Here is a 112,894-nt window from a genome sequence, read left to right as displayed (position 1 = left end):
GCGCCCGCGCCCGGTAGCCGCGGGCGTTGGCGGCGTGCATCAGCGCTTCCTCGCGGCCGTGGGTGATCCAGACCTCCGGCGCGCCGACATCGTCGAAGGTCTGCAGCAGCTCGTCCCAGTCGGCGTGGTCGGAGATCACCAGCGGCAGTTCGACCCCGCCCTGGCGCGCGCGCTGGCGCACCCGCATCCAGCCCGACGCCATGCACACCACCGGGTCCGGCAGCCGGCGCGCCCAGCGGTCGATGATCGCCGACGGCGGCGCCAGCACGATGCCGCCCTTGAACTCGTCCTTCGGCACGCCCTTGGCGCCCGCGGTCGCCGGCCGCAGGTCGCCGAGGCTCACCCCGTGCGCCTCGTACAGCGCGCACATCGGCAGCAGCGCGCCGTGGGCGTAGATCGGCCGGTCCCAGCCGGCCTCGCGCAATAGCCCGATGACCCGCTGGGCCTTGCCGAGCGAGTACACCCCGACCACGTGGCAGCGCTCCGGGAACAGCCGCACGCTGTCCAGCAGCCGGGCGATCTCGGCGCGGTCGTCGGGGTGGCGGAACACCGGCAGGCCGAAGGTCGCCTCGGTCACGAACACGTCGCACCGCACCGGCACGAACGGCGCGCAGGTCGGGTCGGCCCGGCGCTTGTAGTCGCCAGAGACCACGATCCGACTGCCGCGGTACTCGATCAGCACCTGGGCGCTGCCGAGCACGTGGCCGGCCGGGTGCAGGGACACCTCGACCTCGCCGAGCCGCACCACCTCGCCATAGGCCAGCGGCTGCTTGGCCTGGCCCGGCTGCGCGCCGATCCGGTGGTCCATGATCGCCAGGGTCTCGGCGGTCGCCAGCACCGCCCGATGGCCCGGCCGGGCATGGTCGGAATGGCCGTGAGTGATCACCGCCCGGTCCACGGCGCGCAGCGGATCGACGTAGAAGCCGCCGGGCACGACGTACAGCCCCTGCGGGCGCACCTCGACCCAGGTCTCGGGATGGGGGGCTATCATGGCGGAGAGGTTAGGTAGCGGTAGCGCAGCGTCAACCGGCCCTTCGCGGCCCAGCTTACGCGGGGCACCTCAGGGCGACAGGGATTGAACGACGCTCTCGGAAGTCGAGACTCACACGTTATCCAGCCGCGCCTTGCGCCCGAGATACCCGCCGTGGTGGCGGACGCCGTAGTCCTCTCGGGTCACGCCCTTGCGCTCCATCAGGGTCAGCGTCAGGGCGTCGGCAATCGCGCTCATGGCGGCGATGCTGGCGGTCGGGGTCAGGCCCAGCGGGCACGGCTCCTCGATCACCCCCATGTCGAGCACGATGTCGGCGAGATCGCGCAGGCCCGAATCCGGGTGCGAGGTGATGCCGATCACCGCGCCCTCCCGGTTCAGGTGCCGGGCCATCTCGATGCACTCCAGCACCTCGCGGGTCTTGCCCGAGGTCGAGAACGCGATCAGGCAGTCGCCGGTGTCGATGTGGCCGAGGTCGCCGTGCGCCGCCTCGCTCGGGTGGATGTAGAACGCCGGGGTGGCGGTCGAGGCCAGGGTCGCGGCGAACCGGCGGGCGACGAAGCCGGCCTTGCCCATGCCGACCGTGATGATCTTGCCCGGGCAGCCCTCCATGGCGGCGACCGCCCGCTCGAAGGCATCGTCCACCCGGATCGAGCGGATGGCCTCGGCCTCGGCGTTCAGGATCTCCCGGATGCGGGCGGCAATGTCCATGATACGGCTCCGACGGATTGCCGCTCGGCTTTAGGCGGAACGCCGGAAGGAGGCAAGTGCCGAACGGTCGCGTCGGATATTTATGTCAACATATTGACGCAATATGCTGCGACCCGCTACCGTCGCCGGCACCAGAAGCTTGGAGGAATGCGGCCGATGGCGTCGCCGTATCCAACGATCGCGAGCCCGATCCGGGTCGACGGGCACGTCCTGCGCAACCGCATCGTCATGGGCTCGATGCACACCGGCCTGGAGGGCGAGCCGGGCCGGTTCGGCGAGCTGGCCCGGTTCTATGGCGACCGGGCCAGAGGCGGCGCGGCGCTGATCGTCACCGGCGGGTTCTCGCCGAACCTCGCCGGCCGGGTCAAGGAGCACCCGAGCGTCCTCGACAGTGCCGACACCGTCCCGGCCCACCGGCTCATCACCGACGCCGTGCACGAGCACGGTGGCCGGATCGTCCTGCAGCTGCTGCACACCGGCCGCTACGGCTATCACGACGCGATCGTCGCGCCGTCGCCGATCCAGGCGCCGATCAACAGGTACAAGCCGGCGGAGATCACGCCGGAGCAGATCCGCCGGACCATCGACGACTACGCCGCCTCGGCCGCGCTGGCGCTGGAGGCCGGCTACGACGGCGTCGAGATCATGGGGTCCGAGGGCTACCTGATCAGCCAGTTCCTGGCGCCGCGGACCAACCAGCGCGACGACGGGTGGGGCGGCGACCTGGAGCGTCGCGCCCGCTTCGCCGTCGAGGTGACGAAGGCGGTGCGGCAGGCGATGGGGGCCGAGCCGATCCTGTGCTACCGGATATCGGCTCTCGACCTGGTCGAGGGCGGCCTGACCGGCGACGAGACGGTGTGGCTGGCCGGCGCGCTGGAAGCCGCCGGCGCCGGCTGTCTGAACACCGGCATCGGCTGGCACGAAGCCAAGGTGCCGACGATCGCCGGCGTGGTGCCGCACGCGGCCTTCGCCGAGGCCACCGCGCGGATCAAGGCGGCGGTGTCGATCCCGGTGATCGCCAGCAACCGCATCAACCTGCCGGAGACCGCCGAACGGGTGCTGCGCGACGGCCAGGCCGACATGATCTCGATGGCCCGTCCGTTCCTCGCCGACCCGGATTTCGTCGCCAAGGCGGCGTCGGGGCGCGCCGACCTCATCAACGTCTGCATCGCCTGCAACCAGGCCTGCCTCGACCACTACTTCCTGGACAGGACGGTCACCTGCCTGGTCAACCCGTGGGCGGTTCGGGAACTCGAGCGCACCGCCGAGCCGGCCGCGACACGCAAGCGGATCGCGGTGGTCGGCGCCGGGGTGGCCGGCATCGCCTGCGCCCTGGAAGCGGCGCGCCGCGGGCACGACGTCACGCTCTACGACCGGGCGGAGCGCCCCGGCGGCCAGCTGCGGCTGGCGGCCGTGGTGCCGGGCAAGGAGGATTACGGCCGCGCCATCGACGGTTTCTGGAACCAGCTGCGGGAAGCCGGCGTGACCTGCCGGTTCGGCGCACCGGCGGACGCGGCCGGGCTGTCCGAAGCCGGTTACGACGAGATCGTCGTGTCGACCGGCGTCGTCCCGCGCGCGCTCGACATTCCCGGTGCCGACGACCCCCGGGTGGTCGGCTACGCCGACATCCTGACCGGCGCCGTGGCGGCCGGCGAACGCGTCCTGGTGATCGGCGGTGGCGGCATCGGCCACGACGTGGCGCTGTTCCTCGCCCACCCGCCGTCCGGCGGCCCGGAGGACCTGGCGGCCTTCGAGGCGCACTGGGGCCTCAACGGCGAAGCCCGGCACCAACCTCCGGCCCGCCGGGTGACCATGCTGAAGCGCTCGCCCGGGGCGTTCGGCCGCACGCTCGGCAAGAGCACCGGCTGGATCCTGCGCCAGGAGCTTCGCGACTTCGGCGTCCGCCAGCTCGCCGGCGTGACCTACGAGAAGATCGACGGCGCCGGGCTGCACATCCTGACCGACGGCGTCCCGGAGGTCCTGCCGGCCGACACCATCGTGGTCTGCGCCGGCCAACTGTCCGATGCCGGACTGGCCGACGAACTGACGGCGCGCGGCTGCCGGGTGCACCTGGTCGGCGGCGCGCGGCTCGCCGGCGAGCTCGACGCCCAGCGGGCGATCGAGGAGGGCGCGCGACTCGGCAACCGGCTCTGAACTCAGTCGGCGGCCGGCGGTTCGTCACGCTGGGGCTCGGCTCCGCCCATCGCCTTCAGGTTCGACTGCAGGCGGTCGAGCTGCCGCGACAGCGAAGCCTTCTCTTCGCCGCCGAGGCCGACCGTCGCCGCGCGGTAGAACTCACCGATCCGCCGTTCGAGCCCGTCCCAGAAGTCTCGGCCCTTCGGGGTGATCCGGACGATCCGGGCGCGCCGGTCGGTCGCGCCGACCGTGCGCTCGACATAGCCGTCCCGTTCCAGCCGCTTGAGCACCCCGTCGAGGTTCTGGCGGCTGACCATGAGATATTCGGCGAGATCGCCGAGCGCGATACCGGAGACCGAGCGTTCCGCCGACAGCGCCCCCAGCACGGCCCACTGGACGGCGGTCACCCCGAGCAGGCTGGCGGACCGGGTCTGCAGGGTGTTCCCGAGCTGGAACAGCCGGAAGAAGATCCGGTTGCTGACCCGATAGTCGTCCACCGGTCCCGTCACGGCCTTCACCCGGTCCTCACAAGCGCACGGCGATGTCAGACGAAGCTGACCGAGGCCTCGCCCAGCCCCTCGAACCGCGCCGTGACGGTCGCCGCGTGCTCGATCCATACGGTCTTCACCACGCTGCCCAGCATGACGAACTCCCCGGCCCTGAGCGGCGTGCCGACCGCCGCCCGGTGATCGGCCAGCCAGGCGAGCGCGTTGAACGGATGGCCGAGGATGTCGGCGCCGGTGCCGCGCCCGGCCTCGTCGCCGTCGATGGTCATCACGCCCTCGATCGCGACGAGGTCGAGACCGCGCCAGTCGGTCACCGGTACGCCGAGCACGACGCCGGCGTTGAAGAAGTCGTCGGCGATCAGCACCGGTGCCGGCAACGCCGTGTAGTCGACATAACGGTCGTCGACCAGCTCGATCCCGGCCATCAGCGACTCGACCGCCGCCGCCACGCTGTCGCGGTCGTGGCCGCCGTCCCGGGCCGGCAGGTCGCTCCCCAGGCGGGCCGCGATCTCGCACTCGACGCCGACCCGGTGGAAGCGCTGCAGCGGCACCTCGGCACCGGACTCGAACACGGTGGCCGCGAACACCTCGCCGGCGCACGGGTGGTCGATGCCGAGGTAGGCCTGCATCACCGGCGTCGTGCAGCCGATCTTGTGGCCGCTGCAACGGCCGTGGCCGGCCGCCTCAAGCACCGCGTGCAGGGCGCGCTGGATGGCGTAGCCGTCGGCGACGGTCGCGGCGGCCAGATCCGCCGGGGCCGCCGGCGTCGGCGGGCCGGACAGCCGCGGCCGGGCCAGGAGCTGCGCGACCTCGCCGATCCGCTCGGCGTTCACGCGTTCCTCCGTTCCTGCAGGATCGAGGCGGCGGCGTCGGCCAGCACCCGGCAGCCCAGCACGATGTCGCTCTCGTGGCTGTCCTCGGCGAAATCGTGGCTGATGCCGCCGATCGACGGGATGAACAGCATGGCGCAGGGCAGCTTCTCGCAGATCACCATCGGGTCGTGACCGGCGGCACTCGGCATGCTCTGCCACTTGCCCGGCGCGGTCGCCTCGGCGGCGCCGGCGATGTGCTTCTGGAAGCCGGCATCCATGAACGACGCCTTGACCGGCGTGCGCGAGCGCTCGACCTCGACCCGGACCTTGCCCTTGCCGACGTCGTTGGCGATCTCGGCGGCCAGCGCCTCGAACTTGTCGAGGATGCTCTCGTCGGTGTCGCGGAACTGCAGGTCGAGCTCGGCATAGCCCGGCACGATCGACGGCGCGCCCGGCTGCACCGACAGCCGGCCCATGGTCCAAACGGTGCGCTCGCCGGCGACCTTCGGGAACTCCTGGTTGATCCGGTGGGCGACCTCGAACAGCGCGGTGGCGGCGTCCTTGCGGCGCTTCATCGTGGTGGTGCCGGCGTGGTTCTGCTCGCCGTGGAACCGGAACCGCATGGCCCGGATCGCGACGATGCCGGTGACCACGCCGATGTTCAGCCCGCCCTCCTCGAGGTAGGCGCCCTGCTCGATATGGGCCTCCAGGTATCCGAGGTAGCGGTCCTTCTCGATGGTCTGGCGCGGCACGTCGGTCAGCCCGGCCTTGGCGATCGCCTCGGTCAGCGACATCCCGGCCGAGCCGTTGCGGGCGGCCTTCTCGGCCTCGGGATCCAGGGTGTCGCACCACGAGCGGCTGCCGAGGCAGGACATGTAGGTCCCCTCCTCGTCCTGCCAGGACACCACGTCGACCGCGAGGCCGGCGGTCGCCGGGTCCTCGGCCATGGCGCGGGCGATCTCCAGGCCGTAGATCACGCCGAGCGCGCCGTCGAGCCAGCCGCCGCGCGGCTGCGTGTCGGAGTGCGAGCCGATCAGCAGCGCCGGCCCCGGCTTGGGCGAGCGGCCGTAGACGTTGCCGACGCCGTCGATGCTGGCGCTCAGGCCGGCCGCCTCGAACTTCTTGGCGAGCCAGCGGCGCGCCTCCATGTCCTTCTCGCTCAGCGCCGGCCGGACCACACCGGTCTCGACCGCGCCGATCGAGCGCAGCTCCTTCAGGTCGGCAAGCAGGCGGTCGGGATTGATGGCAGGCATGTCGGTCCTCCGAAGACGATTCCGCGCGAGCCTAGAGCCCGGCAGCCGCGGCGTCACCCCTCAGCCGACGCTTCGAAGGCGCTTGCCATCGAATGAAACGCTCGCATGCTATCGGCGGCCGGGCCGCATGGTTCCGGCGAGGACTGCGAAAGGGGAGCTTCATGAAGCGTATCATCACCACGGCCGCGGCCGGCGTGCTGGCCCTCGGCTGGGCCACCTCGGCGCTCGCCGAGAAGTGGGACATGCCTCTCGCCTACCCGGCGACCAACTTCCATTCCGAGACCGCCGCGGCATTCGCCGCCGCGGTGAAGGCCGGCACCGGCGGCAAGCTCGAGATCGTCACCCATCCGGGCGGCTCGCTGTTCAAGGGCGGCGAGATCTTCCGCGCGGTCCGCACCGGCCAGGCGCAGATCGGCGAGCGGCTGATCTCGGCGCTCGGCAACGAGGACCCGCTGTTCGAGATCGACGGCCTGCCGTTCCTGGCGACCTCCTACGACGACGCCAAGAAGCTGTACGAGGCGAGCAAGCCGGAGCTCAACGCGCTGCTCGACTCGAAGGGCGTCAAGCTGCTGTACGCCGTCGCCTGGCCGCCGCAGGGCCTGTACACCAAGAAGCCGATCGAATCCGCCGCCGACATGAAGGGCGTGAAGTTCCGCGCCTACAACCAGGCGACTGCCCGGCTCGCCGAGCTGATGGGCGCGATCCCGACCAAGATCGAGGCCGCCGAGATCAGCCAGGCGTTCTCCACCGGCGTCGCCGAGTCGATGATCTCCTCCGGCTCGACCGGCTACGACAGCAAGCTCTGGGAGTTCACCAAGTTCTGGTACGACACCAACGCCTGGCTGCCGAAGAACATGATCATCGTCAACAAGGCGGCCTGGGACGGCCTCGACAAGGCGACCCAGGACGTGGTGATGAAGGCCGCCGCCGACGCCGAGAAGGCCGGCTGGGCGAAGTCCGAGGAGCTGGCCAACTGGTACAAGGAGCAGCTCAAGGCCAACGGCATGACCGTCGAACCGCCGAGCGCCGCGCTGGCCGCCGACTTCAAGAAGATCGGCGACACCATGACCAGCGAGTGGCTGGAAAAGGCTGGGGCCGCCGGCAAGGCCGTCGTCGAGCGCTTCAAGAAGATGTAACGCGGACTATCGTATAGACTGGGGTCGAGCGGGCCGGCCCTCGGGCCGGCCCGCCGCGTTTCAGCAACCGTCCGAGACCGTCACGCCATGTCGTCCCGCCCCGACATCCTGCTGATCACCCTCGACCAGTTCCGCGGGGACTCGCTGGCGGCCGTCGGGCATCCGTGCGTGCGCACGCCGAACCTCGACGCCCTGGCCGCCGACGGCGTGCTGTTCCGCAACCACTACGCCAACTGCGCCCCGTGCTCGCCGGCGCGGGCCAGCCTGCTGACCGGGCTGTACCAGATGAACCACCGGGTGTGCCGCAACGGCACGCCGCTGGATGCCCGCCACGCGACGGTCGCGACCGAGGCCCGGGCGGTCGGCTACGACCCGCTGCTGTTCGGCTACACCGACCAGTCGATCGATCCGCGCGGCGTGCCGGCCGACGATCCCCGGCTGCGGACCTACGAGGGAATCGCGCCGGGCTTCGCCGTCCATACCGACATGGCCGAGCCGAGCCCGCTGTGGCGCGAATGGCTTGCGGCGCGCGGCGTCGACCTCGGCTCGGGCGTCCACGACGTGTTCCGGCCGCGCGGCAGCGGCCGCCCGCCCGCCGGCCCGCACCGCGAGCCGCCGGCATTCGACGCCGATTCCACCGAGACGGCGTTCCTGACCGATCGGATGATCGAGCATCTGTCGGCCCGCGACGGCGCCGCCGGCCCGACCTTCCTGCACGTCAGCCAGATCCGCCCGCACCCGCCCTTCGTGGTGCCGGCGCCGTACAACACGCTGATCGACCCGGCAGCGACACCGCGCCCGGTCCGGGCCGCCAGCCGCGAGGCCGAGGCGGCTCAGCACCCGTACCTCGCCTGGGAGCTGGGCCGGATCCGGCTGTCGAGCTACGTCTACGAAGCTCCGGGACTCGGCGCCGACATGTCGGACGAGGCGGTCGCCACCATGCGCGCCACCTACTACGGCATGATCGCCGAGGTCGACGCCCAGGTCGGCCGCGCCGTCGGCTTCCTGAAGCGGACCGGGCGCTACGACCGCACGATGATCGTGGTGACCAGCGACCATGGCGAAATGCTGGGCGACCACCGGCTGCTCGGCAAATGCGGCTATTTCGATGCCGCCTACCACATTCCGCTGATCGTCAAGCCGGCCGGCGGCACCCCGACGCCCGGAAGGGTGGTCGAGGCGTTCACCGAGGCCGTGGACCTGACGCCGACCGTCCTGGAGGCCGTCGGTGCCGCGGTTCCCCCGGCGATGGACGGGCGATCGCTGATGCCGTTCCTGCAGGGCGGCACGCCCTCGACCTGGCGGGACGCCGTCCACTGGGAATACGACTTCCGCGAGATCGGCTCGACCGACATCGAGGACCGGCTGGGCCTGACGGTCGACACCGCCCAGTTGGCGGTGCTGCGCGACCGCGACTTCAAGTACGTGCACTTCACCGGCCTGCCGCCGCTGCTGTTCGACCTGAGGCGCGACCCCGGCGAGCTGGAGAACCGGGCACAGGATCCGGACTACGCGTCGATCCGGGCCGACTACGCCGGCCGCATGCTGTCCTGGCGGATGGCGCACGCCGACCGCACGCTGACCGGCTGGAGCCTGGTGACCCCGGGCGGCCCGACTCACGTCGCGCCGGACCGGTCGGGCTGGTAGACTGCCGCCCTACAGCCAGTCCGCGCACGCCCTGGCGGTAACTTCTTGGAAACCGTCACCGTCGTAGACTCGCGCCAACGCCGGACCGGCACACGCTTGACGTTCGTCGGCGGCGAATGATGTAGTCGTGAAATTGCGACGATCGGAAACCGTCATGGGCATCGCACGCGCCGCATATATCGTCCCGGCTCCCGGTTTCATCATCCGGCACGTGTCCTTCCTGGACCTGGACCTGGCGCTGAAGAGCGCCACGCTGGAATGGCTGGAGCAGTCGAAGACCGACCCCGCCGGCATCCTCGCCAACGAGACCATCTGCGGGGCGCGCTGTTTCCTGTTCAACGAGGAAAGCGGCGAGCTGACCAACGAGCCGGAACTGGTCGAGGCCTTCGACAACGCCTACTACCACATCGAGATCGCCAAGAAGATCCACGCCAGCCTCGGCGAGGTCGACCGGCCGATGGCCCTGCACTTCTCGGTGCTGGAAGACCTGGGCGGCGGCCTGCAGTTCATCGTCCTGCCGGTTCGTACGGCCGACCGTGCCATCCGCCTCCTGCGCATCGCCGGCTGGTAGTCAGCGATGTGGGGAGAGGCGAAGATCGAGAACTCGGATTCCGGCGGTCGGGCGCTGACCCGCTTCGGCCGGTCCGACGATTTCGTGGTCGGCGTCGACAACTCCTTCGTCAAGCTCTCGTCGGCGCTGCGCCTGGGCGCGCGCCGGGCCCCTCCCTCGGTCGACGAGGTCGACTCCAACATCCTCATCAATCTCGACATCCTGGGGTCGACGCATCTGGTCGACTGCACGCCGGACACCCCGTCGGAGTACCGGTTCGTCCAGTACGGCAACCGCATCGCCATCCACGACGGCCAGGAGTACTCGGGACGCCGGCTGCGCGATGCCGAATGGTCGCTGGTCCGCCGGCTGGCCGAGCGTGACTACTCGTTCGTCAAGACGAATCGGGTAGCCACGCTCTCCCAGGTCGAGCTGTTATGGCACGGTCGCGAGATCGTCTACCGGCGCTTTATCATTCCGCTTTCGAGCAATCGGCGCGAAGTCTCGCATCTTCTTGTCGCCACCCGCCCGAATCTGCTCAAGGTCGTCCCAAGTGCGTTTGATTAGGAAGTCGGCCGGCGTGAAGGTCTGGTAGATCCGCTCGCGCTTGCCCGTCGGCCAGAACCAGCCGTCGACGCACAGCCGCACGTCCGGGACGCCGTAGTTGGCGGTCGGAACCCCCTTCGACAGCAGCCGGTCGAACACCACGCCGACGATGCCGTCGACGCCCCACCGGTATGCCGCGACCGCGTGGTTCAGCCGCGGGATCAGCCACGACAGGCCGATGCCCCGGTGCACCGGGTCGACCCACAGCCCGCCGCAGTGGCTGAGCCGGCCCGACGGCCCCGGCTCGTGGAGCAGGGTCTCGACCGGCCGCGCAGCCGATGCCGGCGACCACAGCAGGCCCCGTCGGACATAGTCGTGGTAGTCGTCGGTCTCGATGTAGCGGCCGCACATCATGGCGGCGGTCCGCCCGTCGCGGTCGTGGACGTGCAGGACGTACGCGTCCTCCGGCTCGCCGCTACGGTCCGGGTCGAAGGTCGGGTTGATGCCGTCGGTGCCGGATGCGGTTTGCATGATGCCGCGCCAGACCCGCAGGTCCGAATGGATGTCCAGCCGGAAGCCGTCGCGTTCGAGCAAGCCGACCACCGCCTCGTTGTAGTTCCGGAGGATTCCGCGGACCAGCCGGCCGTAGTCCAGGAGCCCGCCGAGCGGGTCCGAGGTCGTCTTCAGGACTGCTGTAGACATGGTGTACCCCTCTAGGTGTGGAGAGGCTCGGAAACATAGCACTTCGACTCGGCCGTTTCCCCCGATCCGCGAACGGCTCGCGACATCGCGCGCGGGCTTGCCGGGCGCGCCGAAACCGCCGACCATGGCCGCCGTCGCCCGTCCGGGAGGACGCCTCAGACGAAATCAAGGGACCGAACATGGCCAGCGACGCCGAACCGTGGGTCGACCCGGACATGCAACTCGCCCTGGCGCGCATGGCCGAGATCGCGCGCGAGCACGACCTGCCCGCCGACCGTTCGCGGATGACGCCGGATCAGGCCCGGCACCGCATGGAGGTGGACCGGGCCTGGTGGAACCAGGATCGCCCGGCGCTGGCGCGCATCGAGGAGACCGCGGTCCCCGGCCCGACCCGCCCGGTTCCGGTGCGGCTGCTGTACCCGTCGGCCGACGGGCCGCTGCCGGTCATCGTCTACCTGCACGGCGGCGGCTGGGTGGTCGGCTCGCTGGAGACCCACGCCCGCGGCATGCACGTCCTGGCGAACGCCGCGAATTGCGTGGTCGCGGCCGTCGACTACGCGCTGGCCCCCGAGCACAAGTTCCCGTCTGCCGTCACCGAGGTTGCGGCGGTGGTCGAGCACATCGCCGCGCACGGCGCCGACTGGGGCGTGGACCCGACCCGCATCGCGATGGCCGGCGACAGCGCCGGCGCCAACATCGCGATCGGCGCCGAACTGCACCTGCGCGACCGGGCCCGCTCGCCGGTGTCGGCGCTCGGGCTGATCTACCCGGTGACCGGGGACGACTTCGAGACCGAATCCTACCGGGCGTTCGGCGCGGGCCAGTGGGGCCTGTCGACCGCCGAGATGCAGACGTTCTTCGAGCACTACGTCCGGGGCCCGGAGGATCTCGCGGACCCGCGCGTGGTGCCGATGCGCGCCGACGTCACGGGGTTCCCGCCGAGCTTCGTCGCCGCCGCCGGGCTGGACGTGCTGCGGGACGACGCCGTCCGGTTCGACGCCAGGCTCCGCGCCGCCGGCGTGCCCGGGTCGCTGACCGTGTACGAGGGCGTGGTGCACGGCTTCATGACCCTGACCCGGACGGTGCCGAAGGCGCAGCGGATGATCGAGGACCTGGCCGGCAAGCTGTCGGCGACTTTGCGAGGATGAGGGACGTGAGCGAGAGCTACGGAAACGGCACGGTGCTGTGTGGGGTCGACCGCCGCGGGGTAGCGACCGTGACCCTGAACCGACCGGAGCGTAACAACGCCTACAACGGCGACGTGATCGGTGGGCTGCTGGAGGCGTTCGGCCGGCTCGGCGACGACGACGCCGTGCGGGTGGTGACGATCCGCGGCAACGGCCGGCACTTCCAGGCCGGCGCCGACCTCGGCTGGCTGAAGGAGATCGGCAGGCTGTCGCCGGAGGAGAACGTGGTGGTGTCGCGCCGCACCGCCTCGGCGATCCGCGGCCTGACCGAGTTCCCCAAGCCGACCGTGGCGCTGGTCCACGGCGGCTGCTTCGGCGGCGGCACCGGCATCGTCGCCGCGGCCGACGTGGTGATCGCCAGCGACGACGCGATCTTCGCGATCACCGAGGCCCGCTGGGGCGTGATGGCCGGGATCATCGTGCCGCACCTGAACGCCGCGATCGGCGTCCGCAACGTTCGCCGCTACGGCCTCACCTGCGAGCGCTTCGGCGCCGCCGAGGCCCAGGCGATGGGACTGGTCCACCAGGTCTGCCCGGAAGGCCGGCTCGACGCGGCGGCGGCGCCGGTGATCGACGCCCTGCTGATGTCCGCCCCGGACGCCACCGCCCAGACCAAGCGCCGCGCCCTGGTCGAGGCCGGCCTGATGCTGAGCGACGAGCACTTCGAGGCGCTGATCGTCGAGCACTCGGCCAAACGCCAGACCGACGAGGCGGTCGAGGGCCTGGCGAGCTTCCTGGAGAAGCGCCCGCCGGCCTGGTACCCCGGCCCCGCCGAGGGGCTGTAGGCCGGTCGTCGAGGATCAGGCCGGCCGCACGGAACCGCCGAAGGCGATGCGGATGGCCTCGCGCACGGCATCGCAGACGGCCCCCGTCGCCGCCACCGAGCTGCGCAGTACCAGGTAGGATCTGTGCCGGGCCCCCATGCCGGTCAGCGGCACAAGGCCGTCCGCCGGGTGTTCGCGGTCGAGCAGTGCAGCGGCGGCGCCGGCGTGCACGGCAGCCCGGACGCCGGCGGCACTCTCGCTCATGAAGACCACCCGATACCGGCGCCCGGCCGCCTCCAGGTCGGACAGGGCACGGTCCCGCCACCAGCAGTCGCGGTCGAACAGCGCGACGGGCAGGACCTCGGCCGAGTCCAGGTCGTGCTCGGGACTGCACAACCAGCCCAGGACACCCTCCCTCAGGACCTCCTCGTCCGCGGCCGGCACTGCGACCTCGAAGACGGCGATGTCCAGCGCCCCCGAGCGCAGGGCCGCGTCGAAGCCGGCCCCCAGCGCGCAATGCACCTGCAGCTCGACATCCGGGTGGCGTGCCCCGAAACCGGCGACGATCCGGGTCAGCACCGACCCGCCGTGGTCGTCGGGGATGCCCAGCCGCACGCGCCCGCGCAGGCCGTCGCCCCGCAGGTCGGCCAGCGCCGAGTCGAGAGCCGTTGTCACCCGGCGCGCGGTCGGGACCAGATGCTCGCCGGCCGCGGTCAACGTGACCCCCCGGCCGTGCCGGCGAAACAAGGGCCGGCCGACGATGCCCTCGAGCTGCTTGACCTGCAGGCTGGTCGCCGACTGCGACCGCCCGATCGCCCCGGCACCGCCCGAGACGCTTCCGGCCTCGACGATCGCCAGGAAGGTTCGCAGCAGATCGCTGTCGAGCTGCGGCATCGCTATTGATCTCTCCGATTGCTGAATTTCGAGTTACTCGTTTCTCAAATGCCTCCGTGACGCGCAGTTTCAAGGCGCAACCGCTGGAGGTCGACATGGCCGTATCGGAAGTCACCCGCTCGTCGAAGCTCGCCGTCCGCCACGTCTACCTGTTGCTGGGGCTGCTTCTCGTGCCGACGGTGTGGTGGCAACCGCAGCTGGCGTGGCAGACCGTGGCGTTCGTCACCGCCAGCATGCTCCATGTCGCCCCGATCGTCGTGCCGGGCGTCCTGCTCGCGGCCTGGATCACGGCGAGCGGTGCCGGCGAACGGGTCTCGTCGCTGTTCCGCGGCCGGACGGTCCCGGCGGTCCTGGCGACCGCGTTCGTCGGAGCGCTGCTGCCGGTCTGCGGCGTAACGGTGCTGCCGCTCATGGCCGGCCTGCTGGCGGCCGGCGTGCCGTTGGCCCCGGTCATGGCGTTCTGGCTCGCCTCGCCGATCACCGGGCCGGCGATACTGGCGGCCACCGTCGCCACGCTCGGCTGGAAGTTCGCCGTCGGCAAGGCGTTGGCTGCGATCGGCCTCGGCCTGCTCGGCGGCGGCGTGACCGGCATGCTCGCCCGCCGCGACTGGATCCGGGCACCTCTTCGATCCAACCGCATCGTCGGGACTCTCGGGCGGCCGGCCGGAACCTGCGGCGGGGCAGCCGCGACCTTCGACGCCCGAATCTGGCGGGAACGCGCCCGGCGGTCCCGGTTCGGCCGGGAGGCCTGGTCGATCACGCGGCTGATGCTGATCGTCCTGATACCGGCGTTCGCGGCGGAGTTCCTTCTGAACGCCTGGCTTCGGCCCGACGCGCTCGGGCCCCTTCTCGGCCGCGACAGTGCCCTCGCCATCCCGCTGGCCGTCGTCGTCGGCGGTCCGGCCTATGTCGACGGCTACGCCGCCCTGCCGCTGACCCGGACCCTCATCGATCACGGCATGTCGACCGGCGCAGCCATGGCCTTCCTGGTGTCCGGGGGCGTGGTGAGCGTCTGGGGCGCGCTGGCGATCCTGCCGGTCCTCAGGCTGAAGCCGTTCCTGCTCTACCTGGCGCTGGCCGCCGCCGGATCGATGGCCTCGGGCTGGCTCTTCGGCCTGCTGTCGTGAGCCGGGATGCGCGACCCGAAACGGCCTCGCCGACGGGTCACGACGACGGCTACCGCGGGCCGGCCGTCACTCGCCCGCCAGGCAGGCCTGGTACGCCTTGACCGCCGCTGCCAGCCCCATCCACAAGGCGTCGCCGATCAGGTGGTGGCCGATCGACACCTCGTCGATCCACGGGATCGCGCGCGACAGCGTCGGCAGGTTGTCGAGGGTCAGGTCGTGCCCGGCGTTCAGGCCGAGCCCGAGCTGCTTGGCCTGGCCGGCGGCCGCCACGAAGGTGTTGAGGACCGAACCCTGGGCCGGCTTGCCGAAGGCGTCGTGGTAAGGCCCGGTGTAGAGCTCCACCCGGTCGGCGCCGACCGCCTTGGCCCCGGCGATGACATCGGCCACCGGGTCGGCGAACAGCGACACCCGGCAGCCGAGTTCGTGCAGGCGGGCCACGATCGGCCGCAGGAACTCGGCGTCGCCCGGCAGGTCCCAGCCGTGGTCGGAGGTCGACTGCTCCGGCGCGTCCGGCACCAGGGTCACCTGGTCGGGCCGGACCCGCTCGATCAGGGCCAGGAAGCGCTCGTCGGGATAGCCCTCGATGTTGTATTCGCGCCCGGTCCAGGCCGGGTCCTTCAGCAGTCCGGCCAGGTCCAGCACGTCCTGCTCGCGGATGTGCCGGGCGTCGGGACGCGGATGCACCGTGACCCCGGCCGCGCCCGCCTCCAGCACGATCCGCGCCGCCTTCAGCACGCTCGGCTCGGCGTGCGGACGGGTGTTCCGGAGGGTCGCCACCTTGTTGAGATTGACGCTGAGCGCGGTCATTTCAGTGAATCCTGATGCAGGTCAATTCGTCCGACCGCAGAATCGGCCAGTATGGCGCCGTGTTCAAAGGCAAAGTTGTCGCTGCCATGGGGCCAACACATGGCGGCGCGAGCGGACCATGGGGCGAGCGATATTCCGGTATTCCGCACATTGTGCGTTAAATCGAACAATTCGCTTGGCGCACCATGGCCGAGCGGCTATCTAGAAGCCGCCCAGAGCGAGCGCGACGCGACAACTCGCCTCTTGAAAAATGTAGGTATACGAACAATTATCCACCCAGCATCTGAGATCCACCCCGTCTGAAGACCCTTGCGGAATGGGATGCCGGCAGATGAGCAATCTGAACTCCGAAACCGTGCTCAGCGTCCACCATTGGACCGACACGCTGTTCAGCTTCACGACCACGCGCGATCCGGGGTTCCGGTTCGAGAACGGCCAGTTCACGATGATCGGCCTGGAGGTCGAGGGCAAGCCGCTGATGCGCGCCTACTCGCTCGCCAGCGCCAATCACGAGGACAAGCTCGAGTTCCTGAGCATCAAGGTCCCGGACGGCCCGCTGACGTCGCGGCTGCAGCATCTCAAGGAAGGCGACCGGATCCTGGTCGGCCGCAAGCCGACCGGCACCCTGGTGCAGGGCAACCTGCTGCCGGGCCGCAACCTCTACCTGATCGGCACCGGCACCGGGCTGGCCCCGTTCATGAGCCTGATCAAGGACCCGGAGAGCTACGAGCGCTACGAGAAGGTGGTGCTGGTGCACGGCTGCCGGAAGGTCGCCGAGCTGGCCTATGGCGAGTGGATCGCCAACGACTTCCCGAAGGACGAACTGCTCGGCGAGTACGTGCGCGAGAAGCTGCTGTACTACCCGACCGTCACCCGCGAGCCGTTCCGCCATCGCGGCCGGATCACCGACCTGCTCCTGTCGAACAAGCTGACCGACGACCTCGGCCTGCCGATGCTCGATCCCGAGCACGACCGCGCAATGCTGTGCGGCAGCCCGGCCATGCTGAAGGACCTGAAGAAGATCCTCGAGGACCTCGGCTTCGTCGAGGGCAGCAACAACAAGCCCGGCAGCTACGTCATCGAGCGGGCGTTCGTGGAGCGCTGATCCGGTTTCGTGGCATCATGCCGCCGTCGGATCCGGCGAGCGGGCGCCATGGGGTTTCTGCATTCTCGTAATCGCGGGTTCGCGCTGTGAACCCGATCGAGGTGGTCATTGCCGGCCCCGAGGCGGTGGCGCTCGTCACCCTGCTCGCCGGCGGCCTGCTGATCGTCGCCTATGCCCTGCGCACCGGCGTGCCACCGATGCCGACCGGCTCGGGGATCCGCGCGGTGATGCTCCGGCTGCTGCCGGCGACGGTCGACGGCACGGTCTACGACCTGGGGTCCGGCTGGGGCGGCCTCGCCTTCGCGCTCGCCCGGCGTTACCCGTCTAACCGGGTCGTCGGCATCGAGCTGTCGCCGCTGCCCTGGCTGTTCGCGCGGGCCATGCTGATGCTGCGCCGGTATCCCAACCTGGAGTTCCGCCGCGCCGAACTGATGGCGGCGTCGCTGTCGGACGCCGGCGCCGTCGTCTGCTACCTGATGCCGGCCACCATGCGGCGGCTGGCCCCGAAACTGACGGCGGAACTGCGCCCCGGCACGCCGGTGGTGGCCTACAGCTTCGCGTTCGACGGCTGGCCGCCCGACGCCGCCGTGCTGGAGGCCGAGTCCGGGCCGATGCCGGTGTACCGCTACACCGTCACCCGGGCCCCCACCGTCACCCCGGACCCTGGCGCATCGTCTCCGGCAGGTACATGACGATCTCCGGGAACGCCACGATCAGGCCGACCGCCACCACCATCACCAGGAACATCGGCACGGCGGCGCGGGCGATGTAGCCCATGTCGTGGTGGGTCATGCCCTGCAGCACGAACAGGTTGAAGCCGACCGGCGGGGTGATCTGCGCCATCTCGACCACGATCACCAGGAAGATGCCGAACCAGACGATGTCGATCCCGGCCTGCCGGATCATCGGTTCCACCACCGCCATGGTCAGCACCACCGAGGAGATGCCGTCCAGGAAGCAGCCGAGCACGATGTAGAAGATCGTCAGCGCGAAGATCAGCATCAGCGGCGACAGCTCGAGCGAGCCGATGAACTCGGCCAGGTGCCGCGGCAGGCCGGTGAAGCCCATTGCCAGGGTCAGGAAGTGCGCCCCCGCCAGGATCAGCGCGATCATGCACGAGGTCCGGGTGGCGCCGAGCAGGCTCTCCTTGAAGTTGTCCCAGGTCAGCGAGCCCTGCAGCGCCGACAGGATCAGGGCGCCGATCACCCCCAGCACCGCCGCCTCGGTGGCGGTGGCGATGCCGAAGTAGATCGAGCCGAGCACCGCCAGGATCAGCCCGACCACCGGCATCAGGTACACCGAGCGCTTGATCTTGCCGACGAAGCTGAGCGGATCGCCCTTGTCCGGCATCAGGTCGGGCTGCAGCAGGGCGCGGATGGCGATGTAGCCCATGAACAGCCCGGCCAGCATGATCCCCGGCAGGATGCCGGCCATGAACAGCTGCGCGATGCTCTCGTTAACGGTCACGCCGTAGACGATCATGATGATCGACGGCGGGATCAGCAGGCCGAGCGTGCCGGCCCCGGCCAGGGTGCCGATGATCATGGTCTCCGGATACTGGCGGCGCCGCAGCTCCGGTATCGACATCTTGCCGACCGTCGCCAGGGTGGCGGCCGACGAGCCCGAGACCGCCGCGAACACCGCGCAACCCACGATGTTGGTGTGCAGCAGCCGGCCGGGCAGCCCGGTCATCCAGGGGGCGAGGCCGCGGAACAGGTCCTCGGACAGCCGGGTCCGGAACAGGATGTCCCCCATCCAGATGAACAGCGGCAGGGCGGTCAGCGTCCACGACGACGAGGCCGACCAGATCGTGGTCGCCATGGCGTCGCCGACCGGTCGCGAGGTGAACAGCTCCATGCCGACCAGCGCCACGCCGACCAGCGACAGCCCGACCCACAGGCCGGAGCCGAGGAAGAAGAACAGGGTGACCAGGAACAGGCCGGTGAACAGCAAGTCTTCCATGGCCGCCCCCTACTCCAGGGCCGCGGCGTCGCCGCCGGCCTTGTCGATCGGCGCGCCGAGCGCCACCGAGACCAGACGATCGATCAGGCAGATCGCGAACAGAGTCGAGCCGACCGCCATGCCGAGCTGCGGGATCCACAGCGGGGTGGCGTCCACGCCCTCGCTGACGTCGCCGAGCATGTGCGAGACCCGCACCATCTTGATCAGGTACCAGGCGAGGTAGCAGGCCAGGAACGAGCCGGCGCCCAGGCACCACAGCTCGGCCAGCCAGCGCGCCCGGCCCTGCAGCCTGGCGAGCACGAGGTTCACCCGGATATGGCCGCCGGCGCCGAAGGTATAGGCGAGCGCGAAGAACGAGGACGCCGCCATGGCGTAGCCGGCGTACTGGTTCAGCCCCGGCACGTAGGATCCCATGAGCCGGGCGATCACCGAAGTGACGATCAGGATGCCGATCGAGACCATGAACAGGGCGGCCAGCATCCCCGCTCCGAGATACAGCCCGTCGAGACAGCGTCGAATCATCGTTCCCCCGCAACGCGTTGTGCCGGCCCCACCGGCGGGCGACAGCATGCCGGGGAAATGCCGGTCGGGGAAGTGGCCGAGGAGACCGCGATTCAGTTGCGCTGGTGGCCGGTGATCATCAGCAGCCCGGCCAGCAGCAGGACGACGCCGGCGACGTCGCGAATCTCGATCCGGCGCAGTTCCAGCCCGAACGCACCGGTGTGGTCGTAGGCGAGCGCCGCGATCAGCTGCCCGCACACGACCGCCGCCGCGAAGGTGGTGACGCCGATCCGCGGCACCGCCAGCAGGGTCAGCACCAGCAGGCTGGTCCCGATCAGGCCGCCGGCCCACAGCCAGACCGGCATCCGCACGATCCCCGACGGCCGCGGCAGCGCGCCGCCGGACACAAGGCAGACCGTCACCAGGGCCGCGAGGCCGATGCTGAAGGCGACGATCGCCGCCTGGATCGGGCCGCCGGCATAGGTCGCCAGCCGGGCCAGGATCGGCCCCTGGGCCGCCAGCAGCGCCCCCGACAGCAGCGCCAGGACGACGAACACCGGGGCCGCCACGGTCAGAGCGCCTTGTACATGATGGTGGTCGGGTCGAGGTGGTCGGCGAACGGGTCGCGGCAGTAGCCGGGGATCACCCCGACGACCCGGTAGCCGATCGAGGCGTACAGCGGCTCGGCGACGTCGCCGGTTCGGGTATCCAGGGTCAGCAGGCTGCGCCCGAGTGCGGCCGCCCGCCGCTCCAGCGCCGCCATCAGCAGCCGCGAGATGCCGCGGCGCCGGAACGCCGGGTGCACCAGCAGCTTGCGGACCTCGGCCCGGTGCGGCTGGTTCGGCGGGGTGTCCAGGTCGAGCTGCACGGTGCCGGCGATCCGCCCCCCGGACTGCCCGCCGACGCGAGCCACCCACAGCACCCGGGTGCCGGTGGCGACCGGCGGCAGCACCTTGTCACGCCAGAACGCCTCGGCCTGCTGTGGCGCGAACGGCAGCACGTAGCCGACGCTGGCGCCGTCGTGGACGCAGGCGTGCAGCAGCTCTCCGAGGGCGCCGACGTTGCCGGGCAGCTCCTCCGGCGCGAGCTCGGCGACGGCGATCGGGGCATGCGTGTCCATGTCTGCCTCACACCATGAACAGGACGTAGCGGGCGCCGCAGTGCGCGGGCGTCTCGAACGCGCTCGGGCCGAACAGCTGGTAGCGCAGGCAGTCGCCCGGCCGCAGCACGTGGGTCTGGCCGCCGACCGTGACCGTCAGCGCGCCGTCGAGCAGCAGCAGGTGGTGCTCCAGCCCGGGGCGCGGCGGCTCGTCGTAGGCGATGCGGGTTCCGGATTCGAGCTCGCACTCCAGCCCTTCCGCTGCGAGCGTCTGCGACGGCGGCGACACCGAGCGGCGCCGGAACCCGACCTCCGGATCGAGCCAGACCGGCTGCGCGTCCCGGCGCACCAGCGGCCGGAAGTCGCCTTCGACCATGTGCATCAGCCGCGACATGGTCAGGCCGTAGGCCGCGCACAGCTTGCCAAGCACGCTGGCGGTCGGGCTGACCTCGGCGTTCTCCAGCCGCGACAGGGTCGCCCGGCTGACACCGCTGCGCCGGGCGAGCTCGTCCAGCGACCAGCCGCGCTCCCCGCGCAGCACCTTCAGGCGCTGGGCGATCCGCTGATCGATCGAGGCTTCGGTTGCGAGAGAATTTTCCATATCTGGGAATTTCTCCCGAAACCGGAATCCCGTCAAGACCGGTCGATACCTGCACCACTGCCCTGCCCGCCCGGCGCTTGCCGCCGGTCCGCCGCGGTGATACCGGCAGAGACATGGACATTCTGACCTCTATCCGGTCGAGCTTCGCCGACGAATACGGCGACGCCCGCCACCTGTTCCTCGACGCCGCGACCGCCGCCGGGGCCAGCCTCACCGCCTGGGAGAACCCGCTGCGCGGCCCGCATGGCGAGCCGTTGACCACCGATGTCGCCTGGGTCGGGCCCGAGGATGCCGGCCGGGTGCTGGTGCTGATCAGCGCCACCCACGGAGTCGAGGGCTTCTGCGGCTCCGGCATCCAGGTCGACTGGCTGGCGGACGGTGGCGCGGAACGGCTGCCGCCGGACACCGCGGTGCTGCTGGTCCACGCCCTGAACTGCCACGGCTTCGCGTGGTGGCGGCGGGTCACCGAGGAAGGCTGCGACCTGAACCGCAACTTCGTCGACTTCGACCAGAAGCTGCCCGAGAACCCCGGCCACGACGAACTGGTCGACGCCTTCGTCCCGGCCTCGCTGGACGAGGCGACCCTGGCTGCGGCCGAGGCGAAGATCGCCGCGTGGCGGGCCGAGCACGGCGAGAAGGCGTTCCAGGCCGCCCGCAAGGCCGGGCAGTACAAGCACCAGCACTCGATGTTCTTCGGCGGCACCGCCCCGACCCGCGCCCGCCAGACCCTGGCCGGGGTGTTCGACGCGTTCCGACTCGGCGACCGGCGCATGGTGTCGGTGGTCGACGTGCACACCGGCCTCGGCCCGCACGGCTACGGCGAGCCGATCTGCGGCCACAAGCGCGGCACGGTGAACCTGGACCGGGTGCTGGCGATGTACGGCGACAGCACCGGCCTGCCGGCCGAGGGCGCGTCGTTCTCGATCCCGCTGAACGGCACCCAGGGCCGGTTCTGGGAGCCGCGGCTGGGCGAGCGCTACACCTACGTCGCCCTGGAATACGGCACCTACGACCAGGAGCGCAGCCGCAAGAACCTGCGGGCCGACCACTGGCTGCACGCCCACCGCACCTTCGACTGGCACGACGCCGAAGCCCAGGCCATCAAGCAGGCGATCAAGTGGCACTACTACCCGGCCACCGACACCTGGAAGGAGATGGTGCTGTGGCGCTCCCGCCAGGTGATCCGCCAGACCCTGGAGGGGCTGGAGCGCTTCGGCTGATCCCGCCGGGGCCTCGGAAGCGGCTTGTGGGTTCCGGCTCGTCCGCGCCTCGGCGCGGCCGTCCGGAATGACGTCAAGAAAGGGGACAACCGCCGCTCGAATTGCATTGTTCCGGATCGGGACGCCTTCCTCCTCCCGACGTCATTCCGGACCGGGCCGCCGCAGGCGGAACGGAGCCGGAACCCACGTCGCGACGGGCGTCGCCTCCCGCAGCGTCACTCCATCGGGTCGAGCGGCCAGACCGGCCGGCGGATCTTCCGGAACGGCCGCGTGCGGACGTCCGGCGAGCACAGCGCCCCGGTGTCGCAGACCAGCACCTCCTCGGCGATCGGCTGGTAGGCGGCGCGGAAGTGCTGCATCGACTTCAGCCCGACGGTCGCCATCGCCGCCGGGTCGATGCCGGCATGCCGGAACTGCTGCACGTCGGTGATCTGCATGCTGTTGGTGACCACCAGGATGCGCACGCCGCCGACCCGCAGCACGCCGCTCGGTCCGAACGACTTGGCGATGCCGCGCCACATCGGCCCGTCGCAGACGAACCGGCCGTCGGTCAGCTTCTCGACCGTCCCGGTCAGGGTCAGCGGTGCGCCGCCGAACCGCGGGTCGACCTTGCCGCCGACCGCCACGGTCACCGCCGCCCCCTCGCCCGCGGCGTGCAGCGCGGCCGCCGCCTCGCCGTCGACCATGGCGCCGAAGCAGGCGTTCCGCAGATCGGCGTCGATCATCGCCCGCAGCAGCTCGGTGGCGTCGCCATAGGCGCCGCCGCCCGGGTTGTCGGCATAGTCGGCGATCACCATCGGCTTTTGCGCCCCCGCCTCGTGCGCCTTGGCGCGGGCCGCCGCCTGATCGGGGGTCAGGTAGGTGTTGCCCTGGTGCGTGCGCGTCTCCCAGCAGAAATCCATCAACGACTCGGCGATCTCGCGCGCCGTCGCCTCGGCCCCGGCGACGCCGGAGTCGTAGGACACCGCCACGCTCGGCCCCATGAACGAGATGTCGGCGCTGGAGAAGCCGGCGCACACCGCGGTGGTGACGATGCCCGGCCGGCCTTCCGCCTCGGCGGCGCGGGCCAGTGCCTCCAGCATCGGCCCGGCATCGGTGCGGCCGTGGTCGAAGCCCTCGGCCTGCGCCCGGCGCGCGACCAGCGTCCGCGGACGGGTCCGGCCGGCCATGGCGTCGCCGATCAGCCTGGCGCAGCGCTCGCCGGCCTCGGCCATGTCGATATGCGGATAGGTGCGGTACGGGCAGATCACGTTCGACAGCGCCGCCATCCGGTCGGAGACGTTGGCGTGCAGGTCGAGGGTGATGCCGACCGGCACGTCCGGTCCGACGGCAGCGCGGACCGCCTCCAGCAGCGCGCCCTCGGCGTCGTCGTCCAGCTCGGTCACCATGGCGCCGTGCAGGGCCAGCAGCACCCCGTCGAACGGCCCCTCCTCGGCCGCCGCGCGGGCGACCGCCAGGCCCAGCCGGTCCCACGCCTCGGCGGTCACCACGCCGGCCGGCGTCGCCATCGCCACCACCGACGGCACCACGGTCCAGCCCTCGGCCTCGGCCACCGTCAGGAATCCGGCGGTCTCGCTGTTGGTGCCGCGCAGCGCCGGCACGACCTCCGGCCCTTCCTTCAGCATCAGCCGGGCGAACGCGTCCGTGCCGGTCTTCTGGACGCTGAAGGTGTTGGTCTCGTGCATGAACTGACCGATCAGGACGCGCGGCGATGCCATTTCGCTCTCTCTGCTTGGGACGGGGCGGTATTCAGTGCGCGGACCCGGCCGGCCGTCAACGCCTGCCGGCGTCCGGTTGCCGCGCCGGTCGCCCGGCGGTAGAACCGGCGCGTCGACCCGCCGGAGCTGTCGCGCATGGCCAGCCACGAGATTCCGAACGTCCTGCGCCGGACCGACCCGGTCGGATCCCCGGCCCCGCTGGTGCTCGACAGCCCGCATACCGGCCTGCTGTTCCCGCCGGACTTCCGGCCGTCGATCCCGATGGCACAGTGCGAGCGGGTGGCCGACTGGTACGTCGAGGAGCTGTTCGGCGCCGGTCCCGAGCACGGCGCGATCCTTATCGAGGCGCTGTTCCGTCGGGCCTACATTGACCCCAACCGCAGCGAGCGCGACCTCGACCTGTCGATGGTCGAGAGCGGCTGGCCGGACCCGGTCGATACCACCGAGAAGACCGCCCGCGGCGCCTCGCTGGTCTGGAAGGTGATCGACGGCGAGACCGCGATCTACGACCGGCCGCTGACGATCGACGAGGTCCGGCACCGCATCGCGACCTACTGGCGGCCGTACCACGAGGCCCTGAAGGCGGCGCTCGACGAGACCTTCGAGCGGTTCGGCACGGTGTTCCACATCGACTGCCACTCGATGCCGGAGTTCGGCGACGCGCGCTGGGGCGACGGCGGCGAGCGGCGCGCCGACTTCATCGTCGGAACCCGCGACGGCACCACCGCTTCACCGGCCTTCACGGAGCTGGTGGTCGAGAGCCTGCGCGCCTCCGGCTACTCGGTGGCGGTCAACGAGAAGTTCAAGGGCGTCGAGCTGATCCGCCGCTACTCGAACCCGTCCGCCGGCCGCGAGTCCCTGCAGATCGAGGTCAACCGCGGGATCTACATGGACGAGGCCGCGATCCGGCGGTCCGAGCGGTTCGGCGCCACCAAGGCCGCGATCACCCGCATGATCGCGGCGGTCGCGGCCCACGCTCGGTCCATCGCCGGCTGACGGATTTGGCCCTACGCCGCCGCCGGCGCGCGTGGTCGGAGTTCGCGACAACCGCCGGACAACGCGAGAGGATTCCATGCAGCCCCGCCTGAACCCGCTGAAGACCTGCCCCGAGGCCTACGAGGCCGTCCGTGCCCTGAACGCCTACGTCCAGAGCTGCGGCCTCGAGCATTCGCTGCTGGAGCTGGTGAAGATCCGCGCCTCGCAGATCAACGCCTGCGCCTTCTGCATCGACCTGCACGTGAAGGTCGCCCGCAAGGCCGGCGAGTCCGAGCAGCGGCTGCACCTGCTGAGCGCCTGGCGCGACTCGTCGCTGTACAGCGAGCGCGAGCGTGCCGCCCTGGCCTGGACCGAGGCGCTGACCCGGATCGCCGACAGCCACGCGTCGGATTCCGACTACGCGGCGCTGAAAGCGCAGTTCACCGACGAGGAGACGGTCAAGCTGAGCGTCGCGATCGGCCTGATCAACCTCTGGAACCGCCTGATGGCCGGCTTCGAGGTCGCCCACGCGGTCGACTGAGGCGCTGGTCGGGAAACGCCCGTCGCGCCGTGGGTCCCGGATGCGGTCCGCCTGCGGCGGCCCACTCCGGGATGACGACAATTGGGGGAGTGCGACGGCCCTACACCCCCGACGTCATCCCGGCCGGAGCGGCTTGCCGCGGAGAGCCGGGACCCACCCGCCGCCGCGGCGCCTGACACTACCCGACCGTCAGTAGCGGTCGATCCGGTACGGCGTCAGGTCGATGCCCGGGTCGCGGCCGGCGATCAGGTCGGTGAGCAGTTCTCCGGTCCGGGCCGCCAGGGTCAGGCCGATATGGCCGTGCCCGAACCCGAAATAGACGTTGGCGTGGTCCGGCGAGCGGCCGATCACCGGCACGCTGTCCGGGGTCGAGGGCCGGAAACCGAGCCACTCGCGCGTCACCTCGGCCTTCAGCCCCGGCAGCGCCTCGTGCGCCAGTTCCAGCATGCGGTAGATCCGCCGGAAATCCGGCGGCGCGTCGACGCCGGCGAACTCGGCCCCGGTGGTCAGCCGCAGCCCATCCTGCATCGGCGCCAGCACGAAGCCGTAGTCGCCGATCACCGTGGCGCGCCGCAGCTCCGGTCCCTCCTGGACGTTCAGGTTCAGGTGGTAGCCGCGCTCGGTGTCGAGCGGGAACCGGCGGCCGAGCATGGCGACGATCTCGTGGCTGCGCGCACCGGCACAGATCACCACCGCATCGCAGGGGTACATTGCGAGGTCGGTCACCACCTTCTCGACGCCGTTCGGGCCCATGGCGAAGCGCCTGACCTTCTCCGGCACCCACTTGCCGCCGAGCTCCTGGAACTTGGCGAAGTACGCCTCGGTCAGCTTGACCGGCTCGCTGACGAAGCCGTTCTCCGGCTGGTGATAGCCGTGGGTGAACTTCGGCGACAGGCCGGGCTCGAGCTGGCGGATCTCGTCGGCCGTCAGCACGTCGAACTTCACGCCGCGCCGGGTCATCACCTCACGCTCGTGCCTGGTGCGATCCAGGCTCTGCTGGCTGGAGTAGACTTTCAGCCAGCCCACCGGCTTGACGATGTCGTACGCCTTCGACAATTCGATCAGCTTGCGGTGCGAGACCATGGCATCCTTGGAGAGCGCCCAGAGATAATGGGAGATCTCCTCGACCCGGCTCTCGCGGCTGGCCTCCAGGAAGTGCCAGAACCAGGGTGCCGCCTTCAGCACGTAGGACCATTTGATGCGCAGCGGCGACATCGGGTCCGTCAGCATCTTCGGGACCTGCTTCCAGTTCCCCGGCGAGCCGGTCGGGTAGACGCTGCCGATGGCGATCGACCCGGCATTGCCGAACGAGGTGCCGCGGCCCGGCGGGGTCGGGTCGACGAGGGTCACCGAGTGCCCCTCGCGCTGCAGGTGCAGGCCGGTGGCGACGCCGACGATGCCGGCGCCGACCACGACGATGCGCTTCGGCTGGACCGCTGCACTCATCGCTCGCCCTCCGTCTCCTTGAGCATCCTCAGCAGCAACACCAGCCTCGTGTCGCGCTCGTTCTCGAGGTCCTCGATGGTGCGGTCGCCCATCTCGGCCTCGATGCCGGCGATCAGCCTGGACTTCAGCTCGTCGTCGAAGGCCGGCGTGCGCTGCATGGTCTCCCACCACGACGCCATCGGCGGGCCGAACTGCTCCAGCGCCGCCCGGATGCCACCCTTCCCGCCGGTCAGGTTGAAGATCATGTGCGGGCCCATCAGCGCGTAGCGCAGCCCCGGCCCCTGGGCAATGGCGGCGTTGATGTCCTCGACGCTGGCGAGGTCGTCGACCACGGCGTTGAACGCCTCGCGCCACAGCGCCGCCTGCAGCCGGTTGGCCAGGTGGCCCTTGACCTCCTTCTTCACCACGATCGGGTGCTTGCCGACGTGGGCGTAGAACCCGTAGGCCCACTCAGCCGCCGCCGCGTCGGTGACCTTGCTCGACACCACCTCGACCAGCGGGATCAGGTGCGGCGGGTTGAACGGGTGGCCGACCACGAAGCGCGGCGCCGAGGCGATGCCCTCGACCAGCTCCGACAGGATCAGCCCAGAGGTCGAGGTCGCCAGGATCGCGTCCGGCGCCAGGGCCGCGTCGATTCGCCTGTAGAGTTCGATTTTGATTGGCGCCCGCTCGGTGGCGTTCTCCTGCACGAAATCGGCCCCGGTCACCGCCGCTTCCGGCGTATCGAGCATCTCCAGGCGCCCCGGCGCGCCGGTCGCCGTCCCGACCGCCTGCAGCTGCGGCATGGCGTTGTCGACGAAGGCCTGCAGGCGCTGCTTCCACCCCTCGGCCGGGTCCCAGGCCGCCACGTCGTAGCCGCGTGCCAGGAAATACGCCGCCCAGCTCGCCCCGATGGTACCGCAGCCGAGCACCGCGATGCGCCGAACCGCGTCGTAGGCCTTGTAGGCCGTCATGCCGCACTCCCTTCGCCGATCTGTTCGCCGCCGCATATCAGCACGCGCCGGCGGTCGATGGGAATGCCACGCGGGATCCGGCATGGCTGCGTTCGGCGCAAGTCAAAAGCGCACCCCGTGCGTCATCCACCCTTGAGAGGCGCACAATGTGCGCCTATGTTCCCGCCATCAGGAGGAGATATCCATGGACATCCCCGCAAAGCGGCCGGCCAGGCCGGTCCTGCGTCTGGTCGTCGACAACGCGAGCCGGCGCATCGGCCTCATGCCGATCCTCGACGTCGAACGCCGCCTGGCGGTGATCGGGCGGGAGCTGCGACGGCCGGGCCTGACGGCGGAACGGCGCGGAAACCTTCAGGAAATGCAGGCGCTGCTGCGCCGCGAACTGGAAGCCCGTCCGTTCGACCCGGCCCTGGCGCGGCGCTGCGAACATCGCGTGCGCTGGATCGAGCGCAGCCAGTTCGCGACCGAATCGGCACGACCTGTGACACTGCAGGGGCGCGCCCGCGCGGTTTTGAGTGCTATCCTGCCCGGGCTTGTGGCCAGCGCTTGAGTTCGGATGCATCCCTATAGCCTCGAGATGCGGCAAATCGCAGCCGCGGCGGAGGAGCGCGACCGTCCGGCGGTCGTCACGCCGCTCGCGGCGATCGCCGACGCCGTTCGGGGGTCGCTGCGGGCCGACCCGGAGGAGGCGTCGGCCCGGCGGTTGCGCCTGCTCGACACCGTCGACTGCCGCCTGACGCGGCTCGGCTGGCGGCTCGAGGCCGAACCCGGCGACGACGGCACGGAGCGCTGGCGGCTGGTCTCGGGGTCCGGCCGCGTGCGGGCCGCCGCCGACCTGCCGTCGCCGGCGCCCAAGCTGGTCGACGACCTGCCGGATGGGCCTCTCTACCGGTCCCTGGTCCCGGTCGTCGGCATCCGCGCCCTGACCCCGGGCCCCTGGATCACCCTCGCCGAGCACCGGGCGACCCTGCGCGATGCCGAGGGAAAGGTCCGCTGCCGCCTGCTGGCCCAGACCGCCGTCGTGGACGGCGGCGGCGACCGGTGCAGCGCGGTACGGGTCGGGCGACTGAAGGGTTACAGGGCCGACGCCGAGCGGGTCTCGGAACGCATCTCGCGACACTACGGCTGGTCGCCGGCGTCCCCGGACCCGCTGACCACCCTCGCCGAGAACCTGCACCCGGGCCCCGAGGGAGCCGCCTACCCGTCGGTGACCGACCCGTCCGAGCCTGCCGGTCCGGCCCTGCGGCCGGTGCTGCAGGCCCTGCTCGACACCGTCGAGCACCGCGCCGAAGGCGTGATCGCCGACATCGACTGCGAGGAACTGCACGACCTCCGGGTCGCGGTGCGGCGCAGCCGGTCGATCCTGACCCTGCTGCGGGCCGACCCGCCCGATCCCGCGCTGGAGCGCGCCGGCGCCTTCTTCGCCTGGCTGGGCCAGGTGACCGGGCCGGCCCGCGACCTCGACGTGCACATCCTGGACTGGCGGGCCCACCGGCGGCGGGTTCCCGAGCACGCCGCCGATCTCGAACCGCTCGGCCGCTACATGAAGGCGGAACGCGACAAGGCCTATGTCCGGCTCGTCAGGATCCTGCAGTCGAAGCGGTTCCGGGACGGCGTGAAGCGCTGGCGCGCCACCCTCGACGCCACGAACGCGCCGTGGGCCGCCAGCGAGCGGGCGCTCCAGCCGATAGGCAAGCTGGCCGGCCGCCGGATCCGGAAACTGTACCGGCGGGCGGTGGAGGAGGGTTCGTCAATCACCGATGCCTCGCCCGACGAGGCCCTGCACGCGCTGCGCAAGACCATGAAGAAGCTGCGCTACGTCTTCGAGATCGTGCGCGACGCCTATCCTCGCAAGCCTGTGCGCGCGATCCTCAAGAGGCTCAAGGAACTGCAGCAGGACCTGGGCGACGTCCAGGACACCGCCGTGCAGGCCGACGCCCTGCGCCGGTTCGGCGAGGCCATGGCCCGCGACGGCACCGCCGGCCCGGCCACGCTGATGGCGGTCGGCGCGCTGGCGGAGGATCTCGAGCTTCGCCGGGCCGACGCCAGGACACGGTTCGCAACGGTGTTCGCACCGGTGGCCAAACCGCGTTTCGCCGACCGGCTGCGGCGGCTCACCCGATCCAGGACAGGGGGCGGCTGATGAAGGTGGTGGCCTGCTACAACATCAAGGGCGGCGTGGGGAAGACCGCGACCGCAGTCAACCTCGCCTTCCTCGCCGCCCGCGACGGCGCCCGGGTGCTGGTGGTCGACCTCGACCCGCAGGGTGCCGCGACCTTCTATTTCCGGGTCAAGCCGAAGGTGAAGGGCGGCGGCAAGGGGCTGGTCAAGGGCAAGCGCGACCTCGACGACCTGATCAAGGCGACCGACCACGACCGGCTGGACCTGATCCCCGCGGACTTCTCGTTCCGCAACCTGGACCTCATGCTCGACGCCGAGAAGAAGTCCAAGAAGCGGCTCGCCAAGCTGCTCAAGCCGCTCGCCGGCGACTACGACTTCGTGTTCCTGGACTGCCCGCCGAGCGTTTCGCTGGTCTCGGAAGCGGTGTTCCACGCCGCCGACGCCCTGGTCGTCCCGCTGATCCCGACCACCCTGTCGCTCCGCACCTATGCGCAGCTCGGCGCGTTCCGGGACGAGGAGAAGCTGGCCGACCTGCAGCTGGTACCGTTCTTCTCGATGGTCGACCGCCGCAAGTCCCTGCACCGCCAGGTGGTCGACCGGTTTCCCGACGACCATGCCGAGGCTGCGACCGTCAGCATCCCCTACTCGAGCGTGGTCGAGCGCATGGGCACCGAGCGCGCGCCGATCGGTGCCTTTGCGCCGAAGTCGCCGCCCGCCGCCGCCTACGAGTCGCTGTGGGCCGAGATCGCCCGCCGTCTGCGCTAGAGCCTGATCCGATCGCATCGAATCGATGCGATCGGCGAATCAGCCTCTAAAGCATTGAAGATAGAGCAGATTCACGCGACCGGATGGTTCCATCCGGTCGCGATCTGCGCTAGCGACGCCGGAACACGCCATACTGGAAGTCCTGGGTCGCGCCGGCCGGCGTGACATGGGCTTCTTCCGCCTGCGCGACGAGCTCGAAGTCGGCACCCAGGCGGGCCGCCAGGGCCGACGCGTCGTAGCGTTGCACGGGCAGCCCGCTGCAGCGCTCCGGGCCGGTCGGCGCGAATGTCGCGATCACCACCGCCGAGCCGGCCCGGGTCGCCTGCATCAGGGCGGCGATGTAGGCCTCCTGCGCCGGCCGCTCGGTCAGGAAATGGAAGACGGCGCGGTCGTGCCAGACGTCCCAGATCCTTGACGGCCGCCATCGCGCGATATCCGCGGCGATCCAGTTCACCGTCTCGGCGCGAGGCCCGAGGCGGGCCTTGGCCCGGTCGAGCGCGACCGTCGAAATGTCCAGCACGGTGAGATCGCCGTAGCCCTCGGCCAACAGCCCGTCGATCAGCCGGGACGCCCCGCCGCCGATGTCGATGATCCCGGCGGACCGCGACGGCGCCACCGACCCGATCAGCGCAAGGGAGCGTTCCGGGCTCGGCTGGTACCAGCTGACCAGCGTTTCCGCTTTCGTCCGGTACGTTTCGTCCCAGTGGTCGCGGGATGAAGCCATGATCGAGTCTTCCGTTGCTTCGGCGGTCGGGGAGACCTGCCCCGCCGCCGCCCCCGTAACAGACGGTTGCACAGGGCCTCGCGGTCCTTACGGGAATCTACGGATATCCCGCCAATTTACTCAAATGCTACGGTTTCTCATCGGTTCTGCTTCGCGCAAGCGGGCAGCACCGCTCTGAATTGAGGTCGGCGATCCCATCCGACCTGGTTCCTCCGACAATCCATCACACGCTTCGGGGCAGTCGATGAGCAACACGGTAGTTCCCTTTCCTCGCGCCAACCTCCGGGCTCTGTCGGCCGCCGCCTCTGCCTCCTCGGCGCTTGTCGCCAACATCACCTCCGAGCTCAATGCGCTCGAACAGTTCATGGCGTCCACCAGTCGTGCGCTGGACGATCTCCGGACCACTGAGACCCTGATCAACGAGGCCTCGGAGGCCATCGAGTCCGGCGAGGTCGACGACATGGTCGCGATCCGCGACGTCCTGGCCGCACGGATCGCGAAGCGGCAGGCCGACTACAAGCGCCGTACCGCCCGGGCGCGGCACGCGACCCGCTGACCCTGCCGCGTCCGGGGTCACCCGATCGGTTCGACCCGGTCATGCTCCCGGAGCATGGCCTGGCTGGCCGCGTCGACCTCCTCCAGCGCCACCGGGTATCCCCACAGATTGGCCGCGTGCTGCAGCACGGCGGCGGCATCGTCCCGGTCGAGCAGACGCCCCCCGATCGCCTCGTGTCGAAGCACCAGCGTCCGGTCGCCGTCGAGATTGGCCTCGACGACCTGGATGTTGGGGTCGGTCAGGGCGACGTCGTAGCGGCGCGCCAGCGACTTGCGGATCTTGTGGTAGCCGCGCTCGTTGTGAATCGCCTCGACCACGTAGTCCGAGTCGTCCTCGCCGGCGCTCAACCGGAACATCTTGAAGCGCCGCATGACCGTGGGGCTCAGGAACTGCAGCACGAAGCTCTCGTCGCGGTAGTTCGCCCACGCGTCCTTGAGGGTGCCCATGGCATCGCCGTTGCCGGCGATTGCCGGGAACCACTGCCGGTCCTCGTCGGTCGGCCGCTCGCAGATGCGCTCGATGTCGGTCATCATCTCGAAACCGAGGGCGTAGGGATTGATCCCTGAGTAGCGCTTGTCGTCGAAGTCGGGCTGGAAGATCACCGACGAGTGCGAGTGCAGGAACTCCAGCATGCCGCCGTCCGACAGCAGCCCCTTCTCGTGCAGCCGGTTCATGATCCGGTAGTGAACGTAGGTGGCGCAGCCCTCGTTCATGACCTTGGTCTGCTTCTGGGGATAGAAGTACTGCGCGACCTGCCGGACGATGCGCAGGACCTCGCGCTTCCAGGGCGCCAGCTTCGGGGCCATCTTCTCCAGGAAATACAGGAGGTTCTCCTCCGGCAGCGGCACCGGCTGCATGCCGCGCAGGTCCTCCTCGCGCCAGCCGGCGTCCGGCTCGCGCGGGGTATCGAGCGGGTTGGTGCGCTGCCAGAGGTCGTCGTAGCTCTGCTCGGCGTAGCGCAACCGGTCGCGCGCCCGCTGCTCGGTGGATTTCGGGCTGACCCGGCGCTTGCGCTGGTAGCGGTTCACGCCGTGATCCATCAGGGCGTGGGCGGCGTCCAGCACCCGCTCGACCTCGCGGGCGCCGTAGCGCTCCTCGCAGCGGGCGATGTAGGCCTTGGCGAACTGCATGTAGTCGAGGATCGCCTCGGCGTCGGTCCACTGCCGGAACAGGTTGTTGTTCTTGAAGAAGTGGTTGTGGCCGAAGGCGGCGTGCGCCATCACCAGCGCCTGCATCGCCATGGAGTTGTCCTCCATGATGTAGCTGATGCAGGGGCTCGAGTTGATGACGATCTCGTAGGCCAGCCCGCGGGCGCCCTTGCGGTACAGCATCTCGTTGTAGGCGAAGTGCTTCCCGAAGGACCAGTGCTGGTACATCAGCGGCATGCCGATCGAGGCGTAGGCGTCGAGCATCTGCTCGGCGGTGATGACCTCGATCTGGTTCGGGTACACGTCCAGGCCGAGCTCGCCGATCGCGATCTCCTGGATCGCGTCATAGGCCCGCTGCAGCGCGTCGTAGGACCAGTCGGCCTCGGCGAACAGCAGCGGCGTGTCCGGCAACGGTGTCGCGGCGCTACACACTCTGGCTCTCCGGGGTGAACAGGTCGCGGAACACCGGGTAGATGTCGCCCCGGTCGGCCACCCGGCGGGCGGCGAAATTGGCGTGGGTGGTGGCGAACGGCGCGTAGGACCGCCACAGGTTGGAATCGGTCTTCAGCAGTTCGCCGACCCCGCCGGACACCTCGACATAGGCGAAGTACTGGGTGATCGGCAGGATGTCGCGGTCCAGGATCGCCGCCACCTCCGGGCCGTCGGCGGTCAGGTTGTCGCCGTCCGAGGCCTGGGCCGCATAGATGTTCCAGTCGGACACCGGGAACCGCTCGGCGATCACCCGGCGCATCTCGACCAGGGCGGTCGAGACCACCGTGCCGCCGGTCTCGCGGCTGTAGAAGAAGGTGTCCTCGTCGACCTCCTCCGCCTTGTGGGTGTGGCGGATGAAGACGATCTCGACGTGGCGATAGCGGCGCTGGATGAACAGGTAGAGCAGCATGAAGAACCGCTTGGCGAGGTCCTTCATCGCTTCCGACATCGATCCCGACACGTCCATCAGGCAGAACATGACCGCCCGGGTGATCGGCTTGGGCACCGCCTCGAACCGGTTGAAGCGGATGTCCATCGGGTCGAGGTAGGGGATCTCGCGGGTCCTGCGCTCCAGGAAGGCCAGCCGGATCCGCGCCTCCTCGAGCCGGCGGCTCCCGGGCTCCGAGCGTTCCAGCTCGGCGATCTCGGCCCGCAGGGCGTCCAGTTCCTCGTTGCTCGGCCGGCGCAGGGCGATCCGGCGCGACAGGCTGTTGCGCATGGTGCGCAGCAGATTGATGTTGGCGGGCGCGCCCGAGGTCGCGAAGCCTGCGCGCTCCGGCGTCGTGCTCTCGGTCCGGCTGACTGTCTTCTTCATCAGGTCGGGCAGCTCGAGGTCCTCGAGGAAGATGTCGAGGAACTCGTCGCGCGACAGCACGAAGCCGAACGCGTCGGCCCCGTCGCCGTCCGGGCTGCCTTCGCGCCCGGCCTCGCCGCCGCCGCCGCCCGGACGCGGGATCCGGTCGCCCTCGTGGAACTTCTTGTTGCCGGGCATCACCCCTTCCTGGTGCCCGGTCGCGGGGTCGTGATGGAACCGCGGCTCTGCCAGGCCGTCGGTCGGGATCACGATCCGCTCGCCGTCGGCGACGTCGCGGATACGACGCTGCGCCGACGCCTCGCGGACCGCCTCGGTGATCTGCCGCTTGGCCCGTCTCAGAAAGCGCTGCCGGTTCGACAGGCTCTTGCCCTGGGGATTGCGACGCCGGTCGATGATCTGCATCGTTCGGACCGCCTCCTCCGGCTCAGCCGGCCTGCTTGACGCGCATGTACCATTCGACGAGCCGGCGGACCTGGCGCTCGGTATAGCCGCGGGCCACCATGCGCTCGACAAACTCGGCGTGCTTACGCTCGGTCTCCGACTCCTTCTTGGTCCCAAAGCTGATCACCGGCAGCAGGTCCTCGACCTGGCTGAACATCCGGCGCTCGATGACGTCGCGGATCTTCTCGTAGGAGGTCCAGGACGGGTTCTTGCCGGCGTTCTGCGCCCGCGCCCGCAGCGCGAACTTCACCACCTCGTTGCGGAAGTCCTTCGGGTTGGCGATGCCGGCCGGCTTCTCGATCTTGCTGAGCTCCTGGTTCAGCAGCTCGCGGTCCATCATCTGGCCGGTGTCCGGGTCCTTGAAGTCGTGGTCCTCGACCCAGGCGTCGGCATAGTCGAGATAGCGGTCGAACAGGTTCTGGCCGTAATCGTTGTAGGATTCCAGATAGGCCTTCTGGATCTCGTTGCCGATGTACTCGGCATAGCGCGCGCCGAGCTCGCTCTTGATCATCTCAAGGTAGCGGCGCTCGGCATCCTCCGGGAACTGCTCGTGCCGGACCGCCTGCTCCAGCATATACATCAGGTGGACCGGATCGGCCGCCACCTCCTTGGCGTCGTAGTTGAAGGTCTTGGACAGCACCTTGAAGGCGAACCGGGTCGACAGCCCCTCCATGCCCTCGTCGACCCCGGCGGCGTCGCGGTACTCCAGGATCGACTTCGCCTTCGGCTCGGTGTCCTTCAGGCTCTCGCCGTCATAGACCCGCATCTTGGAGTACAGGTCGGAGTTCTCGTGCTCGCGCAGCCGGGTCATCACGCTGAAGCGGGCCAGCATCTCCAGGGTGCCGGGCGCGCAGGCGGCGTCCGCCAGCTCGCTGTTGGCGATCAGCTTCTCGTAGATCTTCTGCTCTTCCTGGACCCGCAGGCAGTACGGCACCTTGATGACCGACACCCGGTCCAGGAACGCCTCGTTGTTGCGGTTGTTGCGGAAGCTCTGCCACTCGGACTCGTTGGAGTGCGCCAGGATGATGCCCTGGAACGGCATGGCGCCGATGTTCTCGGTGCCGACGTAGTTGCCCTCCTGGGTGGCGGTCAGCAGCGGGTGCAGCACCTTGATCGGGGCCTTGAACATCTCGACGAACTCGAGCAGGCCCTGGGTCGTGCGGTTCAGCCCGCCGGAGTAGCTGTAGGCGTCCGGGTCGTTCTGGCTGAAGTACTCCAGCTTGCGGATGTCGACCTTGCCGACCAGGGTCGAGACGTCCTGGTTGTTCTCGTCGCCGGGCTCGGTCTTGGCGACGCCGATCTGCCGCAGCTTGGAGGGATAGACCTTGGCGACCTTGAACTTCGTCAGATCGCCGTCGAACTCGTCGAGCCGCTTGACCGCCCAGGGCGAGATCAGGCCTGTCAGCTTGCGCCGCGGGATGCCGAAACGGTCCTCGAACTTGGCGCCCATGCGCTCCGGGTCGAACAGCCCGAGCGGGCTCTCGAACACCGGGCTGAGGTCGTCGCCGGCCTTCAGAACATAGATCGGGTGGGTCTCCATCAGGGTCTTGAGACGCTCGGCGAGCGACGACTTGCCGCCGCCGACCGGGCCGAGCAGGTAGAGGATCTGCTTGCGCTCCTCCAGCCCCTGGGCGGCGTAGCGGAAATAGCCGACCAGCCGTTCGACGGTGTCCTCCATGCCGTAGAAGTCGTGGAACGCCGGGTAGACCTTGATGGTGCGGTTCATGAAGATGCGGCCGAGCCGGGCGTCCCTGGAGGTGTCGACGACCTCGGGCTCGCCGATCGCCGCGACCATCCGCTCGGCTGCGGACGCGCACGCCATCGGGTCGGTGCCGCAGAGCTCCAGGTACTCCATCAGACTCAGCTCCGACTCCTTGCGGGTCTGATAGGTCTCGGCGTACTCGGAAAAAACGTCGTTCATGACGCTCATGCCTCACTCCATGGTGGCCACCACGCGACCGCGCTCCGCGGCCTCGTCAGATCGAGCCTGAACCGCCGCGGCGTCGGCGGCAGGGCCGAGACCCCACCGGGTCCGCACCATCGAGTCTTTTGAAGTCTTCTTTGTGGCTCGGTCCGGCGCTCGGCCGCGGTCGCTCACGAAAATCCGGTCAGTCTCTGGTCCAGGCATTCGGAACCCGCCTCTTCAGTCGGCTTCCCCCTCCGCGTGCGAAACAGTCATCGCCATTCCGCGACCAGGACACTTGATGTGTCTTTTGTCTTTATTTCGACAAACGCTAACCCCGTCCTATCGACTCTATCGTCCTCTGACGCCCCTTAAGAAACACTTAATCACTGATACGTCGACAACAAGGGCATCTCATGGCGTCAGTATGGCACAGTATGACACCCGGCTGCGACCCCACCTTGCCGACCGGGCCCCGGCCCGGCCCTTTCTCACGTAGTGCGGATGACGGTGCCCGCCACCGCCCTCACGCGCTTGTTTGCCGTGATCGGTCCCGGAATCCAGACACTTGCCGGCGCGGTACCGGCGATGCCGAAGGAGCCCCGGAGCGACGGTGCGTCACCGCGCCCCACCCTTCGTCCAGGGCGCCGCACCGGTTCCGCCACCCCGGTTCGCCGTAGCCGCCACTGCGTCGACTCGGGCGTTCCGCGGCGTTGTATGCTGCGGTCCGACCGCACACCGCCGCAGACGCAGAGGAGAACCGCATGGCCATCGACCTGTTCCGGCACCCGCGAACCGGCCTCTCCCTGTCGCGCCTCGGTTTCGGCGGCGCCCCCCTGGGCAACCTCAACCGGCGGCTGGACGATGCCGAGGCGGTCGCGGCGGTGACCGCGGCGATCGACGCCGGCGCCAGCCTGCTCGACACCTCGCCGCTGTATGGCCAGGGGCTGTCGGCGGCGCGCATCGGCACCGCGCTGCGGCGCACCGGCCGCGACCGGGTCGTGCTGTCGACCAAGGTCGGCCGCATCCTGGAGCCGGCGCGCGGCGATGCCGGCCTCGGCGGCAGCGGCCGGGCCCGCTACGTCGACGCCCTGCCCTTCGTCCCGCGCTTCGACTACTCCTACGACGGCGCCATGCGGTCGCTCGAGCAGTCGCTGCTGCTGCTCGGCACCGACCGCGTCGACATCGTGCTGATCCACGACGTCGACGGCTGGACGCACGGGGCGGAGGCGGTCGACGCCCGCTTCGCCGAGGCCATGGACGGCGCCTATCCTGCCCTCGAGCGGCTGCGTTCCGAGGGCGTGATCCGGGCCATCGGCGTCGGCCTCAACGAAGCCGCGATGGCCGCCCGCTTCGCCCGTGCCGGCGACATCGACGCGGTGCTGCTGGCCGGCCGCTATTCGCTGCTGGAGCAGGGCGCGCTCGACGACTTCCTGCCGCTGGCCGACGACAAGGGCATCGCCGTGCTGATGGGCGGGGTGTTCAACTCGGGCGTCCTGGCCACCGGGCCGGTCGAGGGGGCGCTGTACAACTACCGCCCGGCGCCGCCGGACATCCTGGAGCGGGTCGGCCGGATCGAGGCGGTATGCCGCCGCCACGGCACCCCCCTGGCGGTCGCCGCCGCCCGGTTCCCGCTCGGGCACCCGGCGGTCGCCTCGGTCGTCCTGGGCATGGTCACGCCGGCGGAGGTCGCCCGCAACGTCGCGGCGTTCGACACCGCGGTCCCGGCGGCGCTGTGGAGCGAGTTGGTGGCCGAGGGGTTGCTGCGGCCCGACGCCCCCATCCCCGGCTGACCGATCCCGGCTGACCGGCCCTAACGGGCGCCGGCGATCTCCGCCAGCATGGCGTCCAGGGAGACGGTCCGACAGTAGCCGCCGAACGCCCGCAGCGCGGCGGCGTGGCGCTCTTCGCCGTAGGTGCTGCAGCAGTCGGCCACGCAGACCGTGTAGTAGCCGCGGTCGGCGGCGTCCCGCACCGCCATGTCGACGCACTGGTCGGTCAGCAGCCCGACCACGATCAGGTGGCGGACACCCAGGTTGCGCAGGACGTAGTCGATGTTGGTCGAGTTGAAGACCCCGGACGAGGTCTTAGGCAGCACGATGTCGTCCGGACCCGGCGCGACCGCGGCGATCACCCCGGCCTCCCACGCACCCTTCGGCACCAGGATCCCCGAGAGCTTGTGGTCGAGGCTGCGGTCGCGGCCGTCGCGGGTCAGGCTCTCGATGACCGTGTAGACCACCTCGATCCCGGCGCCGCGGGCGGCGTCGACCAGCCGGGCGATGTTCGGCACTACCCGGGTTTCGAGATCGGCGACGAAGGCCGGCTGCTCGCGGCGGATCGGATCCGAGATCTCCAGGTTCTGAACGTCGACCAGCAGCAACGCGGTGGCCGCGGGCTCGATCGGCACGTCGCGGCGCAACTGCGTATCGGCGGACTGGCGGGACCCGGGTGACATGGCGAAGCACCGGCGGTTGCGAAGGCCCGACCGGTAGCCGGCCCGGCCGGCCCGCGCAAGAACGAACCGGTCCGCCGCCCGAACCGGCGAGACGGTCGCCCGAGGCCCGCATTTGCGCTAAAATGCATCGAATGCAAACTCGCTCGATGCGCAGGCCTTGAACCGCCCGGAGATCGAAGTGCGTGCACCGAATCTCTGGGTCGACCTGGACCCCGACCTGAAGTGTCAGGACGAGTCGCTGCTGGCGATCCACCGGTACTGGCTGGACAAGCGCGGCGACCGCCTGTTTCCAAGCCGCGAGGACATCGACCCGATCGACCTCGCTCCGCACCTCGGGAATCTCGTCCTGATCGAGGTGACGCACAAGCCGCTGCGCCTGCGCTACCGGCTGATCGGCACCAGGATCACCCAGGTGATGGGACGCGATTCGACCGGCAAGTACTACGACGAGATCTATCCCGAGCGACTGCTGCGGGCGATCTACGTCAGCTTCGAGTGGATGATCGACCATCGCCGGCCGCTGCGGACCCACGGCGAGGCATTCTACCCGGACCGGAACTTCTACCACTACGAAACCCTGAACCTGCCGCTGTCGAGCGACGGCGAGAGCATCGACATGGTGCTCGGCGGGCTGGTCTTCCATCCCGCCGACACCGCTCCGGCTGCCGACGCCCCGGCCGGGGACTGACCGGGGGAGAACACCGAAACCGCGGCCCGCCGAACGGTCTTGCCAGACCGCCTCCCGCCGTCGTCCTGTTGCAGTCAGGACGACAACGGATCGAGACCCATGCAGCAGGACTACGACTACGTGATCGTCGGCGGTGGCTCCGCCGGCGCGACCCTCGCCGCCCGGCTCAGCGAGGCCCCGAAGACCCGCGTGCTGCTGCTGGAGGCCGGTCGCGACTTCCGAACCGCCGACACCCCCGAGCACATCCGCATCCCCAACCCGCTGCGCGCGATCGGCGACGACGAATACCGCTGGCCGAAGCTGCTGGCCCGCCGCACCGAGCGGCAGGAGCCGAAGCTGCTGTGGCGCGGCCGGGCGATCGGCGGCTCGTCCACCATCAACGGCCAGATCGCGATCCGCGGCATCCCCGACGACTTCGAACGCTGGACCGCGCTCGGCTGCGCCGGCTGGGGGTGGGACGACGTGCTGCCGTACTTCCGCAAGCTCGAGGACGACGTCGACTTCGGCGACGCCCCGTATCACGGCCGCGGCGGCCCGATCCCGGTGTACCGGGCGCCGGTCGAGGACTGGGGCTATGTCGACCGCGCGCTGAAGGGCGCCGCCGAGAGCCTCGGCTATCCGTGGTGCGAGGACCACAACGCGCCGGAGGGCACCGGGGCCTCGCCCTACGCGATCAACAGCCGCAACGGCTACCGGGTGTCGACCAACGACGGCTACCTGGAGTCGGCGCGCGGCCGCGGCAACCTGACGATCGTCGGCAACGCCCTGGTCGACACCCTGACCGTCGAGGGCAACCGGCCGCACGTCAGCGGCGTCAGCGTCCTGATCGACGGCGAGCGGCGCCCCGTCCGGGCGACCCGCGAGGTGATCCTGGCGGCCGGTGCGATCCATTCGCCGGCGATCCTGCAGCGCTCCGGCATCGGCCCGGCCGCGCATCTGAAATCCCTCGGCATTCCGGTCGTGGCCGACCTGCCGGTCGGGGACAACCTGCTCGACCACCCGATCCTCGGGATCCTGCTGCACCTGCGGGGCGACGCCCGGGTCGGCACCCGCATGCACCGCCACACCAACTGCTGCCTGCGCTATTCGTCCGGGCTGGCCGGCGCCGGCGCGAACGACATGATCATGATCGCCGGCAACCTGCGTTCCGAGGGCGAGGGCGACCTGGCGCGCGGCCGCATCGCCGTGTCGGTGTACCAGGCGTTCAGCCAGGGCACCGTGCGCGTCGTGTCGCCCGACCCGACGGTCGACCCGGCGGTCGAGGAGCGGATGCTGTCGGACGAGAGCGACCTGATCCGCATGCGCGACGGCATCCGCCGGCTGCGCGACATCGGTCGCCAACCGGCGGTGGCGGCGATCGCCGAGCGTGTCGAGTACGGCGCCTCCGGCCGCTCGATCGAGGACGAACTCACCGGGGCCGGGCTCGACGACTGGATGATGGCGGAGTGCTCGGACGCCCAGCACGCCAGCGGAACCTGCCGGATGGGGGCGGCCGACGACCCGCGCTCGGTCGTCGACCCGGACTGCCGGCTGGTCGGCTGCAGCGGGTTGCGGGTAATCGACGCCTCGGTGATGCCCGAAGTGGTGCGGGCCAACACCCACCTGACGACCGTGATGATCGCCGAGAAGATGGCCGACGCGCTGAAGCGCGGCCGCTGAGACTGAAGCCGGCCGTGCCGCCGGCGGCCGGCCCGCTCGAGGGGAGACGCCGATGGCGGCTTCGAGCAGACGGCAGACCGCCCGCGCCGTCCTGGCGCTGCACCCGCGCAGCCATGCCGACGAACTGGGCATCGATGTCGCACGGAACACCCCGGCGGCCCTGTACCAGTGGCTGCTGGTGTCCCTGCTGTTCAGCGCCCGGATCCCGGCGACCCAGGCACAGAAGGCCGCGGCGGCCCTGTTCGGGCAGGGCTGGCGGACCCCGGCGAGAATGGTCGCCTCCAGCTGGGAGCGGCGGGTCGCGGTGCTCAACCGCTCCGGCTACGCCCGCTACGACGAGAGCGCCGCCCGCTACATCGGCGACACCACCGGCCTGCTGATCCAGCGCTATGGCGGCGACCTGCGGCGGTTGCGCGACGCCGCCGGGCGCGACCCGGCGCAGGAGCGCACGCGCCTCAAGGACTTCAAGGGGATCGGCGATGTCGGGGCCGACATCTTCTGCCGCGAGGCCCAACTCGCCTGGGAGGAGCTGTACCCGTTCGCCGACCGCAAGGCCCTGGCGACGGCCAGCCGGCTCGACCTCGGCGACGATGCCGCGGCGCTGGCGGCGCTGGTCGAGCTGCGCGACCTCCCGCGGCTGCTGTCGGGACTGGTCCGGGTCGGGCTGCACCGCCAGTTCGACGAGGTGATGCGTCGGGCCGGCTGCGCGGATCGAGCCTGACCGGCGCTTTGTTCGCGGTTTCGGACGGCTGCGATGCCGGACCGAGCATTGCCGGGCGACTCCCTTGACCCTAGCCTGCGCCGGTCAATCCATGCCCCAGGAGGCCCAGTTGCAACGAGCCGGTGGCCTTCCGGGCGCCCTGCCCATCCTGATCGCCGCCTCGGTCATGCTGACCGTGGCCATGGGCATCCGGCAGAGTCTCGGCATCTTCATGCCGCCGCTGACCGCGGAACTGGCGATCTCGGTCGCCGACTTCGCGTTCGCCATCGCCATCCAGAACCTCACCTGGGGTCTGTGCCAGCCGTTCGCCGGCTGGCTGGTGGCGATCTGGGGGTTCCGGCCGGTCCTCGTGACCGGCGCCGTACTCTATGTCGCCGGCATCGCCCTGCTGGCCAAGGCCGGCGGCATGACGACGATCATGCTCGGCGCCGGCCTGCTGGTCGGCGTCGCGATGGCGTTCGCCTCGGCCTCGATGGCGCTGTCGGTCGCCGCCCGGGTGGTGTCGCCCGCACAGCGCAGCACCGCCCTCGGCATCGTCACCGCCGCCGGGTCGGTCGGCGCCCTGATCGCCGCCCCGATCGGGCAGGTCCTGTCCGTCGACCACGGATGGCGGGCCGGCGTCCTGGGCTTCCTGATCCTGGCGCTGGCGATGATCCCGTCGGCCTGGATCGCCGGCCGGGTCGACCGGCGCCCGGCGCCACCGGTCACCCCCGGCGGCAGCGACCGGCTGACGGCGCGCGACGCCCTGGTGGCGGCGGCCCGCAACGCGCCGTTCGTGGTGATGACGCTGTCGTACTTCGTGTGCGGCATGCAGCTGGTGTTCCTGACGACCCACCTGCCGTCCTACCTGCTGCTGTGCGGCCAGGATCCGCTGCTGAGTGCGACCGCGCTGGGCACCATCGGCGGCTTCAACGTGCTCGGCAGCCTGTTCTTCGGCTGGGCCGGCGGCCGCTGGTCGAAGCCGGTACTGCTGGGCGGCATCTACATCTGCCGGTCCGCGACCATCGCCTGGTACTTCCTACTCCCCCCGACGCCCGAGACCACGGTACTGTTCGCTGCCATCATGGGATTCCTCTGGCTCGGCGTGGCGCCGCTGGTGGCTGGTGCGGTCGCCGAGATGTTCGGCCTGCGGTGGCTGGCGATGCTGCAGGGCGTCACTTTCCTCAGCCACCAGTTCGGCAGCTTCCTCGGCGCGTTCGGCGGCGGCTGGGTGTTCGACACCCTGGGGTCCTACGACCTGGCCCTGCAGCTCGGGGTCGGCCTCGGCCTGTTCGCCGGCGTCGTGCAGATCCTCTCGACCCTGATCAGGCGCCCACCGGCGATCCAGCCGGCGTGAGCGTCAATCGCCTTGTCGTTGCCGCACGTACCAGTCGGCCGGCTTGCCGGCGTTGGTAACCGGCAGGGCCGCCCCGAAACTGAACGAACGCGGGATCTCCACCGGCTGCAGGCGGCTTTCAAGCCAGGACGACAGCTGGTCGTTCAAGAGGCCGTCACCGACCGTGTCCGGTGTCGGCACGACGAACGCCTTCAAGCGGCCGCCCTCCTCCAGACGCATCAGGCGGACCGCCGCGTCGGCAACCGACGGGTGTTCCAGAAGAGCCATGCGGACCCGGCCCGGAAACACGTTCACGCCGCCGACCTGCACTGCCCCGTCGATGCGCGAACCGACCCGGAATTCCCGCTCTCCGAGCCACTCCACGAAATCCGGGACCTCGGCGGGTTCGCCTGCGTTCCCGAACCGGATGATCGACCGGTCTCTCTCGGCGACGCGGCTCCAGTGCGGCATCAACGAAAAGGGTTCATCTGGCGAACGTCGCAGGCCGATGCCGGCGGTCTCCGACGCCCCGTAGACCTCGACCATGCTCGCCACGCCGGCCGCCCGCAGTCGCCGCCAGATGGCCGGCTTGCAGGGTCCGGTCGACGTCACCACCGATACGTCCTCGGCAACCTGCACCGGGATGCTGGTCGCCAGATCCAGGTAGGCCGGATGTGCCACCACCAGGTCCCCCGGCTGCGTGCTCCGCAGGAGTCCGGCCGGCCCGGTGCCGCGAAGGTCGACGACCGGGATCCCGAGCGTCGCCGGCAGCATGAACGTGAACAGGAAGCCATAGATGTGGTGCGTCGGCTGGACGCCGACGATCCGGCGCCGGTCGGCGAACAGGTCTGCCAGCACATCCAGCTCGCAGCGCAGATCCGCCATGGAATGGGTGCACGGCTTCGGGTCGCCGGTCGATCCCGAGGTCGTGAAGGTAACGGCGTGATCCCACGCCGCGCGGGACCGAACGATCGTTTCCGACCATTCCTTCAGTCCGCGCCGGGCGAGCAGCAGATCGCCCAGACCGGATTCATGGACATGGAAACACCGGCTGAGCTCCGTCGCTAGGTTCAAGAGCTCGAGCGAGTCGGCGGCGCCGGTGCCCTCCGGTTCTGCAAGGGGCACGACCTGGCCCGGCCGAAGCCGGGCAAGTGACGCGTGGACGAGATCGCGAACGACGGGCTGAACCCGCTCCGCGGTCCACCAGGGGGCACCGGTCGCCATCGGATCAGACCCGCTTGACGAAGATCCAGTTGCTGTCGCCGGTCAGCGCCCGCTTCATGTGCACCTTCACCTTGGTCGGTGCCATGTTGTAGTCGAAGGTGTACTCGAACATCACGTTGAGGTTCTTGTTCTTCACGCCGTCCTGGAAGCGGCCGAAGAACTGCGGGGTCTTGGTGCAGGGCGCCACGTCGGTGAAGAAGTTCTTGCCGATGACCGCCTTCGGGTCGCGGCCGGTGATGGCCCCCTCGGTGGCGTTGTACTGCAGGATCTTTCCGTTGTCGTCGAGCTGGATGGCACCGAAGGCGAGACTGTCGACAGCGCCCTTGCCGAGCTTCGCCACCGCGTTCTCGATATCGCCCTGACCAAACGAGACCAATTCCATCGCCGTCTACCTTTCTGGTTGGTGATGGGCGTGTCTACGCAGCAGCGTCGAAACCGGATTATCCGGAACGAACCTTTCTCGGTTCCCCCTTGACGGCCACCGCCTCCAGGATAAAGTAAGTAAATAGTCACTTATTGATTCGTGGTCAGGTCATGCCCAGACGCCCCGACACCCGCCAGCGCATCGAGCGCGCCGCCCTGTCCCTGTTCGCCGCCAAGGGGGTCGACGCGACCACCACCAAGGACATCGCGGCCGAAGTCGGCATCTCCGAGGGCGCGATCTACCGTCACTTCCGCAGCAAGGACGAGCTGACCTGGCACCTGTTCTCGACCCACTACACCGACCTCGCCCGGCACATCGACGCGGTGATGGCCGAGTCCGGGGGCCTGGCCGACCGCATCGACCGGACGGTCGCTCTGTTCTGCGGGCTGTTCGACCGGGAACCCGACCTGTTCGCCTTCATCCTGCTGTCCCAGCACGGCCAGTTGGGGCGCGTGACCGAGGACATGCCGACCCCGGTCGAGAGCCTGCGGCGGATGTTCCATGACGGCATCGGCCGCGGCGAATGCCGGGGCACGGACCCCGACCTGATGGCCGCCATGGCCTTGGGACTGGTCACCCAACCGGCGACCTTCGCCATCTACGGGCGGATCGCCCGCCCGCTCGGCCGGCTGGCTCCGGCCCTGGCGGACGCGGTCAAGCGCGCGGTCCTGGCATGACGTCCCTTGCTGTCGCCCCCCTGCTGGACCGGATGCCGAACCTGCGGTTCCGGACCCTGGGCGGCCGGCATTTCTGGGCCGACATCGCCATCACGCCTTCCCATCGGATCCAGCGCAACGTCTGGACCGGGCACTGCCGGTTGCTCGACGGCGGCGACCGCCGCCTCGTCGCGGGCAGCCTCGAGCGTTGCCGTGCGGCTGCCCAGTTGCTGGCGGAGGGCCATGCCGCCGGCGGGACCCTGATCGTGATGCTGCACGGGCTGTATCGCTCCGGACACTGCTTCGGGCCGCTGCAGCGGCGACTGCGGGACGCCGGGCGGCCGGTGATCGCCCCGAACTACCCGAGCGGCCACGCCTCGCTGCCGGAACTCGGCCGCTGGCTGAACGATCTGATGACGGGCCTCGACGGCTATTCCAGCGTGATCTTCGTCACCTACAGCCTCGGCGGGCTGGTGCTCCGTGCGGCGCTCGCGGCCGACGACGGTTGGCGCGATCGAATGCCGGTCGCGGGCATCGTGCAGATCGGACCGCCGAACCGGGGCGCCCGGGCCGCGACATTGCTGCGCAGCCTGACGGCCGGTACCGGGATCGCCGGTCCGGCGGCCGGTGCGCTGTGCGACCCGATCGATCTGCCGGAGCCGCCGCGCGGGATCCCGGTCCTGGTGATCGCCGGCGGCACCGGCGGCCGGGTCGGGTTCAACCCCTTCCTGGAGGGCGACGACGACGGCCTGGTCCGGGTCACCGAAACCCGCCTGAATCGGCCGCACCACTTCCGTCGCGTGAAGACCCTGCACGGCCTGCTGATCGGCCACCCGGAGGTCCAGCGGCTGGTCTTGGCGTCGATCGCGGCCTGGGCCGCGTCCGGTCAGCCGTCGGCGGTCGGCCCGTTCCCCGGCCGCTCGTTCCCCGGCCGCTCATTCCTGGCCGGCGGCCACAGCACGATGTCGAGGTCGTCGACGCCTTGTCCGTGATGGATGAAATCGTTGCAGAGCGCCGCGAACGTGCTCCAGTGCACCGGAGGCGGTACCAGATTGGCTCCCTCGCTCGACACCAGGATGTGCACGTCGTAGCGGTAGCGCTGGGCGAACGCCCGGAGCCCCCGCATGCCCGGATCGCGCTGCACCCAGCCGCGCGGATTGACCTCCATGATCACGAACGGCGCCCGCTCGAACCGGAACAGGAAATCGCCGATGCTGGCGATGATCTCCGGCTCGGCGCCCTGCACGTCGAGCTTGAGGATGTCGATCCGGTCGAGGTCCGACAGCTGCTGCTCCAACGTCGAGACGGGAACCATCCGTGACGGATGCAGGCGCGGCTCCGGCACGATGCTGTGGATGGCCCGGTTCTCCTCGCTGGTGAACAAGGTCGCCGCACCTTCCTGACCGCCGATCGCGCAGTCGCGGATGTCCAGATCGACCCCGTTGATGCGGGCGTTTCGCGTCAGCACCTCCCGGTTCACCGGATCCGGTTCGAACGAGATCACCCGGCCGGTCGGACCAGCGGCTTTCGCCGCGGTAATGGAGAGCAGCCCGATATGGGCGCCGACGTCGACGAACACCCGGCCGGGTTTCATGAGATGGGACACGACCCGGAGGACCGGCGGGTGCCAGACCAGGCCGCGCTGGAGATAGGAGGACACCGGATCGCCTTGGCGGAACACCCGCAGGTCGACCCCGCCCTCTACGACGCCATCGATCAGGTGCAGGGGCGTTTCGGTGAGCAGATCGCTGGTTTCTGTCGATCGCATCATGACCAAGTGGGACCTTAGCCCCGCCTGTCAAGGTTGAGCAACCCGCCGCCCGCCGCGGCCGGCACGGGTCGATCAGGGCCGCGAGGGCCTCTTCGGCGACTGCCCCGACGCCAGACGCGACCGGACCGCGTCCGCCAGCAGCGGCCCCAGATCGATGGCGTTCGAAGGGTGTCGGATCGAGTTGCAGGTGACCGTCCGCCCGGCGCCCGCGGCGGCGATCTCGCGGAAGGCGTCGCCCGCGAAGACGGCGTGGACGCCGATGCAGACCGGTGCCGCCAGGCCGGCGCGCCTCAGGTGGCCGATGGTCTCGATCATCGTCCGGCCGGTCGAGACGATGTCGTCGACCAGGACCGGCGTGTGGTCCCGCCAGCGCACGACCTCCGGGACCGAGACCTCGACGTCGCGGTCGCCGCGGCGGGTCTTCTCGAGCACCACATACGAAGCGGCGGCGTCCCGGGCGACCGCCGACACCCATTGCTCGCTCTCGCTGTCCGGCCCGACCAGCAGCGGCCGCGGCACCTCCCGGCGGATCCACGCGGCGATCGCCGGCGCGGCATGCAGGACGTCGGCGGGAGCCGCGTAGATCTCGGACAGCGAAGACCGGCGGTGCAGATGCGGATCGACCGTGACCAGCCAGTCGATCCAGGGGTCGAGCAGTCGGGCGAAGATCGCCGAGCTGATCGCCTCGCCCGGCTGGAACCGCTTGTCCTGGCGCATGTAGCCGAGATACGGGCACACCAGTCCGACCCTCTCGGCCCCCAGCTCGCGCGCCGTCGCCGCCGCGAACACCAGCGGCAGCAGGCGGTCGTCGGGCCGGTCCAGAGTGCAGACCAGGACCACCTGTCTTCCGGCCACCTCGGTCAGCAGCCGCACATAGGTCTCGCCGTCCGGGAACCGGCGGACCTGCAGCGCGCCCGCCTCGGCGCCGAGCCGGGCCGTGAGATCGGCCGCCAAATCCTCGTTGCCCGGCAGCGGCAGGACGAGCGGTCGCATCAGGCCTCCTCGACCCGCACCGCGAGCGGATGGGTCGACACGTAGTCCAGGGCGTAGTCGAGCTCGCCCTGGGACTCCGCATGCAGGGTGAACAATGGCTCGCCGGCCGCCACCGTCTGGTTCAGCCGGACGTGCAGGTCGAGACCGGCAGCTTTCGCCGACGGCGCCCCGGCGAGCTTCGCCGCCTTGGCGATCGCCCGGTTGTCGATGCCGGTCACGCGGCCGCCCTTCGCCGCCGTCACCGGATGACGGTAGGCGGCGACCGGCGGCATCCGCATCCCGCCCTGGGCCTCGCAGATCGCCTGGAACTTGCGCCAGGCCCTGCCGTCCGCCAGCACCGCACCGGCGGCAGCGGCGCCGGCCCCAGCAGCGGCGGCCCCGCCGAGTTCCAGCAGCGCCCCGGCCAGCGCCAGCGCCCGGTCGCGCAGGTCGGCAGGCGCGTCGGCCCGGTCCTGCAGGACCGCCAGCACGTCGCGCGCCTCCAGCGCCGGGCCGATGCCGCGCCCGACCGGCTGGCGGCCGTCGGTCCGGATGCACCGTACCCGCATGCCGAGGCTGGTCCCGACGAGCGTCAGTGCGGCCTCCAGCCGCGCCGCGTCGACGTCGCTCCGCACCTTCGCCGTCGGACCGACCGGCAGGTCCAGGACCAGATGGGTCGAGCCGGCCGCCGCCTTCTTGGACAGCACCGAGGCGACCAGCTGTCCCTCGCTGTCGATGTCGAGCGCCCGCTCCACCCGGATCAGGGTGTCGTCGATCGGGCTGAGACGGACCGCACCGCCCCACACCACGCAACCGCCCTCCTGCTCGACCACGCGCCGCATGTCGGGCAGGTCCAGGTCGACCGGAGCCATGGTCTCCATGGTGTCGGCGGTCCCGGCCGGCGAGGTGATGGCGCGCGACGAGGTCTTCGGCATGGTGAGGCCGCAGGCGGCGACGATCGACACCACGATCGGCGTGGTCCGGTTGCCGGGCAGGCCGCCGACGCAGTGCTTGTCGACCACCGGCCCGGCGCCCCAGTCGAGCCGGTCGCCGGAGGCGACCATCGCACGGGTCAGTTCCAGCATCTCGCGGTCGTCCAGCCCGCGCGCCGCACACGCCGTTATGAACGACGCCAGATGGATGTCGGAATACCGGCCGGCACCGATGTCGCCGATGATGGTCGCCAGCGCCCGGTCCCCGAACCGGCTGCCGTAGATCTTGGCGCGCAGCAGGCTGAGCGAGTCGAGCGGTGCGGGATGGCTGAAGAACACCTCGTCGCCCTCGGCGACCCCGAGCCGCTGCCAGGCCGACTCCGACAGCCCGACCTCGAGCGGCCGCAGCAGCCCGCTGACGACCTGGTTGATCGTCGCAATGGCCGACGCCGTCCGGCTGCGCACCCGGACCCGCGGGTGGGTCAGGAAGCCCTCGGCCCGGCAGACCGGGCAGTCCTGCCGCATGTAGACGACCGCTTCCTGGTGGGTGTCGATGCCGAGGCGCCGGACCCGCAGCCCGCGGTGCGACCCTGCCCCCGGAAGTTCCGACGGTCCGGTCATGGCTCAGCCCAGCTCCACGACGCTGCCGTCTTCGGGGATCTCGCACGACCAGCCGAGATCCTCCGCGATCCGCGCCCGAAGCGCGGCCGGGGCGTCGCCCTCGCCATGCACCACGAAGGTCCGGCGCGGCGGCTCCCGGAACCCGTCGAGCCACCGCATGATCTCGTCGGCGTCGGCGTGCGACGACAGCCAATGCAGGTTGGCGACCTCGGCGCGCACCGGCACCATCCGCCCGTGGATCTTCACCGCGTCGGCGCCGGCGATCAGCTTGGCGCCGCGCGTGCCGCCGGCCTGGTAGCCGGTGAACAGGATGGCGTTGCGCGGGTCCGGGGCCAGGTGCGTCAGGTGGTGCAGGACCCGGCCGTCCATCGCCATCGGGCTGGCCGACATCACCAGCTTCGGCGTCGGGTCGGAGTCGAGCGCCCGGGACGCCTCGTCGTCACGGACATAGGTCGCGAGATTGCAGGCGGCCCGGCACTCGGCGGCGGTCAGGCGGTGGTCGGCCAGGTGCCGCCCGAAGATCTCCCCGGCGTTGATCGCCCGCGGGCTGTCGACGACGACCGGGACGTCCGGGATCCGGCCCTCCGCCTTCATCCGGTACAGGTGGAACAGCATGGTCTGGGCGCGGCCGGCGGAGAAATCGGGGATCAGGATGGTGCCGCCGCGGCCGACAACCCGGTTGATGATCTCGACCAGCCGGTCCTCCGGGTCTCCCGGCTCGTGGATGCGGTCGCCGTATGTGGACTCGACCACCAGGACGTCGGCGCGCTCCACCGTCGCCGGGTCGAGCATGGTCGCGCTGTTCCAGCGGCCGAGATCGCCGGAAAACAGGAGGCTGGCGCCGGCGACGTCGAGCGCGACCGAGGCCGATCCCAGGAGATGGCCGGACGGCCGGAAGTGCAGCGTCGCCCCGCCGTCCAGTGCCCAGGGTTCGCCGAACGGCACCGGCACGAAGCGCTCGAGCGCCGCCATCGCGTCGGCCTCGGAGAACAGCGGCAGTGCCGGGTGGTGCCGCGAGAAGCCCTGCCGGTTGGCATACTCGGCGTCGCGCTCCTGCAGGTAGCCGGTGTCGCGCAGCAGGATCTCGCACAGGTCCCGGGTCGCCGACGTCGCGTAGACCGGACCGCGAAACCCGTCGCGCACCAGGATCGGCAGATGCCCGGAATGACTCAGATGCGCATGGGTCAGCACCACTGCGTCGAGCGATACCGGCTCGAACGGCAACGGCTCCCAATTGCGGCCGCGCAACGGCTTGAAGCCATGAAACAGCCCGCAGTCGACCAGGATCCGGCGACCCGGCGCATCGACCAGGAACTTGGAGCCGGTGACCGTGCCGACCCCGCCGTAGAAGCCGAGACTGACCGTCATGCCGCCGTCCTCCCGCTGCAGGCTGCCCGCATCTTGGCACGTGGCTCAGCAGATGCGAGGCAGCTGTTCGCCGCTCAGCATGTCGACCACCCGGTCGACGCCGAGCGGACCACGGCAGGTCACCCGCCCGGCCGGGCCGTCGCGCACCTCGCCGATCGCCACCGCCCCCGCCGACACCGGATGGTCCCGCAGTATGGCGACCGCCCTGTCGACGTCCGCGGGGTCGACGATGGCCAGGAACCGCCCCTCGTTGGCGACATGGAGCGGGTCGAGGCCCAGCAGCTCGCACGCCGCCGCCACGTCGTCGCGGACCGGCACGGCGGCCTCGTCGAACGCCAGCGCCAGGCCGGCGGTCTCGGCGATCTCGACGGCGGCGCTGGCCAGGCCGCCGCGGGTCAGGTCACGCAGGCAGTGGACCGCGACCCCTGCCTCCAGCAGGGTCAGGACCGGTGCCGCCACCGGCGCGCAGTCGCTCTCGATCACGGTCTCGAACCCAAGGTTCTCGCGCGCCGCCATCACCGCCATGCCGTGCCGGCCGATGTCGCCGCTGAGGATCACCGCGTCGCCCGACCGCACCGCCGCCGGCCCGACCGGCGCCGGCGCCACCACCCGGCCGATGCCGGCGGTGTTGACGAACAGGCCGTCGGCCTTGCCGCGGTCGACCACCTTGGTGTCGCCGGTGACCAGCCGCACCCCGGCCGCGCGCGCGGCGTCGCGCATCGAGGCGACGGCCCGCCGCAGGGTGTCGAGCGGCAGCCCTTCCTCCAGGATCAGCCCGACGCTTAGGTACAGCGGCCGGGCGCCGCACATCGCCAGGTCGTTGACCGTGCCGTAGACCGCCAGGGTGCCGATGTCGCCGCCGGGGAAGAACAGCGGGCGGACGACGTAGCTGTCGGTGGTGAACGCCGCCGGCCCGCCGACCTCGACCACCGCGCCGTCGTGACGCCGGTCGAGCTCGGCATCGTCGAAGGCCGGCCGGATGACGGTGTCGAGCAGCCGCGCCATCGCCCGGCCGCCGCCGCCATGCGCCATCTGCACGGTCTCGCCGTCTCCTGTCGGCAACGGGCACGACATCGGGAACTCCGGACCGCTCATCGCCGCCCCCCGGCGACCGCGGCCGCCCCGCGGTAACGGTAATAGGCGGCGCACGCGCCCTCCGACGACACCATGGTGACGCCCAGCGGATGCTCGGGCGTGCAGCGCGTGCCGAACGCCGGGCAGTCGGTCGGCCGGCGCTCGCCGCGCAGCACCGCACCGCTGATGCACTCGCCGGCGGCCTCCGCCTCCAGCAGGACCGGGCCGAACCGGCGCTCGGCGTCGAACCCGGCATAGGCCTCGGCGAGACCGAGACCGCTGTCGGCGATGTCGCCGATGCCGCGCCAGCGCCGCGGCACGACGCGGAACACCTCGCGCATGGTCGCCATTGCCGCCCGGTTGCCCTCGCGCCGGACCGCCCGGGCGTACTGGTTCTCGACCTCGGCGCGTCCCGCCTCGAGCTGGCGCACGCACCAGTAGACGCCTTCCAGGATGTCGACCGGCTCGAAGCCGGTGACCACGACCGGAACCCGGTAGGACGCGGCGATCGGCTCGTACTCCTCGAACCCCATCACAGTGCACACGTGGCCGGCGGCCAGGAAGCCGTCGATCCGGTTGCCCGGCGCCTCCAGGATCGCCCGCATCCCCGGCGGCACCAGGACGTGCGACACCAGCATCGAGAAGTTCCCCAGGCCCTCCCGCCGGGCCAGCACCGCCGCCATCGCGTTCGCCGGGGCCGTGGTCTCGAAGCCGACGGCGAAGAACACCACCTCGCGCTCCGGCTCGGCCCGCGCGATCGCGACCGCGTCGGCCGGCGAGTACACTACCCGGACGTCGGCACCACGGGACTTGGCGGCCAGCAGGTCGCCGGCGCTGCCCGGCACCCGCAGCATGTCGCCGAACGAGCACAGCACGACGCCCGGCCGGCCGGCGATCTCGATCGCCTTGTCGACGTACTCGACCGGGGTGACGCAAACCGGGCAGCCGGGGCCGTGCACCAGCGACAGGCCGTCGGGCAGCAGCTCGTCGATGCCGAACCGGACGATGGCATGGGTCTGACCGCCGCACACCTCCATCAGCGTCCAGGGCCGGGTCGCGGTCCGGGCGATGGCGTCGGCGAGCCGCCGGGCCGCCGCCGCGTCGCGGTACTCGTCGCGGAACCTCATGCCGCACCGTCCTCCTCGACGACCAGCTCGCCGATCTCCTCCAGGTGCCGGAACACCCGCTCGGCCTCGGCCTCGTCGATCACCGTGATGGCGAAGCCGACATGCACCAGCACGTAGTCGCCGACCTGCGCCTCCGGCACGAAGGCGAGGTTGATCTGCTTGACGATGCCGCCGAAGTCGACCCGGCCGACCCGCAGGATCGGCTCGTCGCCGGCGACGTCGAGAACCCGGCCGGGAACCGCCAGGCACATGGTCAGGCCTCCTTCCTCGGGCGCCACGCGGCCCAGGCGGCCTGCCCGACAGCGATCCCGCCGTCGTTCGGCGGCACCCGGCCATGCCAGAACACCTGGCGGTTGGCGGTGCGCAGCCCGGCGACCGTCGCTTCGGTCAGGCAGCGGTTCTGGAAGCAGCCGCCGGTCAGCACGATCCGCTGTGCTTCCAGCCGGACCGCGACGGCGACGATCGCCCGCGCCAGACCGTTATGCAGGGCCTCCGAGACCGCCGCCGGCGGCATTCCGTCCGCCCGGTCCGCGAGCGCCGCGACGACGGCCGGTCCCCAGTCCACCACCAACGGCGCCGTACCGCGCTCGACCACCGGCATGTCGTAGCTGCGCCCGGTCCGCGAGCCCTCGGCCGCCCATTCCAGCGCCGACGCCGCCTCGCCTTCGTAGCTGGCGCGCTGGACGAGGCCGCACAGCGCCGCGAAACCGTCGAACAGCCGGCCGGCGCTGGTGGTCCACGGCGCGTTCAGCCCGCGAGCCAGGGCGTTTCGCAGGACCTCGCGCTCGGCCGGCGCAAACGCTGCGACCGCGGCGAGGCGGGTCATCCCGAACGCCCCCCGTCCATAGACCTCGGCCAGCAGGCCGAGCGCCGAGCGCCGCGGCTCGCGCGCCGCCGCCTCGCCGCCCGGCAACCGGAACGGCCGCAGGTGCGCGACCCGCTGCCAGCCGGCCTCGGTGATCCGGATGAACTCCCCGCCCCACACCGTGCCGTCCGGGCCGTACCCGGTGCCGTCCCAGGCCACGCCGAGCACCGGCGGCGCCAGGCCGTGCTCGGCCATGCAGGCGGCGACATGCGCGACGTGGTGCTGCACCGCCACGACCGGCACGCCCGCCTCCTCCGCCGCCCGCGACGACGCGTAGTCCGGGTGCGCGTCGCGGACCGCCAGCCGCGGCCGGGCCTCGTGCAGCCGGGCGACGTCGTCGAGCGCCTGACGGTAGGCGTCCCGGGCCGGCCCGGTCTCCAGGTCGCCGAGATGCTGGCTGGCCACCAGGTTGCCGCCGACGGTCAGCGCGACGGTCGCCTTCAGATGCGCCCCGAAGGCCAGGATGCCGTCCGGCAGGCCGCCGTGAACCACCGGGTTCGGCGCCAGGCCGCGGGCCCGGCGCAGGACCTGCGGCCGACCGCACATGACCTGCACCACGGAGTCGTCGACCGGACGGACGATCGGCCGGTCGTGCACCAGGAACAGTTCGGCGATCCCGGCCAGCCGCCGCAGCGCATCGTGCTCGTCGGTCGCGATCGGCTCGTCGCCGCGATTGCCGCTGGTCGCGACCACCGGGAAGCCGAGATCGTGCATCAGCAGGTGATGCAGCGGCGCGTACGGCAGCAGGGCGCCGAGACGAGGGTTGTCGGGCGCCACCGACCGGGCGAGCCCCGACTGCGCGGCCCGTCGGATCAGCACGATCGGTCGCGCCGGATCGCCGAGCAGCCGCTCCTCCTCGACCTCCGGCCGGCAGGCCTCGCGGACCGTCGCCAGGGTCGGGAACATCATCGCGAACGGCTTGGACGGACGGGCCTTCGCGGCCCGCAAGCGCCGGACCGCCGCCTCGTCGCGGGCGTCGACCAGGAGGTGGAACCCGCCGATCCCCTTGACCGCGACGATCTTCCCGGCGCGGATCGCGGCCGCGGCGGCCTGCAGCGCGTCGTCGTCGCGCGCCAGCGACGTGCCGTCGGGGCTCCACAGGTCGAGACGCGGCCCGCACCCGGGACAGGCGTTCGGCTCGGCGTGGAATCGGCGGTCGGCCGGATCATCGTACTCCCGTTGGCAGGCCGGGCACATCGCGAACCGGTGCATGCTGGTGCGCGACCGATCGTAGGGCACGGCCTCGACGATGCTGTAACGCGGTCCGCACCGGGTGCAGTTGACGAACGGGTAGCGGTGGCGGCGGTCGGCCGGGTCGAACAGCTCGCGCAGGCAGTCGTTGCAGGTCGCAAGGTCGGGCAGTACCCGGGCAACGTGCGCACCCCCGGTCTCGCTGTCCCGGATCGCGAAGCCCGAGCCGCCCACAGGCTCTGTTTCGTCGAGATCCACCCCGTCGATCGATGCCGGTGCCGGCGACCGGTGCAGCACCGTGTCGACCAGGACCGAAAGCCTGTCGGCCGGGCCTTCGGCCTCGATCGCCACGCCGGCCGCGGTATTGCGCACCCAGCCGGCGAGTCCGAGCGCATTGGCGGTGCGATGCACGAACGGCCTGAACCCCACGCCCTGCACGGCGCCGCGCACCACCATGCGCAGCCGCCGGCGCTCGCCGGGTCGTGCCTGCCCCAGGGGTCCGGCCGCCGGCATCGCCGTCAGGTCTCGATCTCGACGCTCTCGAGCACGATGTCCTGCGCCCAGGGCGCCGTCTGGTCCTCGGACAGCTCGATCTGCAGCCGCGCGCCCTCGGCGATCGACCCGGCGGCGGCCTGCTCGAAATGCTCGGTGAAATGCTCCGCCGACATGTGGCTGAGGGCACCGAGCCGGACCGACACGCCGACCACCTTCACGGCACGGTCGGCGGCGGCGACCTCCTCGATCCGTCGCATCAGGCCGGTCATCAGCGAGGCTTCGTGCATGGTCAGCTCCCAACGTCGGCCGGCTGTTCGATCTCGCAGCACAGGCGTTCCTGGACCTGCGGGATCGCCTCGGCAACCGCATCCGACAGCGGCGCCCCGGTCTCGAACCCGGCCCCCTCGATCGCATACACCACGCAGCGCGCCGGCAGTTGCCGCAGCGCCCGGGCCAGCTCGATCGCCTCGGCCAGGCCGAAGCCGTGGGTCGACAGCCCGAAGGCGGCCTGCGGCAGCGGAGCGGCCGCGGCGTCGAACCGACGGACCGTGCCCGGTTCCGCGCCCGAGGCACAGGCGTCGACCAGATAGGCCGCTTCGGCCCCGTCCATGTGCGCCAGCAGCGCCGTCGCCTCGCCGTCCGCCTCGACGACCTCCACATCGGCCGGCAGCCGGCCATCGAGGCTGCGCGCGACCAGCCGGCCGACTCCGTCGTCGCCCCGGTCCGGGTTGCCGATGCCTATCACGATGCGCCGCCCGCTCACGCCGTCACTCCCGGTCCATGTCGAGGCGCAGGAAATGGGTCGCGCAGGAGATACACGGGTCGTAGTTGCGCACGGTCTGTTCGCAGCGGTGCTGCAGGGCCTCGTCGGGAAGGTCCAGGAAGCTCTCCACGTAGCTCGCCAGATCCTCCTCGATGCTCGCCTGGTTCTGCGAGGTCGGCGGCACGATCAGGGCGTCGGCGATGCTGCCGTCGGCCTCCAGCCGGTAGCGGTGGTACAGCAACCCGCGCGGCGCCTCGGTCGCCCCATGACCGGTCGCGGCATAGCCGGTCGCGGCACGCGGCTCGACCGGGACTGCCGGCGCATCCGGCTCCCGATAGCTCTCGATGATCCGCAGCGCCTCGTCGCAGGCGTACAGGGTCTCGACCGCGCGCACCACGATGCTCTGGTACGGGTTGCGGCAGGTGGAGCCGAGCCCGGCTTCGCGCGCCGCCTGCCGGGCCAGCGGCGACAGCCGGTCGAAGTTCAGGCTGTAGCGGGCCAGCGGGCCGACCAGATAGGCCGAGCCGTCGGCTCGCATCCGCGACTGCAGCGCCGTCGAGTGCCGGACGTGGATCTCCTGGAAATGCGCGTCGTACTCGGCGGCAGCGATGTCCAGGCCGCGGTTCGAGACGATGCGTCCCTCGTTGAACGGGTACTCGTCCGGATGACGGAGCGCCACGAAGGTGTAGTCGCGCTCGCGGTCGGGAATGTCGAAGCCGGCCACCCAGCGCACGGTCTCCAGCGCCGCGTCGCGCGCGCCTTTCAATCGTTCGGCCAGGTGCTGCAGGTCGCGCCTGCGCGGCACCTTGTAGAACCCGCCGACCTTGACGTTGATCGGGTGGATCTCCCGGCCGCCGACCGCGGTGAGGATCTCGTTGCCTACCTTCTTCAGGTCGAGGCCGCGGCGCACCACGTCGCCATGGTCCTTGGCCATGTGGATCGCGCTGTCGTAGCCGAGGAAATCCGGCGCGTGCAGCATGTAGACGTGCAGCCCGTGGCTCTCGATCCACTCGCCGCAGTACAGCAGCCGGCGGAGGTCGCGCAGCGGGCCGTCGACGGCCACGCCGAGCGCGTTCTCCATCGCGTGCACCGCGCTCATCTGGTAGGCGACCGGGCAGATCCCGCAGATCCGCGCGGTGATGTCCGGCGCCTCGCTGAAGGCGCGGCCGCGCAGCAGCGCCTCGAAGAACCGCGGTGGTTCGAAGATGCTGAGCGCCGCCGACTGCACCTTGCCGTCGCGCACCACCACCTTCAGCGCGCCCTCGCCCTCGACGCGCGCCATGTAGTCGACCTTGATGGTCTTACGGGCCATGGCGCTCGCTCTCCTCGCGGAACGCCGGTGCGGCGGCGTTGAAGGTCCGGTAGACCCGCCGCAGCGCGTCGGCATCCATGCCCTGTTCCTGCAACTTGTCGCCGAGAGCAGCCGGGTTCGGGGTCTCCTTCGGGCCGTAGCAGCCGTAGCAGCCACGGTCGTAGGACGGGCACAGCGCGTTGCAGCCGGCATGGGTCACCGGCCCCAGGCACGGGGTGCCGTGCGCCACCGTCACGCAGACGTTGCCGCGCAGCTTGCACTCGACGCACACGCTGTGGGCCGGGGTGACCGGCCGCCGCCCGGCCAGGAACGCCGCGATCACCTCGACCAGCTGGTGCTTGGAAATCGGGCAGCCGCGCAGCTCGAAGTCGACCGGGACATGCTCCGCGATCGGCGTCGAGGTGGCCAATGTGTCGATGTAGTCGGGCCGGGCGTACACCACCGCCGCGTACTCGGCGACGTCGGCGAAGTTGCGCAGCGCCTGGATGCCGCCGGCGGTGGCGCAGGCGCCGATCGTCACCAGGGTGCGGGCCCAGCGGCGCACGTCGCGGATGCGCTCGGCGTCGTGCGGCGTGGTGATCGAGCCCTCGACCAGCGCCAGGTCGTAGCGGCCCTTCACGTCGCCGCGGGTCGCCTCCGGGAAGTAGGCGATGTCGACGGCGCCGGCGACCGCCAGCAGCTCGTCCTCGCAGTCGAGCAGGCTGAGCTGGCAGCCGTCGCAGGATGCGAATTTCCACACACCGAGCCGGGGCTTTCGGGCCGTTTCCGCCACGTCAGATCTCCCTCGCCCCGAGGATGCTCCGGATGCGGTCGTACCGGAAGACCGGCCCGTCGCGGCACACCAGCACAGGCCCCATCTGGCAGTGCCCGCACAGCCCGACCGCGCACTTCATGTTGCGCTCCATCGACAGATAGATGGCGTCGTCGGCGACCCCGGCATCCTGCAGCGACGCGATCGCGAACCGCATCATGATCTCCGGCCCGCACACCAGGGCGACAGTGCTAGACGGCTCGAAGGCCGAGCGCGGGATCAGCGTGGTCACCACGCCGACATGGCCGCGCCAGTCGCCGACCGCGTGGTCGACCGTCACCTCGATGTCGATGTCCAGCCGGCGCCGCCAGGACTCGAGCTCGCGACGGAACAGGATCTCCTCCGGGCTGCGGGTGCCGTACAGCAGCACGATGCTGCCGTAGCGCTCGCGCTCGGCCAGCAGCCGATAGAGCGCCGGGCGCAGCGGTGCCAGGCCGAGGCCGCCGGCGATCACCACCACGTCGCGGCCGACCGCCTGCTCCATCGGCCAGCCGACCCCGAACGGCCCGCGCAGGCCCAGCACCTCGCCGGGTCCGAGCCGGGCCAGCGCGGTCGAGGCCGGACCGACCGCGCGGATGGTGTGCACCAGGCGGCTCGGGTCGGCCGGATCGCCGCTGACGCTGATCGGCACCTCGCCGACGCCGAAGGCCGTCAGCATGTTGAACTGGCCCGGTGCGAACGCCGGCGGCCCGCCCTCCGCCATCTCGATGTCGAGCGTCCACACCGCCGGCCCGTCGCGCCGGCGACGGCGGGTGCGGGCGATACGCGGCAGCATCGGGTCGAAGATCGTCACGGCGGCGTCAGCCGTTGGGACCGTAGACGTCGAGGATCTGCAGCCGGGTGTTCTGCAGGCGATCGACCAGCACCGGGACGAACCGCTTCATCATCTCGTAGCCGAGATCGTGGTCGGCCTCGCACTTCCGGCGCAGGCACGCGGCGTCCATGGCGATCGCCCGGACCAGCTCGACCGCCTTGGCGTCGTAGGTCCAGCGGTAAGGCGGGATCAGCCAGGAGACGCCGACGATCTCGCCCTCGCCGACGGTCTGGAACGTCACCGCGCCGCGCCCGGGGGCCGCCACCTCCAGCGCCACCCGGCCGTGCCGCAGCAGGTAGAACTGGTCCGCCGGCTCGCCGGCCCGGAACAGGTACTCACCGGCCTCGAAGCGGACGTTCTTGGCGCAGCCGCAGACCACGCCGCAGGACTCTTCGTCCAACCCGGCGAAGAACCGGTGCTCGCGCAGGATGCGATCGAGACCGTGGGCTTCCATGACCGTCCTCCCTCAGTTGGGTCCATCGCCCCGGATCGCACGCACCTCTTCGGTGATGTCGATCCCGACGGGACACCAGGTGATGCAGCGCCCGCAGCCGACGCAGCCCGACATGTCGAACTGGTCGTGCCAGGTCGCCAGCTTGTGGGTCATCCACTGGCGATAGCGCGATCTGGTGCTCGACCGCACGCTGCCGCCGTGGATGTAGGAGAAATCCATGGTGAAGCAGGAATCCCAGCGCCGCGACCGCGCGCTCTCCGCGCCGGTCAGGCCGCTGGTCTCCTCGACCGTCGTGCAGAAGCAGGTCGGGCAAACCATGGTGCAGTTGCCGCAGCTAAGGCAGCGATCCGCGACGTCGTCCCAGCGCCTGTGCTCCAGGTTGCGCATCAGCAGGTCGCGGACGTCGTCCGACCGCATCTCGCGGCCCATCGACGCCGCCGCGCGCTCGACGACGGCCGCGGCGGCGGCAATCTCGGCGGCCGCCGCCGGCCGGTGCGGCAGCTCCGCCAGGACCGCCTGACCCGTGTCCGTGCCGGTCTCGACCAGGAAGCGGTGGCCGTCGCCGTCCAGCAGCTCGGTCAGCGACAGGTCGAAGCCGGCCGTCGCCTTCGGCCCGGTCTCCATCGACACGCAGAAGCAGGTGCCGCCGGCCCGGCCGCAGTTGACCGCGACCAGGAACGCGCCCTCGCGCCGTGCCCGGTAGTGCGGGTCGACATAGGCACCGCCCATCAGCACCCGGTCCTGCACCGCGATCGCCTGCAGCTCGCAGGCCCGCACGCCGACGAACGCCAGCGGCTCGGACGGCATCGGATCGGCCTCGATCCGCACGCCGTCGCCGCTCTTGGTGCCGTGCCACAGCTCGACCCGCGGGGCGTGCAGGAACTGCCTCCAGGATTGCGGCCCGACCACGTAGCCGAACAGCGCCCGGTCGTCGCGGCGCAGCAGGCGGTAGTGCCCGCCGTCCTGCTCGTCAGTCCAGCCCTCGGGGAGATCGGCTGGGCTGTCGAGGTCGTCGTAGACGATCGCCTTGTCACGGACGGTCGGGCCGACCACCCGGTAGCCGCGCCGCTTCAGCGCCTCGAACAGCGCCGACAGGCCATCGACGTCCAGGACGACCGGTTCGCTATTGGCCATGGCATCTCCCACGTCCAGCGTCTCCCGCGACCAGGATCAAACCACACCGTGACCGTCGACGAAACGGCCGCACAATGCCGCACGAACCGTGACGGTACGATGGCAGCGCGAACTCAGCGGCCCGAGGTCAGCGGGTCGACGCGATCGCCCGGTCGACCGCCTGCCCGACCCGCGAGACGATCTCCGCCAGCTCGTCGTCGCTGGTGATGAACGGCGGGGCGACAAGCACGTGGTCGCCGGACTTGCCGTCGATCACCCCGCCCATCGGGTAGCAGATCAGGCCGAGGTCCATCGCCGCCTTCTTGACCCGGTTGTGGATCGCCAGGGACGGGTCGAACGGCTGCTTGGTCGCCCGGTCGGCCACCAGCTCCATGGCCAGGAAGTAGCCGCGCCCGCGGATCTCGCCGACATGGGCGTCGTTGCCGAAGCGCTCCTCCAGCATGGTGCGCAGCTTGGCCCCACCGGCCTGCACGCGCCCCAGCAGCCCCTCCTCGCGGATCGCGGTCTGCACCGCCAGCGCCGCCGCGCAGGCGACCGGGTGGCCCATGTAGGTGTGGCCGTGCTGGAAGAAGCCGCTACCGTCGTGGATCGCGCCGTACACCTTCTCCGACGCGATCACCGCGCCGATCGCCTGGTAGCCGGCGCCCAGGCCCTTGGCGGCGGTGTAGATGTCGGCCACGACGCCGTCGTGCTCCGAGGCGAACAGGGTGCCGGTCCGGCCCATGCCGCACATCACCTCGTCGAAGATCAGCAGCACGCCGTGGCGGTCGCAGATCTCGCGCACCCGGGCGAGATAGCCCGGCACCGCCGCGACCGCCCCGAGGGTGGCGCCGACCACCGGCTCCAGGATGAAGGCCGACACGGTCTCGGCGCCGACCCGCTCGATCTCGGTCTCGAGTTCGTCGGCGACCCGCAGGCCGTACTCCTCCTCGGTCTCGTCGTGGCTGCGGCCGCGATACGGATAGCAGGGCGCGATGTGGCTCCAGTCCTGCATGTAGGGCTGGTACAGCGCCCGGCGCGCCATGTTGCCGCTGGCCGACAGCGCGCCGAGGGTGTTGCCGTGATAGCTCTGGCGGCGGGCGATGATCCGGTGCCGGCCCGGCTCGCCGCGCTCGACGTGGTACTGCCGGGCCAGCTTGATCGCCGCCTCGCTCGCCTCCGAGCCGCCGCTCACGAACAGCGCCTTGGCCATCCGGCCCGGCGCGCTGGTCACCACCGCCTCGGCGAGGGCCTCGGCCGGCTCGCTGGAGAACGCCCCGGTGTGGGCGAAGGCGATCTTGCCGACCTGCTCGCGCACCGCGTCGATCACCCGCTGGTGGCTGTGGCCGAGGCAGGACACCGCCGCCCCGCCGGACGCGTCGATGTAGCGCTTGCCCGTGGAATCCTCGATCCAGATCCCGTCGCCGCGGACGACGATCGGCATGTCGGCACGGGTATCGCGGTTGAACACGTAGCTCATGGGGGTCCTCGACGATCCACGGACGGGCATCCGTAGGCGTACCCGGCCGACCCCCGCTCCGTCGACCAGATTCGCGCACCCCGCGCCGCCGGCCCTACTCTACGCGACAGGCAGCCCGGTTCCGGGAATACTCGGTCGACGCCCGGCCGGAATCGGGCCGAGGTCGCGAGCAACAACGACCGGAGGGAGGAGTCCGACATGCCACATTCGACGCCCGAAATCTGGCAATGGCCGGCGACCGCGGTCGCCGACGCCGTCCGGACCCGACAGCTCTCCGCGGTCGAGGTCGCGACCGCCGTGCTCGACCGGATCGAACGGGCCGACCGGGTGGTGAACGCCTACGCCACGGTCGACCGTGACGGTGCGCTCGCCGCCGCCAAGGCGGTCGACGCCGCTGTCGCCTCGGCGCGCGATCCCGGCCCGCTGGCCGGCGTCCCGTTCTCGGTGAAGGACCTGGTCGTGACCAGGGGCGTCGAGACCGCCTACGGGTCGCACGCCTTCGCCGGCAATGTGCCCGATTTCGACGCCGAGGCGGTCGCCCGCCTGCGCCGGGCCGGCGCGGTGCTGGTCGGCAAGTCGAACACCCCGGAGTTCGGGCACAAGGCGCTGACCAACAGCCCGCGTCACGGCTACACCCGCAACCCGTGGAACACCGGGCGCTCGCCCGGTGGCTCCAGCGGCGGCGGGGCGGCAGCGGTCGCCATGGGCTTCGGCCCGCTGGCGGTCACCACCGACGGCGCCGGGTCGTCGCGGATCCCGGCCAGCGCCTGCGGGGTGCTGGGCCTGAAGCCGACCCTCGGGCGGATCCCGAACGAGACCGCGGTCGAGCTGTTCTCCAGCTTCATCAACCTGGGTCTGGCCAGCCGGACCGCCGCGGACCTGGCCGCCGGCCTGACGGTGACGAACGGGGCCTGGAACGACGACCCGTGGTCGATCGCCGTACCGCAAACCGGGTTCGGCGTGTCCGACCACCCGATCCGACGGCTCGACGGCCTGCGGATCCTGGTGTTCCGGCGCATGGGCAACCGCATGGTCGACCGCGACGTCGAGCGGCTGCTGGATGGCCACCTGGCGACGCTGGAACGGCACGGCGCCACCCTGGCCGACGGACCGGACGACTTCGACTGGGCCAAGCCGGCGCAGTTCGCCGCCATGCGCGCCTACCAGCGCGCCCGGCTCGACCACCTGCTGGACACCGACCGCGACCGCCTCGACCCGTCGCTGGTGGCGGCGCTGGAGGAGGGCCGGAACCAGGACCTGCTGACCGTCCAGGGCGCGCCCGCAATCCGCTCCGGCCTGTTCCGCCGGGTGCAGGCGCTGTTCGACGACCACGACCTGATCGTCACCCCGACCGTCTCCGCCCCGCCGCCGCCCTACGACCACGGGCAGGACGAGCCGATGACCATCAACGGCGAGGTCGCCGGCCCGATCAGGGCGAACTGGTACGGCTACACCGGCACCTTCAACCACACCGGCCATCCTGCGATCAGCATCCCGATGGGCTTCAGCCCCGACGGGTTGCCGGCCGGGCTGCATGCCGTCGGCCGCTGGTTCGACGAGCAGCGCCTGATCGACCTGGCGGCCGCGTTCGAGATCCTGGCGCCGTGGGCCCAGCACTGGCCGCCGGATGCCTGAGGCAATTCAAAGGTCGAACAGGCTGCCGTAGCCGGTGACCGGGGCGCGCACGCCGGTCAGCCGCAGGCAGTGCCACAGGCTGACCTGGTTGGCCGACAGCACCGGCCGCTGCAGATCCTGCTCGAGCGCCTCCAGGATCGCGACGCAGCGGAACCCGGTGCCGGCGATGAACACCCCGTCGGCGTCCTTCGGACAGGCGGCCCGGATCTGCGCGTACAGCGGCTCGACCTCCTGCTCGAAGCCCATGCCGGCCGGGTACAGCTCGCCCGGTGCCATGTCCCGCCACTTGCGGCCCGGGTCGTAGCGCAGGTGCCCGGCGGGCGCGAACCCGCGATCGGCGTAGTAGCCGGCGGCCGCCGCCGCGAACGCCTCGTCGAACCAGGCCGGCACCACCACGAACGGCCGCCGGATCCCGGCGGCGCGCATCGCCGCCTGGCTGTCGAGGCCGTTGGTGGTGACCGCGGTCCCCGGCGCGAGCATCGCGGACAGGCTCTCGACCACCGCCTCGTCCCAGCCCTTGCCGCCGAGGACGCTGCTGGAGCTGTGGCCGATCACCGCGGCGGTCAGGCGCATGGCGGCGAACTGCCGGGCGCCGCGTACCACGTCGTCGGCGAGTTCGACGCCGCTGCGGTCCGCGTTCCAGGTCGCCCACGGCGCCCGCGCGGTCACCCGGGCGGCATGGACCGACACGCTCGGCGGCGCCATCGCCCACCACTCGGCCTCGGGCACCGCCTCGCTGCTGACGATGAACATGCCGATGCGGGCCTTCCAGCCCCAGTTGTCGTTCGCTGCCATGGTCGCTTCCCGCCGGTCACGAATCACCCGTTGCCCGGGATCATAGGCCGCAGCCGTCAGCTCTTCGAGCGCCCGAACAGCTGGGCCAGGACCAGGGCGGTCGACGACACCACGATCATGATGGTGGAGATCGACGCGATCGTCGGGTCGATCTGGTCGCGCAGCGAGTTGAACATGTTGCGGGTCAGGGTCGAGTTATCGCCGCCGGACACGAACATCGCCACGATCACCTCGTCGAACGAGGTCAGGAACGCCAGCAGCGCGGCGGTAACCACCGAGAACCGGATTTGCGGCAGGGTCACGGTCAGGAACGCCTTCAGCCGCGAGGCGCCGAGGCTGCGCGCCGCCAACTCCTGGTTGAAGTCGTAGCTCTTGAGCGCCGCTCCGACCACGATCAGCACCAGCGGCAGCGCCAGGATCGTGTGCGCCACCACCAGGCCGAACAGGGTGTTGACCATCCGGAGCTGGACGAAGGCGTAGAACACCCCGATCGCGATCAGGATCACCGGGACCATCATCGGGGTGATCAGCAGGATGAACAGCCAGCGCGCCAGCCAGTGACCGGAGACGTGCAGCCCGTAGGCCGCCATGGTGCCGATCGGCGTCGCCACCAGCATGGTCAGCAGCCCGGCCTTCAGCGAGGTCGCGGTCGCCGCCAGCCACTCCGGCTCGCCGAGATAGTGCTCGTACCAGCGCAGCGACCAGTCGCGCGGGGGAAACTCCAGGTACTGCGAGGCCGAGAACGACATCGGGATCACGATGATGGTCGGCGCCACCAGCAGCACCATGATGATGCCGGCCAGGGCGTAAAGCCACAGCCGCTGGCGGTGGGTGATCTGCGTGTCGCCGGCCGGCCGGTCGAGCCACCGCATCTCAGTGCCCCCCGCCCAGCACCGCGTCGAGCCGCAGCAGCCGCGACGCCGCGAACAGGATGCCCAGCGTGATCGCCAGCAGCACCACGCCGAGCGCGCTGGCCGCCCCCCAGTTGAAGAACAGCTCGATGTTGGTGGTGATCTGCATGGACACCATGATCACCCGGCCGCCGCCCAGCACCGCCGGGGTCACGAAGAAGCCGAGGCACAGCACGAACACGATCAGCGATCCTGCGAACAACCCCGGCAGGGACAGCGGGAAGAACACGCCCCAGAACGCCGCCGTCGGCCCGGCGCCGAGATTGGCCGCCGCCCGCACGTAGTCGCCGCTGATCGCCTTCATGGCGCCGTACAGCGGCAGCACCAGGAACGGCAGCATGATGTGCACCATGCCGATCAAGGTGCCGGTCATGTTGTGCACAAGCGCCAGCGGCTCGTCCCACAGGCCGAGATCGATCGCCCAGGTGTTGACCAGCCCCTTGCGCTGCAGCAGCACCAGCCACGCATAGGTGCGGACCAGCAGCGAGGTCCAGAACGGCAGCAGCACGGTCAGCATGCAGACCGCGGCCGCGCGTCGCGGCAGCTGGGCGAAGAAGTAGGCCAGCGGATAGCCCAGCAGGACGCAGATCCCGGTGGTCAGGAAGCTGACCTCGAACGTCGTCCAGAAGATCCGGCCATAGGCCTTGCTCTCCAGCATCCGGCCGTAGTTCTCCAGCGAGAACCCGCCGGACTCGCCGATGAACGACAGATAGAACAGCCAGCCGACCGGCAGCACCATGATGACCAGGACGGTCAGCACCGCCGGCGAGGCGAGGCCGAGCATCGCCCAGCGCTCACGGTCGCCCTGGCGACGCAGGTCGTCCGCGTTCGGTTCCAGGTCGACGGCGGTCATCGCCGCCCGCCCCCCTCGACCGGCACCAGGACCGCGTCGTCCCGGTGCAGGCCGAGCGTCACCGTGTCGCCGCGGGCCAGCCGGTCGAAAGCGGTGCCGGTCCGGGTGCCGGCCCGCAGCGCAACCTCCGGCCCGTCGGCGAGCGCCACGTAGGCCAGCGCGGTGTCGCCCTGGTAGACGATGGCCTGCACCCGCCCCTCGAAGCGGTTCATGCCGTCGGGCGCCTCGCCGGTCAGCAGGGCCAGCCGCTCCGGTCGGATCAGCAGCTGCACCGGGCCGTCGCCCTCCGGCATCCAGCCGACCGCCATGGGCCGGCCGCCGAAGCGGACGGTGTCGCCGTCGCGCTCGACGTCCAGGAAGGTCGACTCGCCGATGAAGTCGGCCACGAACCGGTTGGCCGGCCGGTCGTAGATCCGCCGCGGCGCGTCGAGCTGCATCAGCCGGCCGTGGTTGATGACCGCGATCCGGTCCGACATGGTCAGCGCCTCGCGCTGGTCGTGGGTCACGTACACCGTGGTCATGCCGAGCCGCTCGTGCAGCTGGCGCAGCTCGATCTGCATGTGCTCGCGAAGCTGCTTGTCGAGCGCCGACAGCGGCTCGTCCATCAGCAGGATGCGCGGCCGGAACACGATGGCCCGGGCCAGCGCCACCCGCTGCTTCTGGCCGCCGGACAGCTGGTCGACCCGGCGCTCGCCGTAGCCGGCGAGCTTGACGGTCTCCAGCGCCTGCTCGACCCGCGCGGCGATCTCGGCCTTGGCCACCTTCCGAAGGCGCAGCGGATAGCCGACGTTGCCGGCCACGCTCATGTGCGGGAACAGCGCGTAGTTCTGGAACACCATGCCGACGTCGCGGCGGTGCGGCGGGGTCAGCACGATCTCGCGGTCGCCGAACCGGATGCTGCCGCTGTCCGGCCGGGTGAACCCGGCGAGCGCCATCAGCAGGGTGGTCTTGCCGGAGCCGGAAGGCCCGAGCAGGGTCAGGAACTCGCCGCTGCGGACCTCGAGGTCGACGTGGTCGAGCGCGTAGACGTCGCCGTAGCGCTTGGTGATTCCGGCGATCGAGATGGGAAGCGAGTCGGTTCCGGTCATGGTCCTGCTGGCGGGTCGCACGGGCCGACCGCCCGACGGCCCGCGGGCCCGGCCGAGCGAAAGAAAACGGCGGAGGCGACGCAGGGGCCGCCGCCTCCGCCCGGACAGGCTATTCGGTCAGCATGTCCTGGTACATGGCCGCCGCCGCCTGCTCGTACTTGGCGTACCAGTCGAGGTCGATCGGCAGCTGCAGCTTGGCGTTGTCGGGATGCGACGGCATGGCGCGCGCCAGCTTGTCGTCGATCGTGCCGAGTTCGTAGGCCTTCTTGTTGGTCGGCCCGTATGTGATGTGCAGCGGCAGGTTGGCCTGGATCTTCGGCTTGCTCATCTCGGCGATGAACTTCATCGCCAGGTCCTTGTTCGGCGCGCCCTTCGGGATCGCGAAGCAGTCGTAGTCGAGCAGCGCCTGGTTGAAGGTGTAGGCGACCTTGGCGCCGTCCTTGGCGGCAACGTCGAAGCGGCCGTTCCAGCCGGTGGTCATGTCGACCTCGCCGTCCTTCATCAGCTGGGCATGCTGGGCGCCGGACTTCCACCACACCGCGATGTGCGGCTTCAGCTCGCGGATCTTGTCGACGGCGCGCTTGATGCCGCCCTCGCTCGACAGCACCTCGTAGACCTTGTCGGCCGGCACCCCGTCGGCCATCAGCGCCGGCTCGAGCGCCCCGGCGACGCCGGCCCGGTAGGCCCGCTTGCCCGGGAACTTCTTGACGTCCCAGAAATCGGCCCAGCTCTTCGGCCCGTTGTCGCCGTAGGTCGCGGTGTTCCAGGCCAGCACGGTCGAGAACACGTCGCTGCCGACGCAGTAGTCGGTCTTCAGGGTCGGGTAGAAGGTCGACACGTCGATCACCGAGAAGTCGAGCTTCTCGAGCAGGCCCTCGGCGGCCGCCCGGGCCGCGCTGCCGGAGCCGCTGGAGACGATGTCCCAGGCCACCGCGCCGGCCTTCACCTTGAGGCGGACGTCGGACATGCCGCCATAGGTCTCTTCCTTGACGGTGATGCCCATCGCCTTCGCCGCCGGCCCGAACAGCGCCAGGCTCTGGGCCTTCTGGTACGAGCCGCCCCAGGACGCCACGGTCACGGTGCCGTCGGCCGCCGCCGGGCCGGCGAACACCCCCGCCCCAAGAACCGCCGCTGCCGCGCCGAGCGCGGTGCGCAGGATCACGCGTCGGCCGATGCTTCGGTAAGCCCCCATGTCGCACTCCTCCTTCGTGGTTTTCGAATGGCCGCCGTGACGCCCGTATCCGCCCCCGATCGGAGGTGTTGCGGCCTGAGTCTCCCGATCATCGAGAGCCTGCGCGGTCGATTGGTTTCACGAAAAGGTCCATTGTCGACAAAAAATCAGACCACTTTGGATTGTGTGGAGACGGTGTGACGCCGCGCGTCGGAAGCCGGTGACTGGTGTGGATCGCCACAACCGGAGAGCGGCCCGCCCCCTCCTCGCCGTCATTCCGGACAGTCGTGCCGGAGGCGCGGCTGATCCGGAACCCACGGCGCGACGGGCGCCGGAGCCAGCCCGTGGGTTCCGGATGCGTCCCGCCGCCGGCGGTCCGCTCCGGAATGACGACAAGGGGGACGCAACACCGGAGAAGCAATAGCGGGGAGGCTCGCCTGTGCCGCAGCCCTCGGCCGCTCAGCCGAAGCGGTCGCGCCAGCGGTACCAAGCGACCGAGGCGGCCAGGAACCACGGCCGTCCGGTATAGAGCGGCCGGGTCTGGAACGGCACGGCGTCGAGGCCGGTGCGACCCTCGGCCAGGCCGAGCACCTGCTGGCCGACCCGGGTGCCGAGATAGGCCGCCATCGACACCCCAGAGCCGCAGTAGCCCATGGCGTAGTATAGCCCGTCGTGGCGGCCGACATGGGCGAGGGTGTCGAAGGTGTAGGCCACGAACCCCATCCAGGAGTGCGAGACCTTCACCCGCTCCAGCTCCGGGAACAGGGCGACCAGGTCGCGGCGCAGCAGCGGCGCGCTCTTCAGCGGGTCGGTCTCGTCGCTGGAGACCCGGCCGCCGAACACGATGCGGGTGCGGTCTGGCGACGGCCGGTAGTAGTAGACCACCTTGCGGCTGTCGCTGACGATCCGGTCGGTCGGCATCAGCCGGTCCATCACCGCGGGCGCCAGTGGCTCGGTGGCGATGATGTAGCTGCCGATCGGGATCACCCGGCGGCGCAGCCAGCCGGTCGCCGGTCCGGTGTAGCCGTTGGTCGCCACCACCACGTCGCGGGCCCGGACCCTGCCGCGGGCGGTGGTCAGCACGAAGCCGGCACCGTCGCGCTCGACCGCGTCGACCCGGCAGTGCGGCACCACCGCGGCACCGGCCGCGCCGACCCGCTCCAGCAGGCCCTGGTGGAACCGCCCGGGATCGAGCGAGGCGTGCTTCTCGAACACCACCCCGCCGAAGTAGGCGTCGGTGCCGAGTTCGCGGTGCTGCTCGGACCGCGGCACCGCATGGGCCGGCACTTCCAGCCCCTTCGGCTGGTCGGCGATCTCGCGGGCCAGCTCCTCGTACTTGCGGGCCGAATGCGCGGCATGGAACCGGCCGGGCACCCGGAAGTCGCAATCGATACCCTCCTCGCCGACGAACGCCTCGATCCAGGCCAGCGCGTTGCGGCCCTCCCGCAGGATCGCGCGCGCGGTCTCGGGGCCGTGCCTGCGCGCCAGCTCGGCGAAGCCCGGCTTGATGCTGGTGCTGATCTGCCCGCCGTTGCGCGAGCTGCAGCCCCAGCCGGCGTCCTCGGCGTCGAGCACCAGGGTGGAGCGTCCGCCGCGCGCGGTCTGCAGAGCGGCGCACAAGCCGGTGTAGCCGGAGCCGATCACCGCCACGTCGACCGTCGCCGGCAGCTCCGGGGTGCCGAGGTCGGGACGCGGCGTCCGCTCCCACCAGTACGGCGTCGGCTTGAAGTCGGACGTGAAGATGTCGGCGGTCATGGTGCGGCGCCCCCGGAGCGTCAGTCGAGCGTGCTGGCCTGGTAGTCGGCCCGCTCGAGCCAGTCGCGGTTGATCTCGACCCCCCAGCCGGGGCCGTCCGGAATCTGCACCTTGCCGTCGCGCGCCACCAGCGCCGGCGTGAACAGGTCGAACTGCCACGGGCAGGTCTCGGCGTCCTCGATGGTGAACTCGACATACGGCCCGGCGGCCGGGATCGCGCCCATCATGTGCAGGGTGAACACCGTCACCATCGACAGGTTGGCGGAGTGCGGCGTGCACGGCAGCCCGGTGATCTCCGCCAGTTTGGCGACCCGCAGGGTCCGGCTGAGGCCGCCGAGGTAGCAGATGTCGGGCTGCAGAACGTCGACCGCCCGCATTGCCGCCATCCGGCGCCACTGCGCCAGGTCGCAGTCCTGCTCGCCGCCGGTCACCTGGATCGCCAGCGGATCGAGGGCGTCGCGCACCTGCTTGGTCCACTCCAGCTCCCAGTACGGGCAGGGCTCCTCGAAATGGACGAAGCCGTGGTCGTTCAGCATCCGGCCGACCTCGATGCCACGGGCCGGGGTGTAGCAGCTGTTGGCGTCGGCCAGCAGGACGGCCTGGTCGCCGAGCGCTTTGCGGATCGTCGGCAGCAGTTCCTCGGTGCGGCCCGGCCACTCGTCGACGTCGTGGCCGTACTCGCTGCCGACCCGGATCTTGAAGGCGTCGTAGCCGCATTCGTCGCGCAGCCGGACCAGCCGCTCGGCCTCGTTCGCCGGGGAGATGTCGCGCCGCATGCTGGATGCGTAGACCCGGAGCGGCCGCGGGGTGCCGCCGAGCAGCTCGCACACGCTCTTGCCGGCCAGCTTGCCGTGCAGGTCCCAGAGCGCGGTGTCGAGGCCGCCGATCGCCCGGCGCAGATAGGAACCCGGGAACTTGTGCTCGCGCTCCACGATCAGGTCGACGAGCGGGTCGATCGCCATGGCGTCGGCGCCGAGCGCATAGGGGGCGACCTGGCGATGCAGGACCAGCGAGGAGATGTCGGACTGGTACGGCGACACCTGGCCCCAGCCCTGGCTGCCGTCGTCGGTCGTCACCCGGACGAAGCCGATGTCGCGCGTCGCGAAGGTTTCGATGGTCCTGATCTTCATGGCTGTGCTTCCGATCCGCTCCCCGTCACCGCGCCCGAGCCTGGCGCGAACTCGCCCAGCCTGCCCGCCGTGACGCCTCCAAGACGGCCGTAAATTGGCTTTGAACTTAAGGTCCATTTTCGACAATGTAGAAGTCCATTTTGTGGCCGGCGGACCGCCGGCAGGGGGCATGCATGGTCAAGCGGGCCGGCGGCGCACTGCTGCAGTCGGTGAAGATCGACCCGGCCTCGCCGCGCCCGCTGGCCAGCCAGATCGCCAACGGCGTGCGCGACATCATCCTGGCCGGCGGCCTGCGCGCCGGCGACCGGCTGCCGGCGACCCGCACGCTGGCGAACGAGCTCGGCGTGTCGCGCACCACCATGGTCGAGGTGTTCGAGAGGCTGGTGGCCGAAGGGCTGGTCGAGTCGCGGACCGGCGCCGGCACCTTCGTCAGCCCGGCGCTGGACTCCAACCGGCCGGTGCCGTCGAGCGGGCCGGAAGTTCCCGCCAGGGCGCCGGTCGAGTCGGGGCCCGATCGGGATCGCCGGCCGCCGCTGCCGGCCTTCGCCGAGCGGCTGCCGCACACCGTGCGGGCCTTTACCACCGCCCTGCCCGCCCTCGACATGTTCCCGGTCGCCCAGTGGGCACGCCAGACCGCAAAGCACTGGCGCGGCAAGCGCGACGTCGTGCTCGGCTATGGCGACCCGACCGGCTACGCTCCGCTGCGCCGGGCGATCGCCGCCCACCTCAGGGCGACCCACGGGATCGCCTGCGAGGACGAGCAGATCTTCATCGTCAACGGCGCCCAGCAGGCCTTCCACCTGATCGGCACGGTGCTGCTGCGCCAGGGCGACAGGGTGTGGTTCGAGAACCCCGGCGCGATCGGCGCCCGCAACGCCCTGGTGGCGGCCGGCGCCGAGCTGGTGCCGGTGCCGGTCGACGGGGACGGCATGGTGGTCGAGCACGCCCAGGCGGCGGCGCCGGACTTCCGTCTCGCCTTCGTCACGCCGTCGCACCAGCAGCCGCTCGGCGTGACCATGAGCCTGACCCGGCGGTTCCAGCTGCTGGCGGCCGCCGAGGCCGCCGATGCCTGGATCGTCGAGGACGACTACGACGGCGAGTTCCACTACGGCGGCCACCCGCTGCCGGCCCTGAAGAGCGTCGACCGGGCCGAGCGCGTGCTGTACGTCGGGACCTTCAGCAAGACGCTGTTCCCGGCGCTGCGCCTCGGCTACCTGCTGGCCCCGGCGCCGCTGGTCGACACCTTCAGGCAGGTGTTCAACGCCTACCTGCCGGGCGCCCCCTCGAACGCCCAGGCGATCGTCGCCGGGTTCATGGACGAGGGTCATTTCGCGACGCATCTGCGGCGCATGCGGCGCACCTACATGGAGCGCCACCGGGTGCTGATCGACGTGGCTCGCGAGCGGTTGGCCGGGCTGCTGGACGTGGTCGAGGCGGATACCGGTCTGCATACCATCGGCCACCTGCGCGCCGACCTGCCGGAGGCCGAGGTCGCCCGGCGCGCCGACGCGGCCGGCATCACGGTGGCGCCGATCCGGCGGTTCTGCCTGGAGCCGGTGGCGCTGAACGGCCTGGTGCTGGGCTTCAGCGGCATCAAGCCGGCGGAGATCGAGGCCGGGGTCGACACGCTCGCCCGGCTGCTGACCGCGATGGCGGAGCAGCCGGCGCGGCCCGGCGGGGGGAGGTCGTCTTGAGCTACGACTACATCGTCGTCGGCGCCGGCTCGGCCGGGTCGGCGCTGGCCGCCCGGCTGTCGGAGAGCGGCCGGCATTCGGTGCTGCTGCTCGAGGCCGGCGGCGACGACCGGCGGTTCTGGCTGCAGGTACCGATCGGCTACGGCAAGTCGTTCTACGACCCCGCGGTCAACTGGATGTACATGGCCGAGGGCGATGCCGCGACCGGCGGGCGCCGCAGCTACTGGCCACGCGGCAAGGTGCTCGGCGGATCGAGCTCGATCAACGCCATGGTCTACATCCGCGGCCAGGCCGAGGACTACGAGGACTGGGCGGCCGCCGGCAACCCCGGCTGGGGCTGGGACGACGTGCTGCCGGTCTACCGGCGGATGGAGAGCCATGCCTGGGGCGCGAGCGAGCACCACGGCGGCGACGGGCCGCTGCACGTGTCCTGCCCTGAGCCCGACCTGCACGAGAGCTGCGAAAGCTTCATGGCCGCCGGCGAGGCGCTCGGCGTGCCGCGCAACCGCGATTTCAACGGGGCCAGCCAGGAGGGCGTCGGCCCCTACCACCTGACGATCCACCAGGGCCGCCGGATGTCGGCTGCGCGGGCCTGGCTGTGGCCGGCCCGCGGCCGCCCGAACCTGCGGATCCAGACCGGCGCGACGGTGACCCGGATCCTGTTCGAGGGGCGGCGCGCGGTCGGGGTCGAGTATCGCCGCGGCGACCGGACCGAGACGGCACGCGCCGCGCGCGAGGTCGTGCTGGCCGGCGGTGCGATCAACTCGCCGCAGCTGCTGATGCTGTCCGGGGTCGGGCCGGCCGCCGAGCTGGCGGCGCTCGGGCTGACGGTGGTGCACGACAGCCCGGCGGTCGGCCGCAACCTGCAGGACCACTACTGCGTCGACTTCATCTACCGCTCGACCCGGCCGACCCTGAACCAGCAGCTTCATCCCTGGTACGGCAAGCTGTGGGCCGGTCTGAAATACGTGCTGGCGCGGCGCGGCCCGCTGGCGCTCAGCCTCAACCAGGCCGGCGGCTTTATCCGCACCCGGCCGGAACTGAGCCGCCCGAACATCCAGCTGTACTTCTCGCCGGTCAGCTACCGCAAGGCGCCACCGGGCACCCGGCCGCTGATGAACCCGGACCCGTTCCCGGCCTTCCTGACCAGCATCTCGCAGTGCCGGCCGACCAGCCGCGGCCACCTCCGGCTGCGCTCGGCCGACCCGAGCGAGCCGCCGCTGATCCAGCCGAACTACCTGGCGACCGAGCACGACCTGCGGGAGAACCTGGAGGGCGTGCGGTTCATGCGCCGGCTGGCCGCGGCCCCGGCGATGCAGGCGCTGATCGCCGAGGAGGAATTGCCCGGCCCGTCCGTGGACGGCGACGAGGCACTGCTGGCCTACGTCCGCGAGACCGGCGTGACCGTGTACCACCCGTGCAGCACCTGTCGCATGGGCCCCGACCCGGCGCGCGACGTGGTGGACGCAACCCTGCGGGTGCACGGCCTGGGCGGGCTGCGGGTGGCGGACGCCTCGATCTTCCCGACCATCCCGTCCGGCAACACCAACGCGCCGTCGATGATGGTCGGCGAACGCGCCAGCGACCTGATCCTGAACGACGGTTAAGCCCCACGGGATACGCTGCTACGATCCGGGCCGATCGACACGGATGGAGACGCGACATGGGCCGGTTCACCGGCGGCTGCCTGTGCGGCAAGGTCCGGTTCGTGGCCGTGGGGCGCCCGTACCGGGTCGGCCTCTGCCACTGCCTCGACTGCCGCAAGCATCACGGCGCGCTGTTTCACGCCTCGGCGATCTTTCCCAGCGAGGCGGTGACGATCGAGGGCGAGACGCGCGAATACGCCGGCCGGTCGTTCTGCCCCGAGTGCGGCTCCACCGTGTTCGGGCGCAGCGGCGACGAGACCGAGGTCAACCTGGGCTCCATGGACGCCCCGGACCAGCTGACGCCGACCTATGAGCTCTGGACGGTCCGCCGGGAATCCTGGCTGCCGCCGTTTCCGCTCGAGCGGCGGTACGAGCGCGACCGCGACGCGACCAGCCGGTTCGAGGAGTAGGCATAGAAGCGCACGAGACTGCGGCCCGCACGAGATGCCGCTCTGCCGCAGCAGACGGCTCAGGCGAGATGAAGGCGTACCGCCTCCGGGCGCCACGAGAGCACGGCACGGTCGCCGCTCCGGAAGCGGGTCGGCAGGGCGCCGGTCGTGGAGCGCACGGTAGCCGGCCGGCCGTCCGGCAACCGAACGTGCATGACCGTCGAGAAGCCGAGATAGAACACGTCGACCACCTCGACCGGGGCGCTTACGGCGTCAACCGCCTCGGGGGCGAGCCGGAAGTCCTCCGACTTGATCGAGACGGACGCCGGCCGACCCTCGCCCACCGGAGCGTTCGGAAGCGGGATCTCGAGCCCCTCCGCGATCACCAGCCGCGCCTCCTGGCCGTGGCCGTGGATGATGCCGTCCAGCAGCGTGTTCTCGCCGATGAACCCGGCGGTAAAGCGCCGCTCCGGCGTCTCGTACATGTGCTCGGGCGTGCCCCGCTCGACCAGTTCGCCGTCGGCGATGAGGGCGATCTCGTCGGCCACGGTCATCGCCTCTTCCTGGTTGTGGGTCACGTGCACGAAGGTGATGCCGACGCTTTCCTGGATATGCTTCAGCTCGAAGCACATGTCGCGGCGAAGCTGGGCGTCGAGGGCGGCCAGCGGCTCGTCGAGCAGGATCACCGAGGTCTTCAGGACCAGCGCGCGGGCAAGCTGGACCCGCTGCTGCTGGCCGCCGGAAAGCTCGTGCGGACGCCGACGTTCGAACCCGGCCAGCCCGACCAGCTTGAGCATCTCCAGCGCCTCGGAGCGGATCCGGTCGCGCGGCAGACGCCGCAGGGTGAGCCCGTAGGCGACGTTCTGTTCGACCGTCATGTGCGGGAACAGGGCTGCCCCCTGGAACACCATCGAGGTGTCGCGACGGTCCGCCGGCAGATCGGTCACGTCCGCCCCGTTTATCCGCACCCGGCCGCCGGTCGGGCGGATCAGACCGGCGATCATCCGCAGGGTGGTGGTCTTGCCGCCGCCGCTCGGCCCCAGCAGCACGAAATAGCTGCCCGCCGGAATCGCGAAGCTGGTCGGCTTCAGCGCCGTCACCGACCCGTAGTTCTTGGCGATGCCCTCGGCCTCGACCGCCGGCACCGGCCGGGTTCGGGCGGCGCTCTCCTGGACCGTCATGACCGCTCCCGCAGCATCGTGGTGGCCAGGACGACGATCACCACGCTCATCGACACGACGGTGAACAGCCCGGCCATGGCATAGACCTCGGGCGTCATCCCGGTATTCAGCATGTAGGACACCAGATAGGTTGGGAACGTGTCGAAGCCGCCCTTCAGGAAGTTTGTGCGGACGTACTCGTTGAACGACAGGATCGCCACGAAGGCCGTCGAGGCGAACACCCCGGCCCGGATCTGCGGGAACTCGACGTGCCAGAACGCCTGCCAGGCATTGGCCCCGCAGGTGCGGGCGGCCTCGGCCTGTTCCGGCCGGAACCGGGCCATGGTCACCAGGATCACCACGAAGGCGTAAGGCAGGCACCAGGTGATCTGGCCGATCACCGCGGTCCACAGCGACAGCTCGAACATGGCCAGCCCGAGCACCGACTCCGTGAGGGTGTTGAGGTTCTTGAAGTACACCAGCAGGGCGGCGGCGGTGACGTCGGCCGGCACGAACAGCGGCATCAGCATCAGGAACACGAACGGCACCTTGAAGCGGGTGCGCTGGTAGAACTTGGCCGCCAGCAGCGCCAGCGGGATGGTGCAGGCCACCACGATGACGGCGATCAGCGCCGTCCAGCCGAGGGTGGTGCGGATCTCCTGGTTCTCGAACAGGGTCCGGTACCAGAGCCAGGTGAATTCGTACTCGGCGGCACCGAAGCCGCCGTAGTTGAACGAGATGTAGAGCGTATAGAAGACCGGCAGCATCAGCACGCCGACCACCGTCAGCATGTACAGCCACTTCAGCCGGTATCCCCAGGGATTCTCGTAGTCGTGGGTCATGGCGGCCGCGGTTCTAGCGGTAGGGCTGCAGGATGCGGGTGATGTCGAACAGCCGGTGGCCGATCAGCAGCAGCACGATCATCATCGCCACCATCACGGCGGCGATCGCCATCGCCAGCGGGAAGTCGAGCGCCGAGATCGCGTTCACCACCAGGGTCCCGGCGTTGGCGGCGCCGGGGCCGCCCAGCAAGTCGGGCACCAGGAACAGCCCGAGGCTGTTGACGAAGATGAACAGCGTCGCGGCGAAGATGCCCGGTGCCGCCAGCGGAACGATCACCCGCACGAAGGTCCGCACGACGCCGCTGCCCAGGTCGCTGCACAACTCGAAGACGTAATCCGGGACCCCCTCCATCGCGAGGAACCCGCAGAACACCATGAACGGCAGGAACGACAGCACCTCGCCGATCACCACCCCGGTCGGGGTGAAGATCAGCCAGTCCAGTGGCGCGTCGATCAGCCCGCTGCCGATCAGCGCGTCGTTGATGATGCCGTTGCGACCCAGCACCGGCCGCAGGGCGAACAGCCTGATCACCTCGGAGATCATGAACGGCAGGATGAACAGCAGCACCGCCTTGTGCTGCGCCGCCGGCGGCAGCGAGCGGCGCACGAACACCGCGATCGGAAAGCCGAGCGCGAACGCCAGCGCCACGGTCGCCAGCCCGGACTGCACCGAGTTCAGGAAGCTGTCGATCCGCCCGGACAGGAAGAAGTCGCCGTAGGCCGCGAGCGTAAACCCCGGCTTCATCCAGAACATGGTGCGCTCGAACACGCTCCAGACCAGGGTCAGCCCGAGCGGTACCAGGAAGAACACCGTCATGAAGACGGCCGGCAGATAGAACAGCAGCCGGCCGGGACCGTCGTCGGCCACGAGCCGGCGCCAGAGGATGCCGCGCCCGGCACCCCCTGGCCCCGAAGCCTTCACCGTCCCTGCCTCAGGCGGCCTGGACCCGCGACCACCATTCCTGGTAGGTGCGCAGATGCGTCGGATAGACGTTCTGCCAAGCGTTGCCGGCCACTGCGTAGCGCTGCTCCTTGCGCTTCAAAGTCGCCTTGAGATCGGCCACGTCGAACTCGCCGGCGTGCGCCTCCATGTAGTCGACCATCCCGGTGGTCAGCGACGCGAAGCCGAAGCGCGACAGCTGGCGCGTCGTGTACCAGGGCGACAGAACGGTGTCGGCGACCTTGTAGAACGCCTCGTCCTTGCCGGCCTTGGCCGCGTCCGTCGTCAGCATGAGGATGTTGTTCCAGACCTGATGGCCCTCCTTCATCGTCCCGTAGACGATGTCCTGGCCGGACTTCTTGGCGGCGACGCGCTGGATCGGCTCCCAGCACGACATCATCGCCACCTCGCCCGAGGCCAGCAGGTCCACGCCCTGTTGGAAGCCGTTCCAGAAGGTCCGGAACTGGCCGGCCTTCTTCTTCTCGATCAGGAACTCGGCGACCCCCTGGATCTCGTCCGGCTGCATGTCGGAGCGGTTCTTGATCGACATCTTGCCGGTCTCGTGCAGATAGATCGCGGTGACCGTCATGGTCGGCCCGAAGTCGTTCTGCAGCGCCGTCCGTCCCTTGAACTCGGGATCGAACAGGGCCTCCCAGCTGTCGTAGTCCTGGCCAAGCATGGACTTGTTGTAGGCGAGCGAATCCGCGTTCGCGATGTAGGGCACGGCGTAGACCTTGCCCTGGTAGCGGATCGAGTGCGCAGCCTCGCCGTTCGGGTCGCGCACCTCGTCGCGCAGCAGGCCCCAGTTCGTCATGCGCGACGGGTCGAGCTCGGCGATCACGCCGTTCTCGGCCATCGCGTCCTCCATCCCGCCGCCGTTGTCGGTGAAGACGTCGTAGAGCTTCCGGCCGCCGCCGACCATCATCTTGGACAGCGCCTCGTCGGCGCTCGCGCTCTTGGGGCTCCAGGCCAGCTTGACCCCGGCCTTCTCCTCGAACGGCGCCCAGGTATCGAAGGGCCGCATGATCGGCGCCGCCCACAGTCGCAGCTCGTCGGTTGCGGCCCGGGCCGGCAGGATCCGGCCGACGGCTGCCGTCCCCAGAATCCCCGCCGTGGATTTCAACAGAAGACGACGCGTGAACTCTCGCTGATCCATGTGAAGGCCCCCTATTTTTCGTCGGTTCTTGCCTACGATCGCACTCATCATGCGGCGCCCCCTCGCCACTCGGCAAGTGCCGCACAGACAAGAGGCTGTTGCGCGAGACGCGCTATTCAAGAGCCGGGCACTGAATAGTCTTGGGGGAGGGACGACCGGACGGGAAGCTCTCCGGCCCCGGAAGGCCCGGCGCCGCATGGATATTCGGAAAACAGCGGGCGTCACTTACCGACGCAGGCTCACGGCTGCCTCCGCGAGGAGGCGGACCGCGATCCCGGTTACCCCGCCGCCTCGATCTTGTCCTGGGTCCGGGTCTCGAAGTCGCTGGCGTCGTGGCGCTCGCGGAGCTGCTCGTGCGCCTCACCGCGGATGCGGTTGACCATGCGGCCGCGCCGCACCGGCTCGCGGGCGTGCAGTTCCTCGGCCCAGCGCACCACGTTGGTGTAGCTCCTGGCCTCCAGGAACTCCTCGGCCTCGTACTGGTTGAACAGGACCAGCCCGCCGTACCACGGCCAGATCGCCATGTCGGCGATGGTGTACTCGTCGCCGGCCACGTAGCGGTTGTCGGCCAGCCGCCGGTCGAGCACGTCGAGCTGGCGCTTGGTCTCCATGGTGAAGCGGTCGATCGGGTACTGCTGCTTCTCCTCGGCATAGGCGTAGAAATGCCCGAAGCCGCCGCCGACATACGGTGCGCTGCCCATCTGCCAGAACAGCCAGCTCAGGCACTCGGCCCGCTTCGACGGGTCGGTCGGCACGAACTCGCCGAACTTCTCGGCCAGGTACAACAGGATCGCGCCGGACTCGAACACCCGGGTCGGCGGGGCGGTGCTGTGGTCCATCAGCGCCGGGATCTTGGAGTTCGGGTTGACCGCGACGAAGCCGCTGCCGAACTGGTCGCCGTCGCCGATGCGGATCAGCCAGGCGTCGTACTCGGCGCCGGCATGGCCCTTCGCCAGCAGCTCCTCCAGCAGCACCGTGACCTTCACGCCGTTCGGGGTGCCGAGCGAATAGAGCTGCAGCGGATGCCTGCCGACCGGCAGCTCCTTCTCGTGAGTGGCGCCGGCGATCGGCCGGTTGGTGCTGGTGAACCGGCCCTGCTTCTGGCCTTCCCACTTCCAGACCTTCGGGGGCGTGTAAGTGCTCGTCATCGTGCGAACTCCGTTCCAGATGGCGCGGGCACGGCCGAACTTGCCGCATGAAGACGTTGTGGCGAAGGTCGGAACCGGTCTTTGATGCCGACAGTCTACCCCAACGGGAACCGGGAACGGCCATGCCGATATTCGAGAATGGTCCTGTGCGGATCCACTACGAGGAGGCCGGCTCCGGCTTTCCGCTGCTGGTCATTCCGGGCGGCGGGCTGAACGCCACCATCGCCGGCCTCGCCACCCACGCCTTCGACCCGCTGGAGGCGCTCAGCGACGGCTACCGCGTGATCGCGCTCGACCTGCGCAACGCCAATGGCGGGCAATCCGAGGGCCCGCTCGAGGTCGAGCGAACCTGGGACGGCTTCACCGACGACCAGCTCGGCCTGCTCGACCACCTCGGGATCGACCGCTTCCTGGTGATGGGCTTCTGCATCGGCGGCCCGATGATCTGGAACCTGCTGCGGCGCGCCGGCGACCGCGTCGTGGCGGCGGTGCTGGTGCACCCGAGCGGCTACAGCCCGGCGTTCCCGGACATCTTCTACCGGAACAACATTGCCGGCTGGGGCCCCGAGTTCCGCGCCCGGCGCCCCGATGTGAGCATGGAGCAGATCGCCGCGTTCCTCGACAGCATGTACACGAAGCGGGCGGATTTCGTGTTCACCGTCGACCGCGACTTCGTGCGCGGCTGCACCACGCCGGTGCTGGTCCTGCCCGACGACATCCCGGCGCATCCCTACGCGACCGCGATGGAGACCGCCCTGCTGGCGCCGAACGCCCAGGTCAGCCTGTATCCCTGGAAGGAGAACGCCCGGAAGATCGAGCTGGCGCTGCGCCATATCCGGGGGTTCCTGGCGCAGAACGCCGGGGCGGAGGCGGGGTAGCGGACGTCCTCACCTCCGATCTCGCCGACAATGCGATCAACTCCGACCCTCCGATGAGAGATGCATGATCCGTCACCAGCGAATCTCGGTGACAGTGCATCAAACTCCAAAATTCAAACGAGAGATAAATGCACTGTCACCGAGATTCGAGATTCACACTGTCACCGAGATTCCGAGATAAACGTAGCGCACGACGGCCCTCCTTCGCCGAGGCTTCGGAGGGCATCCTGCTTCGCATTCGGGGAAGGTCAAAGTCCTGCGTAGCGCAGAGCGCGAAGCAGGATGGCGGAGGGGATGGGATTCGAACCCACGATAGGTTGTTACACCTATAACGGTTTAGCAAACCGCCGCCTTCAGCCTCTCGGCCACCCCTCCGCCGGGAGAGGACATCCGGCGCCGGGAAGCCCGACGCCGCACGGCGTATGCGCGCCCCTTCTACGGGCCGGAGGTTCCCCGCGTCAAGGACCCTGAACGGGGCTCCCCCGCGCCCCGTCGAGAGCGATTATCCGTCCAGCGCCTGGGTCAGGTCGTCGATCAGGTCCTGGGCGTGCTCGATGCCGACCGCCAGCCGGATCAGGTCGTCCGGCACCGGCGTCCCCGGCCCCTCGGTCGAGGCCCGGTGCTCGGCCAGGCTCTCGGTGCCGCCGAGCGAGGTGGCGCTGTGCCACACCGTCATCCGCCGCATCGCCGCCAGCGCCGCCGCCTCGCCGCCGGCGACCCGGATCGACAGGATGCCGCTGAAGCCGCCCTGCATCTGCCGGGCCGCGATCGCGTGGCCGGGATGCTCGGGCAGGCCCGGGTACAGCACGTGGCTGACCTTCGGGTGCCGCGCCATCGCCTCGGCGACCGCCATGGCGTTCTCGCAGGCCTTGCGCACCCGGATGTGCAGGGTGCGCATGCCGCGCAGCAGCAGCCACGCCTCGTGCGGGCCCATCACCGTGCCGAAATCGCGCCGCACCTGCTCGATGCGCTCCCACCACTCGTCCTTGCGCGCGGTCACCAGGGCGCCGGCCAGCACGTCGCTGTGGCCGTTCAGGAACTTGGTCGCCGAGTGCATGACCAGGTCGGCACCGTGCTCCAGCGGCCGGGTCAGCACCGGCGTCGCCACCGTGCTGTCGACCGCCAGCCGGGCGCCGGCGGCATGGGCGATCTCGGCGGCCGCGGCCAGGTCGACGATGCCCCACAGCGGGTTGGCCGGGGTCTCGACCCACACCAGCCTGGTCTTGCCCGGCCGCATGGCGGCGCGCAGCGCGTCCAGGTCCTCGGCCTCGACGAACTCGACGTCCAGGCCCCAGCGGGTGGCGAAGGTCAGCAGCCAGCGCCGGATGCCCCAGTACATGACGTTCTGCACGACCACGTGGTCGCCCGGCGCCAGCGCCATGAACGGCGCCGTCACCGCCGACATACCCGACGCCAGCACCAGCGCGTCCTCGCCGCCCTCCAGGCGCTGGATCAGGGATTCGACCTGGGTGTAGCTCGGGTTGTCGTTGCGGCTGTAGCTGAAGCCCGGGCCGCCGGCCGGGCCGATGCCACCGGGCACCCGTTCGTAGGTGGTCGCGTAATGGACCGGCGGAACCAGCGACTTGTGTTCCGGGTCGACGAAGCCGAGCGCCTGGGCGGCAAGGGTCTCGGGCGCGAGATCGTGGTTCCGGGTCATCGAGCGGGTCCTGAAGTCGGTTGCGATTGGGTAAGCGGACTGAAATAGGCGTCGGCGCGCAGGAAGGCGGCCAGCCGGGCGCGCATCACCAGGGAACGGTCGGCCTCGACGGCTCCGACCAGCAGCGCCGCCTGCGGCGCGATCCCGTGCTCGGCCAGCAGCTCGTGCACGGCCGCCGCGACCGCCAGCGGGTTGCGGGCCAGCCGCCAGCCGTCGAGCCGCCCTCCGGCGGCATCGCGCAGCGCCTGCAACCGGACCTCGGCGTAGCCGTCACGGTCGATCCCGGCCGCCAGCAGCTTCGGCTTGCCCAGACTACGCAGCCGCTCGGCCGCGCCGGGGGCCGCCAGCGCGTCGAGGGTGAACACGATGGCCGACGGCGCCCGGCCGCACTCCATCATGATCGAGCTGATCTGGCGATAGGTCAGGCCGAGCTCGGCGGCGCGGCGCAGCCGCAGCTTCACGACCTCCGGCGCCGGCGTCTTCCAGGCCTCGGCGTGCGCCTTCTTCCAGACGTGCAGTCCCCAGCGGGTGGCCATCGGCGGGCCGTTGTTGTGGCCGATGCCGATCGGCACGACCGCGGCGAGCGGCCGGCCGCGGAGCCGGGCCCGCATGCTCGGCCCCGCCGGCCCACCCCCGGGCCCGCTCACCGACAACGGTCTCGCTCTTGACGCCGACCGCATTGCGGTCTCCACTAAAGGAATGATGATTTCCTCTATAGAGGATGCCGAAACCGCTGTCGATGGCGACCTGGACCTGCGGGCGATCGGCGAGCGGGTCCGGCGCCTGCGCAAGGGCCGCGGCGACACGCTGGCGACGCTGGCGGCGCGCGCCGGCCTCAGCGTCAGCATGCTGTCGGCGGTCGAGCGCGGCGAGAAGGCCGCGACCGTGCTGGTCCTGCACCGGATCGCCGGGGCGCTTTCCACCACCATCGCCCGGCTGGTCGAGGAGGAGTCGCCGGTGCGGGCGACGATCCTGCCGCGCGACCGCCAGGCGGTGATCCCCGGCGAAGGCGGCTGGACCCGCCGGATCGTGTCGCCGGTGGTGCCGGGCATCGAGTTCGAGATGATGGTCACCACCCTGCCGCCGGGGATCGACGCCGGCGAATACGACCCGCACCCGGCCGGCAGTCACGAGTACCTGCTGGTGCTCGAGGGTGAACTGACCCTGACGCTGGACGGGGTCGAGCACCGGCTGGCGGCCGGCGACGCCATCCACCACGACGGCCATTGCCGGCACGGCTATCGCAACGACGGCGACACGGCGTGCCGCTACGTGCTGGCGATGACCGAAGCCCCGCGGCGCCGACCCTAGTCGATGTACGCCGGCAGGCGGCGGAGCTGGGTCTCGGTGAGGTCGGAGCGAACCGCCGCCCTGCCGCTCGGCACCAGGGATTCCGCCGGCACCGCGACACGGTGCGCGCCGAATCCGAGGAAGCCGCCCAGGCGGAGCACCGCCCTGGGGCCGACCCGTGGCCCCTCGACGACCTTCTCGACCTCGCCGACGATCTCGCCCCCGGCCGACACCACCTTCGCCCCCTCCAGCTGCACGGACAGGGCCTCCGTCGATCCCGACTTCAGGCCGACCGCCGCGGCCGGCTGTCCCTGCGCCCACGGGGTCGCCGGGGGCCCGGCCGGGACCGGCCCCGCGCCCGCCATCCACGCCGCCACGGCCAGCGCGGCGGCCAGGGCCGGAGCAGGAATTGTCGGCGTGCACGACATGGTCAACCTCCACGGATGGCGTCCCGGGCGCGGCGGACTCCGTCCCCCGGCTACCCGTACAACCCCGCAGGCCCCCCGGGGTTCCGCCGGCCGACCGCGGCGCCCCTCCCCCTGCCGACCGTATCCCGGCACCGACGCAAAAAAACGGCACCGCCGGCGGCGGTGCCGTTGAAGGACCGACGGGCCGATCGTTCGGTGCTGCGACGGGAGGGACGCTGTCGCAGGCCGATGGCGGTCCGGAACGACGATGGCACGTCCCGGAAGTTCGATCGGCGCGTCGGCTGGGGGACCGGTCAGGCGTGGGCGCCGCAGTCGCTGCAGCCGAGCCGCACGGTGGCGCGGCGCCCGAGGGCGTCGTTGGCGGTCCGCAGGAGCCACCGCCCGAAGGACGCGAAGCCGTCGCGAACGGCGCGGCCGTGCAGGGCGCGGCCCCGGCGGACCAGGATGGCGATGTCAGCCGTCGAGAGTGTGGCGGTCGAGTGTGTCGTCGTACGGGTCATGTCTGCCTCCTTTGAACGGAAGGCGGGGCGTCGGCCGAACGGTCCCGTCTGAACTGAGTTGGAAGGTAAACCCTTTATTCGTGACGGATAATGGGATACGATGCGATCTCATTCATGCCTTCAAAGAATGAATAACAAAAAAGTCTGGGGGGAGGATCGCCTGTGGACGTGTTGACTGGAATGACAATCTTCGTGGCGGTCGTGGAGAACAGCAGCCTCGCCGGGGCCGCGCGGCACATGAACCTGTCGCCGTCGGTGGTGTCGAAGCAGCTCTCCGCGCTCGAGGACCGCCTCGGGGTCCGGCTTCTGAACCGCACCACCAGGCGGGTCAGCCTGACCGAGGTCGGCGCCGCCTACTACGAGCGCTGCAAGCGCATCCTCGCCGACGTCGACGAGGCCGAGGCCGCAGTCTCCACCGCTCACAGCTCGCCGCGCGGCCTGCTGAAGATCACCGCGCCGTCGACCTTCGCGCACCGCCACGTCGCCCCGCACCTGCCCGGCTTCATGGACCGCAACCCGGAGGTCCAGATCCAGATGCTGGTCGCCGACCGGCTGGTCGACCTGGTCGAGGAAGGCGTCGACCTGGCGATCCGCATCGCCCAGCTCAAGGATTCATCGCTGATCGCCCGCAAGCTGGCGCCGAACCACCGCAAGCTGGTCGCCGCCCCGGAATACCTGGCGAAATGGGGCACGCCGACCCGCCCGGAAGAGGTCAACGACCACGCGCTCATCACCCTGCAGCCGGGCAGCCCGATCAACGACTGGCACTTCGTGGTGGACGGCCAGGAAGCCGTGATCCGGGCCCGCGGCACGATCTCGACCAACCACGGCGACTCGATCCTGGCGCTGGCGCTGTCCGGCGCCGGGCTCGCCATGCTGGCGGCCCATGTGGTCGGCGAGCACATCAAGTCGGGCCGGCTGGTCCCGGTGCTGGACGAGTACGTGCGCGAGGACGTGCCGATCTACGCCGTCTACCCGTCGAACCGGCATCTGTCGCCGAAGGTCCGGGCGTTCGTCGACTATCTGGTCGAGGTCTACGGGCCGCGCCCGTACTGGCTCGACTACATGAACGGCGCCCAGGCATCGAGCGACGCCGCCGACTGACCCCGGCGCTCAGCCGGCCAGCTCGGCGTTCAGCGCGGTCAGGACCGCGGTGGTCAGCAGCCCGAACACCAGGGTGAACAGCAGGTTCGGACCGAACGCCAGGCCGAGCGGCCGCACCCGGAACATCTGGGCCGCGGTGATCAGCGACAGCGAGCTGATCGAGTTCATCGAGCCGAGCCCCCAGCCGAACAGCATGGCCAGCATCAGCGGCAGGTCGGCGATCGCCAGCCCGGAGCCGGCGAACGCCGCCATCATGACGGTGCCGGTGATCATCGGGTGCATGCCGACCAGGGCGAAGGCGATCATCGAGCCCGACGTCACCCCGAACGCCGCCCAGGGCGGCAGGTGGGCGGCGATCCACGGCGCCACCGCCTCGCGGATCGGCGGCGCGGTCTCCGCCAGGGTGCCGAGGATCATCGCCGCCGACACCACCGCCAGGTCGTCGCCGAGCCGCCCCATGGCGTCCCGGGTCTCGGTAAGCACCGGAACCGCCCGGTGCGGCCGGACGGCGAAGTGCAGCACCGCGAGCGCCGGCATCACCACCAGCACCGCCCCCAGGGTCGAGACCGGCAGCAACTGGCTGGCGATCACCACCAGCGCTGCGGCCCCGCCCATCGGCAGCGCGATCGGCGCCAGGCAGCCGAGGCCGGCCCGCACCCCCTCGATCGACAGCGGCCGCGCGAACAGCGCCAGCGCGATCGCGTGCCCGGCGGCCGCCAGCGCCCCCCCGAGTGCGAACACCTGCCACACCGGCACGTCGGGCAGATAGGTGTAGGCGACCGCGAACCCGACCAGGAACGGCGAGAACAGCGCCACGGTGTTCATGCCGCGCAGGGTGGCGAGCGCCGCCGCCCGGCGGGTCGGCTCCGGCGCGTCGTCGGGCACCACCGCGCTCATCAGCGCGAACGCGCCGGTGGTCAGCACGCTGCCGAAGGCGTGCGCCCCGAACAGCAGGCCGATCCCGGCCCAGCGCAGCGGCAGGGTCGCGATCCGGTGCTGGGCGACCCGCACCGAGCGCATGCCGCGTGCCACCGCCCGGGTCAGCGACAGCGTCGGCAGCAGGGCCGCGAACACCAGGCTGCGGTCCAGGCCGTGCAGGATCTGCCCGGGATCGCCGCCGAACAGCAGCAGCAGTCCGCCGAGCGCGGCGATCAGGCCGACCACCAACCAGGTCTCGCGCCGGGCGTCCAGCAGCGACAGCACCACCAGCAGGCCGAGCGCCGTCGAGGCCGCGGCGTGCAGCCAGTCGAGGTCGACCCAGAGCAGGACGAAGGCGGCGGCCCAGATCGCCAGGAGCACCGGCGGGCGCCACCGCCGGTTAAGGGCGGCGATTGTCATCGGGCCGACGGTCGCGCACTGTCGTGGGCAAAGCAACGATCCAGACGGAGGAGACACCGATGACCGGCCGGTTGCAGGACAGGATCGCCCTGGTGATGGGGGCCGGATCGTCCGGTCCCGGATGGGGCAACGGCAAGGCGACCGCCGTCACCTTCGCCCGCGCGGGTGCCAAGGTGGTGTGCGTCGACGTCGTCGCGGCGGCCGCCGAGGAGACCGCCGGGATCATCGAGGCCGAGGGCGGCACCGCGGTGGCCCGCACCTGCGACGTCACCGACTCGGCGGCGGTGAAGGCGGTGGTCGACGATACCGTGGCACGCTGGGGACGCGTCGACGTCCTGCAGAACAACGTCGGCATCGCCAAGATGGGCGGTCCGATCGAACTCGACGAGGCCGACTGGCAGCGGGTGATGGACGTCAACCTGACCAGCGTGTTCCTGACCTGCAAGCACGTGCTGCCGGTCATGCTGGCGCAGGGCAAGGGCGCGATCGTGAACGTCTCGTCGGTCGCCGCGATCCGCTGGGTCGGCTACCCGTACGCCTCCTACTACGCCTCCAAGGGCGGGCTGAACCAGTTCACCTGCGGCCTCGCCCTGCAGTATGCGGCCCAGGGCATCCGGGCGAACGTGATCATGCCCGGGCTGATGGACACGCCGCTGATCCGCAGCCAGATCGCCGGCCAGTACGCCGACGTCGAGAGCATGATCCGCGAGCGCGACGCGCTGTCGCCGACCGGCAGGATGGGCGACGCCTGGGACGTCGCCAACGCCGCCCTGTTCCTGGCCTCCGACGAGGCCAAGTACGTCAACGGCGTCTGCCTGCCGGTCGACGGCGGACACCACCTCAAGATCGGCTAGAACCAGCGGCTGCAGATGATAGAGTGCTTTCGACTCAATTGTTCTCGAGGATCGGCTACATGAGCGACCAGGAACGGCCGGGCGGGTCTCACGGCGACATCAAGGTCGTCGTCGACCCGCAGTGCGCGGAGATCTTCGTCGACGGCGTGATCGGGGCGACCGTGCGCGACGGCATCGTGCGCATGAACCTCGTCAACATGCGATCGACCCCGGACGGTCACGCGCAGGAGCACGCGGTCGTCGGCCGGCTGATCCTGTCGCGGTCGGCGGTCCGCAACCTGCACAACGCGCTGGGCCAGGTCATGCAGGGGCTTTTCCGCCGCGGGGACCGCTCGGCGGCAGCGTCCCCGGACGTGACTGAGGAATAGGCCCCGGGCGCTCCGTCAGCGTGCCGACGACCTGACCAGTCCAGCCGCCCGATCGCCCACGGGGGACAGTTCCGCCTCGATCCGTGCAAGGACCCCGGCGAGCTCGGTCTCGACCGCGTGCATCGCCACCGCAACCGCATGGGCCTGCGGGTCGGCGGCCGTGCACAACGTCTCGAGTTCGCCGGCGGCCGCGGCCAGGGTGCGCATGCGGAGATTGCCCGCCACTCCCTTGGCCTGATGTGCCAGCCGGCCGGCCTCGCGCCAGTCGCGCGCCGCCACCGCCCGCCTGATGCCCGACACCGCCGACGGCTGGGAACTCCGGAAGTCCCGCAGGATGCGCTCGGCGAAGGAACGGTCCGGAATCAGTTCCGCCAGTTCGCCGACGAACGACCGGCCCGAGCCCGCCGTCGCCCGGGCCGGCGGCTCCGGCGTGGTGCCGGGCCGCGCCCGCCAGCGAGCCAGGGCCGCGCAGAGCTTGCGGTGATCCAGCGGCTTGCCGACATGGTCGGACATGCCCGCTTCGAGGCAGGCCTCCACGTCCGCCGCCACCACATGCGCCGTCATCGCGATGATCGGCAGGGTCCGGCAGGCCGGCATCGACCGCAGCAGGCGCGTGGCGGTCAGGCCGTCCATCTCCGGCATCTGCACGTCCATCAGCACGGCGTCGTACGCGCCGGGCCCGTCCCCGACGATCCGCTCGACCGCCACCCGACCGTTCCCGGCCACGGTGACCTCGACGCCGGCCAGCCCCAGGACCGCGACTGCGAGCTCCTGGTTGATCTCGTTGTCCTCGACCAGCAGCACCCGCATGCCGTCGAGGTCGTGACGGGTCGGGGCGCCGGCCCCGGCGCCGGTCTCCCGGCGCTGCTCGCCGGCCGGGACGGCGGTGACCTCGAGCGGAATCCGGACGTGGAAGACGCTTCCAACCCCCTCCTCGCTGTCGGCCCAGATCTCGCCGCCCAGAAGATCGACGAGGTGCCGGCAGATCGACAGGCCGAGCCCGGTCCCGCCGAACCGCCGCGTGGTCGACGCATCGGCCTGCGTGAACGGCTGGAAGATGCGGCCGAGCTGTTCGGCCGACATGCCGATGCCGGTGTCGGAAACGCTGAAGTGAAAGACCGCGCGGCCCGCCGCCAACGGCTCGGACCGCACGGCGACCGTCACGTCGCCGGCATCGGTGAACTTGACGGCATTGCTGCACAGGTTGCTCAGCACCTGGGCCAGCCGCAAGGGGTCGCCGGTCACCTGAAGCGGCGTCGCGGGATCGATCGACAACCTCAGATCGATCGGTTTCCGGCGGCTTGCCGGGTCCAGCAGGTCGACCACGCCCTGGACGGTCTCGCCGAGGTCGAATGCCACGCTCTCCAGACGCAGGTTGCCGGACTCGATCTTCGAGAAGTCGAGGATGTCGTTGACGACGGCGTGCAACTGGTCCGAGGACTGCAGGATCTTCTTCAGGTAGTCGGCCTGGTCGCCGGAAACGCCGGTCGCGGCCAGCAGTTGCCCGAATCCGATGATGCCGTTGAGCGGGGTGCGGATCTCGTGGCTCATGTTGGCCAGGAACGCCGACTTCGCCTCGGCCGCGGCCTCGGCCTGGCGGCGCGCCTGTTCGAGCTCGCGCTCTCGCGTCTTCAGCTCGGTGATGTCGGCCCGGAACCGCACGATGCTGCCGTCCGCGGTCTCGGTTTCCTGGATCCGGAACCAGCGGCCGTCCGCCAGCCGCAGTTCGGCGGGCTTCCCCCAGTTCCGGTGGCGCGTCAGGACGGCCTGGGTGAAGATCTCCTCGCGCCCGACCGCTTCAGCGATGAGTCCGCGATCGATGACCGAGCGGATCAACTCCTCGAAGGTCTGCCCGACCCGGATCGGCAATCCGATATCTTCGTAGAACTCCGCGTAGACGGAGTTGAACAGCACGATCCTGTCGTCCGGATCGAACAGGCAGAAGCCGTCCCGCAGCGCCTCGATCGCTTCGCCGAGCCGCTGCCGCGCCTGGTCGGCCACCATCTGAGCCCGCTTGACGTCCGTGATGTCGGTCGTCACCGCGATCGTCGCGCCCTGCGACGTCCGCTGTTCCTGGATGAGCAGCCAGACGCCCCGCCCCCGCAGCAGCTCGAACGGCTCCCCGGGGTTGCGATGGCGCCGCAGCCGCTCGGCGATCCAGCCTTCCACGTCGTCGATGTTGCCGATCGAGGCCTCGTGCTCGGCCACCAGCCGGATATGATCCTCGAAGGTCGCCCCCGGCATGGTTTCCGGCGGCACGAAATGGTTGATCTCCCGGAACCGTCGGTTGCAGATCACCAGCCGGTCGTCCGGTCCCCAGAGCGCGAACGGCTCGGCTAGCTGCTCGATCGCCTCGCGGAGCATCCCGACCGTCCGCTCGGCGTCGACCTGCGCCGTGATGTCCATCGCCAGGCCGCGGTAGCCGAGGAAGGTTCCCTCGGCATCGAACATCGGCCGGCCGGAGGTCTTCATCCACTTCTCGCCGTCCGGCCCGCGACGCCGGAACACGAACCCGTCGAACGGCTCGTGCCGGTCGAGCGTCTCCTGATGCTCCTGCCAGACGTCGGGGTCGACCGCCTCCGGGAGACCGAGATCGCGGCGCGACTTGCCGTAGTGCCACTCCGGCGGCACGCCGGTGATCTGGCGGACGCTCTCCGACATGTAGACGAAGCGGTGCTCGGCATCGGTCTGCCAGAACCACCCGCCGGACGCTCGGGCGAAGTCCTCGAGGACCGCTCGGCTCTCGGGCATGCCCGGGCCGGCGTCCAGCCGTTCAGCCATCCACCGCCTCCCCCGTCGGAGCGGATTTCCGGGACTTGTGCGCCCAGGTTCCCGCTCCGCCGACCGGTTCACGGCGGACAGCTTCGGCGAAACGCCTTAACGATCCCTAAAAGCCCGGCGTTGCCCGACGATCCGGCGAGGCGCCTAAGCGGCCCGCGGCATCAGGGTCTCGATCAGTCGGGCCCAGAACGAGGCGCCGTGCGGCAGCGCCGCGTCGTTGAAGTCGTAGCCCGGGTTGTGGACCATGACCCCGCCGTCCTGGCCGGTGCCGTTGCCGAGGTTGACGTAGGCGCCGGGCCGCTCGTTCAGCATGAAGGCGAAATCCTCCGACCCCATGACCGGTGCCGGATCGGTGTCGACGTTCTCGGCCCCCAGCAGGTCGCACGCCACCGCCGCGCACTTCTCCACATGCTCGGCGTGGTTCGACAGCGGCGGGTAGCGGCGCTCGTAGCGGACGTCGACCGAGGCGTCGAACGCCGCGGCGACGTTGCGGCACAGCCGGCTCATGGTGGCCTCGGTACGGTCCTGCACCTCGGTCCGGAACGCCCGCACGGTGCCGCGCAGCACCACCTTCTCCGGGATCACGTTCCAGGTGTCGCCGCCGTGCACCTGGGTGATCGACACCACCACGCTGTCCAGCGGGTCGGTGTGCCGGCTGGCGATGGTCTGCAGCGCCTGCACGATGTGCGCCTGCACCACCACCGGGTCGATGGTGGTGTGCGGCCGGGCGGCGTGGCCGCCATAGCCGTGGATGGTGATCTCGAAGATGTCGAAGCCGGCCATCGCCGGGCCCGCGCGCATGCACATCTTGCCGAGCGCCAGGCCCGGCCGGTTGTGCATGCCGTACACCGCGTCGACCGGGAAGCGCTCGAACAGCCCCTCCTCGACCATCACCCTTCCGCCGCCCTCGTTCTCCTCGGCCGGCTGGAAGATCAGCACCGCGGTACCGTCGAAGTTCCGGGTCTCGGCCAGGTACTTGGCCGCCCCCAGCAGCATGGTGGTGTGGCCGTCGTGGCCGCAGGCGTGCATCTTGCCGGGGATGGTCGACGCCCACTCCTTGCCGGTGGTCTCGGTGATGTCGAGGGCGTCGAAGTCGGCGCGCAGCCCGATCGACCGCTCCGACGAGCCCTGGCCCTTGATGGTCGCGACGATGCCGGTCCTGGCGATGCCCCGCTCGATCCGGTCGACGCCGATCTCCGCCAGCCGGGCGGCGATGAAGTCCGAGGTCCAGACCTCCTCGAACGCGGTCTCCGGATGGGCGTGCATCTCGCGCCGCCAGCGGGTCATCTCCTCATGGAATTCGGCAATGCGGTTGAGGACGGGCATCGACGGGGTACTCCGGGGAAGGGCATGCGAACCGGTGGGGCGTGGAGCTTAGGCGCACCGGACCGGCCCCGGCAACGACGCATTCCGGTGGCCTGCACCCGTCGCCGGGCGGGTTCCGGCTCTTCGCGACAATGTCGCTCCGGCCGGAATGACGACAGGAGGAGGGACGCTGGCTCGATCTTCTTTCTCTGTCGTCATTCCGGACCGGACCGCCAGCGGCGGGACGGAGCCGGAACCCACCCGGCAACGGGCACCCGCCGAACGGACGCTCAGCCCGCCCCGTACACCGCGTCGCGGATCGCCTCGCGGATCGGGCCGTTCATGCCGGCCACCGCAGTGTTGGTGAAGGTCACCACGGTCAGCCCGGCCGCCGGGTCGACGAACCAGTTGTGCCCGTACACCCCGCCCCAGCGCCAGGTCCCGGCCGCCTGCGGCGTGGCGCCGGCGACCGGATCGACCAGCACCGCGACCCCGAGGCCGAAGCCCCAGCCGGCGCCGATCCCCTGCTCGGCCTTGGTGCCGACCTGGTTGGCGGTCAGCGCCGCGACCGTCTCCGGGCGCAGCAGCGGGGCGCCGCCGGTCCGCAGGGTCTCCAGCAGGGCGACGAACTCCGGCGCGGTGCCGACCATGCCGGCGCCGCCCGACGGATAGGCCGCGGCGTCCCCGGCCCGCGACGGCGCGAACCGGATCGCCCCGCCCTCGCCGAACGGCAGGTCGTGCGGATCGGTCATCCGCACCGGGCCGGCCGGCGAGTCGGCATAGGCGGTCGCCAGCGCCTCCGGGTCGGCGGCGACGAACATGGTGTGGCCGAGCCCGAGCGGACCGGTCACCTGGTCGCGCACCACCTCGGCCAGCGGCCGGCCGGCCGCGGCCTGCAGCACCGCGCCCAGGACGTCGGTCGCCAGCGAGTACAGCCAGGCCGAGCCGGGCGCGAAGGTCAGCGGCGCGGCGGCGAGCCGGCGCAGGTTCTCGGCCAGGCCGAAGCCCGGCCGGTCGATGCCGTCGGAGATCCCGGCCTTCGGGTACGGCCCGTCCGGGCCCTGGGCGAAGCCGTAGGCGAGGCCCGAGGTGTGGGTCAGCAGGTGCCGCAGGGTGATCGCCGCCTCGGCCCCGTCGAACCGCGGACGGAAGTCCGGCAGCCAGCGGGTGATCGGGGCGTCGAGCTCCAGGATCCCGCGGTCGACCAGGGCGAGGGCCGCGACCGTCACGTAGGGCTTGGTCACCGAGGCCAGCCGGAACGGCGTGTCGACCGCCATCGCCCGGCCGCTCTCGCGGTCGGCGTGCCCGGCGGCCCGCCGGTAGACCAGCCTGCCGTCGCGCACCACGTGCACGACCGCCCCGACGATCGAGCTGCCGACGTAGCCGTCGAGCACGGCGTCGACCCGGCCGGCCAAGGCGGCATCGGGCTGCTCGGGAAGCGTCGGCACGGCGGTCGGGTCCTGCATCGGAGGCTCCTGGGTGACGGTGGCCGGCGAATTGACCGGGCTGCGACCGCCGCCGTCAACCGCTTCGTTCCGGCGCGCGCGATCCCAGGCATACCCACGAGGGTTGTTGGACTTCGCCTGCGATTGACTGAATAATTGCAGCGGGTCCGTTGCACAGCGGTGACGAAGGTCGACGGGATGCCTGTGATTGCCAGCCCCAGCGCCGATCTTCGCCCCCTCCTCTCGCTCCGCGCCGTCATGTCGGCGCTGCACCGCGACTACCTGGGAATTCCAGTGACAGTGCACTCGATTGACGCGCCTGGGCTGTTGGCGTGCTGCACAGCTGTTAGATAAGTGCACTGTCACCATATTCTCCAGCAACGGCAAAGGAACGCCACACGGCGATGCTGTCTTTCCGGATCGTCGGGACAACAGGTGTTCCGGCACCCCGACCCTCTCGGCTAGTCTGACGAAAACACCGCCCGGAGGAGACCAGCGTGACCGCCACCACCGTCCACATCGGCTGCGGGGCCGGGTTTGCCGGCGACCGATGGGACGCCGCCGTTCCCGTGGTCGCCAGCCTGGCCCGCCGCTCCGGTCCGCGCTACCTGATGTACGAGACCCTGGCCGAACGCACCCTGGCACTCGCCCAGCAGGCCAGGATCGAGAACCCGGCGGCCGGCTACTCGCCCTACCTGGAGCGCATCCTGCGGCCGGTGCTGAAGAGCGTGAAGGCGAACGGCATCCGCGTAGTCTCCAACTTCGGCGCCGCCAACCCGCTGGGCGGGGCCCGGAAGATCCTGGAGATGGCGCGCGAGGACGGTATCGCCGGCCTGAAGGTCGCCGTGGTCGAGGGCGACGACCTGACCGCGGTGATGACCGAGGGCGACATCCGCGGCCACGACCCGGTCGAGGGCATCGCCATGCCGGACGGCAGGCTGGTCGCCGCCAACGTCTACCTGGGGGCGCGGCCGATCGCCGACGCCCTGGCGCTCGGCGCCGACGTGGTGGTGGTCGGGCGCTGCGCCGACCCGGCGCTGGCACTCGGCCCCCTGCTGCACGAGTTCGGCTGGTCGCTCGACGACCTCGACCGGGTTGCCGCCGGCACCATGGCCGGCCACCTGCTGGAATGCGGCGCCCAGGTCACCGGCGGCTACTTCGCCGACCCCGGCTACAAGGACGTGCCGGATTTCGGCCATGTCGGCTTCCCGATCGCCGAGATCTCGGCCGACGGCACCGTGGTGATCGGCAAGGCCGACGACACCGGCGGCCTGGTCAGCCACCGCACGGTGAAGGAGCAGCTACTGTACGAGATGCACGACCCGTCGGCCTACCTGACGCCGGACGTGACCCTCGACATCTCCGGCGTACGGGTCGAGGAGATCGGCCCCGACCGGGTGCGGATCACCGGCGCCCGCGGCAAGCCGAAACCGCCGACCCTGAAGGCGACGGTCAGCTTCGAGGGCGGCTGGCTCGGCGAGGGCGAGATCACCTATGCCGGGCCGAACGCGAGGGCCCGCGCCGAGCTGGCGATCGAGGTGCTGCGCACCCGGGTCCGCGACCTCGGCACCAACTGGCCGCTGCGCTTCGACCTGATCGGCACGGTCGCCACCTTCGACGGCGACGGCGGCGACCTCAGGGCCTCGCGGTCCTGGCCGGACGACGGCGAGTACCGGGTCCGCATGGCGACCCACGGCGGCGAAAGGCACATGGCCCAGTGGATCGCCGACGAGGTGCTGTCGCTGTACTGCTCGGGCCCGGCCGGCGGCGCCGGCGTGCGCCACCGCATCGCCCCGCAGATCACCACCGCGTCGATCCTGGTCGACCGCGAGCGGGTGACCGCCAACGCCCGGCTGGTGGAGGAGAACTGAAGATGGCCGAGAACGACCGCGCCGATTCGAATCGCATCGTCCGGGTGCCGCTGCACGAGGTCGCCCACGGCCGCACCGGCGACAAGGGCAACCGGGTCAACATCAGCGTCATCCCCTACCACGACGAGGCCTGGCCGCTGCTGCTGGAGCAGGTCACGCCGGAACGGGTCAAGGCCTGGTTCGCGGCCAAGGGTGCCGGCACGGTCACGCGCTACGAGCTGCCGAGCATGCCGGCGATGAACTTCGTGATCGACGACGTGCTGCAGGGCGGGGTCAACGGCGCCCTGAACCTGGACGGCCACGGCAAGTCGCTGGCGTTCCACCTGCTGACAATGCCGGTCGAGGTCCCGGCCCGGCTGGCGCTGCACCCGGAGAAGGCGACTGGCTGACGCCCGCCGGCAGCCCCCGCCAGGCGAGCCCCGTCAGGCGGTCTCCGTCCGCGCCCTGGGCTGCGGCGTCAGCCGCCGCCGCACCTCGCGCTCGTTCTCGCTGAGCCGGTCGACCTCGGCCGTGGTGAGCGACTGCGAGCAGGCCGCCAGTTCCTCGCTCCATGTCGGTACCGCCGCCTCGATCGCGGCATGGGCCGCGCGCTTCTGGTTGGCGTCGGCGAGGGCTTCCTCGAACCGCTTCTCGATGTCCTTGCCGCGCATTTCCACGTATGCGCCGTGGTCCGGCAGCATCTGGACCAGCGCCGGTATGACGGCGTCGACGTAGTTCTGGTCGGCATCCACGCGCGCGGCGGACCGGATGCCGAGAAGGCTCCAGCCATGCGGCGCGCCGAAGCGGTAGGTGCCGAGCTGGCAGACGTCGAAGACGTACTGCGCCGGATAGTTCGCGGAGAGATCGTCGATCATCCGCAGCGCCCGGGCCGGGTTGCGATAGGTCTCGCGGAGCGCCCGGAACGTCAGTTCGACCTTGGCCTTGTGGCGCTGGAAGAACGCGTGATCGACCCGCAGCTCGTTGAGATGACGGTCGGCCAGGCGGCTCTCGTCGCGCGCCTTCGCGAGCGCCTTGTAGGCTACGTTCAGGAGCTTCACGTAGGCACGGAAGGTCTCGAGCCGACCCGAGGCCTTCTTGGCGTCCTGGTGGAGATTGGCGAGTGTGACCGGAAGGTGGTCCGTCATGCGGCGATCGGTCGTCCGGGATCATCAGGAGGCGGGATCATAGCAAAACCGGACGCCGGGAAGACTGGAAAAGGCGCCGTCTTCCGTGCCACCCTCCACGCCTCCTCGCCCCACTCCGAACAGGCCCATGCTGCGCTTTGAAGACGACCGACTGCTGACCGGACGCGGCCGCTACGTCGACGACCGCCAACCCGACTCCGCCCTGACCATGGTGGTGCTGCGGTCGCCGGTCGCCCATGCGGAGATCACCGGACTCGACGTCGAGTCGGCCCGCTCGATGGCCGGCGTCCGGCTGGTGCTGACCGCCGCCGACCTGGACCGGCTCGGCGTGACGCCGATGACCGTGCGCTCGGCCATGGCCAACAGCGACGGCTCGCCGATGATCGAGCCGGAGCGCCCGGTGCTGGCCCGCGATTCGGTCAAGTATGTCGGCCAGCCGGTGGTCGCGGTGATCGCCGAGAGCGAGGCCGAGGCGCTCGACGCCGTCGAGACCGTCGAGGTGGAGTTCGACGACCGCCCGGTGGTGCTCGACGTCGAGGCCGCAACCGCCGACGGCGCGCCGGCGATCTGGGACGAGGCGCCCGGAAACGTCGGCATCGACTGGGAGAAGGGCAACCCGGACGAGACCCGCCGGCTGTTCGCCGAGGCCGCGCACGTCATCGAGCTGACGGTCCGTCACCCGCGCATCGCCATCGCGCCGATCGAGACCCGCGGCTGCATCGGCGGCTTCGACCCCGACAGCGGCCGCTACACCCTGTGGACCGGCAGCCAGGGCGTGGTCTCGCTGCGGGCCGCCATGGCCGACTACCTGGGCGTCGAGCAGGACCGGGTGCGGGTCGTCACCGAGGATGTCGGCGGCAGCTTCGCGGTGAAGATCTGGCCGTACCCGGAGCAGGTCCTGGTACTGGTCGCCGCCCGGGAGACCGGCCGGCCGGTGAAGTGGATCTCGTCCCGTACCGAGGGCCTGGCGTCCGACGCCATGGGCCGCGGCCGGATCGACCGCGCCGCCCTGGCGCTCGACAAGGACCTGAAGTTCACCGGCTTCCGGATCGACGCCCTGGCCGATGTCGGCGCCTACTGGAACGCGGTGAACGCGACCATCGTGACCGGCGGCGCCTGCCGGGTGTTCGGCCACTGCTACAGGATCCCCGGCCTGCACTACCGGGTGCGCGGGGTGTTCACCAACGCGGTGCCGACCGACGCCTATCGCGGCGCCGGCAAGCCCGAGACGGTGTCGACGCTGGAGCGGCTGATCGACGTCGCCGCCGATCGGCTCGGCGTCGACCGGGCCGAGCTGCGCCGGCGCAACCTGGTGCGGCCGGCCGACCTGCCCTACGCCACCGCGATGGGCGAGACCTACGACGGTGGCGACTTCCCGGCGCTGTTCGACAAGCTGCTGGACAATGCCGACTGGGCCGGCTTCGCGCGCCGCAGGGCCGAGAGCGAAGCCAGGGGCCTGCGCCGCGGCCTCGGGCTCGGGCTGCACCTGCACGCCACCGGCGGCTCGACCGCCGAGCGCAGCGAGGTCCGCGCCCTGCCCGACGGCACCGTGCTGGTGCGCACCGGCACCCAGGATTCGGGGCAAGGCCACCGCACCGCGCTCGCCATCGTCGCCGCCGAGACCCTGGAGATCCCGGTCGAGCGCATCCGGGTCGAGCAGGGCGACAGCGACTTCCTGACCAAGGGCGGCGGCACCGGCGGCTCCAACCTGCTGTCGATCGCCGGCAACACCGTGCACCGCACCGCCCTACAGATGATCGACCAGGCCAGGCACGTCGCCTCGCACCTGCTGGAAGCCGCCGTGCAGGACGTCGAGTACGGCTTCGGCGAGTTCCGCATCGCCGGCACCGACCGGACCATCGCGCTGGGCGAGGTGGCGGCCGGCTGGGACCGGATTCCGGCCGAGCAGCGCGACGGCGAGCTGGGCGCCGGCTGCATGGCTCAGCTCGACTTCGAGGGGCTGCACACCACCTTCCCGAACGGCGGCTACGTGGTCGAGGTCGAGGTCGATCCCGACACCGGCAAGGTCCGGGTCGAACGCTGGACCGGGGTCGACGACCTCGGCCGGGTGATCAACGAACCGACCGCGCGCGGCCAGCTGCACGGCGGCATCGCCCAGGAGATCGGCGAGGTCCTGCTGGAGCGGATCCACTACGACCCAGAGACCGGCCAGCTGCTGACCGGCTCGCTGATGGACTACTGCCTGCCGCGGGCCGACGACATGCCGTTCTTCGACCTCGCCTGGGCGCCGACCGCCAGCCCGAACGCGCTGATCGGCGCCAAGGGCGTCGGCGAGGTGTCGTCGATCGGCGGGCCCGGGCCGGTGCTGAACGCCGTACTGCACGCGCTGCGCCCGCTCGGCGTCGAACACCTGGACACGCCGCTGACGCCGGAGCGCGTGTGGCGGGCGATCGACGTGGCGCGGGGGTGAGCCGAGGCGGAGACGCCCGTCGCTTGGTGGGTCCCGGATCCGTTCCGCCTGCGGCGGTCCGGTCCGGGATGACGTCAGGAAGGAAGGGCCGACACTGACTCAAATCCGACCAATGACACCTCCCCCCAGTTGACGTCATCCCGGACAGGCGCACGCCCGTGCGGCTGATCCGGGACCCACAAAGCGACGGGCACCAGTTCGCCCTGACGGGAGACGACGCCATGACCCTCACCGACTCCCAGATCGCCCGTCTGCGGGCCGACACCCCGTCCTGCGCCGAGCGCATCCACTTCAACAACGCCGGCGCCTCGCCGATGCCGGCGCCGGTGTACGAGGCCGTGGCCGGCCACCTCGCGCTCGAATGCGAGGTCGGCGGCTACGAGGCCGAGGCGCGGGCGCGACCGGCGCTCGAGCGGATGTACACGGCGCTGGCCGAGCTGCTGCGCGTCGCCCCGCACGAGATCGCCTATGTCGAGAACGCCACGCGGGCGTGGGACATGGCGTTCTACTCGCTGCCGCTGCGCGAGGGCGACCGGATCGTCACCCACGCCTCGGAATACGCCTCGAACTACCTCGCCTTCCTGCAGACCGCGAAGCGCCGCGGCGTGGCGATCGACGTGGCGCCGTCGGACGCCAGCGGCCAGGTCGACGTCGACGCGATGGCGCGCCTGGTCGGGCCGCGCACCCGGCTGGTCGCCGTCACCCACGTCCCGACCCAGGGCGGGCTGGTCAATCCGGCGGCCGAGATCGGACGAGTAGCGCGCGAGCACGGGCTGATCTACCTGCTCGACGCCTGCCAGTCGGCCGGCCAGATCGACCTCGACGTGGGCGCCATCGGCTGTCACATCCTGTCCGGCACCGGCCGCAAGTTCCTGCGCGGCCCACGCGGCACCGGGTTCCTGTACGTCTCGGACGAGATCGTCGAGCGGCTGGAGCCGCCGTTCGTCGACCTGCACGCCGCCACCTGGACCGGCGACGACCGCTACGAGCTCGCGCCCGGCGCCCGCCGCTTCGAGAACTGGGAGAGCTTTGTCGCCGGCCGGGTCGGGCTGGCGGCAGCGGTCGACTATGCGCTCGCCCTCGGCCTCCCGGCGATCGAGGCACGGATCGCCGGACTGGCCCAGGACCTTCGCGACCGCCTCGCCGGGATCGCCGGGGTCACCGTCCACGACCAGGGCGTCCGGCGCTGCGGGATCGTCACCTTCACCCGGGACGGCGAGCCGCCGGAGCAACTGGCCCGCCGGATGGCCGGCCACGACGTGTCGATCTCGGTGTCGAGCGCGCCGTACGCCCGCCTCGACCTCGGGGCACGCGGCCTGCCGTCGCTGGCCCGCGCCTCGCTGCACTGCTTCAACACCCTGGCCGAGATCGAGCGGTTCTGCGAGCTGGTGGCAGGGTGACGCATGGGTCCCGGATACGGCCCGCCTGCGGCGATCCATTCCGGGATGAGGATGATTGGAATGCCCTTTTCCCCCTCATCCCGGCCGAAGCGGCAACGCCGCGAAGAGCCGGGCCCCATGCCCGAAGCCGCTCCCCCGGCCCCTCCTCATCGCCCCCTCACCGCCCCTTGTAGACCGGCTTGCGCTTCTCGTTGAACGCGCGGATGCCCTCGTAGCGGTCCTCGGTGCCGACGGTGCGGTTGTAGGCCTCGATCTCGAAGTCGTAGCCGTTCTTCAGGTCCATCTGCTCGGCGGCGTTCAGCGACTTCTTGGCCTGGCGGACCGAGATCGGGGCGTTGCCGGCGATCGTGCGGGCGGTGGCCAGCGCCTCGTCCATCAGCGTGCCGTCGGCGCAGATCCGGTTGATCGCGCCCCAGGCCAGGGCCTCCTCGGCCGAGAACGGCCGGCCGGTCAGCACGATCTCCTTGGCCCGGCGCAGGCCGACGGCGCGCGGCAGGTTCTGGGTGCCGGCCGCCCCCGGCATGATGCCCAGCGTCACCTCGGTCAGCGCGAACCGGGCGGTCGGGGCGGCATAGGCGAAGTCGCACCCGAGCGTGATCTCGAGCCCGCCGGCGAAGGCGGCGCCGTTGACCGCGGCGATGATCGGCACCGGGCATTCGAGCTGCGCCTTGACCATCTGCTCGAACAGGGCGTGCTGGGCGCGCCACGCCTCGTCGGTCATGCCGTTGCGCTCCTTCAGGTCGCCGCCGGCACAGAACGCCTTGTCGCCGCGACCGGTCAGCACCACGCAGCGCACCGACCCGGCGTCGCGGTACAGCTCCATCCACAGGTCCCTGAGGTCGAAGCCCATCTGGGTGTTCAGGGCGTTGCGGACCTCCGGGCGGTCCAGGGTGACGACCAGGACGTGCTCGTCCACGGCCTCCAGGGTCAGGGTCTCGAACTCACGGACCTGCACGGTCACTCTCCTCCTCGACGATGAACCGGCCGCCGGCGCGCAGCGCGGCCTCGGCCTCTCGAACCATGCGACCGACCAGTTCGCCGGCCGGCGGCACGTCGCGGATCAGGTCGGTCGCCTCGCCGACCACCACCGGCGCCTCGGCGAGATCGCCGGCCTCGGCGGCCCGGGCGTAGTCGGCGCGGATCTCCTCGAGCGTCCCGTCCATCTCGGCCTCGCGGCCGTGCCAGCGCTCGGTGAAGGCATTGCGCAGGGTGCGCAGCCGGAACGGCGCCGGCCAGTCGAACCCGCGCGCCCGGTCGAACACGCTGGACTGCACGGTGCGGTCGCCGGACTCCTCGACCGCGCGCTGCTTGGCAGCGTCGCGGGCCAGTGCCTCGCCGGTCGCGTAGAACCGCGAGCCGACCAGCACGCCGGTCGCGCCCAGTGACAGCGCCGCCGCCAGCCCGCGGCCGTCGCCGACCCCGCCGGCCGCGACCACCGGCACCGCACCGACCGCGTCCGCCACCGCCGGCACCAGCGCGAAGGTGCCGCGGCTGGCGCCGTGCCCCCCGGCATCCGCCCCCTGGGCCACGATCACGTCGGCCCCGGCCTCGGCGGCCGCGCGCGCGGCCTGGACGGTCTGGACCTGGCAGATCGCCAGCGCGCCGCCGTCGTGGATCCGGCCGACATACGGTGCGGGATCGCCGAACGACAGCATCACCGCGGCCGGCCGATGCGCCAGCGCGGCGTCGAGCGCCGCCGGCATCCCGTCGAGCCGCCAGGTGATGAAGCCGATGCCGATCCGGGCGTTGCCGGCCGCCGCCCACTCGCGCTCGATCCAGTCGCCGTCGATGTAGCCGCCGCCGATCAGCCCGAGCCCGCCGGCCTGCGACACCGCCCCGGCGAGCGCGCCGCCGGCGACGCCGGCCATCGGCGCGCTCAGCACCGGGTGCTCGATCCCGAGCAGCTCGGTCAGGGCCGTGCGGATGGTCATGACCTTCCCAGCACCGCGTCGGTCGCCTCGCCCAGCACCGGCGGCCCCGAGCGCTGCGCCGGGCGCATGCCGTCGAACGACAGCGGCAGGCCGACCAGTTCCCAGCCGTCCGGCGTGGTCTCCAGGATGCCTAGCGCACGGGTCTGCGGATGGGCGACCACCTCGCTGACGCTCTGCAGCGGCGCCGACGGGACCCCGGCGGCGTCGAGCGCCGCCTGCCAGTGCGCCCTCGGTTGCGTCCGCGTCACCCCTTCGATCAGCCCGACCAGCACGTCCAAATTGGCGAACCGCTTCTCGTTGGTGGCGAACCGCTCGTCGCCCGGCCACTCCGGATGGCCGAGCACGCCGGCGACCTTGGCGAACAGCCGGTCGCTGGGGGCGGCGATGATCAGGTGGCCGTCGGCGCAGGCGAAGGCCTGGTAGACCGCCATGCCGGGCGAGCGGCTGCCCGGCCGGCGCGGGTCGCGCCCGGAAGCGAGGAAGTTGGAGACGTGGTAGGTCATCCAGCCGAGCGCGGTTTCGTACAGCGACACGTCGACCCGCCCGCCCTCGCCGGTGGCGTCGCGCCGCCGCAGTGCCGCCAGCACCCCGATCACCGCCCACATGCCGGTGCCCATGTCGATCAGCGAGGTGCCGACCCGCACCGGGTCGTCGCCCTCGTGGCCGGTCACGCTCATGATGCCGCCGAAGGCCTGCATCAGCGGATCGTAGCCGGGCCGGTCGGCGAGCGGGCCGGTGCGGCCGAACGCGCCGCTGTCGCAGTAGATCAGCCGCGGGTTGGCGGCGGTCATCGCCTCGGCCCCGATCCCCAGGCGCTCGGCCAGGCCCGGCCGCAGGTTCTGCACCACCACGTCGGCCCGCCCGATCAGGGTGGTGAGGCGGGCCATCTGCGCCGGGTCCTTGAAGTCGACGGCGACCGAGCGCTTGCCGGCGTTCAGGGCGGTGAAGATGCCGCCGAAGCCCGGACGCCGTTCCGGCGGCATCCAGGCCCGGGCGTCGTCGCCGCCGTCCGGCCGCTCGACCTTGACCACCTCGGCGCCGAGCGAGGCGAGCACCCAGCAGGCGTACGGCACGGCGACGCTGCCGCCGAGCTCCACCACCCGGATCCCGGCCAGGGGCAAGTCGGGCGGCGAATCGGGCGGCGCCTCGGCCGGAGATGCGGCGCCGGTCATTCCGCCACCACCTCGTTGACCAGGGTGCCGACTCCGCCGATCTCGATCTCGACCACGTCGCCCGGCTTCATCCAGACCGGCGGGGTGCGCCGCGAGCCGACGCCGCCCGGCGTGCCGGTGGCGATCACGTCGCCCGGCACCAGCTCGGTGAAGGTCGAGGCGTAGGCGATCAGCGCCGGGATCGGGAAGATCATGTCCGACACCGCGGCGTGCTGCATGACCTCGCCGTTCAGCCGGGCCTCGACGGTGACCGCCTGCAGGTCGGCGATCTCGTCCGGGCTCGACATCCAGGGCCCGAAGCCGCCGGTGCCGGGGAAGTTCTTGCCCGGCGTGAACTGGGTGGTGTGGCGCTGCCAGTCGCGCACGCTGCCGTCGTTGTAGGGTGCGTAGCCGGCGACGTGCTCGAGCGCCCGCTCGGCCGGAATATGGCGGCCGGCCTTGCCGATCACCACGGCCAGTTCGGCCTCCCAGTCGAACATGTCGGAGATCCTCGGCTTGACCATCGGCCGGCGGTGGCCGATCTGCGAGTTGGCGAACCGCACGAAGAAGGTCGGGTGCTTCTGCTCCGGATGGTTCCCTTCCTTGCGGTGGTCGTCGTAGTTCAGGCCGACGCACAGGATCTTGTCCGGGTCCGGCACCACCGGCAGGAACGCGACGGAATCGAGCGCCCGGTCGGCGGGCCGGCCGGCCAGGGCGCCGGCGACCTTGCCGAGCCCGCCGGCCGCCAGCGCGGCCTTCAGGGTCGGGAACTGCCCGGTCGCGTCGATCAGCCCGGCGCCGTCCGCCGTGACCAGCCCCCAGGCCGGGTTTCCGTCCACGAGATAGCTCGCGACCCGCATGGCGCATTCCTCCGCTTGGTAAGTCGGTTGTTGGAATTCTCGACCGGAGAGCCCGGTGGCGCTAGCCTCGCGTCAGGAGGCGCCGCCGTCAACGGCGCGACCGGTTCCGTGCTCGATTCTGGACAGCGCCGCTCTTGATCATAGGTCGCCAAAACATCAAACAATAACTACTGTTGGTATATTTCAACGACCGACCGCGGGCCGGTCCTCGGGATGGTACGAAAGCTTGAGCGACCACGATCATCGGGACGAACGACCGGCGCACAGGGTATGGCACCGCCCGCCGGTCGAGGAGCGCGCCGACCAGGTCCGGACCTGGAACGAGCAGCCGGTCGACGACCTGCGGAACCCGGCCCTGCGTGCCCTCGCCGAAGCCTGGGGCCGGGCGGCCGCCAGCGAGGGGATCCGGCCGCCGAGCCGGGCGGTCTTCAGCCCGACCGAGGTGGTCGAGACGCTCAGCCGGACCACTCTGCTCGAACGGGTCGAAGGCCCGGTCGAATCCGGGCATACCTGGCGATACCGGCTGGTCGGCACCGAGATCGTCGATCTGGTGCAGGCCGACGTCACCGGCCGGACCATCGAGCACTATCACCCGCCGTTGGCGGCGATGCTGCGGACCCAGTTCGACGCGACCGCCGCCGCCGGCGTGCCGAAGGCGTTCACCGTCCGCACCGTCGTCGACCATCGCCCCTATGCCTACGAGAAGATCGTCCTGCCGCTGCGCAGCGCGCCGGACGCCGAAACCGACCAGATCATGGTTGCCAGTTTCCCGATCGACGCCGACTGACGGCCGCCCGCGCCGCCGCGCCGCGGGCGCCGGGCAACGAAGTTGAAAAACCGACGCCCGACGGTCTCGACAAAGCGGAATCGGTCCGCTATAAGGCCGCCTCTCGCGCGGATTTCCGCCGTCTACGGCGCTTCCGCACCCGGATGGGCGCATAGCTCAGTTGGTAGAGCAGCTGACTCTTAATCAGCGGGTCCCAGGTTCGAGTCCTGGTGCGCCCACCATCCGGATCAAGGACTTAGCGGGACTCTCTCGATAACGCGTTCAGACCGGCCCGATGGGCAGGACCGCCCCGGTTGTGGGCGGCAGATCCGGTTCAGGCCGCTTCTCCCGCCCAGGCCCGCAGCGCGTCGGCGACCCGGCGCATCACCGGCATCCAGTCGTCGTCGCTCTCCTGGCGGAACACCCGGGTGTTCGGGTACCAGAGCGAATCCGAACGGGTCAGCCCCCACCGCCAGTCCGGCCGGGTCGGCACCATGACCCAGCAGGGCTTGGCCATCGCGCCGGCGAAGTGCACCGTGTTGTTGGGCGGGCAGACCACCAGATCGACCGCGGCGACCAGGGCCGCGAGCCCGTCCAGATCCATGATCGGCTCGACGCCGTGGGCGTGGTCGATGTCGCAGCCGAGCGCGGCGATGTCGTCCAGGTCCTGCTGCTTCAGGCCATATTGCAGCGACACCACGGCGACGCCCGGCGTGGCCGCGAAGTCGCCCCACAACTCGATCGGAACGGTCCGGCGGCCGCCGGTCTTCGGCGCCACCGACCGCCAGGTGATCCCGACCAGCCGCTTGCCGGGATGCCGCTCGAGCAACCCGGCCCTCAGCCGGGCGACGCGATCGGGGTCCGGCACGATCCAGGGCTCGGGCCGCTCCGTCCCGCCGCAGAACAACCGCAGCCTGTGCGGCAGGTCGCCGAGTGCCACGTGCATGTCGCAGCCGTGGTGGTCCTCCAGCTTGCCGCTCGGGTCGGCGACATCGGGAACCGCGACCCCGGGCAGGCTCCGCCGGACTATCGGGCGGATGCGCGGTTCGGTCAGCACCGTCAGCCGCGCCCCGCGGCGGATCAGATGCCGGATCAGGGTCATGAACTGGATCTCGTCGCCGATCCCCTGCTCTCCCCAGACCAGCAGGCGACGTCCGGCGAGGTCCTGGTCGATCCACTCCGGGATGTCGAAGTAGCGCATGAACGGCGCCGCCTCGGCGGACTCGACCCGGCGGCGATGCTCCTCCCATCCCGGCTCGAAGCGCTCGAGCACGAGCAGGGCGAGCGCGGTGTTCAGGTGGGCGAACGCGTGGTTGTCGCGGACGCGCGTGGCCAGCCAGCCGTACTTCGCCGCGGCCTCCGCGTCTCCGGAGCGGCCGAGTTCGACGCCGATATTGTACCAGGTGTCGGGATCGTCCGGCCGCATGCACGCCCCCCGCCGCAGCCAGGGCATGACCGCGCGCCGCGTCGGATCCTTCGTCGCCAGCAACGCCAGGCGGTTGTAGGCCGTGGCCTGGAGCGGATCGACCACGAGGCCGAACCGCGCCCACTTGGGAAGCTCGAGCAGGCCGGCGAACTCGCAGCACACCGGCATGTTCCGGGGGTCGATGGCCAGCCCCCGCCGGAAGCCGTCGACCGCCGCCTGGTCGCGGCCCTGCTTCTGCAGGCTGCGGGCGAGGTTGCTCCAGCCGGCGGCGTGCAGGCCGTAGGCCCCCACCGCCTTGCGGAACCAGCGCTCGGCCGTCGCCCAATCGGCGCGGTTGAACGCCAACAGCCCGCGGTTGTTGAGGACGTTCGCGTTGCCCGGATCCAGCACCAGGCTGCGCTCGTAGCACCATGCGGCGGCGTCGCTTTGCCCCAGGTCCCGGACCGCGTTCCCGAGATTGAACATGCCGGCGAAGGAGCGCGGATCGATGACGAGCACGCGCCGGAACCGCTCGGCTGCGCCGGCCTTGTCGCCGTCCCGCGACCGGTCGTTTCCGAACTCGATGAGCCCGTCCACGTCCAGCGGCGACAGCGCCAGGCGCCGCCGCAGGGTACGCGCCAGTTCCGTCCCGGTCGTCACCTGCGACAGCCCGGCGACACCGTCGGGACGCTCCGGCGCCAGCAGGGCAGCCCGGCGGAAGCAGGCCGCGGCCTTGTCGAACAGCGCCAGGTGCTTCAACACCCGCCCCAGGTTTCCCCAGGCGGTGGTGTTGCGGGGATTGACCCGCACCGCCTCCCCGATCAGCCGGGCGGCGTCGAGGGCCATGCCCTGCTCGAAGCGGAGGGTGCCGAGAAGATTGAGGGCGTCGCCGTGGTAGCGGTCGCCCTTGGGCACCCGGCGGTACAGCTTGGCCGCCTGCATGCGGAAGCCGGCCCGCTGATAGCGGATGCCCTCGTTCAGAATCTCCAGAGACTGCGCGCTCACCGAAAACCGCTTCCCATCCGGACGAGATCGCGTGCGACCTCGTCGACCACCGGTCGCCAGTCGCCGTCCCGGCGCTGGCGGTACAGACGGGCGGTGTCATACCATCGGCTGGCGGCGCCGTCGTGTCCCCAGCGCCAGTCGGGATCCACCGGCAGCAGGATGTGGCTCCGAACCCCCAGCGCGCCCGCGAAATGCACGGTGTTGTTGGTCGGCGACACCACGGAATCCATCGCCGCGACCAGGGCGGCGAGCCCGTCGAGGTCCCGCAGCGGCTCGACCCCGTGATCGGCGTCCACCCGGTCTCCGAACGTGGCCAGATCGGCAGCGGTGGCGGCGTACTGCAGGGAAACCAGGGCAATGCCCTCGATGTCCGCGATCGGTTGCCACATGGCCGGCGGAACCGTACGGCGCCAGCCGTCCTCGGCCCGGCTGGTCCAGGTGATGCCGACCAGGCGCTTGCCCGGGTGGCGTCGCGTCAGGCGGTCACGAAGCCGCCGCGTTCGCGACGGATCCGGCTGCAGATAGGGACGCGGCGCGGCGGTGCCGCCGGTGAACAGTCCGAGGGCTGCCGGCAGATCGCCCACGCACACCCAGGCGTCGGCCGGCGGCAACGGCGGCAGGCTCCCGTCGGCGTCCGGCGCGACCACGTCCACGCCTGGGAAACTGCGCCGCAGGATCGGCTCGAGCCGTGGGTTGACCAGCAGGGTGATCGCCCCGGCGCGGGCCCGCAGTTCATGCAGCAGTGTGAGGAACATGACCGTGTCGCCGATGCCCTGCTCGGTCAGGACGCGCAGACGGCCGGGAAGCGGTCGGCCGTCCCATTCCGGCAGTTCCGGCCAGACCGCGGCGGGATCGGCGCCGAGCGATCGGTGGCGTGCACGATACATCCGCCAGCCCGGTTCGAACTCGCCGGCCCGCAGGCGAAGGACCGCCGCGTTCATGACGGCCGTCCGGTCCGGCGCCCCGGTCATGCCGGCCCGCTCGCACGACTGCAGGGCATCGGCGGTCTCGTCGAACCGCTTCTGGAAAACGCCCAGATTGATCCACGAGGACCAGTCCGACGGATCGATCAACAGCCCGCGCCGGCACGCCGATCGGCCCTCGCGGCATCGCCCGAGCCGCAACAGGACCTGCGCCTCACGGGTTCGCGGCGGGATCGCCAGCGGTTCGGCCACCCGCGCCCGCCGCGACCACGCCAGGGCGTCCAGCGGATGTTCTGCGATCCGCGTTCCCGCCCAGGCGTAGAGCGCCCGCGCGTCGCCCGGACGCGATGCCAACGCCTGGCGGATCCGAGCCGGGGTCGGAGCGGCATTCATGGCGTGACGGCAACCTCCTCGCAAGACCGCCCGCCGGCCGTGAAGCCCCCGCCGGGGCCGGACCGCGACGACGGGCGCCCCGGCGACCGTTCGGTGTCGGGAACGCCCACTCTTCGCCGTCCGCCGCCCGGTTTGCAATGCGCAAGTGCGGGTGGCGGACCGGCCGCCGGTCTATCCGAAGGTGAACCAGCCGGACTGCAGCTGGGACACGGTGACGCCGTTGAGGGTCAGGGTGTTGCCGCTGCCGAGTGCGATCTGCACCCCGTCGTCGGTGTCGGTCGCCGCCGCCAGCAGTTCGGCATAGGTGTCGATCCCGCTGCCGTTGATGTCCGACGCGATCTGGATGCGGTCGCCCGACGCCCCGTCGAAGTCGGTCACCACGTCGGCCCCGCCGCTGCTCGCGACCGCCACCGTGTCGGCCCCCGACCCGGTGGTGATGGTGTCGTCGCCGAGGTTGCCGTGCAGCCAGTCGTCCCCGAGGTTGCCCTGCAGCAGGTCGTTGCCCTGGCCGCCGAACAGCACGTCGTTGCCCTGGCCGCCGTACAGGGTGTCGGCCCCCAGGTTGCCGTACAGCACGTCGTCCGCCAGGTTGCCGTAGGCAACGTCGGCGTCCTGGCCGCCATACGCCACGTCGGCGTCCTGGCCGCCGTACAGCGTGTCGTTGGCCTGGTTGCCGTACAGCACGTCGGCGTCCTGGTTGCCGTACACCACGTCGGTGTCGGTGCCGCCCCACAGCGAGTCGTTGCCGGTGCCGCCGACCACCGTGTCGTTGCCGCCTTCGCCGAACAGCCTGTCGTTGCCCGACGCCGAGCCGATGGTGTCGTTGCCGTCGCCGCCGTACAGCGTGTCGTCGCCCTCGCCCAGCGAGATGAACTGGTCGCTGCCGTCGCCGGTCGCATAGTTGTTGCCCGAACCGCCGGTCACCGTCGCGTTGCCGATGATCGACGCGAACTCGATGTTCTCGAGCTGCAGGACCTTGCCGGTGACCCCCCGCATGTCGATGACGAACGCCTCCGACTGGCTGCCGCCGGTCGACCCGGTGATGATGATCGGGTCGTCGGTCGTCACGCCGGTGCCGACCGTCGGGACGATCGTGCGGATGTCCAGCTGGGTCGTCGCCGCCAGCGAGTTCAGGAAGGTCTGGGCGTTGCCCACCACCACGGTGGCGCCGGTCGGGCTCTGGTTGTTGATGGCGTTGATCAGGGTGGTGACCGCGGTGTCGCCGGACTGCGCCGTCGCCGGCCCCGACGAGGAGATCGTCACCGATGCCGGCACCGAGGCGGTCACCAGGTTGCCGTTGTTGCCGGTGTTCTGCACGATCGCCGTCGTGCTCGGGGCCGTCGAGGTGTTGGTGGTCGTGGTCGACGTGGTGCCGCCGCCGCTGCCGCCACCGCCGCCGCCATCGCTCGTCGGCTCTTCGTTGACCACCATGTTCAGGGCGGTCGAGGCCGCCGACTCGTTGCCGGCAACGTCGGTCTCGCTGACCGTGATCGCGTAGCTGCCGGCACTCAGGGTGGCGGTGTACGACCACGACCCGCCGGCCGCCGTCACCGTCTGCAGCGTGGTCCCGCCGACCAGGATGTTCACCCGGCTGCCGGTGGTCGCCGAACCGGTCAGCTGCTGGGTCGTCGAGGTGGTGATGTTGTCGGTGGTCGATGCCCCGTTGTCGCTGGCCGCCAGCAGGTCCGGCACGTCCAGCGTCGCCGGCGCGGCGGTGTCCACCACCACGTTCAGCGCCGCGCTGGCCGGGCCGTCGTTGCCGGCAACGTCCTCGCCGACCGCGGTGATGGCGTGGGTGCCGGCCGACAGCGTCGAGGTGAAGGCGTAGGTCCAGGCGCCCGCGGCGCTGGCGGTCACCGAGCCGACCGTCACCCCGCCGACCAGCACGTGCACCAGCGCGTTCGCGACCGCCCCGGTGCCGGACACCGACGGCAGCGTCGAGTTGGTGATGTTGTCGGTGCTCGACGTCCCGGTGTCGCTCGACGCCAGCAGGTCCGGCGCGCCGATCGTCGACGGTGCGGCGGTGTCGACGACCAGCCCGAGCGCCGACGAGGCCGGCCCGGCATTGCCCGCCGTGTCGGTCGCCTGCACGGTGATCGCGTAGCTGCCGGCACTCAGGGTCGCGGTGTACGACCACGATCCGCCGGCCGCCGTCACCGTCTGCAGCGTGGTCCCGCCGACCAGGATGCTCACCGTGTCGCCGGTGCCCGCCGAGCC

The 112,894-nt window shown here is 70.7% G+C and carries 104 protein-coding genes and 2 tRNA genes (1 of these 106 cut by a window edge); 38 read left to right on the top strand and 68 right to left on the bottom strand.

Translation table 11 applies throughout. From position 1 onward, the window contains the following. Together IE246_RS23435 and IE246_RS23430 are read right to left on the bottom strand one after the other, a co-directional pair. On the bottom strand, positions 1 to 991 hold the 5' portion of the coding sequence (locus IE246_RS23435) for a ligase-associated DNA damage response exonuclease (RefSeq protein ID WP_189994266.1). The gene continues 38 nt to the left of window position 1, outside the view; the window shows 991 of its 1,029 coding nt (coding positions 1–991); the start codon lies at positions 989 to 991; its stop codon lies beyond the left edge, outside the window. Positions 992 to 1,102: 111 nt separating this feature from the next. Further along, positions 1,103 to 1,699 (bottom strand): KpsF/GutQ family sugar-phosphate isomerase, encoded by a 597-nt coding sequence (locus tag IE246_RS23430; protein WP_189994265.1) that lies wholly within the window; start codon positions 1,697 to 1,699, stop codon positions 1,103 to 1,105. A gap of 156 nt (positions 1,700 to 1,855) precedes the next feature. Here IE246_RS23430 and IE246_RS23425 point away from each other — a divergent pair, with 156 nt between their 5' ends. After that, a complete protein-coding gene (locus IE246_RS23425) occupies positions 1,856 to 3,853 on the top strand; it encodes an NADPH-dependent 2,4-dienoyl-CoA reductase (protein ID WP_229837464.1) in 1,998 nt (665 codons plus the stop codon). A gap of 2 nt (positions 3,854 to 3,855) precedes the next feature. On the opposite strand, the gene IE246_RS23420 is transcribed toward IE246_RS23425, so the two are convergent. Genes IE246_RS23420 through IE246_RS23410 form a run of 3 tightly spaced genes read right to left on the bottom strand, consistent with a single transcriptional unit; the run spans position 3,856 to position 6,406 of the window. Then, positions 3,856 to 4,344 carry a MarR family winged helix-turn-helix transcriptional regulator gene (locus IE246_RS23420; protein WP_229837463.1) on the bottom strand — a complete coding sequence of 163 codons (489 nt, stop codon included), beginning with the start codon at positions 4,342 to 4,344 and terminating at the stop codon, positions 3,856 to 3,858. A gap of 35 nt (positions 4,345 to 4,379) precedes the next feature. Beyond that, positions 4,380 to 5,174, bottom strand: a complete 795-nt coding sequence (locus IE246_RS23415; protein ID WP_189994262.1) for a 2-keto-4-pentenoate hydratase — start codon at positions 5,172 to 5,174, stop codon at positions 4,380 to 4,382. Beyond that, entirely contained in the window at positions 5,171 to 6,406 is a 1,236-nt protein-coding gene (locus IE246_RS23410; RefSeq protein ID WP_189994255.1) for a hydantoinase/carbamoylase family amidase, read from the bottom strand. The genes IE246_RS23415 and IE246_RS23410 overlap by 4 nt, the downstream gene beginning before the upstream one ends. 161 nt (positions 6,407 to 6,567) lie before the next feature. On the opposite strand from IE246_RS23410, the gene IE246_RS23405 reads away from it, so the two are divergent. From IE246_RS23405 to IE246_RS23395, 3 genes are all read left to right on the top strand, one after another. Beyond that, positions 6,568 to 7,542, top strand: a complete 975-nt coding sequence (locus tag IE246_RS23405; protein ID WP_189994253.1) for a TRAP transporter substrate-binding protein — start codon at positions 6,568 to 6,570, stop codon at positions 7,540 to 7,542. An 87-nt stretch (positions 7,543 to 7,629) separates the two neighbouring features. Further along, a complete protein-coding gene (locus IE246_RS23400; protein ID WP_189994250.1) occupies positions 7,630 to 9,189 on the top strand; it encodes an alkaline phosphatase family protein in 1,560 nt (519 codons plus the stop codon). A 154-nt stretch (positions 9,190 to 9,343) separates the two neighbouring features. After that, complete coding sequence (locus tag IE246_RS23395) at positions 9,344 to 9,760, top strand: hypothetical protein (RefSeq protein WP_189994248.1); 417 nt, start codon at positions 9,344 to 9,346, stop codon at positions 9,758 to 9,760. Positions 9,761 to 10,174: 414 nt separating this feature from the next. Here the strand turns inward: IE246_RS23395 and IE246_RS23390 are convergent, their stop codons facing one another. Then, positions 10,175 to 10,987 (bottom strand): hypothetical protein, encoded by an 813-nt coding sequence (locus tag IE246_RS23390; RefSeq protein WP_189994246.1) that lies wholly within the window; start codon positions 10,985 to 10,987, stop codon positions 10,175 to 10,177. A 179-nt stretch (positions 10,988 to 11,166) separates the two neighbouring features. On the opposite strand from IE246_RS23390, the gene IE246_RS23385 reads away from it, so the two are divergent. Further along, entirely contained in the window at positions 11,167 to 12,135 is a 969-nt protein-coding gene (locus IE246_RS23385) for an alpha/beta hydrolase fold domain-containing protein (RefSeq protein ID WP_189994243.1), read from the top strand. A gap of 5 nt (positions 12,136 to 12,140) precedes the next feature. Next, positions 12,141 to 12,959, top strand: coding sequence for an enoyl-CoA hydratase-related protein (locus tag IE246_RS23380; protein ID WP_229837462.1), 819 nt, complete (start codon positions 12,141 to 12,143; stop codon positions 12,957 to 12,959). Positions 12,960 to 12,974: 15 nt separating this feature from the next. Here the strand turns inward: IE246_RS23380 and IE246_RS23375 are convergent, their stop codons facing one another. After that, the gene (locus IE246_RS23375; protein ID WP_189994239.1) at positions 12,975 to 13,832 is read right to left on the bottom strand and encodes a LysR family transcriptional regulator; all 858 of its coding nucleotides are present in this window, start codon (positions 13,830 to 13,832) and stop codon (positions 12,975 to 12,977) included. A gap of 95 nt (positions 13,833 to 13,927) precedes the next feature. Between IE246_RS23375 and IE246_RS23370 the strand changes: the two genes are divergently transcribed. Further along, positions 13,928 to 14,959 (top strand): permease, encoded by a 1,032-nt coding sequence (locus tag IE246_RS23370; protein WP_189994237.1) that lies wholly within the window; start codon positions 13,928 to 13,930, stop codon positions 14,957 to 14,959. Positions 14,960 to 15,025: 66 nt separating this feature from the next. On the opposite strand, the gene IE246_RS23365 is transcribed toward IE246_RS23370, so the two are convergent. Continuing rightward, positions 15,026 to 15,766, bottom strand: coding sequence for a pyridoxine 5'-phosphate synthase (locus IE246_RS23365; RefSeq protein WP_189994235.1), 741 nt, complete (start codon positions 15,764 to 15,766; stop codon positions 15,026 to 15,028). A 331-nt stretch (positions 15,767 to 16,097) separates the two neighbouring features. Here IE246_RS23365 and IE246_RS23360 point away from each other — a divergent pair, with 331 nt between their 5' ends. Then, positions 16,098 to 16,871 (top strand): ferredoxin--NADP reductase, encoded by a 774-nt coding sequence (locus IE246_RS23360; protein ID WP_189994232.1) that lies wholly within the window; start codon positions 16,098 to 16,100, stop codon positions 16,869 to 16,871. An 86-nt stretch (positions 16,872 to 16,957) separates the two neighbouring features. Next, the gene (locus IE246_RS23355; RefSeq protein WP_189994230.1) at positions 16,958 to 17,563 is read left to right on the top strand and encodes a class I SAM-dependent methyltransferase; all 606 of its coding nucleotides are present in this window, start codon (positions 16,958 to 16,960) and stop codon (positions 17,561 to 17,563) included. On the opposite strand, the gene IE246_RS23350 is transcribed toward IE246_RS23355, so the two are convergent. The 5 genes from IE246_RS23350 to IE246_RS23330 form a co-directional block, all read right to left on the bottom strand. Then, positions 17,523 to 18,833 carry a TRAP transporter large permease gene (locus tag IE246_RS23350; protein WP_189994228.1) on the bottom strand — a complete coding sequence of 437 codons (1,311 nt, stop codon included), beginning with the start codon at positions 18,831 to 18,833 and terminating at the stop codon, positions 17,523 to 17,525. The genes IE246_RS23355 and IE246_RS23350 overlap by 41 nt on opposite strands. 9 nt (positions 18,834 to 18,842) lie before the next feature. Next, positions 18,843 to 19,355 (bottom strand): TRAP transporter small permease, encoded by a 513-nt coding sequence (locus IE246_RS23345; RefSeq protein ID WP_229837461.1) that lies wholly within the window; start codon positions 19,353 to 19,355, stop codon positions 18,843 to 18,845. A gap of 92 nt (positions 19,356 to 19,447) precedes the next feature. Further along, complete coding sequence (locus tag IE246_RS23340; RefSeq protein ID WP_189994226.1) at positions 19,448 to 19,903, bottom strand: DMT family transporter; 456 nt, start codon at positions 19,901 to 19,903, stop codon at positions 19,448 to 19,450. Positions 19,904 to 19,905: 2 nt separating this feature from the next. Then, positions 19,906 to 20,454, bottom strand: a complete 549-nt coding sequence (locus IE246_RS23335) for a GNAT family N-acetyltransferase (protein ID WP_189994224.1) — start codon at positions 20,452 to 20,454, stop codon at positions 19,906 to 19,908. Positions 20,455 to 20,461: 7 nt separating this feature from the next. After that, positions 20,462 to 21,034: a helix-turn-helix domain-containing protein gene (locus IE246_RS23330; RefSeq protein WP_189994222.1), complete on the bottom strand. Its 573-nt coding sequence runs from the start codon at positions 21,032 to 21,034 to the stop codon at positions 20,462 to 20,464. 113 nt (positions 21,035 to 21,147) lie between these two features. On the opposite strand from IE246_RS23330, the gene IE246_RS23325 reads away from it, so the two are divergent. Further along, positions 21,148 to 22,254, top strand: a complete 1,107-nt coding sequence (locus tag IE246_RS23325; protein WP_189994220.1) for a M14 family metallopeptidase — start codon at positions 21,148 to 21,150, stop codon at positions 22,252 to 22,254. Positions 22,255 to 22,469: 215 nt separating this feature from the next. On the opposite strand, the gene IE246_RS23320 is transcribed toward IE246_RS23325, so the two are convergent. Then, positions 22,470 to 23,972 (bottom strand): M81 family metallopeptidase, encoded by a 1,503-nt coding sequence (locus IE246_RS23320; RefSeq protein ID WP_189994219.1) that lies wholly within the window; start codon positions 23,970 to 23,972, stop codon positions 22,470 to 22,472. Between the two features lie 135 nt (positions 23,973 to 24,107). On the opposite strand from IE246_RS23320, the gene IE246_RS23315 reads away from it, so the two are divergent. Both IE246_RS23315 and IE246_RS23310 read left to right on the top strand, forming a co-directional pair. Further along, on the top strand, positions 24,108 to 24,968 hold the full coding sequence (locus IE246_RS23315) for an N-formylglutamate amidohydrolase (protein WP_189994218.1): 861 nt from the start codon (positions 24,108 to 24,110) through the stop codon (positions 24,966 to 24,968). Positions 24,969 to 25,044: 76 nt separating this feature from the next. Further along, the gene (locus IE246_RS23310) at positions 25,045 to 25,488 is read left to right on the top strand and encodes a carboxymuconolactone decarboxylase family protein (RefSeq protein ID WP_189994217.1); all 444 of its coding nucleotides are present in this window, start codon (positions 25,045 to 25,047) and stop codon (positions 25,486 to 25,488) included. Positions 25,489 to 25,677: 189 nt separating this feature from the next. Here IE246_RS23310 and IE246_RS23305 read toward each other — a convergent pair whose 3' ends face one another. Further along, positions 25,678 to 26,934, bottom strand: coding sequence for an NAD(P)/FAD-dependent oxidoreductase (locus IE246_RS23305; protein WP_189994216.1), 1,257 nt, complete (start codon positions 26,932 to 26,934; stop codon positions 25,678 to 25,680). Continuing rightward, positions 26,931 to 27,887, bottom strand: coding sequence for a 3-hydroxyacyl-CoA dehydrogenase NAD-binding domain-containing protein (locus IE246_RS23300; protein ID WP_189994215.1), 957 nt, complete (start codon positions 27,885 to 27,887; stop codon positions 26,931 to 26,933). Before IE246_RS23300 ends, IE246_RS23305 begins: the two co-directional genes overlap by 4 nt. 184 nt (positions 27,888 to 28,071) lie before the next feature. Between IE246_RS23300 and IE246_RS23295 the strand changes: the two genes are divergently transcribed. From IE246_RS23295 to IE246_RS23285, 3 genes are read left to right on the top strand one after another with little or no spacing between them, the layout of a single operon-like run. After that, positions 28,072 to 28,437, top strand: coding sequence for a hypothetical protein (locus IE246_RS23295; RefSeq protein ID WP_189994214.1), 366 nt, complete (start codon positions 28,072 to 28,074; stop codon positions 28,435 to 28,437). Positions 28,438 to 28,464: 27 nt separating this feature from the next. Continuing rightward, entirely contained in the window at positions 28,465 to 30,030 is a 1,566-nt protein-coding gene (locus IE246_RS23290) for a CHAD domain-containing protein (RefSeq protein ID WP_189994213.1), read from the top strand. Further along, positions 30,030 to 30,773, top strand: a complete 744-nt coding sequence (locus IE246_RS23285; protein ID WP_189994211.1) for a ParA family protein — start codon at positions 30,030 to 30,032, stop codon at positions 30,771 to 30,773. The genes IE246_RS23290 and IE246_RS23285 overlap by 1 nt, the downstream gene beginning before the upstream one ends. A gap of 109 nt (positions 30,774 to 30,882) precedes the next feature. On the opposite strand, the gene IE246_RS23280 is transcribed toward IE246_RS23285, so the two are convergent. Continuing rightward, positions 30,883 to 31,497: a class I SAM-dependent methyltransferase gene (locus IE246_RS23280; protein WP_189994209.1), complete on the bottom strand. Its 615-nt coding sequence runs from the start codon at positions 31,495 to 31,497 to the stop codon at positions 30,883 to 30,885. A 364-nt stretch (positions 31,498 to 31,861) separates the two neighbouring features. On the opposite strand from IE246_RS23280, the gene IE246_RS23275 reads away from it, so the two are divergent. Beyond that, positions 31,862 to 32,053, top strand: coding sequence for a hypothetical protein (locus IE246_RS23275; protein ID WP_189994206.1), 192 nt, complete (start codon positions 31,862 to 31,864; stop codon positions 32,051 to 32,053). Positions 32,054 to 32,070: 17 nt separating this feature from the next. On the opposite strand, the gene IE246_RS23270 is transcribed toward IE246_RS23275, so the two are convergent. From IE246_RS23270 to IE246_RS23260, 3 genes are read right to left on the bottom strand one after another with little or no spacing between them, the layout of a single operon-like run. Continuing rightward, positions 32,071 to 33,633, bottom strand: coding sequence for a SpoVR family protein (locus IE246_RS23270; protein WP_229837460.1), 1,563 nt, complete (start codon positions 33,631 to 33,633; stop codon positions 32,071 to 32,073). Further along, positions 33,626 to 34,909 carry a YeaH/YhbH family protein gene (locus IE246_RS23265; RefSeq protein WP_189994204.1) on the bottom strand — a complete coding sequence of 428 codons (1,284 nt, stop codon included), beginning with the start codon at positions 34,907 to 34,909 and terminating at the stop codon, positions 33,626 to 33,628. Before IE246_RS23265 ends, IE246_RS23270 begins: the two co-directional genes overlap by 8 nt. 22 nt (positions 34,910 to 34,931) lie before the next feature. Further along, the gene (locus IE246_RS23260) at positions 34,932 to 36,878 is read right to left on the bottom strand and encodes a PrkA family serine protein kinase (protein WP_308434500.1); all 1,947 of its coding nucleotides are present in this window, start codon (positions 36,876 to 36,878) and stop codon (positions 34,932 to 34,934) included. Between the two features lie 737 nt (positions 36,879 to 37,615). On the opposite strand from IE246_RS23260, the gene IE246_RS23255 reads away from it, so the two are divergent. Continuing rightward, on the top strand, positions 37,616 to 38,644 hold the full coding sequence (locus tag IE246_RS23255; protein WP_189994202.1) for an aldo/keto reductase: 1,029 nt from the start codon (positions 37,616 to 37,618) through the stop codon (positions 38,642 to 38,644). 20 nt (positions 38,645 to 38,664) lie between these two features. Here the strand turns inward: IE246_RS23255 and IE246_RS23250 are convergent, their stop codons facing one another. Further along, on the bottom strand, positions 38,665 to 39,306 hold the full coding sequence (locus IE246_RS23250) for a cysteine hydrolase family protein (RefSeq protein ID WP_189994199.1): 642 nt from the start codon (positions 39,304 to 39,306) through the stop codon (positions 38,665 to 38,667). A 178-nt stretch (positions 39,307 to 39,484) separates the two neighbouring features. Between IE246_RS23250 and IE246_RS23245 the strand changes: the two genes are divergently transcribed. The 4 genes from IE246_RS23245 to IE246_RS23230 all read left to right on the top strand — a co-directional run bounded on the left by IE246_RS23245 (position 39,485) and on the right by IE246_RS23230 (position 43,710). After that, positions 39,485 to 39,994 carry a PAS domain-containing protein gene (locus IE246_RS23245; RefSeq protein WP_189994197.1) on the top strand — a complete coding sequence of 170 codons (510 nt, stop codon included), beginning with the start codon at positions 39,485 to 39,487 and terminating at the stop codon, positions 39,992 to 39,994. A gap of 99 nt (positions 39,995 to 40,093) precedes the next feature. Then, positions 40,094 to 41,653: a GMC family oxidoreductase gene (locus tag IE246_RS23240; RefSeq protein ID WP_189994195.1), complete on the top strand. Its 1,560-nt coding sequence runs from the start codon at positions 40,094 to 40,096 to the stop codon at positions 41,651 to 41,653. 52 nt (positions 41,654 to 41,705) lie between these two features. Then, on the top strand, positions 41,706 to 42,374 hold the full coding sequence (locus tag IE246_RS23235; RefSeq protein WP_189994193.1) for a hypothetical protein: 669 nt from the start codon (positions 41,706 to 41,708) through the stop codon (positions 42,372 to 42,374). Positions 42,375 to 42,483: 109 nt separating this feature from the next. Further along, positions 42,484 to 43,710 (top strand): MFS transporter, encoded by a 1,227-nt coding sequence (locus IE246_RS23230; RefSeq protein ID WP_229837459.1) that lies wholly within the window; start codon positions 42,484 to 42,486, stop codon positions 43,708 to 43,710. Positions 43,711 to 43,713: 3 nt separating this feature from the next. Here IE246_RS23230 and IE246_RS23225 read toward each other — a convergent pair whose 3' ends face one another. After that, entirely contained in the window at positions 43,714 to 44,913 is a 1,200-nt protein-coding gene (locus IE246_RS23225; protein ID WP_189994190.1) for an AMP-binding protein, read from the bottom strand. Between the two features lie 4 nt (positions 44,914 to 44,917). After that, on the bottom strand, positions 44,918 to 45,295 hold the full coding sequence (gene pyp, locus IE246_RS23220; RefSeq protein WP_189994188.1) for a photoactive yellow protein: 378 nt from the start codon (positions 45,293 to 45,295) through the stop codon (positions 44,918 to 44,920). A 152-nt stretch (positions 45,296 to 45,447) separates the two neighbouring features. Between pyp and IE246_RS23215 the strand changes: the two genes are divergently transcribed. Together IE246_RS23215 and IE246_RS23210 are read left to right on the top strand one after the other, a co-directional pair. Beyond that, on the top strand, positions 45,448 to 46,014 hold the full coding sequence (locus IE246_RS23215) for a TetR/AcrR family transcriptional regulator (RefSeq protein ID WP_189994186.1): 567 nt from the start codon (positions 45,448 to 45,450) through the stop codon (positions 46,012 to 46,014). Next, a complete protein-coding gene (locus IE246_RS23210) occupies positions 46,011 to 46,985 on the top strand; it encodes a hypothetical protein (protein WP_189994184.1) in 975 nt (324 codons plus the stop codon). The genes IE246_RS23215 and IE246_RS23210 overlap by 4 nt, the downstream gene beginning before the upstream one ends. On the opposite strand, the gene IE246_RS23205 is transcribed toward IE246_RS23210, so the two are convergent. The 16 genes from IE246_RS23205 to IE246_RS23130 all read right to left on the bottom strand — a co-directional run bounded on the left by IE246_RS23205 (position 46,880) and on the right by IE246_RS23130 (position 63,156). Then, on the bottom strand, positions 46,880 to 47,764 hold the full coding sequence (locus tag IE246_RS23205; RefSeq protein WP_189994182.1) for an FkbM family methyltransferase: 885 nt from the start codon (positions 47,762 to 47,764) through the stop codon (positions 46,880 to 46,882). The two genes, IE246_RS23210 and IE246_RS23205, sit on opposite strands and share 106 nt — an antisense overlap. 72 nt (positions 47,765 to 47,836) lie before the next feature. Continuing rightward, positions 47,837 to 48,757 (bottom strand): ribose-phosphate pyrophosphokinase, encoded by a 921-nt coding sequence (locus IE246_RS23200; protein WP_189994180.1) that lies wholly within the window; start codon positions 48,755 to 48,757, stop codon positions 47,837 to 47,839. Then, positions 48,757 to 50,289 (bottom strand): thymidine phosphorylase family protein, encoded by a 1,533-nt coding sequence (locus IE246_RS23195; RefSeq protein WP_189994178.1) that lies wholly within the window; start codon positions 50,287 to 50,289, stop codon positions 48,757 to 48,759. Before IE246_RS23195 ends, IE246_RS23200 begins: the two co-directional genes overlap by 1 nt. A 3-nt stretch (positions 50,290 to 50,292) precedes the next feature. After that, positions 50,293 to 51,657 (bottom strand): MBL fold metallo-hydrolase RNA specificity domain-containing protein, encoded by a 1,365-nt coding sequence (locus IE246_RS23190; protein WP_189994177.1) that lies wholly within the window; start codon positions 51,655 to 51,657, stop codon positions 50,293 to 50,295. Positions 51,658 to 51,702: 45 nt separating this feature from the next. Then, on the bottom strand, positions 51,703 to 52,752 hold the full coding sequence (gene hypE / locus IE246_RS23185; RefSeq protein WP_189994176.1) for a hydrogenase expression/formation protein HypE: 1,050 nt from the start codon (positions 52,750 to 52,752) through the stop codon (positions 51,703 to 51,705). After that, entirely contained in the window at positions 52,749 to 53,858 is a 1,110-nt protein-coding gene (gene hypD, locus IE246_RS23180) for a hydrogenase formation protein HypD (RefSeq protein WP_189994175.1), read from the bottom strand. Before hypD ends, hypE begins: the two co-directional genes overlap by 4 nt. Continuing rightward, positions 53,855 to 54,109 carry a HypC/HybG/HupF family hydrogenase formation chaperone gene (locus IE246_RS23175; RefSeq protein ID WP_189994174.1) on the bottom strand — a complete coding sequence of 85 codons (255 nt, stop codon included), beginning with the start codon at positions 54,107 to 54,109 and terminating at the stop codon, positions 53,855 to 53,857. The genes hypD and IE246_RS23175 overlap by 4 nt, the downstream gene beginning before the upstream one ends. Before the next feature lie 2 nt (positions 54,110 to 54,111). After that, the gene (hypF, locus tag IE246_RS23170) at positions 54,112 to 56,427 is read right to left on the bottom strand and encodes a carbamoyltransferase HypF (RefSeq protein ID WP_189994173.1); all 2,316 of its coding nucleotides are present in this window, start codon (positions 56,425 to 56,427) and stop codon (positions 54,112 to 54,114) included. Positions 56,428 to 56,432: 5 nt separating this feature from the next. Next, complete coding sequence (locus IE246_RS23165) at positions 56,433 to 56,696, bottom strand: hydrogenase maturation nickel metallochaperone HypA (RefSeq protein WP_189994171.1); 264 nt, start codon at positions 56,694 to 56,696, stop codon at positions 56,433 to 56,435. Between the two features lie 2 nt (positions 56,697 to 56,698). Further along, positions 56,699 to 57,172 carry a hydrogenase maturation protease gene (locus tag IE246_RS23160; RefSeq protein ID WP_189994169.1) on the bottom strand — a complete coding sequence of 158 codons (474 nt, stop codon included), beginning with the start codon at positions 57,170 to 57,172 and terminating at the stop codon, positions 56,699 to 56,701. 4 nt (positions 57,173 to 57,176) lie between these two features. Continuing rightward, positions 57,177 to 58,484, bottom strand: coding sequence for a Ni/Fe hydrogenase subunit alpha (locus tag IE246_RS23155; RefSeq protein WP_189994167.1), 1,308 nt, complete (start codon positions 58,482 to 58,484; stop codon positions 57,177 to 57,179). Further along, a complete protein-coding gene (locus IE246_RS23150) occupies positions 58,474 to 59,256 on the bottom strand; it encodes an NADH-quinone oxidoreductase subunit B family protein (RefSeq protein ID WP_189994164.1) in 783 nt (260 codons plus the stop codon). The genes IE246_RS23155 and IE246_RS23150 overlap by 11 nt, the downstream gene beginning before the upstream one ends. Position 59,257: 1 nt before the next feature. Beyond that, entirely contained in the window at positions 59,258 to 60,088 is an 831-nt protein-coding gene (locus IE246_RS23145) for an FAD/NAD(P)-binding protein (protein ID WP_229837458.1), read from the bottom strand. Between the two features lie 7 nt (positions 60,089 to 60,095). Continuing rightward, positions 60,096 to 60,563: a cyclic nucleotide-binding domain-containing protein gene (locus IE246_RS23140; protein WP_189994163.1), complete on the bottom strand. Its 468-nt coding sequence runs from the start codon at positions 60,561 to 60,563 to the stop codon at positions 60,096 to 60,098. Between the two features lie 12 nt (positions 60,564 to 60,575). Next, positions 60,576 to 61,697, bottom strand: coding sequence for a 4Fe-4S dicluster domain-containing protein (locus tag IE246_RS23135; RefSeq protein WP_189994161.1), 1,122 nt, complete (start codon positions 61,695 to 61,697; stop codon positions 60,576 to 60,578). Positions 61,698 to 61,824: 127 nt separating this feature from the next. Next, positions 61,825 to 63,156, bottom strand: a complete 1,332-nt coding sequence (locus tag IE246_RS23130; protein ID WP_189994159.1) for an aspartate aminotransferase family protein — start codon at positions 63,154 to 63,156, stop codon at positions 61,825 to 61,827. Positions 63,157 to 63,354: 198 nt separating this feature from the next. On the opposite strand from IE246_RS23130, the gene IE246_RS23125 reads away from it, so the two are divergent. Then, a complete protein-coding gene (locus IE246_RS23125) occupies positions 63,355 to 64,791 on the top strand; it encodes an amidase (RefSeq protein WP_189994157.1) in 1,437 nt (478 codons plus the stop codon). Between the two features lie 6 nt (positions 64,792 to 64,797). On the opposite strand, the gene IE246_RS23120 is transcribed toward IE246_RS23125, so the two are convergent. The 7 genes from IE246_RS23120 to IE246_RS23090 form a co-directional block, all read right to left on the bottom strand. Continuing rightward, a complete protein-coding gene (locus IE246_RS23120; RefSeq protein WP_189994154.1) occupies positions 64,798 to 65,586 on the bottom strand; it encodes a maleate cis-trans isomerase family protein in 789 nt (262 codons plus the stop codon). A gap of 56 nt (positions 65,587 to 65,642) precedes the next feature. Next, positions 65,643 to 66,458 carry an ABC transporter permease gene (locus IE246_RS23115; RefSeq protein ID WP_189994152.1) on the bottom strand — a complete coding sequence of 272 codons (816 nt, stop codon included), beginning with the start codon at positions 66,456 to 66,458 and terminating at the stop codon, positions 65,643 to 65,645. A gap of 1 nt (position 66,459) precedes the next feature. Next, on the bottom strand, positions 66,460 to 67,350 hold the full coding sequence (locus tag IE246_RS23110) for an ABC transporter permease (RefSeq protein ID WP_189994150.1): 891 nt from the start codon (positions 67,348 to 67,350) through the stop codon (positions 66,460 to 66,462). Further along, entirely contained in the window at positions 67,347 to 68,438 is a 1,092-nt protein-coding gene (locus IE246_RS23105) for an ABC transporter ATP-binding protein (RefSeq protein ID WP_189994148.1), read from the bottom strand. Before IE246_RS23105 ends, IE246_RS23110 begins: the two co-directional genes overlap by 4 nt. A 109-nt stretch (positions 68,439 to 68,547) precedes the next feature. Further along, complete coding sequence (locus IE246_RS23100) at positions 68,548 to 69,630, bottom strand: polyamine ABC transporter substrate-binding protein (protein WP_189994146.1); 1,083 nt, start codon at positions 69,628 to 69,630, stop codon at positions 68,548 to 68,550. Positions 69,631 to 70,068: 438 nt separating this feature from the next. Further along, positions 70,069 to 71,364: an NAD(P)/FAD-dependent oxidoreductase gene (locus IE246_RS23095; protein WP_189994144.1), complete on the bottom strand. Its 1,296-nt coding sequence runs from the start codon at positions 71,362 to 71,364 to the stop codon at positions 70,069 to 70,071. A 20-nt stretch (positions 71,365 to 71,384) separates the two neighbouring features. After that, complete coding sequence (locus IE246_RS23090) at positions 71,385 to 72,494, bottom strand: mandelate racemase/muconate lactonizing enzyme family protein (RefSeq protein WP_189994142.1); 1,110 nt, start codon at positions 72,492 to 72,494, stop codon at positions 71,385 to 71,387. Between the two features lie 173 nt (positions 72,495 to 72,667). Here IE246_RS23090 and pdxR point away from each other — a divergent pair, with 173 nt between their 5' ends. From pdxR to IE246_RS23075, 3 genes are read left to right on the top strand one after another with little or no spacing between them, the layout of a single operon-like run. Then, positions 72,668 to 74,188, top strand: coding sequence for a MocR-like pyridoxine biosynthesis transcription factor PdxR (gene pdxR / locus IE246_RS23085; protein WP_189994140.1), 1,521 nt, complete (start codon positions 72,668 to 72,670; stop codon positions 74,186 to 74,188). Next, positions 74,185 to 75,795 carry a GMC family oxidoreductase gene (locus IE246_RS23080; protein ID WP_189994138.1) on the top strand — a complete coding sequence of 537 codons (1,611 nt, stop codon included), beginning with the start codon at positions 74,185 to 74,187 and terminating at the stop codon, positions 75,793 to 75,795. The genes pdxR and IE246_RS23080 overlap by 4 nt, the downstream gene beginning before the upstream one ends. Positions 75,796 to 75,851: 56 nt before the next feature. Continuing rightward, positions 75,852 to 76,244: a GFA family protein gene (locus IE246_RS23075; protein ID WP_189994136.1), complete on the top strand. Its 393-nt coding sequence runs from the start codon at positions 75,852 to 75,854 to the stop codon at positions 76,242 to 76,244. A gap of 59 nt (positions 76,245 to 76,303) precedes the next feature. On the opposite strand, the gene IE246_RS23070 is transcribed toward IE246_RS23075, so the two are convergent. From IE246_RS23070 to yghU, 5 genes are all read right to left on the bottom strand, one after another. Further along, entirely contained in the window at positions 76,304 to 77,404 is a 1,101-nt protein-coding gene (locus IE246_RS23070) for an ABC transporter ATP-binding protein (protein WP_189994134.1), read from the bottom strand. Continuing rightward, positions 77,401 to 78,225, bottom strand: a complete 825-nt coding sequence (locus tag IE246_RS23065; RefSeq protein ID WP_189994132.1) for an ABC transporter permease — start codon at positions 78,223 to 78,225, stop codon at positions 77,401 to 77,403. Before IE246_RS23065 ends, IE246_RS23070 begins: the two co-directional genes overlap by 4 nt. 13 nt (positions 78,226 to 78,238) lie before the next feature. Then, positions 78,239 to 79,093, bottom strand: a complete 855-nt coding sequence (locus IE246_RS23060) for an ABC transporter permease (RefSeq protein WP_229837457.1) — start codon at positions 79,091 to 79,093, stop codon at positions 78,239 to 78,241. A 64-nt stretch (positions 79,094 to 79,157) separates the two neighbouring features. Beyond that, positions 79,158 to 80,321: an ABC transporter substrate-binding protein gene (locus IE246_RS23055; protein WP_189994130.1), complete on the bottom strand. Its 1,164-nt coding sequence runs from the start codon at positions 80,319 to 80,321 to the stop codon at positions 79,158 to 79,160. A 278-nt stretch (positions 80,322 to 80,599) separates the two neighbouring features. Then, positions 80,600 to 81,469: a glutathione-dependent disulfide-bond oxidoreductase gene (gene yghU / locus IE246_RS23050; RefSeq protein ID WP_189994127.1), complete on the bottom strand. Its 870-nt coding sequence runs from the start codon at positions 81,467 to 81,469 to the stop codon at positions 80,600 to 80,602. 122 nt (positions 81,470 to 81,591) lie between these two features. Here yghU and IE246_RS23045 point away from each other — a divergent pair, with 122 nt between their 5' ends. Then, positions 81,592 to 82,347, top strand: a complete 756-nt coding sequence (locus IE246_RS23045) for an alpha/beta fold hydrolase (RefSeq protein WP_229837456.1) — start codon at positions 81,592 to 81,594, stop codon at positions 82,345 to 82,347. Between the two features lie 283 nt (positions 82,348 to 82,630). Here the strand turns inward: IE246_RS23045 and IE246_RS23040 are convergent. The 3 genes from IE246_RS23040 to IE246_RS23030 all read right to left on the bottom strand — a co-directional run bounded on the left by IE246_RS23040 (position 82,631) and on the right by IE246_RS23030 (position 84,615). Beyond that, positions 82,631 to 82,722 (bottom strand) — tRNA-Ser (locus IE246_RS23040). A gap of 127 nt (positions 82,723 to 82,849) precedes the next feature. After that, positions 82,850 to 84,004: a trans-sulfuration enzyme family protein gene (locus IE246_RS23035; protein WP_189994123.1), complete on the bottom strand. Its 1,155-nt coding sequence runs from the start codon at positions 84,002 to 84,004 to the stop codon at positions 82,850 to 82,852. Continuing rightward, entirely contained in the window at positions 84,001 to 84,615 is a 615-nt protein-coding gene (locus IE246_RS23030; RefSeq protein WP_189994121.1) for a hypothetical protein, read from the bottom strand. The genes IE246_RS23035 and IE246_RS23030 overlap by 4 nt, the downstream gene beginning before the upstream one ends. Before the next feature lie 91 nt (positions 84,616 to 84,706). Here IE246_RS23030 and IE246_RS23025 point away from each other — a divergent pair, with 91 nt between their 5' ends. Further along, positions 84,707 to 85,315, top strand: a complete 609-nt coding sequence (locus IE246_RS23025; protein ID WP_189994118.1) for a helix-turn-helix domain-containing protein — start codon at positions 84,707 to 84,709, stop codon at positions 85,313 to 85,315. On the opposite strand, the gene IE246_RS23020 is transcribed toward IE246_RS23025, so the two are convergent. Further along, positions 85,312 to 85,722 (bottom strand): PRC-barrel domain-containing protein, encoded by a 411-nt coding sequence (locus tag IE246_RS23020; protein WP_189994115.1) that lies wholly within the window; start codon positions 85,720 to 85,722, stop codon positions 85,312 to 85,314. The two genes, IE246_RS23025 and IE246_RS23020, sit on opposite strands and share 4 nt — an antisense overlap. Before the next feature lie 293 nt (positions 85,723 to 86,015). After that, complete coding sequence (locus IE246_RS23015) at positions 86,016 to 86,222, bottom strand: hypothetical protein (RefSeq protein ID WP_189994114.1); 207 nt, start codon at positions 86,220 to 86,222, stop codon at positions 86,016 to 86,018. A 180-nt stretch (positions 86,223 to 86,402) separates the two neighbouring features. On the opposite strand from IE246_RS23015, the gene IE246_RS23010 reads away from it, so the two are divergent. Continuing rightward, on the top strand, positions 86,403 to 87,326 hold the full coding sequence (locus IE246_RS23010) for a LysR family transcriptional regulator (RefSeq protein WP_229837455.1): 924 nt from the start codon (positions 86,403 to 86,405) through the stop codon (positions 87,324 to 87,326). A gap of 9 nt (positions 87,327 to 87,335) precedes the next feature. Here the strand turns inward: IE246_RS23010 and IE246_RS23005 are convergent, their stop codons facing one another. Then, the gene (locus tag IE246_RS23005; protein WP_189994110.1) at positions 87,336 to 88,625 is read right to left on the bottom strand and encodes a hypothetical protein; all 1,290 of its coding nucleotides are present in this window, start codon (positions 88,623 to 88,625) and stop codon (positions 87,336 to 87,338) included. 98 nt (positions 88,626 to 88,723) lie between these two features. Between IE246_RS23005 and IE246_RS23000 the strand changes: the two genes are divergently transcribed. Beyond that, a complete protein-coding gene (locus tag IE246_RS23000) occupies positions 88,724 to 89,518 on the top strand; it encodes an SDR family NAD(P)-dependent oxidoreductase (protein WP_189994108.1) in 795 nt (264 codons plus the stop codon). 59 nt (positions 89,519 to 89,577) lie between these two features. Further along, entirely contained in the window at positions 89,578 to 89,886 is a 309-nt protein-coding gene (locus tag IE246_RS22995; protein WP_189994106.1) for a hypothetical protein, read from the top strand. A 15-nt stretch (positions 89,887 to 89,901) separates the two neighbouring features. Here the strand turns inward: IE246_RS22995 and IE246_RS22990 are convergent, their stop codons facing one another. From IE246_RS22990 to IE246_RS22980, 3 genes are all read right to left on the bottom strand, one after another. After that, positions 89,902 to 92,667 carry an ATP-binding protein gene (locus tag IE246_RS22990; RefSeq protein WP_189994104.1) on the bottom strand — a complete coding sequence of 922 codons (2,766 nt, stop codon included), beginning with the start codon at positions 92,665 to 92,667 and terminating at the stop codon, positions 89,902 to 89,904. 144 nt (positions 92,668 to 92,811) lie between these two features. Further along, complete coding sequence (locus IE246_RS22985; protein WP_189994102.1) at positions 92,812 to 93,993, bottom strand: M20 aminoacylase family protein; 1,182 nt, start codon at positions 93,991 to 93,993, stop codon at positions 92,812 to 92,814. Between the two features lie 269 nt (positions 93,994 to 94,262). Beyond that, the gene (locus IE246_RS22980; RefSeq protein WP_189994101.1) at positions 94,263 to 95,438 is read right to left on the bottom strand and encodes a serine hydrolase domain-containing protein; all 1,176 of its coding nucleotides are present in this window, start codon (positions 95,436 to 95,438) and stop codon (positions 94,263 to 94,265) included. A gap of 476 nt (positions 95,439 to 95,914) precedes the next feature. On the opposite strand from IE246_RS22980, the gene IE246_RS22975 reads away from it, so the two are divergent. After that, positions 95,915 to 97,288 carry an acyclic terpene utilization AtuA family protein gene (locus IE246_RS22975; RefSeq protein WP_189994099.1) on the top strand — a complete coding sequence of 458 codons (1,374 nt, stop codon included), beginning with the start codon at positions 95,915 to 95,917 and terminating at the stop codon, positions 97,286 to 97,288. A 2-nt stretch (positions 97,289 to 97,290) separates the two neighbouring features. Next, the gene (locus IE246_RS22970; RefSeq protein WP_189994097.1) at positions 97,291 to 97,677 is read left to right on the top strand and encodes an AtuA-related protein; all 387 of its coding nucleotides are present in this window, start codon (positions 97,291 to 97,293) and stop codon (positions 97,675 to 97,677) included. A gap of 33 nt (positions 97,678 to 97,710) precedes the next feature. On the opposite strand, the gene IE246_RS22965 is transcribed toward IE246_RS22970, so the two are convergent. Then, entirely contained in the window at positions 97,711 to 98,412 is a 702-nt protein-coding gene (locus IE246_RS22965; RefSeq protein WP_189994095.1) for a hypothetical protein, read from the bottom strand. A gap of 127 nt (positions 98,413 to 98,539) precedes the next feature. Here IE246_RS22965 and IE246_RS22960 point away from each other — a divergent pair, with 127 nt between their 5' ends. Together IE246_RS22960 and IE246_RS22955 are read left to right on the top strand one after the other, a co-directional pair. Continuing rightward, entirely contained in the window at positions 98,540 to 100,843 is a 2,304-nt protein-coding gene (locus tag IE246_RS22960) for a xanthine dehydrogenase family protein molybdopterin-binding subunit (protein ID WP_189994093.1), read from the top strand. A gap of 221 nt (positions 100,844 to 101,064) precedes the next feature. Next, a complete protein-coding gene (locus IE246_RS22955; protein WP_189994092.1) occupies positions 101,065 to 102,243 on the top strand; it encodes an aminotransferase class V-fold PLP-dependent enzyme in 1,179 nt (392 codons plus the stop codon). A 157-nt stretch (positions 102,244 to 102,400) separates the two neighbouring features. Here IE246_RS22955 and IE246_RS22950 read toward each other — a convergent pair whose 3' ends face one another. From IE246_RS22950 to IE246_RS22935, 4 genes are read right to left on the bottom strand one after another with little or no spacing between them, the layout of a single operon-like run. After that, entirely contained in the window at positions 102,401 to 103,198 is a 798-nt protein-coding gene (locus IE246_RS22950) for an enoyl-CoA hydratase/isomerase family protein (RefSeq protein ID WP_189994090.1), read from the bottom strand. Further along, complete coding sequence (locus IE246_RS22945) at positions 103,185 to 104,174, bottom strand: NAD(P)H-dependent flavin oxidoreductase (RefSeq protein ID WP_189994088.1); 990 nt, start codon at positions 104,172 to 104,174, stop codon at positions 103,185 to 103,187. Before IE246_RS22945 ends, IE246_RS22950 begins: the two co-directional genes overlap by 14 nt. Beyond that, positions 104,171 to 105,346: a CaiB/BaiF CoA transferase family protein gene (locus IE246_RS22940; RefSeq protein ID WP_189994086.1), complete on the bottom strand. Its 1,176-nt coding sequence runs from the start codon at positions 105,344 to 105,346 to the stop codon at positions 104,171 to 104,173. Before IE246_RS22940 ends, IE246_RS22945 begins: the two co-directional genes overlap by 4 nt. Beyond that, entirely contained in the window at positions 105,343 to 106,185 is an 843-nt protein-coding gene (locus tag IE246_RS22935) for a fumarylacetoacetate hydrolase family protein (protein ID WP_189994084.1), read from the bottom strand. Before IE246_RS22935 ends, IE246_RS22940 begins: the two co-directional genes overlap by 4 nt. A gap of 226 nt (positions 106,186 to 106,411) precedes the next feature. Between IE246_RS22935 and IE246_RS22930 the strand changes: the two genes are divergently transcribed. Next, positions 106,412 to 106,972 carry a PAS domain-containing protein gene (locus IE246_RS22930; RefSeq protein ID WP_189994082.1) on the top strand — a complete coding sequence of 187 codons (561 nt, stop codon included), beginning with the start codon at positions 106,412 to 106,414 and terminating at the stop codon, positions 106,970 to 106,972. 145 nt (positions 106,973 to 107,117) lie between these two features. Further along, positions 107,118 to 107,193: transfer RNA gene (locus IE246_RS22925), tRNA-Lys, on the top strand. A gap of 92 nt (positions 107,194 to 107,285) precedes the next feature. Here the strand turns inward: IE246_RS22925 and IE246_RS22920 are convergent. The 3 genes from IE246_RS22920 to IE246_RS22910 form a co-directional block, all read right to left on the bottom strand. After that, the gene (locus IE246_RS22920; RefSeq protein ID WP_189994081.1) at positions 107,286 to 109,361 is read right to left on the bottom strand and encodes a tetratricopeptide repeat protein; all 2,076 of its coding nucleotides are present in this window, start codon (positions 109,359 to 109,361) and stop codon (positions 107,286 to 107,288) included. Next, the gene (locus tag IE246_RS22915; RefSeq protein ID WP_229837454.1) at positions 109,358 to 110,677 is read right to left on the bottom strand and encodes a tetratricopeptide repeat-containing glycosyltransferase family protein; all 1,320 of its coding nucleotides are present in this window, start codon (positions 110,675 to 110,677) and stop codon (positions 109,358 to 109,360) included. Before IE246_RS22915 ends, IE246_RS22920 begins: the two co-directional genes overlap by 4 nt. Before the next feature lie 171 nt (positions 110,678 to 110,848). Then, the coding region (locus IE246_RS22910; RefSeq protein ID WP_189994079.1) for an Ig-like domain-containing protein at positions 110,849 to 112,894 on the bottom strand (2,046 nt) is incomplete at its 5' end.

Origin of the sequence: Thalassobaculum fulvum (assembly GCF_014652915.1) — a bacterium.
Taxonomy (GTDB): Bacteria; Pseudomonadota; Alphaproteobacteria; order Thalassobaculales; family Thalassobaculaceae; genus Thalassobaculum_A; species Thalassobaculum_A fulvum.
This window is presented reverse-complemented; position numbering and strand designations above follow the sequence as displayed.

Bases quoted from the DNA above. Each gene is read 5' to 3' on its own strand.
- IE246_RS23095 (WP_189994144.1), bottom strand. From the start codon at position 71,364: ATGACCGCCGACATCTTCACGTCCGACTTCAAGCCGACGCCGTACTGG.
- IE246_RS23140 (WP_189994163.1), bottom strand. From the start codon at position 60,563: ATGGAAGCCCACGGTCTCGATCGCATCCTGCGCGAGCACCGGTTCTTC.
- IE246_RS23295 (WP_189994214.1), top strand. From the start codon at position 28,072: ATGGACATCCCCGCAAAGCGGCCGGCCAGGCCGGTCCTGCGTCTGGTC.
- IE246_RS23155 (WP_189994167.1), bottom strand. From the start codon at position 58,484: ATGGCCCGTAAGACCATCAAGGTCGACTACATGGCGCGCGTCGAGGGC.
- IE246_RS23285 (WP_189994211.1), top strand. From the start codon at position 30,030: ATGAAGGTGGTGGCCTGCTACAACATCAAGGGCGGCGTGGGGAAGACC.
- IE246_RS23405 (WP_189994253.1), top strand. From the start codon at position 6,568: ATGAAGCGTATCATCACCACGGCCGCGGCCGGCGTGCTGGCCCTCGGC.
- IE246_RS23200 (WP_189994180.1), bottom strand. From the start codon at position 48,757: ATGCGACCGCTCGTCCTGCCGCTGCCGGGCAACGAGGATTTGGCGGCC.
- IE246_RS23305 (WP_189994216.1), bottom strand. From the start codon at position 26,934: ATGAGTGCAGCGGTCCAGCCGAAGCGCATCGTCGTGGTCGGCGCCGGC.
- pyp (WP_189994188.1), bottom strand. From the start codon at position 45,295: ATGGAATTGGTCTCGTTTGGTCAGGGCGATATCGAGAACGCGGTGGCG.
- IE246_RS23430 (WP_189994265.1), bottom strand. From the start codon at position 1,699: ATGGACATTGCCGCCCGCATCCGGGAGATCCTGAACGCCGAGGCCGAG.
- yghU (WP_189994127.1), bottom strand. From the start codon at position 81,469: ATGACGAGCACTTACACGCCCCCGAAGGTCTGGAAGTGGGAAGGCCAG.
- IE246_RS23090 (WP_189994142.1), bottom strand. From the start codon at position 72,494: ATGAAGATCAGGACCATCGAAACCTTCGCGACGCGCGACATCGGCTTC.
- IE246_RS23315 (WP_189994218.1), top strand. From the start codon at position 24,108: ATGGCCAGCCACGAGATTCCGAACGTCCTGCGCCGGACCGACCCGGTC.
- IE246_RS23235 (WP_189994193.1), top strand. From the start codon at position 41,706: ATGGCGGCTTCGAGCAGACGGCAGACCGCCCGCGCCGTCCTGGCGCTG.
- IE246_RS23300 (WP_189994215.1), bottom strand. From the start codon at position 27,887: ATGACGGCCTACAAGGCCTACGACGCGGTTCGGCGCATCGCGGTGCTC.
- IE246_RS23330 (WP_189994222.1), bottom strand. From the start codon at position 21,034: ATGGAAAATTCTCTCGCAACCGAAGCCTCGATCGATCAGCGGATCGCC.
- IE246_RS23165 (WP_189994171.1), bottom strand. From the start codon at position 56,696: ATGCACGAAGCCTCGCTGATGACCGGCCTGATGCGACGGATCGAGGAG.
- IE246_RS22935 (WP_189994084.1), bottom strand. From the start codon at position 106,185: ATGCGGGTCGCGAGCTATCTCGTGGACGGAAACCCGGCCTGGGGGCTG.
- IE246_RS22940 (WP_189994086.1), bottom strand. From the start codon at position 105,346: ATGACCGGCGCCGCATCTCCGGCCGAGGCGCCGCCCGATTCGCCGCCC.
- IE246_RS23225 (WP_189994190.1), bottom strand. From the start codon at position 44,913: ATGGCGACCGGTGCCCCCTGGTGGACCGCGGAGCGGGTTCAGCCCGTC.
- IE246_RS23240 (WP_189994195.1), top strand. From the start codon at position 40,094: ATGCAGCAGGACTACGACTACGTGATCGTCGGCGGTGGCTCCGCCGGC.
- IE246_RS22985 (WP_189994102.1), bottom strand. From the start codon at position 93,993: ATGCCCGTCCTCAACCGCATTGCCGAATTCCATGAGGAGATGACCCGC.
- IE246_RS23275 (WP_189994206.1), top strand. From the start codon at position 31,862: ATGGCGTCCACCAGTCGTGCGCTGGACGATCTCCGGACCACTGAGACC.
- IE246_RS23410 (WP_189994255.1), bottom strand. From the start codon at position 6,406: ATGCCTGCCATCAATCCCGACCGCCTGCTTGCCGACCTGAAGGAGCTG.
- IE246_RS23360 (WP_189994232.1), top strand. From the start codon at position 16,098: ATGAGCAATCTGAACTCCGAAACCGTGCTCAGCGTCCACCATTGGACC.
- IE246_RS22945 (WP_189994088.1), bottom strand. From the start codon at position 104,174: ATGACCATCCGCACGGCCCTGACCGAGCTGCTCGGGATCGAGCACCCG.
- IE246_RS23105 (WP_189994148.1), bottom strand. From the start codon at position 68,438: ATGACCGGAACCGACTCGCTTCCCATCTCGATCGCCGGAATCACCAAG.
- IE246_RS22955 (WP_189994092.1), top strand. From the start codon at position 101,065: ATGACCCTCACCGACTCCCAGATCGCCCGTCTGCGGGCCGACACCCCG.
- IE246_RS23250 (WP_189994199.1), bottom strand. From the start codon at position 39,306: ATGTCACCCGGGTCCCGCCAGTCCGCCGATACGCAGTTGCGCCGCGAC.
- IE246_RS23120 (WP_189994154.1), bottom strand. From the start codon at position 65,586: ATGGCAGCGAACGACAACTGGGGCTGGAAGGCCCGCATCGGCATGTTC.
- IE246_RS23320 (WP_189994219.1), bottom strand. From the start codon at position 23,972: ATGGCATCGCCGCGCGTCCTGATCGGTCAGTTCATGCACGAGACCAAC.
- IE246_RS23350 (WP_189994228.1), bottom strand. From the start codon at position 18,833: ATGGAAGACTTGCTGTTCACCGGCCTGTTCCTGGTCACCCTGTTCTTC.
- IE246_RS23070 (WP_189994134.1), bottom strand. From the start codon at position 77,404: ATGACGGTCCAGGAGAGCGCCGCCCGAACCCGGCCGGTGCCGGCGGTC.
- IE246_RS23130 (WP_189994159.1), bottom strand. From the start codon at position 63,156: ATGAGCTACGTGTTCAACCGCGATACCCGTGCCGACATGCCGATCGTC.
- IE246_RS23100 (WP_189994146.1), bottom strand. From the start codon at position 69,630: ATGGGGGCTTACCGAAGCATCGGCCGACGCGTGATCCTGCGCACCGCG.
- IE246_RS23370 (WP_189994237.1), top strand. From the start codon at position 13,928: ATGGCCGTATCGGAAGTCACCCGCTCGTCGAAGCTCGCCGTCCGCCAC.
- pdxR (WP_189994140.1), top strand. From the start codon at position 72,668: ATGGTCAAGCGGGCCGGCGGCGCACTGCTGCAGTCGGTGAAGATCGAC.
- IE246_RS23205 (WP_189994182.1), bottom strand. From the start codon at position 47,764: ATGATGCGATCGACAGAAACCAGCGATCTGCTCACCGAAACGCCCCTG.
- IE246_RS23365 (WP_189994235.1), bottom strand. From the start codon at position 15,766: ATGACCGCGCTCAGCGTCAATCTCAACAAGGTGGCGACCCTCCGGAAC.
- IE246_RS22970 (WP_189994097.1), top strand. From the start codon at position 97,291: ATGGCCGAGAACGACCGCGCCGATTCGAATCGCATCGTCCGGGTGCCG.
- IE246_RS22960 (WP_189994093.1), top strand. From the start codon at position 98,540: ATGCTGCGCTTTGAAGACGACCGACTGCTGACCGGACGCGGCCGCTAC.
- IE246_RS23175 (WP_189994174.1), bottom strand. From the start codon at position 54,109: ATGTGCCTGGCGGTTCCCGGCCGGGTTCTCGACGTCGCCGGCGACGAG.
- IE246_RS23000 (WP_189994108.1), top strand. From the start codon at position 88,724: ATGACCGGCCGGTTGCAGGACAGGATCGCCCTGGTGATGGGGGCCGGA.
- IE246_RS23255 (WP_189994202.1), top strand. From the start codon at position 37,616: ATGGCCATCGACCTGTTCCGGCACCCGCGAACCGGCCTCTCCCTGTCG.
- IE246_RS23015 (WP_189994114.1), bottom strand. From the start codon at position 86,222: ATGACCCGTACGACGACACACTCGACCGCCACACTCTCGACGGCTGAC.
- IE246_RS23390 (WP_189994246.1), bottom strand. From the start codon at position 10,987: ATGTCTACAGCAGTCCTGAAGACGACCTCGGACCCGCTCGGCGGGCTC.
- IE246_RS23075 (WP_189994136.1), top strand. From the start codon at position 75,852: ATGGGCCGGTTCACCGGCGGCTGCCTGTGCGGCAAGGTCCGGTTCGTG.
- IE246_RS23110 (WP_189994150.1), bottom strand. From the start codon at position 67,350: ATGACCGCCGTCGACCTGGAACCGAACGCGGACGACCTGCGTCGCCAG.
- IE246_RS23190 (WP_189994177.1), bottom strand. From the start codon at position 51,657: ATGACGGTCAGTCTCGGCTTCTACGGCGGGGTCGGCACGGTCACCGGC.
- IE246_RS22990 (WP_189994104.1), bottom strand. From the start codon at position 92,667: ATGGCTGAACGGCTGGACGCCGGCCCGGGCATGCCCGAGAGCCGAGCG.
- IE246_RS23385 (WP_189994243.1), top strand. From the start codon at position 11,167: ATGGCCAGCGACGCCGAACCGTGGGTCGACCCGGACATGCAACTCGCC.
- IE246_RS23195 (WP_189994178.1), bottom strand. From the start codon at position 50,289: ATGACCGGACCGTCGGAACTTCCGGGGGCAGGGTCGCACCGCGGGCTG.
- IE246_RS23055 (WP_189994130.1), bottom strand. From the start codon at position 80,321: ATGGATCAGCGAGAGTTCACGCGTCGTCTTCTGTTGAAATCCACGGCG.
- IE246_RS23115 (WP_189994152.1), bottom strand. From the start codon at position 66,458: ATGCGGTGGCTCGACCGGCCGGCCGGCGACACGCAGATCACCCACCGC.
- IE246_RS23045 (WP_229837456.1), top strand. From the start codon at position 81,592: ATGCCGATATTCGAGAATGGTCCTGTGCGGATCCACTACGAGGAGGCC.
- IE246_RS23280 (WP_189994209.1), bottom strand. From the start codon at position 31,497: ATGGCTTCATCCCGCGACCACTGGGACGAAACGTACCGGACGAAAGCG.
- IE246_RS23035 (WP_189994123.1), bottom strand. From the start codon at position 84,004: ATGACCCGGAACCACGATCTCGCGCCCGAGACCCTTGCCGCCCAGGCG.
- IE246_RS22965 (WP_189994095.1), bottom strand. From the start codon at position 98,412: ATGACGGACCACCTTCCGGTCACACTCGCCAATCTCCACCAGGACGCC.
- hypF (WP_189994173.1), bottom strand. From the start codon at position 56,427: ATGCCGGCGGCCGGACCCCTGGGGCAGGCACGACCCGGCGAGCGCCGG.
- IE246_RS23135 (WP_189994161.1), bottom strand. From the start codon at position 61,697: ATGGCCAATAGCGAACCGGTCGTCCTGGACGTCGATGGCCTGTCGGCG.
- IE246_RS23030 (WP_189994121.1), bottom strand. From the start codon at position 84,615: ATGCGGGCCCGGCTCCGCGGCCGGCCGCTCGCCGCGGTCGTGCCGATC.
- IE246_RS23395 (WP_189994248.1), top strand. From the start codon at position 9,344: ATGGGCATCGCACGCGCCGCATATATCGTCCCGGCTCCCGGTTTCATC.
- IE246_RS23125 (WP_189994157.1), top strand. From the start codon at position 63,355: ATGCCACATTCGACGCCCGAAATCTGGCAATGGCCGGCGACCGCGGTC.
- IE246_RS23375 (WP_189994239.1), bottom strand. From the start codon at position 13,832: ATGCCGCAGCTCGACAGCGATCTGCTGCGAACCTTCCTGGCGATCGTC.
- IE246_RS23020 (WP_189994115.1), bottom strand. From the start codon at position 85,722: ATGTCGTGCACGCCGACAATTCCTGCTCCGGCCCTGGCCGCCGCGCTG.
- IE246_RS23065 (WP_189994132.1), bottom strand. From the start codon at position 78,225: ATGACCCACGACTACGAGAATCCCTGGGGATACCGGCTGAAGTGGCTG.
- IE246_RS23265 (WP_189994204.1), bottom strand. From the start codon at position 34,909: ATGCAGATCATCGACCGGCGTCGCAATCCCCAGGGCAAGAGCCTGTCG.
- hypD (WP_189994175.1), bottom strand. From the start codon at position 53,858: ATGAGGTTCCGCGACGAGTACCGCGACGCGGCGGCGGCCCGGCGGCTC.
- IE246_RS23025 (WP_189994118.1), top strand. From the start codon at position 84,707: ATGATTTCCTCTATAGAGGATGCCGAAACCGCTGTCGATGGCGACCTG.
- IE246_RS23290 (WP_189994213.1), top strand. From the start codon at position 28,465: ATGCGGCAAATCGCAGCCGCGGCGGAGGAGCGCGACCGTCCGGCGGTC.
- IE246_RS23335 (WP_189994224.1), bottom strand. From the start codon at position 20,454: ATGGACACGCATGCCCCGATCGCCGTCGCCGAGCTCGCGCCGGAGGAG.
- IE246_RS23310 (WP_189994217.1), top strand. From the start codon at position 25,045: ATGCAGCCCCGCCTGAACCCGCTGAAGACCTGCCCCGAGGCCTACGAG.
- IE246_RS22995 (WP_189994106.1), top strand. From the start codon at position 89,578: ATGAGCGACCAGGAACGGCCGGGCGGGTCTCACGGCGACATCAAGGTC.
- IE246_RS23400 (WP_189994250.1), top strand. From the start codon at position 7,630: ATGTCGTCCCGCCCCGACATCCTGCTGATCACCCTCGACCAGTTCCGC.
- IE246_RS23260 (WP_308434500.1), bottom strand. From the start codon at position 36,878: ATGAGCGTCATGAACGACGTTTTTTCCGAGTACGCCGAGACCTATCAG.
- IE246_RS23325 (WP_189994220.1), top strand. From the start codon at position 21,148: ATGGACATTCTGACCTCTATCCGGTCGAGCTTCGCCGACGAATACGGC.
- IE246_RS22980 (WP_189994101.1), bottom strand. From the start codon at position 95,438: ATGCAGGACCCGACCGCCGTGCCGACGCTTCCCGAGCAGCCCGATGCC.
- IE246_RS23010 (WP_229837455.1), top strand. From the start codon at position 86,403: ATGACAATCTTCGTGGCGGTCGTGGAGAACAGCAGCCTCGCCGGGGCC.
- IE246_RS23215 (WP_189994186.1), top strand. From the start codon at position 45,448: ATGCCCAGACGCCCCGACACCCGCCAGCGCATCGAGCGCGCCGCCCTG.
- hypE (WP_189994176.1), bottom strand. From the start codon at position 52,752: ATGAGCGGTCCGGAGTTCCCGATGTCGTGCCCGTTGCCGACAGGAGAC.
- IE246_RS23425 (WP_229837464.1), top strand. From the start codon at position 1,856: ATGGCGTCGCCGTATCCAACGATCGCGAGCCCGATCCGGGTCGACGGG.
- IE246_RS22915 (WP_229837454.1), bottom strand. From the start codon at position 110,677: ATGAATGCCGCTCCGACCCCGGCTCGGATCCGCCAGGCGTTGGCATCG.
- IE246_RS23210 (WP_189994184.1), top strand. From the start codon at position 46,011: ATGACGTCCCTTGCTGTCGCCCCCCTGCTGGACCGGATGCCGAACCTG.
- IE246_RS23345 (WP_229837461.1), bottom strand. From the start codon at position 19,355: ATGATTCGACGCTGTCTCGACGGGCTGTATCTCGGAGCGGGGATGCTG.